This is a genomic window from Paenarthrobacter sp. NPDC092416 (assembly GCF_044755025.1).
Taxonomy (GTDB): domain Bacteria; phylum Actinomycetota; class Actinomycetes; order Actinomycetales; family Micrococcaceae; genus Arthrobacter.
The window spans coordinates 57,204-168,977 of the sequence record NZ_JBIVQG010000012.1; the positions used below are offsets into that span (position 1 = coordinate 57,204).

Here is a 111,774-nt window from a genome sequence, read left to right on the forward strand (position 1 = left end):
ATCGCGAGCCACGTGATCACCGCACGGACGTGAACTGAAGGCATGTGTGGGCGGGCCGGGGCTGCGACCGGAACCTGAACCGCGACGACGGCCGGTTCGGCGCCAGTGATTTCGGAAGTAGTTTGGGCGGTCATGACATTCTCCAACCAGATAGTTGCAATTCGCGTGGAATCACCATAACCGGAGCCGCGAGCAATTACAACCATCCAGTTGGAAACTGGTAATATGACCCTATGGCGTGGGACACAGAACGGACCAAGGGATTGCTGCTGCAGGCGGCGACAGTGGAGTTTTGTACGCGCGGACTGGCTGGAGCCCGCATCGATCGCATCGCCACGGAGGCTGGCGTCAACAAAGAGCGCATCTACCAGTACTTCGGCAACAAGAACGCTCTCTTCGATGCTGTCATCGTGGCCGCCCTCAGTACTGTCATGGACGAGGTCCCTATCGAAGGCCACGGGCCCGAGGCCATGGCTGACTACGCGGGCCGGCTGTTCGACCATCACCAGAAGGATGCCACCGCGCCACGACTCCTGTTCTGGGAAGGCCTGGAGCGAGGATCCGACGTCGTAGGCCTCCCCACCCGCATGGCGAATTGCGCATCGAAAGTGAACAACACACTGGCGGCGCTGCCGGACATCGCGCGCGAAGACGCGGCAGATCTCCTGATCACCATCGTGAGCCTGTGCGACGCCTCACCTGTCCTCCCCGCGCTCGACGGGCTGATGGCCGGTACCGAGCCGGGCCGCGTCGAAAAGCGGCGCGCCGCCGTCGTACGAACCGTTCAATTGGCCGCAGAAGCGCTGGTTGCCGAGGCGCGGGAACGGGAGTCCACCCGCTCCGGCGCCCCGACCACCACCGCATAGGCGCTACTCCACGCCGGCCTCCTCGAATGCAGATCGGGCAGCCAAGGACTTCTGCGCCTGGATCTGCTTGGCCAACATCAATTGCGTTTCGTCGCGGATGGTTGTGGGGTCAGTCACCGGCGGTATAAGTCCGACGGCGGCAATCCGGGCGCGCGCGTCGTCATCCACAACAAAGCCCCACTTGAGGAAGAAGTCGCTCAGGTCGGCCTTCGCCGCTTTGCTCGCCCACACCACAAAGTTGCGAAGCCGGAACTCCTCGTCCCAGTAGTCACCCTTCGGCGGGCGTTCCTCGCGGATGATTTTGTGCAGGGTGGGCCAGAAGTTCTTGAAGCCAAGTCGGAGCTGCTCAAACATGACCAGCCGCTCCATTCCGTCGAACGTGATTCCGTAGACCGCCCCCTCGCTGCCAATCAGCGGAACCGCAGATTCCCACGGTGTCAGGCCGGTGGTGGCGTCAGGAACGTGCAACCTCGGCTGCTGCCCGTACTTCTTGGCAAAACTGGCATTCACGGCCAGGGAATAGATGTTCACGGTGACCTCGGTGAGCGAGGTCGGCTTGTAGGTGACCTGCTGATGCTGGTGTCCAAGTTCGTGGTAGATGCCCCAACCCCGCATGCGCAGCCCTTCCACCGTCAGGAGACGGTCCTGAATGGGCGGCGGGAACGAGGTGTGGCCATGCGTGGCGTAGGCGCCAACGTTGGCGATCGCCGAGGGGTAACCCACCAGATGGTACGGGTGGGCTTGGCGCGCATGGATCGGGCTCGAACCGTCATAGCCACTCGTGGCATCCTCGATCGAGATCAAGTCCTCGAAAGTGAACATCAGTTCCGAGTGGTTCTCGGAGCGATACCTCAAAGCCGACGCGCGCTCCACAGTCACCGTCGCATGAGAACTCACCAACTCTACGAACGGCGTGGGCCGCTCATCGAGTTGCCGCTGGAATTCGAGTTCACTGGTGCGCCCGTAAACGAAATACGGCATAGGCTGCGCCACGGCGTCCAGCGTGGCACTGACGTACCCGCTGTCCCCGACCACCTTGTAATAGATCACCCCTCCGCCGGCGTCCGTAATGACGTTCTTCCCCTTCTTCAGCAGATACTCCCGCGGCTTCTTGAACTCAGGGCGCGCGTCGGCGTCGGGAGCACCGATGACGAGAATGGCTTCGGACGCCGTCATCGCCTTCACCGAAACGGTCAGCGCCGTATTGGCCGGGAGGTAAAACCCCGTGGATTGCAGGTTGGTATTGCACAGCGCAATCTGAAGCCTGTCCTCCTCGAAACCGTGCGCATCCGGGAGGGCGGTGACGATCTGGCTGCGGGACTGGCTGGGCCGCGTATCGGCGACGGCGGCCGAGGCTGACCACGGCACCAGAAGGCCGCCGGCAACAACCGCCATGGCGCCGAGCGCCCCGCGGCGGCTGATGCCGTTTCGCTGCAAGGGACGCACACCCGCATTAGTGCTATTCAAGGAATCGGGGACGTGGCAATGACTTTCACTCATAGATCATCCTTTTTGTCCGGGCCAGTCACTGTGACCAGCCTCACGGGGTTAAATGAAAGCGCTTACTATGCCTTATTGCAAGAGTCTCGTCAGTTTTAAAACAAAAATCCGTCCAAAAGTACGGATTAGACAGTAAGCGTTTACTATTCACCCAGGAGGTCATGTGACAGATTCGACACCAAAAATGACTTTCCTGTGGAGTGCTCCCCTAGCCAAGAAGGGGTGCCATCAACCATGCTTGCTGCATGTACTCAACGACGAGCCCATACCGCATCATCACGGTCTGCACTGGAAACATCTGCCGCTCGCCCATGGCGGCGCTCATGCTCACCGAAGCCTTCGAAGCGGAAGGGCTCGGCAAGCTCGTGGTGGTAGATTCCGCGGGCACCACAGGGTACGAAGTCGGCCACCCCATTGACCCCCGCGCTGCCCGCAAACTCACAGCCCACCACATCGCTTCCGAGGACCACGTCGCCCGCCAGTGGAGGCGCGAATGGTTCGCCGAGCGGGACCTTATCCTTGCGCTCGACGTCGACCATTTCGGTTGGCTTCAGCAGGGCGCTCCGAACCGGGAGTCGCTGGCTAAAGTCCGAATGTTGCGCAGCTTCGATCCCCGCATGGCCGGCCGCAGCTCACTGGACCTGGGCATCGAGGACCCGTGGTACGGCGGACACACAGACTTCGACAACACGTGGACCCTGATCGCGGCGGCCATTCCCGGAATCGTGAACCACATCAAGAACGCCCTCTCGGAGAGGCCATCCGGCGAAGGTAACGGGCACCTTCCGCAGCAAGCCGACGAGCACCAGCAGGTAACCTCTATGTCATGACCCCTGCACCTGTGATCATCGCCGTCGACGGGCGGTCCGGCGCAGGCAAGACTACGCTGGCCGTTGAACTCGCGGCCCGCTTGAGGGAGCACCACAAGGTTTCCCTGTTCCATCTGGAAGACATCTATCCGGGCTGGAATGGCCTCGCCGCAGGTATCGAACGGTACGTCTCCACGGTCCTCACGCCGCTGAGTGAAGGCGAGGCCGCCGAGTGGATCAGCTGGGATTGGGAACGTCACTACGACGGCTCACTGCACGTCACGCTGCCGGCTGAGATCGTCATCGTTGAAGGCGTCGGAGCCGCTGCAGACGCGGCCCGCCCCATGCTCGACGCCGTCGTCTGGGTCGAATCATCAGGTGACGATCGCCGCCGTCGTGCGTTGGCCCGCGACGGAAGCAGCTACGAACCGTACTGGGACGACTGGGCCGCGCAGGAAGACGAATGGCTGGAAGCCGATCCCGTCATCAGCAGTGCGGACATCCGCGTGCAGAACCGGGCGGACGGCCGCGCGCCGGACGACGTACTGCAAGCAATGCGGTACTTGCCGGCCCTGGCCGCGGTCCTCTCACCCGAGCTCAGCGCGCGCAGGGGTCTGCAACTGCGGTCGGAACGGATCGACGCGACTCCGGACGCTGCTGCGCTTTTCCAGAACCTTTATGGCGACTCCGCCAACGCCGTCTGGTTGGATTCCTCGAATGCATCCACGGCGCCCTCCGCGTCCGGCCAGGCCGCGGAGCGCAGCCGGTTCAGCATTCTGGCGGACGACGGCGGGACATTCGGTCAGTCTGTACTGCACCGGGCAGGGGCCACCCAGTTAACAGCGGGCTCCGCGACGGTTGAAACGTCCGGGCCGTTCTTCCGCTGGCTGGATTCGGTATGGGGCCGGCGCGCGGTCCGCGCACCCCGAGGCTACGACGGCCAGTTCACCCTCGGCTGGCTCGGCTACCTGGGCTATGAACTCAAGCGTGAAACCGGCGGCAACGACGTCCGCGCTGACACCCCCGACTCCGCACTCCTGTTCGCGGGCCGGGCAGTGGTGCTGGATCATCGCGAGCGCACCGTATGGCTGCTCGCCTTGGCCGCCCCCGACGCCGATGACTGGCTGCGCGAGGCGCGCACCGCCGTCGGGGCTGCTGCCGCCGCCGTCGAGCCGCCGGCTGCTGCCGTCGAGTTGCCGGCAAGTGGGCCGTTAAGCGCAATTCCGGAGTTCGCCAGCCGCGACTCCGCCACGGATTACAAGAGCAAAATCGCCGAAGCCCAGCACGAAATCAGTGAAGGCAACTCATACGAGGTCTGCCTGACCACCACGCTTGAGTCCAACGCCGCGGACCTTGACCCGTGGCAGAGCTACCTCGCGCTGCGACGCCGGAATCCGGCACCATTCGCCAGCTACCTGAAGTTCGGCGAACTCGTGGTCGCCAGCACCTCGCCGGAGCGGTTCCTTCGCATCCATTCCGACGGCGGCATGCGGGCCGAGCCCATCAAGGGCACCCGCCGCCGCTCCCAGGACCCCGCCGCCGACGCCGAGTTGCGCCGCGAGCTGGAGGCATCGTTGAAGGACCGCGCGGAAAACATCATGATCGTGGACCTGCTGCGGAACGACCTCAGCCACTTCGCCACACCGGGTTCGGTGACCGTCAGCCGACTGTGCGCCATCGAAAGCTACGCCACCGTCCACCAGATGGTGAGCACCATCGATGCCCATCTTCGTCCGGGAGCTCCCCGTGCCGAAGCCGTTGCCGCGGCGTTCCCTGCCGGCTCCATGACGGGGGCTCCGAAGATCAGCACCATGGACATTTTGGATCGCCTCGAGTCAGGGCCACGCGGCATCTATTCGGGCGCCATCGGCTACTTTTCGCTGAACGCGGCTACGGACCTCGCCGTCGTGATCCGCTCGCTGGTGATACATCCCGACGGCGACGGCAAGCAGACGCTGAGCCTCGGCGTCGGTGGGGCCATCACCGCGGACTCAGTGGCCGACGATGAGTATGAGGAAATCCGCACCAAGGCTTTTGGGGTGTTGTCGACGCTCGGAGCCACGTTCCCCGAGTGATTACTGGAGCGTCGCCGTCAATCGGGCCACGTTATCCACATACTTGGCCAGGGTAGGTCTCTGCATCCAATCGCCAAGGGTAAGCTCACGGGACACCTCGCGGTAGGTGGACTCCACGGACCGCATGAGGTCCACGGTTTCGGCGCCCAGGAGCATCACCGAGACCTCCATGTTCAAGGAGAAGGAGCGCATGTCCATGTTGCTGGATCCGAGTACGGCCACTTCCTCATCGATGGTGAAATGCTTGGCGTGGAGCACGTACGGAGCCCGGTACAGGTAGATCCGGACGCCTGCTCCCAAAAGGGCTTCGTAGTAGGAGCGCTGGGCGTGATGGACCAGGAACTGGTCGCCCTTTTCGGAGACGAAGAGCTCCACATCGACGCCTCGTTGTGCCGCTGTAGTAATGGCGTACAGCAGGGAATCGTCGGGGACGAAGTACGGGCTGCAGATGGAAATGCGGTGCTGCGCCGAGTAGATGAGCGTGTTGAACAGTCGCAGGTTGTTCTCTGTCGCGAATCCCGGGCCACTTGGGACCACCTGGGCAGTGACCCGTCCGGGCGAGGGCTGGGTCGGCAAGCGGAGCTGGTTCTCCAGTGACTCGTCTGTTTCGCTGAGCCAGTCCGTGGCAAAGACGACGTTGAGGGTGGCCACAATGGGGCCCTCAAGGCGGGCCATGAGCTCCACCCACTGACGTCCGGCCCGGCGATGCTTGGGGTTGTTATAGGAGGGCTCGATCAGGTTCTGCGAGCCCGTAAAGGCCAGCACGCCATCGATCACCAGGATTTTGCGGTGGTTGCGGAGGTCCGGGCGTCGCCACTGGCCGTGGATGGGGAGCAACGGCAGCATCCGTCGCCACTGAATCTTGCCCGCTTTGAGCCTGCGGACCAGCCTGCGATAGCCCTTGATGCGCAGCGTGCCGATGTGGTCGAACAGCAGCCGAACCGTGACACCACGTCCGGCAGCGTTCTCCAGTTCCGTGAACAGCTCGTCAGTCACCGCGTCACTGCTCATGATGTAGAACTCCGCGTTGACGTACTCCTTTGCACCGCGGACAGCATCGGCCATGGCTTTGATGGACTCTTGGTAGCCGGGGATCAGCTCTACCTTGTTGCCATCAACCATGGGCAGCGAGCCAAGGCGGTGGTTCAGCTCACCGGCGGACTTCACCCATTCCGGGCCGGAGTAAGTGCTCACGGGATCAGACAGCTCAGAGGTGACGGCCCGAACGCGATCGTTGACTTCTTCCTGCTGCTCACGCCGGCGCTTGGACAACCGGAAGTTGCCAAAGAGCAGGAAGAGCACAAAGCCGACGGAGGGGATGAGGAAAACGGCCAGGAGCCAGGCCATGGCGGTGGTGGGGCGACGGTTGCCGGGGATGATGCCCAGGAGCACAATGCGCATGATCACTTCCGTGATGGCCCATGCGCCCAGAAGCCAGGTCCACTCCAAGCCAATCGGAAACGGAAAAAGCACTCGACAACCCCCACGGTCAAAGAACAAACGGTGACCACAGCCTATCTGTCTGCCCCGCCGGAGGGCCGCACCGGAGGGCCGCACTAAGCTGGGAACATGACTTCTCCTGCTCCGACGGTCCTCGTTTTCCTGGACCCGGCCTTCGAAAACGGCCGCGTTGCCGACTCCAGCCAGCCCCAACTCATGGCCACGGACTTGGGCGCTACCCGCGGCGACGGCGTGTTCGAGTCGCTCCTGGCCGTGCAAGGCCGCGCCCGGAAAGTGCAGGCCCACCTGAACCGTCTAGGTACTTCGGCGCAGGCTCTGGACCTGGCGATTCCTGAGCAGGATGCCTGGCGTAAGGCAATCGACACGGCGATCACGGAGTTCCGCAGCGTCTATCCGGCCCCGACGCCGGAAGAGGACGAGGTGGTCGTCAAGCTGATCGTGACCCGCGGTGTTGAGGGTGCGGCAAGCCCCACGTGCTGGGTTCAGGCTTCGCCCTCACCCGCCGGCAGCCGCCGACAGCGCGAGACGGGCATCGACGTCGTGCTTCTGGACCGCGGTTTCGACACCGAAGCCGGCGAGCGTGCGCCGTGGTTGCTGCTGGGCGCCAAGACGCTCTCGTATGCCGTCAACATGGCGGCGCTGCGCTACGCCCACAAACAGGGCGCCGATGACGCCATCTTCACCTCCACAGACGGACGCGTTCTGGAAGGGCCGACGTCCACCGTGTTGCTGGCCCATCTGGAAACGATCGACGACGGTGAAGGTTCGGTCAGGACTGTTCGGCGCCTGATCACGCCGCAACATGACAGCGGTATCCTTCCTGGCACGTCGCAGGGCGCATTGTTCGCCGCGGCCAAGGCAGCTGGGTGGGAGCTCGGATATGGACCGCTCGTACCCCAGGACCTGTTTGATTCAGATGCCGTCTGGCTCATTTCGAGCATTCGCTTGATCGCGCCCGTGAACCACATCAATGGCCACGAAATCGGTACGCCGGCAGTGCGGAAACAGCTCACCGCGGAACTGAACGAGCTCTTCGCAGGGATCGAATAGGCCCTGCCGCCTCTGGAGTGGGTTCACGGGCCCCGCTGGGAACTTAGCAGATAGCAAGTAGAGTAATTGCTCGCATGACTTATTGATTAGGAATTCTTAGCCTCGGCTGGGGCCTCAAACGGGGTTCAATCGCGTTCCTTATCCTCCTTGAAATGGGTGTCCGTCATGTGATGAATCTTGTTCTCGTGTTAGTTGGATCACTCCAACGCGTACGACATTTCACAGACTTTGCTGTCTACTTCCCGGAGGGAACATGGGACACAGCTCCCCCACAACTGCCGAGGCATCGGCAACCGAGGCGCAGTCCGAGACTGTAGCCCCGCAGGCAGGACTTCGCCGGTCCATGGAGGCCCGGCACCTGGTGATGATTGCGATGGGCGGCGTCATAGGCTCCGGCCTGTTCGTCAGTTCCGGTTACACCATCGCCACAGCAGGTCCCTTGGGCGCAGTCCTTGCATTCCTTATCGGCGCCGTCGTGGTCTATCTGGTCATGGCATGTCTCGGGGAGCTCGCTGTTGCGTTCCCCGTTTCCGGCGCCTTCCACATCTACGCTGCCCGCACCATCGGCCCGGCCACCGGTTTCGCCACGGCCTGGCTCTATTGGCTGTGTTGGGCAGTGGCCCTGGGCTCGGAGTTCACCGCCGCCGGACTTCTCATGCAGCGCTGGTTCCCGGGCGTCGACGTCTGGATCTGGTGCTTCGTCTTCGCCACCGTCCTCTTCACCTTGAACGCCATTTCATCGCGCGTCTTTGGTGAATCGGAGTTCTGGTTCGCGCTCATCAAGGTCGCCGCCGTCGTCGGCCTGATCATCCTGGGCGGTGCCGCCCTGATGGGCTTCCACCCGCTCGCCGCAGGCGAATATCCGTCGCTCACCAGCAACTTCAGTACGCCGGACGGGCTCTTCCCCAATGGCTTCACGGGTGTCTTCGTCACCACACTGGCCGTCTTCTATGCCTTCTCGGGATCCGAACTGATCGGTGTGGCCGCGGGTGAAACCGCCAACCCCGGCGTAACGATCCCGAAGGCGATGCGGACCACGGTTATTCGCCTCATGATCTTCTTCGTCGGCGCGATCACCGTCATCGCAGCCACCATCCCCTACGAAAAGGTCAGCGTGGACGAAAGCCCGTTCGTCACGGTCTTCTCGATGCTCGGCATTCCTTTCGCAGCGGACATTATGAACTTCGTGATCATCACGGCGCTGCTCTCGGCCGGCAACTGCGGCCTGTATTCGTGCGCCCGAATGCTCTTCTCGCTCGCCGACGAAGGGCATGCACCCAAGGCGTTCAGGAAACTGACCAAGCGCGGCATTCCCATGATCGCCCTGTGCGTCAGCATGCTCGGTGGCCTGGCATCGCTGATCAGCAGCATCGTTGCGCCCGCAACGGTCTACCTGGTGCTCGTCTCCATCGCAGGCTTTGCAACCGTGGGAGTGTGGATGTCCATTGTGGCCTCGCACTTCGTATACCGGCGGACGTTCGTCAAAAACGGTGGCGACCTCAGCACGCTCCCGTACAAGGCGCCGCTCTTCCCGCTGGTTCCGATCCTGGCCTTCGCGTTGTGCGTAGTCTCGCTGGTCGGCATCGCGTTCGACCCCAACCAGGTGGCGGCACTGCTGTTCGGAGTTCCGTTCGTCGGGGCCTGCTATGCGTTCTTCTACTTCAAATACGGACGACGGCGGTCGCTCAGGAAGGCGCTCAAGGCGTAGGTTCCCGCGACCTTCTTGGAAGCCGCGCCTTCCTGACCTTCTTTGACTACGGATCAGCCCCTAGGCAACCATTTCGGGTTGCCTAGGGGCTGATGTTGTTTGAAAGTCGGTCACGACGGAACGCGCACTCCTATTTCTTGGCCGTGCGCACCGGGTGCTCGCTCAGGATGGACAAGCGGTTGAAGGCGTTGATCCCAATGGCTGCCAGACACAACACGCTGATTTGCTCGTCGGTGTAGTGCTGCCGGGCGCGTTCGAAGAGTTCCGGGCTCGGTCGCGATGTACTCATGCGGGTGATCTGCTCAGTGATTTCCATGGCGACCCGCTCGGCCGGTTCAAACATTGGCACTTCCTTGTAGACGGCCACCAAGGACAGACGCTGTTCCGTTTCGCCATACCCCAAGGCTCGGCGATGGTGCAGGTCCAGGCAGAATGCGCAGCCGTTAATCTGCGAGGCGAGGTAGTTCAGCAGTTCGATGGTCCGGCGCGGAATACCTGTTCGGTCCGCTTCCCCAACCACCTGCTGTGCGTAGTGGCTCAACGTCGCGTAGAGCTCTGGCTGCTGCTTGTCCAGATAGCCGGCAAGGCGTGGTTTCTTTTCCTGATCGGGCATGGTTGGAGCCTAGCGCACGGGCCTGCCCTGCGGGCTCCGGAGAGTGTCCACCGGGCAGCCGACCCGAGCCCGCGAAACCCCGTTTATTATCCAAGAATTCGTGGTTATCGACTTTATATGACAGCCAATTACCGTTTCCATTAAGTGATACTTAACTACTGATCAAAGAGGGTTTGAGTGCCGCGGCGGATTCATGAAAATACATTCACAACTTCTATTGCGCGCGCATTCCAACAGTGATTCACTAAGGCGCAGTGATCCCTGCTGGGGCGGGAGAACTCCCTCTCTGTCCGGCGGGACACCCTGTTTCCACTATGACGTGAAAACAGCAATGTTGATGGAGGGCATCATTGTGAGTGCAGTTTCTTCGTCCCAGAATTTCAACCACGGGTTTCCCACGCCCGGCCCCCAGGATCCTTCCCCGCAGAAGGTCATGGACCACGTGTTTTTCCTCAATCAGGAAGAATGGAAAGACGTCCGCGAAACGGAGCAATTCGACCATATTGTCATCGGCAGCGGGTTCTGTGGTTACGCCTTCGCCGAGAGGACGTTGACCGTAAATCCGCATGCCAGGATCCTCGTCATTGAGCGTGGCCCGTTCTTCCTGCCACAGCACTTCCAGAACCTGCCATTGCCCTATCGCGAGACCCTGGGCGGGCTCTCCGAAACTTTCCCGTGGACCTTGGCGGCAGCCACCGCCAACCAGCCTGCCGGCAAGATCTCGTGGCAGCACGGAATGGTCCCCTTCTATGGAGGCCGCTCCATTATGTGGAGCGCGTGGTGTCCACGCCCCGAGGAGGACGAGATGCGTGGCTGGCCACGCGCGGTCATGGATGCTGCAAAAGCCCACTTCAGCAGTGCCGAGGATTTGCTGAATGTGGTCAGCGCCGACCAAATCGACGCCGGCGCGTCGGCCGACGTCGTGGATCTCATCAACAACACCCGGCCCGTCTACGGGATCATGCAGAAGGCGCTCCAGGACCGGCTCGCCGTTGGCTTGCACAAGATCGACTCCGCGACCCGCTCCATGCCCGCGCCGCTGGCCGCGGCTTCGGGCGCCACTTCGGGCATCGACTTCGCCAAGTTCTCCACGCCAGCGGTCCTGCTTGAACTCTCGGACAGGCAGCAACGGTTGGCAGCTGCGGGCAAGGGATCGCCGCTCCGCATCGTCACGGACTGCACCGTGAAGAGCATCGTCCAGCAGAACGGTCAGGCCACTGCGCTCGATACCTCCCGGGGCGTGGTGAACATCGGCGGCGCCAATCTGGTGCTGGCCATGGGCACCCTGCCACCTGCCACGCTCGTGCTGAATTCCTTCCCGGATGTGCCCGGAGTTGGCGAGCAGTTCAGCGCCCACTTCATCACGTCCGTGGTGGCCAGGGTCCCCCGCAAGGACTACGACTTCAGCGAGGCACTGGGCGAACTGGAACTGGCGGCCATCTACATGGCAGGCATGAGTCCGGCCGGCATGCAGTACCACGTGCAGCTCTCCGTGCTCTCGGACCGGAGTCCGGACAAGAATGCGCAGAAGTCCGAGCGGTACGCCCCGGACGTCGTCGCAACAGCGTCTCTGGCACAATTGCAGTCCTCCGAGGACTACTTGGTGTTCGTGTGCGCGGTTCTGGGCGAGCTGGACATCGATAATCCGGAGAATCACCTGCGCCACACCGGCGGAGCGGACCCCACCAGCAACGTGACGCTTCAGGTGCTGGCCAACTCCACCGACGACGCCACCTGGGACACCATGGATGAGGGCACCTTCCAGATGTTGGAGCGCGTGCTCTCGCCTGACGGAGCCGACCATGTGGAGTACTGGCACGGGGATCCTGATACGGGAACGTGGGGCCTGGACCGCCCCAGTATTCCCGAACGCCGCGTCCCGGGGTTGGTGCACGAGAGCTCCAGCCTTCCAATCGGCGACGAGGAGAACTCCACCGTCGGCACCGACTACCGCCTCAACGGCGTCGACAATGTCTTTGTCGCAGGCGGTTCCCTGTGGCCGACGGGCGGATCCTGGAACCCGACCATGACCATGGTCGCGTTGACGCAGGATCTTGCCGAACGTCTGGAGGCCGACGGCGGCACGGGAGATGCGCTGTGACCGCGGTTCCGGCTCTGGATCCGGCGGTCCTGCCCACCTTGCCGCCGATGACAGTCGCCGACGTCCTGGCCAGGCAGGACGGCGTCTATTGGGTGGTCAAGGACGCAAACTCCGTATTCCTGTGGGTCAACCAGAACTTCGCCGACCTCGTAGGAATGACCAAGGCCGAACTGATCGGTCATCAGGACTCCAGGGCAGCCCACGTTGCCCACGACAAGGAGGTGATGGCCAGCGGCAAGCCGTTGCTCAACTTCCACGAAGTCATTGAAGTTCCGCTGAAGGATGGCGGGACTGTGAACGTTGACATCGTGACCCAGAAGGGGCTGCTGCGGTCGCTGGACACGGGCGCAATCATCGGGATCACTGTCTGCTTCTCGCTCGCGGATCCTCCCAATGACTGACGTCGACATCGCGGGCCGCGGCCAGGATCTCCGCTCAGGCGGGCAAAGCGCGAAGGAATGGATCGAGCGGCTGGACTTGACGCCGTCGGGCGTTGGTGGCTGGTTCGCGCCCGCGATGGTGAGCGACGAGCTCATCGCGGGTTCGGCATTGCCTCCGCGTTTCGGCTGTGACCATCCGCTGTACAGCTCCAACTGGTACCTGCTGCAGGCGGGCGAAGTGCTGCAATTGCACACGCTGAAGCAGGACGAGCTGTGGTTCTTCCACGTGGGAACGCCCATCCAGCTGCACGTCTTTTCGCAGACAGGTGGGTACTCGGAAACGGTCTTCGGGCCGGATCCGGACGCCGGTGAAATCCTGCATGGAGCGGCGCCGCATTCCACGTGGTTCGGTGCCGAGCTGGCTGGGCCGGGGTTCGCCTTGGTCAGCTGCAGCCTCTCTCCCGGCTACGAGCCAACGGATTCTGCAAAGCCCACGGGTGAAGATGTGGAGGCGCTCGTGGCGCAGTTCCCTGACCAGGCGGAGTTGATCCGCCGACTCGCGGTCGGGTAAAGCGCTACTCGGAGTGCGCCCGTTGGGGGACGGGCGCACTCCGCTGTGGCGGCCTGTAGCCTCATTGCATGAACAGTATGGGGGTGCTGGCCAATGACTGGGACCGTGCGTAGTCGGCGACGATGGTGGCTGATCATCGCACTTCTGATAGCCGCGGCAGTAGCTGCCTATCCCATTGCGCTGGTGGTCAAACATATGATCGGCAGTGCTGTGGGGCCGACAACTGTGGCCCACAACGCCGATGGAACCGAGCGGACAATATTTTGGCGTGACTACCCGGGTGTCGCTGGGATTGACCCGCAGGAAACGCTTGATGGACCCTCGCCCGAACAGGCGTTGGAGACCGGCCGGAAAATGATCGCTGAGATCAGATCTGCCCTCTCTGCAGAGCTTCAGCTTGAGTGGGCGACCGACTATGACCCTTCCGGCACCGGCGGCCCGCTTGTCAGGCACGTTTCCAACGGTTTCGGAGGTACGTCGCTGTTATCGGTTGTGAACGGCACCGAGTCGCAGAGCACGTCAGTGCCGGAGACATGGGCTGGAAAGCAGCGGGCCGTCGACATCATCGGCGACGTCGCGGACAAGTATGGATTCGGAGAGCCTGCCTTCGACGACCTCGCCGCCTGGTCCGATGAGGATCGCGTCCGGGATCTCGGCGGACGAACCCCGGATCAACAGGTGATCGTTTCCGGCATGGTCCCCGGGCCCGCTGGCCAGTGGCTCTCCTTCAGGTTCCAGGATCTTTCGAAGGACACAGACGGCAGACTTGAAGAGCGGCTCCGCCCACCGGCAGGAAGCGGATGGCAGCTGAACACGGTGGCCCTCAGCTACGGGGCAAACGGACTTCTGGCGGAAGAAGACCGCGCTGCGTTCGAATCCCGGCTTCGGCCGTTTCTCGGGCTCACGCCGCCGGCGCCGCTGGAGAGTTGATACTTACTGGACGGCTGAACGGCTGAACGGCGGGACGGCCCGACGGGACGTGAGAGACGGTCCACCCAAACCCGACGGGACGTGAGAGACGGTCCACCCAAACCCGACCGGACGTGAGAGACGGTCCACCCAAACCCGACCGGACGTGAGAGACGGTCCACCCAAACCCGACGGGACGTGAGAGACGGATCCTAGTCGGCGGCATCGGCGGCGAGGCGGATGCCGTTCTCCGCCAGCCACACCGGGTTGAAGGCCTTGCTCAGGTAGTTCGTGCCGGCGTCGGGCGCTATGGCCACCACTACCGAACCGTGAGGCGCGGCGCGGGCCACCCGCAACGCGGCGGCGACGGCGAGCCCGGACGACGGACCCAACGCCAGCCCTTCTTCATCGAGCAGCCGGTGGACGGTGGAGTAGACCTCATCATTGGGGATGCGCACGAAACGGTCCACGATGGAGCGGTCAAATGCCTTGGGCCACTCGGGCTCGGGCCAGGAATTGCCGACGCCGTCCACCAGGATCTCCCCAGGGTGTCCGCCGCTGTACACGGAACCGTAAGGGTCAGCCCCAACCACTTCCAGATGCCCGCCCGGCCGTGACGCTGCAACCTGTTCCCTCAGGTACCGGCCGTTGCCGCTGATGGTCCCGCCGGTGCCGATGCCGGCCACGAAATGGGTCACCAAACCCTGGGTCTGCTTCCAAATCTCGGGTCCCGTGGTTTGGTAATGTGCTGCAGGATTGGCCGGGTTGTCGAACTGCATGGGCCTCCACGCGCCGGGGGTTTCGGCGGTGATCCGCGCCGCCACGGCACGGGCGTTCTCCGGCGATTCGGAGGGCGCGCTCCAGTCCGTGAGGATCACGCGGGCGCCGTAATTATGCAGCGCGGCGAGCTTCTCGTGCGAGATGGTGTCACCGGTGACCACCACCACCGGATGCCCGGTCAGGCGCCCAATCAGCGCCAGGCCGATCCCCGTATTGCCCGACGTGCTCTCCACAATCGTCGCTCCCGGCCGCAGCTCCCCCGACCTTTCCGCCGCGCGAACCATGCTCAGCGCAGTACGGTCCTTGATGGATCCGCCGGGGTTTTCCGACTCGAGTTTGATGTGGATGCTGCTGCCCAGGCCGCGGCCCATGGCCTCCAGCTTCACCAGTGGCGTGTTGCCCACTCTGTCCAGGACAGAGACATCGAGCCCGTCCGGCACCGCCGCCGCGTGGACGCCGTGCTTTCGGGTTGCTGTTTTCACCATGTCCCGCCTCCTTCGGCTTGTGCCACTTCACGGGCGGCGGCCCCTCGGTTCGCGGCAAAACGGTCGGCCGGAGCAGCCACAACCAAAGAGTCCACAACCAACGCCTCCCGCAGCTCACGCCGCGCCCGCTCTACCAAGTCAGGTGCCGATGGCCGGTCCGTCAGCACATCAGCAAGTCGACCCACGACGGCGCCGGTCCCCTTTCCGAGCGGCCGCGCGGCTCCCGCTTCAAGCAGCAGGTAAGACGCCGTCAGCGCTTCGATCGTCAAAAGCTTTTCGGCCGCGTCCAAGGACTTCTCCAGTTGCTGCAAGGCAAGCGGCGCAAGGGTGGAATGGTCCTCGACGTCGGCCGAGAGGGTTGGGGCGCCAAGGGTCGCCGGTGCCGCCAGGAACTTCAGTTCGGCCAGCAATCCGGCGGCGGAGTACCACAACAGCCCGGGCAGTTCCTCCTGGGCAAGGCCTGACTCCGACGTCGCAGCCTGCAAGTGCTTCGCCCGGATGGCCCGCTGGGGCGGATACAGCTTGGCGATGCGTCGTTCGCTGGAAATCCCCACATGCGCGAGGGCCAACCGCAGGCCTTCAAAGGACAACGCGAGCTGCATGGGTTGGAAGTTCCCACCGGACACCATCAGCCCGGACTCGACATCCGCCAACGGGTTATCCCCGCGTCCGTTCAATTCCACGTTCAACGCGGCGCCGAGTTGTGAAACCAAGGCGCGAAAAGCTCCGTGGGTCTGCGGCGCCGCACGGAAGGAGAGGGCATCCTGAACCGAAACTTCGGGACGGATGTCTTCCAGCCACCCGCCGCTGAGGAGACGGCGCACTGCAGCGGCCGATTCGCGTTGCCCGTCCACGGCCTTGGCCGCCTGGATTGCCGGCGAAAACGGGCTGAGGTTCCCACCGTCGTCGTACCTTGCGATCGTCTCCAGCGATAGTGAAAGCGCGACGTCGGCCAGTTCCGCAAGCTGCTGCAGCCGCACCAGAGCGAGGGTGCCGGCGCCCACCGAATACGCGTTGGCACTGACCAGCGCGAGTGCCTCCCCGGGCGCCAGGCGCAATGGCTGTAGTCCGGCGTCGGCGAGCGCCTTGGCCCCTGGCACCAGCGTGCCATCAGCATCGAACGCCTCCCCCTCCCCGAGTGCGACGGCGGCGACGGCGGCCAGCTGGGTCAAGTCCGAGGAGCCCACCGAGCCTTCGCGCGGGATGGCGGGGAACACTCCGCGGTTGAGCAGCTCGGCATAGAAGCTGGCGGTTTCGGGTCGTACGCCGGAGCCGCCACGACTGAAGCCGATGAGCCTGGCCAAAATCACGGCTCGTGCAGCGGAACGGTCCAGATACGGGCCGACGCCGCTGTTGTGATACCTGACCACCTGGATTTGGTACGCCAGGATCGACTTCTCCTCCACAGCGGTGTCCCGCCCGGAGCCGAGCAAGGTATTGAGCCCGTAAACCCGCTGACCCGAGGAAGCAGCCCGTTCCACCACCTCCCGCGAATGACCGATCAAAGACAACGCATCTTGGTTGAGTTTCACGTGAAACGTCGGATCCAACGCGGCTGCGGCAATGGCTGGGGCGTGCACCGCCAAGGTACCGATCACCAGGGTCTTGGGCGTGGAGGACATGTCAGAAGTCCAAGAGGTTCTGCCGGAAGCCGCCACTGCCGTAGCTCTTCCTCAACAGGCCGCGGCGCCTGAGCTCGGGCGTGAGCTTGTCCAGCACGCCGTGGACGGTCACGGGGTCCACGAAGCCGGAGAACAGGAAACCGTCGCCACCGACAGCCGAGCCGGTCTCCTCGAGGTAGTCCGCAATTTCGCCCACCGTGCCGATGATCGAGTCCCCGGCACCGCCACTGCGGGCCTGCAGGATCTGGCGCAGGGTGGAACCGGGAGGCGCCGCCTTGGCAAAGTGGTCCAACGTGCCCTGGTTGCTGTTGGTGCTCAGCTCGGGCAGCGGGGCGTCGAGGTCGAACTGCTTGAAGTCGATGACCGAGAGATAAGAGATCGAGTTAAGCTGGCTGTCGATGTCCCGCTGGGTGAGCTGCCGGCGCTGGGCCCGCAATTCCTCCGCTTCAGCGGTAGAACCAACCACCGTGGGCTTCAGAACGAAAAGCACCTTGACGTCGTCCGGATTCCTGCCCGCCTTGGCCGCCTCAGCACGGATCGAATCCCTGTAGGACTTCATGCCGTCAACGCCACGGGCCAAGGCAATCGCCACATCCGCATGCCCGCCCGCGAACGCCTTGCCCCGAGGCGACGCGCCGGCCTGCACAAGCACCGGCTCCTCCGGCAGGGGCGCCGTGTTCAGCGGGCCTCGGACCTTGAAGAAATCGCCTTGGTGGTTGATCGGGTGAACCTTGGTGTGGTCGGCGTACACCCCGGCGTCCACGTCCTCAAGGACCGCACCAGGTTCCCAGCTCCGCCAAAGCTGCCTGACGACGTCGACGAATTCCTCCGCTTTCCCGTACCTCAAGTCGTGCTCGATCTGCTGGTCCAGCCCGTAGTTCTGGGCCGCGAGGTCGCTGCCCGAGGTGACCACGTTCCACCCCAACTGCCCCTCAGAGAAGTGCTGCAGCGTGGCGAGGAGCCTGGCAGCGGTGAAGGGCGGATAGAAGGAAGCGCTGACCGTGGGCACGATCCCGAGGTGCTCGGTCGCGGAAAGAAGGTACGGGACCAACGCGAGAGGATCGTGCTTGGGCGCAAAGGAAGCGTGGGCCAGCGAGACCTCGGCGGTGCCGCCGTAGGTATCGGGAACCGTGAGGGAATCCTCGATGATGAACAGGTCCAGGCCGGATTGCTCAAACGCCCGGACGGCCTCCTGATACAGGGCGGGTTTCTTCCAGTCGTAGCCCAGGCTGTAGCCGGGAGTCCCCCAACCCTGGACTCCGAATCCGTGGCCCACAAACCAACCAAAATGCAGCATGGGCTTGAGTGTAGAACTGCTCCGTCCGTTCACCGCGACCTGATTTCATGCGAAGTTACAGGGGGTCGTACTGCGTCAATTATGCTCCCGTAGCGTCACATTTGGAGGCGCCTCGGACCGCCCCGGATTTCCACATACGGCGATCGGCATGTTCCACAAACAGCCGGGGTCGGGAATGATCGCTCTATGAGTGCACCAACCACACGCCCTTCCGCCAAGGAGTGGCTGTCCAGCGTCTGGGCGCTCAAAGGCTATAAGCGCGAATGGTTGCGGCACGACATCGTGGCGGGCGCGGCATTGTTCGCACTGCTCGTGCCCGCGGGCATGGCCTACGCGCAGGCAGCCGGGCTCCCTCCCGTCACCGGTCTCTACGCAACCGTGGTCCCGTTGCTGGTTTACGCCGTCGTCGGGCCCTCCCGAATCCTGGTCCTGGGACCCGACTCCGCGCTGGCCCCAATGATCGCCGCGGCGATCGTGCCGCTGGCTGCCGGGAGCAACGAAAAGTCCGTGGCGCTGGCCGGGCTGCTTGCCGTGCTGATCGGGGTGATCATGATGGCGGGTTCAGCGCTGCGGCTCGGCACCATCACAGGTCTCCTATCCAAACCCATCAGGCTCGGCTACTTGAACGGAATCGCGCTGCTCGTGGCGCTTTCCCAATTACCTGCCTTTCTGGGGATCGAGGCCGACGGCGACATCCGGGAAAAGCTCGCGACGGTCACCGCAGGGGTGCTGAACGGCGCTATCAACCTCACGGCCTTGCTGCTCGGCGTGGGGTCGCTGGCACTCATCTGGATCCCCCGGCTCCTGAAATGGAAGGTTCCCGGCGTCCTGCTGGCGGTGGTTGGCTCGTGCATCGCGACGGCGGTTTGGGGCCTGAACGACGGCGTCAAAGTCACCGGCGTTTTGCCGCAAGGCCTGCCGATGCCGGCCCTGGGCGGAATTGGCTGGGCCGACGCACTCACCTTGCTCCCAGCCGCCGCAGGCATCGCCCTGATGGCTTTCGCGGACACCGGCGTCCTGTCGCAAACCCTGGCAGCCAAGGAAGGAAACCGGGTCTCCGGGAACAGGGAAATGGCAGCTCTGGGGGCAGCCAACGCTGCCACCGGGCTGCTGGGCGGATTCCCCATTTCAGGGAGCGCCTCCCGGACTCCCGTGGCCGTGGACGCAGGCGCCAAATCCCAAATGACGGGTGTGGTGGGCGCAACCCTCGTTCTGGCGTTCATGCTCCTGGCCCCCGGTGTTACCGAGTACCTGCCCTCCGCCACGTTGGCCGCCGTGGTCATTGCCGCGGCCATTGCGTTGGCGGATCCAGGCGGCGTCTGGCGGCTGCTGCGTATGAGCCGCAGCGAATCCGTAGTGATGGTGGCAGCGTTCCTCGGCGTTCTGCTGGTGGGCGTCCTCCAAGGGATTGTGGTGGCCATGGCTTTGGCCCTCCTGGATTTTGTGCGCAGGGCGTGGGATCCGTACCGCGCCGAACTCGGCTCCGAAGAGGGCCTGCCCGGCTATCACGACCTCGCCAGGCACCCGGACGGCGAACGGGTCCCCGGGCTGCTCATCCTGCGCTTCGATGCCCCGCTGTTCTTCGGCAACGGACAGGTCTTAGCGTCGTTTGTCCGGGAAGAAGTGGACGAGGCTCCAGACGACATCACCCACGTCATCCTCGCTGCCGAGCCGATCACCGGGATCGACACCACCGCGCTCGAGGATCTGGTCACCCTGGACGAGTGGCTCGCCAGGAAAGGGGTGGATTTGGTGTTCGCAGAGCTCAAAGGGCCCGTCAAAGACAAACTGATCCAGCTAGGCGCCGCGGCCCGTTTCACGCCGGACCACTTCTTCCCCACCACCGGCGCTGCAGTCCGCGCACTGAGGCGCGGCTGACTCAAGCGCGCGCCGGTTACGCAACATGACGACGACGGCGGTGCAGCCCGCCGTCGTGGATGTTACGTTTTTCTTGAGTAATGAGCACCAGCGTTAAGCCCTGACTTGCTGGTCGGCAACCCTCTCTCCGGCGGGGTGCCTCAGGTGACTACTCGGCGTATCGACACTTCGAATCTGCAAGCGTGACTGAGGAGCACCCAGCAATGTCTGAACCCACTGAAGAAAAACTCTCCTACCGCCTGATTACAGGTCCCGATACCCGTGATTTCTGCGAGCGCATCCACAATGCCCTCGCGGAGGGCTACGTGCTGCATGGCAGCCCGGCCGCCACTTTCAACGGCACCGACGTGATCGTGGCGCAGGCAATCGTGCTGCCCACCGCGATCGCCAGTGCCGATGCCGCCGTCGCCTCAGCTGTTGACAAGCTCGAGAACTACAACGACGAAGAAGCATTCGAGGGACACGCATGAGCTACGCAGGTGACCTGAGCCCGCAGGATGCGTGGGCAAAGCTTGAACAAGGTGCCATTTTGGTGGACGTGCGGACCGAGGGCGAATGGGCCCACATCGGCATTCCGGACACCAAGGCCACTGAGAACGATCCCCTGTTCATCCAGTGGAACCTTGCCGGTGGCATCCCCAACTCGCGCTTCCTCGAGGACCTGCAGCAGCAGGCACCCGAGGGCGACGGCGTGGAACTCGTCTTCATCTGCCGCTCAGGACAGCGTTCCATCTCCGCTGCCATCGCCGCGACGCAGGCCGGTTTCACTGCCTACAACGTGCTTGAGGGCTTCGAAGGCGAGCCGGACCGTTACGGCGAACGAACAGTGAATGGCTGGAAGAACCGTGGCCTGCCGACGAACCTGGGGACCGACTAAAGTGACTTTCAATCCCGATGCCGCCAGCTGGAGCCCCGATACTCAGGCAGTCCGCGGCGGCCTTGACCGAACCAACTTCCAGGAAACTTCTGAGCCTGTCTTCCTGAACTCGGGCTTCGTCTACGAATCCGCCGCTGCCGCGGAACGCGCCTTCACCGGCGAGGACGAACGCTTCGTGTACTCCCGCTACGGCAACCCATCGGTGGCGACGTTCCAGGAGCGGCTGCGGCTGCTCGAAGGAACCGAGGCGTGCTTTGCGACGGCGTCAGGCATGTCCGCGGTCTTCACCGCCTTGGGTGCTTTGCTGGCTGCCGGCGACCGTGTGGTTGCTGCCCGTTCCCTGTTCGGCTCGTGCTTCGTGATCCTCAACGAGATCCTGCCGCGCTGGGGCGTGGAAACAGTATTCGTCGATGGTCCCGACCTTGAGCAGTGGCGTTCCGCGCTCTCGGAGCCGACTACCGCTGTGTTCTTCGAGTCACCATCGAACCCCATGCAGGAAATCGTGGATATCGCCGCGGTCAGCGAGCTGGCGCACGCGGCCGGTGCCACCGTCGTCGTCGACAATGTCTTTGCCACTCCCCTGCTGCAGCGCTGCGGCGAGTTGGGCGCGGACGTGATTGTCTACTCCGGCACCAAGCACATCGACGGCCAAGGACGCGTCCTCGGCGGCGCCATCCTGGGCACCAAGGAATTCATCGACGGCCCGGTCAAGCAGCTCATGCGTCACACCGGCCCGTCGCTGTCCGCGTTCAACGCCTGGGTACTGACCAAGGGGCTTGAGACGATCGGGCTGCGCGTGAACCACAGCTCGGCGTCGGCCTTGAAGATCGCGGAATGGCTTGAGCAGCAGCCCGCCATCAGCTGGGTGAAGTACCCGCTGTTGAAGTCGCACCCGCAGTACGAGCTCGCCGCGAAGCAGATGAAGGCCGGCGGCACCGTGTTGACGTTCGAGCTGCTCCCCTCCGCGGGACGTTCTGCCAAGGAATCGGCGTTCGCGCTGCTCGATGGGCTCAGCGTCATCGACATCTCCAACAACCTTGGCGACTCCAAGTCCCTCATCACCCACCCGGCCACCACCACTCACCGGGCCATGGGTCCGGAGGGCCGTGCGGCGATTGGGTTGAGCGACGGCGTGGTCCGATTGTCCGTTGGCCTGGAAGACGTGGACGACCTCATCCTGGATCTGGAGAAGGCCCTCAAGCAGGTCTAGTTTTTGGTTGTTCGGGAGGGGCGTGGAGTCATTGACTCTGCGCCCCTCCCGGCGTATTTTCGGCAACATATCGAGCCCTCGTCTCGTACTTCCAGTCGAAGCGGTATGCCATGAACGGAAAACGTCCTTACCGTCGCGCCGGCGCGGTCATCGTAGCCGGGTCCATCGTGTGGCTCACGGGGATCTCCCCGGTGTCGCGCGTGTACATCACCGCCGATCCTGCCGAGCGGCTCCGCATGCTCGTGGACGGCGAGCGCGGCTGGATCGTCGGCCATCATCTCGCCGCGGCCGGTACCGCCGCTGTTCCCATGGGCTTCGCCGCTTTCGCACGAGCCCAGCATCCCGGAATATCCAAGACCTGGGCCGGAGCCGCGGCCGCAGCTTTGCTCGGCGGCGCCCCGCTCTTCGTCTACAGCCTGTCGCGCCGGGCGTCGGACCTTGAACGCTTCGCCTACTTCCGAGGCTCGTCCTTTCCGTTCATGGCTTATTCGGCACTCCACGTTGCGGCCTTGGCTGCCCTCGGAGGGAGTCTGCTGACCTCTCCCGCCAAGCGGTGGGTCGGCATCACGGCTGCTGGTGCGGCGACCCTCTATGGCACCATCCTGATGGTCAAGAAGGACATTCCGCCGTTCGCGTTCTATCTCGTCGAAGCGACTGTGGGCGCCTACTTGATGGGGTGGGAGCCTCCGGCCGACGTTGTACGGGACGCCGACGTTGTACGGGACGCCGACGTTGTACGGGACGCCGACGTTGTACGGGACGAGGAAGGAACGCTCGGGGAGCAGTAGGCCTGGCTCTCGTCCGCCGCGTTGCGATCCGCTGTGCCCTGGCTGGCTCGGGCCTTTACGGCCTGCGGACCCTGGTCAGCATCGGCGCGGGGTCTTTGTGTGCGTCCGCGGAGGCGCCGCGCATGGTCACTTTTGCTGCGTGCCCAACAACGGCCGCCAAGGCTTCACGGCTCGGTGGCCGCCCGGGTTGGCCCCCGCCGCCCCGTTGCCGACTGGCAAAACGTGACGCGGCCTCACGTTGCTCGTGTGCTCCGTTGCCGCGCTCGAGGATGTCCGAGACACCCGCTTTCACCAGATCGAGTTCACCCTGGTCGTCCAGCACCGGGCTGAGGTAATCCACCAAGGCCCAGACGACGTCGGCCGCGGGTTGAGGGCGGAAGTCGCCGAAGTCCAAGAGGTCACCGCGCAACCCTGAATTGCTCGCCTGCCAACTCGCCATCCTTAGCAGCGCCGTCGGCACTGTGGAGGGTTCCACGCCGTCGAGCATTTCCAAGGAAGCCGTCTCCACCAAGGCGCGCACCAGCACCGCAATGAGCGCGGCGTCCTCGGCACGGAGGCAGACATCGGCAACCCGGACCTCCACCGTGGGGTGATTGCGTGAGATCCGGGCGTCGAAGTAGATCATGCCTTCATCCAGGAGCACGCCCGTCTCCAGGAGCCGCCTGACAATGCGGCGGTAGGCAGTTAACGAGCCAAACACGGCCGAAGGACCAGAGGTGGGCCAGCGGTTCCAAGCTTGCGTGCGGTAGCTGTCGAAACCCGTGGGGAGACCGCGCCAGAACGGGGAATTGGCGCTGATGGCCGTGAGCACCGCGAGTTTGTCCCGCATATGGTCGAGGACCACCACGCCTTCCTCCGGCGACTCCACTGAGGTGTGCACGTGGAACCCGCACGTCAGTTGCTCGTGGGCGGTCAGCCCGAAGCGTTCCAGCATCTCCGCATAGCGCGGGTCAGGGGTGGTGTGGCTCGTGGAGGCCATCGGGGAGGTCGCGATGGCGGCTACGCTGGCACCTTGCTTCCGGGCCGCCTCGTTGGCCATGGCCCGGCCGCGTCGGATCTGGTGGAGCAACTCCGCGTAGCTGTGGCAAGGGCGGGTCTGGGTTTCGATTTGCTCCAGCTTGAGCTCATGGCTGAGGCCCGTTTCCAACGCTGGGTCCCTTGACGGCTCTTCATTCCGGGCGAGGAGGGCATCCGCCATAGCCAAGGGCTCGCCCGTCACAGGATCGACGATGAGTAGCTCTTCCTCAACCCCGAAGGTCCGCATGGTTCCATTCTGCGTCACAGATGCAGGGGTGGACAGGGCTTGGCCCGAGGTGCGGGCCCGGAGCCCGAACGTGCTGCCTGGGGCCGCACCACGTGCCGCCATCCGCACCAGTCCCAACCGGCGCGGATGGCGCGAAAGGGTGCGCCGACCGAACGAACCGGCGCGGATGGCGCGAAAGGGTGCGCCGACCGCGCCAACCAACACGTGCGCCGAACGAAAGGGTCAGTCCTGGAAGTACTCCACCTTGGCCCCGATGGTGTTGAGTCGCTCGGCGAGGTCCTCGTAGCCGCGTTCGATCACGTAGATGTTGCGCAGCTCGGAGGTTCCGCGGGCGGCAAGCATCGCCAGGAGCAAGCACGCCGCCGGGCGGAGGGCGGGCGGGCAGCCTATTTCCGCGGCACGCCACTTGGTGGGTCCGTTGACGTAGATCCGGTGCGGATCCAGCAACTGCACCTGGGCGCCAAGTTTGTTCAGTTCCGTCAGGTAGATGGCGCGGTTCTCGTAGACCCAGTCGTGGATCATGGTCTGGCCCTCGGCGTTGCCCGCGATCACGGCAAAGAAGGGCAGGTTATCGATGTTCAGGCCCGGGAACGGCATGGGGTGAATCTTGTCCTGCGGCGCACGGAGCTCGGACGGCTTGGTGGTGACGTCCACCAGCCGGGTTCGGCCGTTCCGTGCCATGTATTCGCCGGACACTTCGAGCTTTTGGCCCATCTGCTCAAGAGTTGCGAGCTCGATTTCCATGAACTCGATCGGCACGCGCCGAATGGTGACCTCGGAATTCGTCACGATGCCCGCGGTGATGAGGCTCATGGCCTCGATGGGGTCCTCGGACGGGAAGTATTCGATGTCGACGTCGATCGCGGGCCGGCCAGTGATCTTCAGCGTCGTGGTTCCGACTCCCTTGATCTCCACGCCAAGTCCGTGCAGGTAGAAGCAGAGGTCCTGGACCATGTAGTTGGGGCTCGCGTTCCGGATCACCGTGGTGCCCTGGCGGTGCGCGGCAGCCATGATCGCATTTTCGGTGACGGTGTCTCCGCGTTCGGTCAAAACGAACGAGCGGTCATGGCCGTCAGCCGGAGGAGCCGCCACGGCGTAGAAACCGGACTTGGCCTCAACAGTGAGCCCAAACTGGCGCAATGCCTGCATGTGCGGCTCAACGGTTCGAGTGCCAAGGTCGCATCCGCCGGCATACGGCAGATGGTATTCGGCGGTCTCATCCAGGAGGGGGCCCAGCAGCATGATGACGCTGCGCGTACGGCGGGCAGCATCCACGTCCATGGATGCGAGATCCAGGACCTCAGGCCGACGGATGCGAAGGTCGCTGCCATTGAGCCACGTGCATTCGACGCCAATGGAGGTCAGGACCTCCACAATCCGGTTGACTTCTTCTATGCGTGCCAACCGGCGCAGCGTGGTGGTGCCACGGTTGATCAGGCTCGCACACAACAGGGCAACGCCGGCGTTCTTGCTGCTGTTGACGTCCACTTCGCCGGAGAGCGTTCGTCCGCCCTCCACGCGGAGATGGGTCATCTGGGGCCGGCCGACCTTGACGATGGAGCGCCCAAAAATCGCTTCAAGGCGTTCGATCATCCGGAGGCTGAGGTTCTGTTTACCTTGCTCCATCCGGGCTATAGCGCTTTGGCTGGTTCCCAGCTCGGTAGCCAACTGCCCCTGGGTCCAGCCCTTTTCGCCACGGGCATCGCGAAGGAGGAGGCCTACATGTTCGGCGGTAGGTTGCGTCATATCCAAGAAATATCACAAGTGATCTATATTCGATGCACAAAACGCCGATACAGCGGCAAAGGTCACATGGTACCCACCTCGTGCGATAGAGGCCGTTCGCGCTAAGAGGCCCGCCAGTACCCCAGCGCGTCGATTCGCAACTTGTCCACGCCCAGTACTTTACGCAGGTGCTTGACGATTGCCCGCGTGCTGGACGCCTCGCAAGCAACCCAAAAGAAGTCCTCCGCCGTGGAGACCACCTCCGGGTTCAAAGCCTCGCAGACTTCCTCCACATAGGCGGCACCGTCGCGTTTACGCGGAATCCAACTGACGACGTCGGACCCGTCAGTCCGCACCTCCAATGAGGGGTCGGTGTCGTGCTGGTATTCAAGCCAGGCCGTCACCGGCGTCTGGCGACCACTCGCCGCGTCCATGATGCGCAGCTCATCGAGGAGCGAGTTGATGGCAGGCAGTGATGCAGGATCACCCACGACCCAGACGCGGCGCGGGGCTGGATCCGGGAACGCAAAGGAGCTTCCCTGGACAGTGGCCTCAATGGTGTCGCCGGGCTGGGCAGTGCGGGCCCAGTTGGCTGCGACGCCGTCGTGCATGGCGAAATCAATGCTGAAAGTTCCAGCGGCTGCGTCCGGATCAACCAGGGTGTAACCGCGCTGGTGGCCCTTGCCGGCGTCGTCAAACCAGAGCCGGATCCACATGGTGGGGTGGAGTCCTGACGCTTGAAGCAGCCCGCCGTCGCGCACGTGGATGCGAAGGAAGTCCGGGGTTAGCTCTTCGCGCCCGGTGAGCTCCAGGCGGAAGTCCTTGGCGCCCATGACTTTGAGGACTACGCCTTCCCACCTGCGCCTCAAGCAACACTCCTTCACGAATAGCCTCAATTTTGAGAACCGGACCAAAGCCACCTATCTTGAACTTAAGTAAGCCTAACCTAATCTCGAAAGCGGCCAGAGATCATGACGCCTGCCCCTGCGCAAGATTCCGCCCCGGCAGGCGGTACCGGCACCTACCGCGATCAATGGGGAATCCCGCATTTGTGGGCGGAAACTCCTGATGACCTCGCTTACGTCCAAGGCCTGAACGTGGCCACGGACCGCTCATGGCAGATTGAGCTGGAACGCTGGAGATCGGAAGGCCGCACCGCTGAAATGCTGGGTGCCGACGTCATCACCTGGGACCGCTTTGCCCGGCAGGCCCGGCTGGACGACACCGCGCGCCGCTGCTTCGAAGGGCTCGACGCCGAAACCCGGCGCTGGTGCCAGCGGTACGTTGACGGCATCAACCACGCGCTGGCCGACGGATTGCGGGGCGGGCCGGAATTCGATGAGTCCGGCACGTCGCCCGAACCGTGGAACCCCTGGACTCCCATGGGCGTCTTTTTGGTGCACCACATCCTTTTCTCCACCTTCCCCAACAAGCTTTTCCGGGCCCACGTGGCGCGGACGCTCGGGCCCGAAGCCGTGGAGCTGTTCAACATCGAGGCTCCCGTCTGGTCCGGCAGCAACGCATGGGCGGCCCACGGCTCCACAACGAAGAGTGGCCTGCCCTTGATCGCCGGCGACCCACACCGCCTCATGGAACTCCCCGGTGTCTACCAGCAGGTCCGTCTCGCGTGCCCCGAGTTCGACGCCGTCGGGTTCGCATTCCCCGGCGTTCCCGGCCTGCCGCACTTCGCACACACGGGCCACACCGCATGGGCCATCACCAACGCCATGGCTGACTACCAGGACGTCTTCGAGGAAGAGCTGAGCCGGGTACCCGTCCGCGGAACCGAAGACGAACGCCTCATGGCGCGTGGCGCGCAAGGGTGGGAACCCGTCGTCGTCCATTCTGAAACCATCCTTGTCCGCGCCGGTTCGCCGGAAAGCGTCGAGATAGCGGAGACCGCGCGCGGTCCGATCATTTCGGAAGGGCCCGACGGCGGCGTGCTGAGTTTGCGGTTCCCGGCCCGGGTCGAGGGGCGGCTGGGTTTTGAGGCCCTCCTGCCGCTGCTGCGGAGCCGGAATGTGGCCGATATCGAGGCCGCTTTCGACTCGTGGGTGGAACCGGTCAACAGCGTCGTTGCTGGCGACTCCACAGGTTCGGTACGCCATTTCGTCGCCGGGCTGGTCCCGCAACGAAACCCCGCCAACCGCCGCCTGCCCGTGCCGGCATTCTCAGCCCGCAACGCGTGGGACGGCCATTACGTGGCCCTGCCCCGCGCTGAGGTCCAGTCTTTTGTGGTCAGCGCCAACGATCGCAGGGCCGGTGGTGGGGATGCTGTGGCCATGGAATTCGCGCCGGCGCACCGTGCCCGGCGGATCGGCGAACTGCTGCAGGCCTCCGGCGCCCCGCTGACCGTGGATCACATGCAGGCGATCCACTCGGACACCCTGCTGGGGCCCTGGCCGCTGTTCCGCGGACTACTCGCAGACCTCGACGCGGACGATCTCTCGTCCGAAGCCAAGGAACTGCGCTCCCGAATCCTCGGCTGGGACGGCCAGATGGACGCCGGCAGCCGTGGGGCCGCCGCTTTCGCGTCATGGCGCGGCACGCTGGTTCAACGCATCGCACGGCATCCGGCTCTGGCTCCGCTCACTGTGCCCACGGGATACTCCGCCTTGTTCGGGCCGTGGTTGTCCGTGGCCTCCCGCATCGGTTTCGCGTTGGAGACGCTGGTGGTCCGTGGCTCCGAGCTGGGCATAGGGGTTACCGTGGAGGCCGCCGGGGCGCTTGAGGACGCGGCGATGGAGGAATTCGTGCTGAACGGCGCCGTGTGGGGCGACCGGCACAGAGTCCTGCCCATTCACCTCCTGCCGGGTGACTTGGCCAAGGCAGCACCTAGCGCTGACCTTTCCGGCGACACTGGGTGCGTGCTGTGCACCGAAAGCCTCCCCGGCGTCGAGGACCGCAGCTTCCGTGGACCCGTGGCCCGTTATGTGTGGGACCTTTCCGATCGGCGGAAGAGCCGTTGGATTGTTCCGTTCGGCGCCGCAGGCAACCCGAAGCACCCCCATTTTGCCGACCAATTGCCGCTCTGGGCTGCTGGCGAACTGATCCCAGTTGTCGCGGGGTGGGACCAGCTCACTCCAGATGCCCTGTAGACCCTCCATCCATTCCGATCCCCAAAGGAAACCATGACGGCCATCACCCAGGACTTCTCTGTCCGCACCACCATCTACTCCGAGGAATTGGAGGGCTGGGGTTCCTTGCGGATTGTCCCGCTGTCCCCTGCCCACGACATCGACTTCATTTATGAATGGGTCACGCAGCCGCGCGCGCGTTTCTGGGGGATGACCGAGCACTCCCGCGAGTACGTCCAGGAGATCTACGAGTTCCTGGATTCCTTGGAGACGCACCACGCTTTCCTGGTGATTGTCGACGGCGAGCCACTGGCCCTGTTCCAGACGTATGAGCCGCTGCACGACCCGGTTGGCGAGGCCTACCCCGCCCGCGAAGAAGACATCGGAATGCATCTGCTGTTGGCGCCGGCCACCCGGCCGATTCCGCACTTCACGCCGCGGCTCGCTACCTCGCTGATCCGGTACATGTTCTCGCTGCCCGGCAAGGACAGGATCATTGTGGAGCCGGACGCCCGCAACGCGAAGGCATTGCGCCGCCTCCAAGCCACGTGCTTCGAACTTGGCCCAATCGTCCAGCTCGCGGAAAAGGAAGCCCAGCTCGGTTTCCTGACGCGGGCGGGCTTTGACCAGATCGAGGAACAGCGGGCGGACCAAGCGGGCAGCTAGGCTTCACATTTCCTGGCCGCTCCTCTGAGCAGCCGCTCAACCGCTTACGCCTCAGCCTCGGCCGCCGCGACACCCCAAGCCCTAGCGCCAGACGAAACTCCACGTCCCTGCACCCACGGCCGTCAGCACCGCAGCTGCGGCGATCAGCAGCCCGCCAAGCACAACCCAAACGTCCAGCAACGAATACGTGGATTCGCGGGCCCACGTGCGTTGCCCGCCACCGAATCCACGGGCTTCCATGGTGACAGCGAGCCGCGAGGCCCGCCGGACAGCCTGGACCAGAAGCCCGAAGCTTTGCCCGAGCGTGGCTTTCAACCGCTGCCACGGACTCCCCTGCGAACCCACACCCCGGGCGCGTCGCGCCATGCCGATGGTCTGCCACTCCTCAGCCATGAGCCCTACCAGGCGCATCGCCGCCAGGGAACCCAGGACAAACCGATGGGGCAGCCGCGCCTTCTGCGCCAATGCATCGGCCAGGTCAGTCGGGTCGGTGCAGGTCATGAGCAGGATCGCCGGCAATGCGATCGCGAGGCCGCGCAACATGAAACCCAGCCCCAGCTCGAGGGAACCTTCGCTGATGGACCAGAGTCCGACGTCGAGCAGTATCGCGCCGCTGTCCGCCGCGACAATCGCGGTGCTCCAGCCGCCGATCGCTGCCGCGAGAATCAGAGGCCAGGCGCGCTGCCACAGCAGTCTGATGGTCAGTCCAGCCAGCGGGAACAGCGCCAATTCCGCAACGAGCGCCGTGGACGCAGATACCCAGTCGATGGACAACGCCAGCACCAGCGATATCAGGAACACCGAAACAAATTTGGCCAAGGGGTTGGCGCGGGTGAGGAGGGCATGGTTGCCGCGAAGATTCAGGGCGTCCCTCATGCTGCACCGGCTTCCTGGCGGGCTGGATTTCCTTGCCCGCCAACTTCTGGTCCGCCCAAGGCTTCCTGTGCGCTGATGGGGTCCAGCCGCAGTTCCATGCCACCCAGGACTGAGCTGAATTCTTCATCATGCGTTACCGAGACCACTGCCGTCCCGGCGTCGAGCAATTCCGACAGGAACGAGGCGAGTTCTGCCCACGTATTGGCGTCTTGGCCGAACGTGGGCTCGTCGAGCACCAGGACTTTCGGATGGGCCGCCAGGACAGTGGCCACCGACAACCTGCGCTTCTCTCCTCCGGACAGTGTGTAAGGGTTCGCGTCCACCAGGTGCGTGAGCCGGAGCCGCTCCAGCAGTTCGTCCACGCGTTCCTCGCCATGCCCCAGATGCTTGGGTCCAAACATCAGTTCATCCAGGACCTTGCCCGTGACGAACTGGTGCTCAGGCTCTTGGAAAACGGTCCCGATGCGCGAAATCAGCTGGTCGGCCTTCCACTTGTACGGGTCAATTCCCGCTCCGTCGGAAAGCTCGACGGCGGCACTCACCTTGCCGTCCACCGGCGCCAAAAGACCGGCCAACGTGAGCGCAAAGGTGGACTTGCCGGCTCCGTTGGGCCCGGTGACGGTGAGTGCCTGACCAGCCCTGACCTGCGCGCTGATGCCTGACTGGACGGGCACAGGGGGGATGGTTTTGAAGCCCTTTCTCCGTGGCTTTTCGCGGGAAACGGCCAAATCCTGGGCCGCGAGGAGGAGCTGGGATGCATGGTGATTGTCGGTTCGGGAGCGGGTTGCCGGGACGTACCCGGGCACCCATACACCGGCTGCCATCAGCATGGTGCGGGCCTCAGCCAGGACCTGATCCGGCGGGCCGTCCAAGAGGACGCCCGGTGTGCCGGAGCCTATGCCGGGTCCTGCAGCCGACCCTGGCTGCAGGACCACAATCCGGTCCACCAGGTCCTTCCACACGGACACCCGGTGCTCGACAACCACCAAAGTAGCGCCGGTCTTGTCGAGGCAGCGGCGCACTGCGTCGCGGACCTCAAGGACCCCGACGGGATCCAGGTTGGCCGTCGGTTCGTCCAGGAGGATCAGTCCCGGTCGCATCGCCAGGATGCCCGCAAGGGCAAGCCGCTGTTTTTGCCCACCGGAGAGGGCTGCCGTCGGGTGGTCCAACGCCAAACCGCCGCCTGCCGTGGTGCGCAACCCAACGTCGTCGAGCGCTTCATGCACGCGCGCCCAGATCTCATCCCGGGGCACGGCGAGGTTCTCGGCGCCGAAGGCGACGTCGTCACCCACCCGTGAGAGGACAACCTGGGTCTCCGGGTCCTGCTGCATCAGACCGGCGCGGCCTCGCTGCTCGCGGGGAGCTACGCCGTCGATCAGGAGGGAACCGGTCTCGTCGGAGTCGTCTTCCTCGTCGCCCAGCACGCCGGCCAGGGCATGCAGAAGGGTGGACTTGCCGGCGCCCGAAGGACCCAGCAACAACACCCGCTCACCAGGCTCAATCCGGAGATCGAGGCCCTGGATAGCGTGCGTGGAACGGCCGGCATGCCGCCAACCCCAGCCTTCGGCGGAGATGGCGGCAGGCCGTACCCGGTTGCCGTTACGCGTGGCCGACATCAGTTGAAGACGGGCTCCGAAGCGGCCTTGCGCGATGCAAATGCGCTGAGCACACCCGTCTTGGACAGGCCACGCGTGGCAACCCAGGACAGCGCGCCTGCGATGATCGCGCCGGACAGGGTGCAGAAAGCGATGTAGGCGAGCTTGTCCACAGCTTCGTAGGCGATGTTCCAGCCCCACGGCATGAAGGAGTCGTTGAGGCCGCAGAACAGGCCCGCGCCTGCGCCTGCGAGGAGCGCGGTGGGCAGGTTGAACTTCTTGTACCGGAACGCTGCGAAGACGAGTTCCGCGCCCAGGCCTTGGAGAAGACCAGAGATGAGCACGGTGGTCCCGTACTGGGAACCCATGATCAGTTCACCGGTTGCGGCGACGGCCTCACAGAACAGGGCTGCACCCGGTTTGCGGATAATGAGCATGCCCAGGACGGCCGGGATCATCCAGCCACCGGCGATCAGGCCGGTCAGGGGAGGATACGTTGCGTTCATGGGAATGGATACGATTGCGGCGCCCTGGGACCATGCCCAGAAGATCACGCCGCCGGCGATGGCAATCAGCGCTGCCACCACGATGTCTACAACACGCCAGTTATAACTGGTCTTCTTCACGTTTGCCGTGGTCATTTCTGCCTCCTGAGGTACAGGAGGGGAAAGTGCTACCCGGATTCTCCAGCCGGCCTGCGCCGCCCGGATCCGGACACTCTGAGAAGCTCGACTCCCTTGCGCCGGTACTAACCGGATCAGGTTCGAGGGTCTGCGGCTGTCCGCACTCTCAGCGCCCTCGCGGTGTCCTGCATCGCTGCAGAGCCCGACGGCGGCGCTCCCCTGTCGTTATCAAATCTGCCCTTGTGGGCGTGGTTCAGTTTACACCTGCGACTGTTTTGGCGCTTCTGTCCAGTCACAAACCGGTTGGCTCCACGGTGCATCCGTTGGTGGCGCACGTTGCGAGGCCCGCTCTGCGCCCCATCCTCCCGCAATAGCGCGCACACCAGGCCCCACAACAAGACCTGCGAGAATGATCCAGCAGACTCGACGCGGCAAAGGGGCACTTTCATGACGGACCTTCCTCCAACGAACCTCCCCGGCTCGCCCGACTCCGCGCCACCGGCACGGTTGGCTGCAAGCGTCATCCTTCTCCGCGATGCGCCGGGCGGGCTTGAAGCCTTTGTCCAGCACAGGGTCACCACCATGGATTTCGCGGCAGGAATGGTGGTCTTCCCGGGTGGGCGCGTTGACCCGAGCGACAGCGAGGGGTGGGACTACCCCACAGATCTGCTGAACACCCACGCGGCTGATTGGCATCTCAGTTCCATCGCGGCTGATCCCGGAAAGGCCCGCGAGAACGCCGGGACCGTACTGACCGCGGCCCTCCGCGAGGTCCAGGAGGAAGCCGGGCTCAGCCTGACCGGCGACGAGCTTCGTCCATGGGCCAACTGGGTCACTCCGCCGGATATGCCCAAGCGCTTCGATACCTATTTCTTCGTGGCCAAGCCTGCACCCGGAGCCGAGCCCAAGCACCAGACCACCGAGGCGTGGCAGTCCCTGTGGATGCCGGTGCAGCAGATTCTCCATGCCGAGGCTGCCGGCACCTTGGACCTTATGCCGCCCACGTACTTCCTGCTCAACGAAGTCGCCGCGCTGGGAACAGTAGACGCGGTATGGTCGGCCGAGCATGTTGTTGTTCCGGTGTTGCCGCAACCCGGCTCCATGGCAGCGTTCCTGAAAGAGCGGGAAAACCGCCGCTAGTCGCCAACCGTCCCGGGTTGTGAGGCTAGGCTGGGGTGCATGAACCTCTTCTTCAAGTTGCTTGGTGCCGGTGTCAGTGTCGGAGCGGGACTCATCGGCAGCAAACTGGTCAACAAAGGCTGGGAAAAGGCGACGGGCAACAAGCCGCCCAAGGGCAATGACGACATGGAAACAAGCCTGCGTTCAGCGTTGTCCTTCGCACTGATCTCGGCAATCGTGAGCACGCTCATCCAGGTCCTTGCGAGCCGTGGCACCCAGCGCGCAATCGCGCGCTTCGCCAAGTCCCAGGACATCGTCTAAAGCAGGCGGCGCTGTAGCCGGCCCCGCTGGAGCTTGGATGAACGGCCGCCCTCAGCGGTCGGCGTCGTGCGTTCCTGCCTCCGACGCTTCGCCGGCAGCCCTCTGCACCACGGCCTCCAACTCATCTGTGGTGAGCAGTTCGCGGTGTCCGTGCTTGGTGCGGTAGGCCGAGCGTCCAACCATGTGCGCAGAAACGGGCGCAGTCAGCAGTTGGAAGATCCATGCCACAACCAGGATGGGCCACACCCACCATGTGCGCATTTGCAGGCCAATCGCCGCGAGCATGAGGAACAACCCCAGGACTTGCGGCTTGGTGGCCGCGTGCATGCGGCTCATGAGGTCCGGGAAACGCAGCAAACCAATTGCGGCCCCGAGGGACATCAAAGCACCCACCACCAGGAACACGGCGGTCACTACGTCAATCACGGCGTCCACGCCTGTGGCATCAGGAGTCATTGCTCTGGTCCCTCCTTTCGGCTACGAAGCGGGCAACGGTCACCGAGCCGATGAATCCGATAACGGCGAGGGCCACCAGCAGCATCAAGTTGTTCAGGTGACGGTTCATGGCCATGTCGATCGCCAGGGCAGCGCCAAGAATGGCGAGCAGGACGTCCGAGGCCAACACCCGGTCCAGCAACGACGGTCCGATGGCGATGCGCACAATGGCTCCGGCCGCAGCCAGTGTAAGGATCACTGCTGTGACCACCAGGACGATTTCCTTCACAGCGCTGCCCTCTCGCTTCCGGTTGCCTGCTCCGATTGGAGTGCCTCGGCTTCTTCGCGAGTACCCATGATGCGGATCAGCCCCGCTTCAATCTGCTGGACTTCCCGGCGGATTTTGTCGATGTCGGCATCGTTGTGGATGTTGATCGCGTGCAGGTAGAGGGTGGACGTGGAGCGGTCCACCTCCACCACCAGCGAGCCCGGAATCAGTGAGATCACGTGCCCGGTTGCCGTCACCATCAGGTCTGAGTGGCTCCGCAGCGGAACAGCGACGACGGCGCTGCGCACTGAAGGTCCTTTCACGGCCGCAAGGTAGAAGATCAGGAAGCTCGCTGCCACCACCTTGGCGAGGAACATCAGGGCGAACGGAATGGCGCGGAGTACGTTGAACCTGCCGCTTAGCTCTACGGGCGGGAGGTAGAACAGCTTGGCCACCACCACGGCAATGAGGGCGCCGAACAGCAGATTGCCGGGGCTGAAGTCCCTCCACAGTGCGCCCCACACAATGACCAGCCAAATCAGCAGGGGCAGCTCTGTGCGGAAAGAGATCGGTTTGCGGCTCATCGAACTCCACCTGACTGCCCGATTGGGGGTACCACGGCGGAGTCACCCAGGACCGAGTGGATGTACGCCGTGCGGTCGAGCATGATCTCCGCGGAACCGCCTGCCACGTGGAAGAGCGGGCCTGCGAAGACGGTCAGTGCGACGCCGAAGACCACCAGCCCCGCCGTCGAGCCCACCATCGTCCGGGGAAGCACTCCCACGTTCCCGGGAGCCATGAGCACGGGGTCAGGGAATTCCGCATCCTCGGGCTTGCGCCAGAACGCCCTGTTCCAGACCCGGGCAATGGCAAGCAGCGTCAGGAGGCTGGTGACCACACCACCCACCACCAGCACAATTGCCAGCGGTGTTCCCAATTCCACGCCGGCCTGCAGGAGGCCGAGCTTTCCGAGGAAGCCGGAGAACGGCGGAATGCCTGCCAGGTTCATGGCCGGTATGAAGAACAGCAAGGCCAGGAGCGGTGAAAGCTTGGCGAGGCCACCCAAACGGTCAATGGAGGAGCTGCCACCGCGGCGCTCAATGAGGCCTGTGACCAGGAACAGGCTGGTTTGGACGGTGATGTGGTGGGCCACGTAGAACACGGCTGCCCCGAGGCCGGCCACGGACGACATCGCCAAGCCAAACACCATGTACCCGATGTGGCTGACCAGGGTGAAGGACAGGAGACGTTTGATGTCGCTCTGAGCCAACGCACCCAGGATGCCCACCACCATGGTGAGCAGGGCCACCACCATCAAGGGCACGTTCAAGGTGTCCCCGGGGAACAACAGAGTCTCTGTGCGGACCATGGCGTAGACGCCGACCTTGGTCAGCAAACCTGCGAAAACAGCAGTGACTGGAGCAGGGGCTGTTGGGTAGGAGTCCGGAAGCCAGAACGAGAGCGGGAAGACTGCGGCTTTGATTCCGAACGCCACCAGCAGCATCACGTGCAGCAGGTTCTGGGTGCCTTGATCGAGCTCCGCCAGTTTGATGGCGAGATCGGCCATGGTGATGGTTCCGGTGGCCCCGTAGATCATGGCGATAGCGATGAGGAACAAAACGGACGACACCACGGACACCACAACGTAGGTGACGCCTGCCCGGATGCGCGGCCCGGTCCCGCCCAGTGTCATCAGGACGTAGCTTGCCGTGAGCAGGATTTCGAAGCCCACATAGAGATTGAACAGGTCACCGGTGAGGAAGGCGTTGGACACCCCCGCCACCAGGATCAAGTACGTGGGGTGGAAGATCGAGACCGGAGCTTCCTGGTCGCCGTCGGCCATGCCCTGGCCAGTGGCGTAGATCAGGACCGCCAGGCTCACCACCGTGGAGACCACGAGCATGAGCGAGGAGAACTGGTCCACCACCAGGACCACGCCCCACGGCGGCAGCCAACCACCCAGCGTGACGGACGTGGTTCCGCCATCCCATACGGACATCAGGAGCAGGCACTCAAGCAGCAGGGTGGCACTGAGAATAACGATGCTCACCACGCGCTGTGCAGCCGTGTGCCGGATCAGTACGAACGCCAGGGCAGCGCCCAGAATCGGGAGGAGCACAGCCAGCGGCGACAGGTTGGCGAGGTTCACGCGCCGTCTCCTTCCTGGGTTGGTTTGATGGTGTCTCCGGTGTGGTCCGTCCCGCCACCTTCTGCTTGGGCACCGGGCGTCGCGGCAGAAGTCACGGCGAACTCCGAAGTTTCCAGCGGAACAATGGCGTCGTCCTCGGCGTCGAAACTCGGCGTCTTGGCCACGCGGCGGTCTTCAAGGTCGTCCTGGATCTCGTCCTGCCGTGCCAAAGCCCACGTGCGGTAGATGATGCCGAGCATGAAAGCGGTGACAGCGAAGGAGATGACGATCGACGTCAGGATCAGGGCCTGCGGCAGAGGATCGTTGTACGTGGTCGGATCCGTTTCCTTGCTGAACAGCGGTGCAAGTCCGGCGTACCCGCCAGTGCTCAGGATCAGGATATTGGTGGCGTTGGCCAGAAGCATCAGCCCAAGCAGCACGCGCGTCAGGCTGCGTTCCAGGATCAGGTAGATTCCGCACGCGTACAGAATGCCCATCACGATCAACAGGGTCAGGTTGATGCTCATGCGTTACCCTTCCCGGACGCGGTGGCTTCTTCGATCTCGGCTTCGGCGATTGGCGCGCCCTTGCCTTCGAAATGTTCGTCGATCTCAGCGCCCAGGCTGCGGAGCACGTCCAGCGCGAGCCCGACCACCACGATGTACACGCCGATATCGAAGATCGTGGAAGTCACGAACTTGATGTCGCCGAACACTGGGAGCCAGAACTCGATGATCGCGCTTTGGAATACCTGCCCGCCCAGGAGCAGCGGCACGAAACCGGACGCTGCCGCCGTCGCGAGTCCCGTCCCCAAAAGGGTTCCTGCACTGACTGTCGCTGCCTCGCTGAGCTCGAACCGCCCGCCCGCCAAATAGCGGATGGTCAGCGCGAGGCCGGCTGTCAGGCCACCTGCGAAGCCGCCGCCGGGCAGGTTGTGCCCAGCCAGCAGCAGGTAAATGGAGAAGACGATCATCGAGTGGAAGATCAGTCTGGTGACAACTTCGAAGATGATGGATCGCCGTTCCGGCGCCAGTGTGCGGCCGGCCACAAGCCAGGCATCACGCGAGACATCGGCGAACTTCTTCGCCACCGCCAGCGTGGCACCGTCGCGGGAGTTGCGTTCGACGCCGGTGCGGCGCCCCACGCTGCCTTCCGGCACTGCCTCTGAGGTTTTGATGCGGTCGCCGCGGCTACGCACGAAGATCAGGCTGGCCACGCCGGTGGCCGCCACGGCGAGGACGGATATCTCACCGAAGGTGTCCCAGGCCCGGATGTCCACGAGCGTCACGTTGACCACGTTCAGTCCGCCACCGCCCTCGTAGGCCAAACGCGGGAATTCAAGGGAGATGGGGGTAGCCACCCGGGCACCCATCGCGTAGATGGCCACAAAGATCATGGTGATGCCGAATGCGGCGCCCACGATCACACGGACCACCCTCAACCGGCCACCGGTGCGGTCTCGCAGTTCGGCGGGCAGGCTGCGCATGGCGAGCACGAAGGCCACCAGGACAATGGTTTCCACGAGCATCTGGGTCAGCGCCAGGTCCGGAGCACCCTGAAGGGCAAACATCAGCGCAATCCCGTAGCCGGTGACCGACACCATGAGCACAGCCAGGAATCGCTTGTTGGCCCGGACCGCAGCCAATGCACCCACCACGATGCCCGCAGCCGCAATCAGCTGGAGCGGCGAGTGGGGATCGATGAAGTAGATCCCCTCCGGCAGCGGTTTGTTGGCAGCAATCAGGGCGGTCAGCGGAACGGCGAAGGCCACCGTCAGGATCACGGTCAGGTAGAAGTACAGGGAACCACGCTGGGTACGGCCCGTGACCCAGACGGCGACGTCATCCAGCGCGCCAATGGTGTGCTGGTAGGCGCGGTCGCTGTCGATCCAGTCGGGCACCAGCCCCTGCAGCCTGGAAACGAGGTTTCGGCCGTAGAACATCACCGCGCCCAACGCGAAAGTGATCGCGGTCAGGCCCAAAGCGGGTGTGAGCCCATGCCACAGAGCCAGGTGTCCGGCGTCGACCGCGCCCTCGCCTTCGGAGAAAAGCGCAGCGTACGGCTGGATCCAGGCGTCCACCGGCACCGGCCAGAGACCGTAGGCGATCGTCAGGACGCTGAGGATGGCCGGGGCGGCAAGGAAGGCCGGCTTGATGGCTTTGAAGGGAGTACGCTCCACGCCGGCCTTGGTTGCGAAAGCCCCCCACATGAAGCGGGCGCTGTAGGCGAACGTGAGGATGGATCCGATGACCAAACCGACCAGGATCCACACGCCCCAAGCGGGCGCGTCATGGTCCGTGCCGTAGTGGACGAAGGCTTCGAAAACCGACTCTTTCGCGACGAACCCGGCCAACGGCGGCACGCCGGCCATGGACGCAGCAGCGATGCCTGCCACGATTCCGAGCGCCCGGGAGGAACGGAAGACGCCCGACAGCTTGCGGATATCGCGCGTGCCCGACTGATGGTCGATGATGCCGACCACCAGGAACAACGCTGCCTTGAACAGGCCGTGGGCCAGCAGCAGCGCGAGTCCGGCCAATGCGGCATCCGGTCGTCCGAGCCCCACCACCATGGTCAGGAACCCGAGCTGGCTGACGGTTCCGTAGGCCAGGATCAACTTGATGTCTGTCTGCCGGAGGGCCCTGTACCCACCGACGAGCATGGTGGCCAGGCCGAGACCCAAAACCACCGGAAGCCAGAACTCCGACACGGAAAAGCCAGGCGCCAAGCGGGCAACGATGTAGATTCCGGCCTTGACCATTGCGGCGGCGTGCAGATAAGCGCTCACCGGCGTGGGAGCAGCCATGGCGCCCGGGAGCCAGAAGTGGAAGGGAACCAGCGCTGATTTGGTCACCGCGCCAACCAGGATCAGTACGACGGCGGCAGCCACCATCCCGCCGGTAGTGCCGTTGACGAGCGACCCGGCTTGGTCGAGGATCGCGGAAATGCGGTAGGTCCCGGCCGCCTGGCCCATGATGATGAGCCCCACCAGCATCGCCAGGCCACCCGCTGTGGTGACCATGAGCGCCTGCAGTGCTGAACGGCGTGCAGCCAAGCGGGTGCGGGCGTAGCCGATGAGCAGGTAGGAAAGGATGGTGGTGAGTTCCCAGAAGATGAACAGCATCAAGAGGTCATCGGAAGTCACCAGACCGAACATGGCACCGGCGAAAGCCAGCAACTGCGCACCGAAGCCGCCCAGATCGGGGTCCTTGTTCTTGAAATACCGGGCGCAATAGATGAGGACCAGCGAACCGACACCCAGGATCAGCAGCGACATCACCCAACTCAGCGCATCCATGCGGAAGGCGAACTCAAGTTTCAGGTCAGGAATCCACGGGAGGACTTCCTCTATGCCTCCACCGGAATATACGGCGTCGTACTGAAGAACCAGCCAGATGAAGGCCGCAGCGGGCACACCTGCAAGGACGTAGAACGCATTCCTGCCGAGTTTGCCAAAGATCAAGGGCGCCACAGTTGCCGCTACAAAGGTGATGGCGAGAACTGTGATCACTGTGGTCTCCGCAAAGTCAGGAACGAATTGTCAAAAGTTGGAGCAGGCGGTCATACGTTGGGTTCGATTGACCTAGTTTATCAAGGGGATCGGACAGTTTTATAACGCCGATATAGGGCGTCTGCACACAGATTCATGCGGATTCCGCCCGGCTTATCCACATAGCGGTCTGTCATCCACCCTCCGTTCGCGCAGTCCCTATAGCATTCAGGCTATGAACGCGGCCGCAGTTCCCGAAGCTTCCCATCCAGCCTCCGAGCTTGCCTCAGGGCCTGCTGTCTCCAAAAAGGGACAGATCGTTGCATGGGCTTCCTGGGACTGGGGTTCAGCTGCCTTCAATGCGGTGATGACCACGTTCGTTTTCACGGTCTATCTGACATCAAATGCCTTCGGTGGGGAGGACGCCGCCTCGGCAGCACTCGGAGCTGCCTTGGCGATCGCCGGATTCGCCATCGCGCTCCTTGCCCCCGTCACTGGCCAGCGGTCCGATGCCGGTGGGCGCCGCAAGCTGTGGCTCGGAGTCAACTCCGCAGCTGTCGCCGTTCTGACAGCCCTGTGTTTCTTCGTGTTCCCGGAGCCGCAATTCCTGCTGCTTGGCGTCAGCTTGATCGCGCTCGCGAATGTGTTCTTTGAATTTGCGGGCGTCAACTACAACGCAATGCTGGCGCAAATTTCCACCCCGAAAAACATCGGCAAGGTGAGTGGCTTTGGTTGGGGCATGGGATACCTCGGCGGCATCGTGGCGCTGCTCCTGGTCCTGCAATTGTTCGTGCAGCCCTCCTTTGACTGGTTCGGAGCCTCCACCGAGGGTTCCCTCAACATCCGTTTGGTCGCGATCTTCTCGGCGCTCTGGTTCTTCATCTTCGCGCTCCCGGTATTGTTCGCTGTACCCGAGGTCCCGGCGAAGCAGAGCACGGCTTCCCTTGGATTCCTTGCCTCCTACAAACTGCTGTTTCGCCGCGTCAGGGCCATCTACAAGACCAGCCCGCACACCATTTACTTCCTCCTTGCCAGCGCGATCTTCCGCGATGGCCTTGCAGCGGTATTCACCTTTGGCGGCGTGATCGCCGCCGGGACCTTTGGCTTTGAACTCAAGGAAGTCATCTTCTTCGCGATCTTCGGCAACGTCGTGGCGGCCGTGGGGGCCATCATCGGCGGGTTCCTGGACGACAAGATCGGTCCCAAGGCAGTCATCATCCTCTCGTTGGTTGGCCTCCTCGTCGCGGGCACGTTTATCTTGGTCCTCGGCAACGGCGACTACGTGGTGCTCGGCGCCAACTGGCCTGCCTCAAACACCTTCTGGATCTTCGGACTGCTCCTCTGTCTTTTCGTTGGACCGGCCCAGTCCTCGTCTCGCGCCTATCTGGCACGTTTGGCGCCGGAGGGCGAATCCGGAGAGTTGTTCGGGCTCTACGCCACCACAGGTCGGGCCGTGAGCTTCCTGGCTCCCACGCTTTTCACACTGTGCATCGCCATCGCCGCCCCGCTCGTTGAAGAAGGTGGAGCCCAGCGTTGGGGTGTCCTCGGCATCCTGGTAGTTCTGTTCGCCGGGCTTCTGGTTCTCCTGCCCGTCAAGCCCCCGAGCAAGACGGAAATCGCAGTTGTCCCGGAGCATTGAGGAATGCAGCAGGACGCGGTTGCAGCCCTGCGCGAACGCCATATGAGAGCCGAGGCAACAGAGTTAGGGTGGAGCTATGAACGTGGATGAGACTGAACTCCCGGGCCTTGGCGTCCGCAAGGATTTCATTACGGCTTCCGGCCGTCGCATCGGTGTCGTCGAACTTCGCGAAGGCGAGACCGAACTTTTCGTGTCAACGTGGGATGACCCCGACACGTGCCAGGCTTCCATCCCACTGACCGCGGATGAGGCAGCAGCCTTGGGCAACCTCCTGGGCGGGCAGCACATTGCCATGCGCCTTGCTGAGGCCCACCGCGAAGTTCCGGGCATCGTGACACGTCAGTTTTCCATCACCGGTGACTCTCCGTTTATCAACCAGCCCATGGGCAAAGCCCAAATCCGTACCCGCAGTGGCGTATCGATCGTGGCGATCATGCGCGAGGGTGAGGTAGTCCCCTCCCCCGCGCCCGACGTCGTTCTTCACACAGGCGATCTCCTCGTCGCAGTCGGCACACAGGAAGGTCTTGACTCGGCAGCCGACATCCTGCGCAACGGCTGACCGCAATGGATCCGCTCGCACTTGCCCTCGTTGAACTGGGGGCCGTCGTCTTCTGCCTCGGTCTCCTGGCTCGGTTGGCGGGCAGAATCGGCATGTCCCCCATCCCCCTGTACCTGGTGGGTGGCTTGGCCTTCGGGGCGGGCGGCTTCGTCAAACTGGACGGCATGCACGAGTTCGCCCACCTCTCGGGCGAGATCGGTGTCATCCTGTTGCTTCTTATGCTCGGTTTGGAATACACCGCGTCGGAGCTCGTCACTGGGCTCCGACGTTCGTGGCAGGCCGGTGTACTGGACTTCGTGCTGAACTTCCTCCCTGGTGCAGGAATCGCGGTGCTGCTGGGGTGGGGGCTGGTGGGCGCAATCGTCATGGGTGGCGTTACGTATATCTCCTCGTCCGGCATTGCCGCAAAGGTGATTACGGATCTCGGCCGGATCGGTAACCGCGAAACACCCGTGGTGCTCTCGATCCTCGTGTTCGAGGACCTGGCCATGGCCGTCTACCTGCCGATCCTCACAGCTATCCTGGCCGGTGTCGGATTCCTTGGCGGGCTGCAGACCGTGGGAATCGCTTTGGCCGTGGTGACTGTAGTGCTGGTGATCGCGCTGAAGCACGGCCACCGCGTTTCGCAGGCCGTCCATAGCGAGAATTCCGAGGTCTTCCTCCTGAACGTGCTGGGGCTCGCCCTCTTGGTGGCTGGCATCGCCTCCGCCCTTCAGGTTTCGGCAGCGGTTGGCGCCTTCATGCTGGGGATCGCCATTTCCGGTGCGACCGCGCACAATGCCACGCGAATCCTCGAGCCCCTGCGGGATCTCTTTGCCGCCATCTTCTTCGTGGCGTTTGGACTCAACACGGATCCCACGTCCATCCCGCCCGTCCTCGGGTGGGCACTTATCCTCGCCGTACTGACAGCGGCAACCAAGATCGTCACAGGATTCTGGGCCGCCCAAAGGGCCGGCATTGCCGTTCCCGGTCGATTCCGTGCAGGCGCCGCGCTCATCGCCCGTGGCGAATTCTCCATCGTCATCGCTGGGTTGGCCGTAGCTTCGGGAGCAGTTCCGGACGAACTCGCAGCCCTCGCAACGGCATACGTCCTCATCATGGCAATCCTGGGGCCGCTGGCTGCCCGCTTCGTCGAACCCGTGGTCAAGGCTCTCCGGAAAGCTCCGGGCGCCCCGCCACGAACGCCCGAGCGCGCCCCCGCAGCGTAAGGCTCACTCCACCCAGGCATGGCGACGCACGCACGCCACCAGGAAGGCATCCCCGGCACCCGGCAAAAATCCCGGGCACAACTTCTGGTGATGAAAGCTAGATCGCCGTCCGGTGGAAGTTCTGGTGGCTGCGGCTCGCGGTGGGGCCGCGCTGGCCCTGGTAGCGGTTGCCATATTCGCCGGATCCGTACGGGTGTTCCGCCGCGGACGTCAGGCGGAAGAAGCAGAGTTGGCCGATCTTCATTCCGGGCCACAGCTTGATGGGCAAGGTAGCAACGTTCGAAAGTTCCAGGGTCACGTGACCAGAGAAGCCCGGGTCAATAAAGCCGGCGGTGGAGTGCGTCAGAAGACCGAGCCGGCCCAGGGACGACTTACCTTCAAGGCGCGCTGCGATGTCATCCGGCAGGCTCACGGTCTCGTACGTGGAGCCGAGCACGAATTCGCCGGGGTGCAGAATGAAGGGCTCGTCGCCCTCGACCTCAACCAACCGGGTCAGCTCAGGCTGTTCCTCGGCAGGGTCAATGTGGGCATATTTGTGGTTGTCGAAGAGCCGGAAAAACCGGTCAATCCGCACGTCCACGGAAGACGGCTGAACCATCGCGGGGTCGTACGGTTCAAGAACAATCCGTCGGGAGTCTATTTCGGCACGAATATCGCGGTCAGAGATCAGCACAGCATCAAAAATACCCCATGCATTGTCCCCGCTGCCCCATGGGACTATAGTTCCCGGACATGTAAAGCCGCGCCCGGACGTGGGGGCAACGAGCATTCGCGGGGTAATTGTGGGGAAACTGGCAGCGCCGGCGGCTGTTGTGCTGGCTGGCGCTTTGGCCTTGTTGGTGGCTGCTTCCGGCCCGATTCCGTCCGCTTCCGTGGCGGGGCAGGCCAGCAATTCGGCACGTGAAACACCCGTGGCGTTGACGGCACCTGAGGCAAGTACGACGTCGGACCCGGCACCTTTGGCGGGAACGCCCGCCCCGGCTGAAGCGCCCTACCCACCAAACGCAGACGCCGACGTCCGTACTGGACCCATCGCGATTGATCCGACGCCGGACGGTCCACCGCCGGTGCCGTCGATCGGCCCATCGTGGGGTCCGGTTGACTTGTCCTCGCCAACGATGCCAGTGACCCCCGCGCCCGTGGAAACCCCGGCGAGCACCTCGGATGCAACTCAACCCGCCGCGCCGACAGTCTCAGCACCCCCAACTGCCGAGCCGTCACCAGCACCCACTGCGCCCGCCGTCGGGCCTCAACCGCCAGCGCCCGGAACGTCAGAGCCGGTACCGACGCAGCCCACAACGCCGCCCCCCTCAGTCACGCCGGGCCCCACGCATCTGGCAAGTGAACCCGCCACACCAAGCCCCACCCCCTCAGCCAGCGCGACGCCAAGCCCCGCCCAATCGCCAACGGCAACCCCCAGCACCGCCCCGTTCCCGGGAAAGAACCCCGCCGGCGACGCGAACCTTGATAACGGCGCCCTCGCGCTCCTCCCGGATGACAACACCGCCGCAATCCTGACGGTGTTCAACGCCATCAATAGCTACCGGGCCTCGTTGGGCCTGGCGCCGGTGAAGTACCACGCGACGGTGGCGGGCATGGCCCAGGAATGGTCCAACAACATTGCCACCAGGGAAGTGATTCAGCACCGCCCGAACTTCTGGACGGATCCGCGGGCCATGAATCCGAACAACGGCGCGGGAGAGGTCATCGCCGTTCGCTGGGACCGTGACGCCGCCCTCTTGGTTGAGTGGTGGAAGGGCTCCCCAGGGCACGACGCCATGCTCAGGGATCCCCGTTTCAATGTGATGGGCATCGGCATCACCTACACGGACGGCAATTGGCAGACCACACCCAACCGGTACACGCTGTGGGGCGTGGTCAACTTCTTTGGCTACACCACGTTGCCGGCCGGCACTACGGATCGACCGGGCGGAACCGTGCAGCCCCCGACGGATCCGGTTGGCATCTGCGAGCCGGACGCCAAGCATCAACCTCCCACCGTGAACCTGAGCACTGCAGCCATCCGGAGCGCCGCTGAGATTGTTGCGATCAAACCGGACGGAACCGTGCTGGCCTATCCTTCGCTGGGCAATGCCAAGTATGGAACTCCGCGGACCATCGGGGTCGGGTTCACCGGACTCAAGGAACTTTTCGTCTCGGACTGGGATCGCGACGGCGTCTTTGACCTCATCGCCCAGCGGGAAGACGGGGCGCTGTTGGTGTATCCGGGCCGTCAGGCGGGCGGTTTCGGCTCTCCCGGCGTCCTGGGCCAGGGCTGGCAGTCCCTGAATATTGCCGTGGGCAATTGGTGCGCCAACAACCGGATTCCTCAGATCGTGGCCATGGATACGTCGGGCAGAATGTGGTTCTACAAGAATTCCGGACTGTCATATATACGCACCCAGGCAGCCATAGGAACGGGCAATCCGTCGGTCCGCCTCAGCATGGTGGACTACAACGCAGACGGTTTCCAGGATCTGCTGAGCGTCGAGGCCAATGGGTACCTGCGCTTGTATCGCGGCAGCGGTATCGCGACTCCGCGGCAGGAATCCAGGCCGGTGGTTGGCGCGGCCTGGACGGATTACACCGGGGTGCGAGCGCTGCGGGGCGTCACCGGCGCCGACACAACGGGCGTCGCCGGCTTGGACCGCAACGGCACCCTTGAGTATTGGGACCTGACCACGGGGAAACTCACTACGCCGGTGACGGTCGGGACCACGTGGGGTGGCCTCAAGCTCGCTCAGTAGGAGTCAGGCAGCTGAACTGGATTCGATCACGGTCTTCAGCCGCTCCAACTGGGCGACCTCGCCCTCCATGGTCTTCTGAATCATGGCGTTCATGAATTTTTGGAGGCCCTTGGGGTGGTATTCCAGCGCGAACCTCAGTCGCGTCGTGTTGCCTTCGGTGCTGAGGTAATAGCCGCCAGTGGGCCGCGCGGGACCGGCAACCACGGCGAAACGTACTTCCGCTCCCGGACGGGCTTCTGTGATCTGGAAGTCTGCGGCGATGGGCCGCCCGCCTGGCCCGGTGATGGTCTGCTGGTACAGCGCGCCCTTCTCCCCTTGCTTGCCGGAGCGGAGCGAGATGCTGCGGATCCCCGAGCGCCACAGGGAATTATTGGTGCCGTCCATCAGGAATCCGTAGACGGTCATGGCGTCCCTGCTGATCACCACTTCATAGTCTGCAAATGCCACGGATACCTCTTTCGGCGTACGGTTCGTTGTCGTAGCCGGGTTCCCCATACGCTGCAGCTAACACCTTCAGAATAGTCAGCCAACACCCCGCTCGGACACATCACCGACGAGCCTTGACCGAATGGTTATCTGGCGGTTCGAAAGGTTACGGCTGACACATTTCGACCATGCGGGGTAGAGTTCCCGAGGCTGGCAAAAACCGATGTGGGGGCGTAATGCGAGTAGAAGATCACCTGTTTTTCAGAAGAAACGCACGACGACGGCTGGCTGCGTGTGCGGCTTTCCTCGCCCTGGCAGTGGCTGGCGGAGTCATCACTGCGGTGCCCGCCGGGGCGGTAGCGCCGCACACAGCAGCAGCAGCGCCTGCGAAGGCAACCGCCATAACAGTGGCCAAGGCAGCGGTTCCGACGACGGCGAACCCGCTTCCCAGCGTGGATCCCATCGGGGACCCGGCCAGCTTCTCGGTCCTGGTCAATAAATCCAGGCCACTGAATCCCGCAAGCTACGCCCCTGGCGACCTCATCAATGCCCGCGGCTCCGGACAGTACCTGCGTGCGGAGGCGGCCGCGTGGCTCAACGGCCTGTTCCAGGGCGCAGCCGACGCCGGAACGGGTGGCTTGTCGATCGTGAGCGGCTACCGCTCCTACGCCCAACAGCAGCAGGTGTATTCCTACTACGTCAGCATCTATGGACAGGCGTACGCGGACACCATTTCGGCTCGTCCCGGCTACAGCGAGCACCAGACCGGGCTCGCCATGGACATCGGCAATGCCGCTGGTTCCTGCGGCCTGAGCACCTGCTTCGGCGACACTGCGGCGGGTAAATGGGTGGCAGCGAATGCCCACAAGTACGGCTTCATTGTCCGCTACCCCAACGGCTATACGGGGACCACCGGGTACAGCTACGAGCCCTGGCACCTACGCTACGTGGGCGTGGCCCTGGCGACCGACATGAACCGCCGCGGTTTTCCCACGCTGGAGCACTACTTCGCCGGAAATCCGGCGGCCGCAGCGAGCATCAAGTCCGGCGCCGACCTCGTAGCTGCCGACTCTTCCGGCCGGATGCTGCGTTACCCCGCGACGGCGACCGGCGGGTATGCGGGTGCAGTGCAGATCGGTTCGGGCTGGACCGGCTTGAAGCAGGGCTTCGTGGTGGACTGGGACATTGATGGCATTTACGACATCCTGGCGCAGTGGAACAACGGCGTCCTGGGCGTTTACCGTGGCCTCCCCGGCGGCGGCTTCGCCAATCAGGTTGTGGTGGGCAATGGCGGCTGGGATCGCATGACCATCACCGTGGGAAAGTGGACGCACGCGCACCCGCGGCCCGGCGTCGTCGGGTATTTTCCGGATGGTGTGCTGCGCTACTACCCCAACACCTTCGGCGGTGCCCTGAGCGCTCCGCAGGTCATCGGCAAGGGCTGGAACGGCATGGAACTGACCATGGCGGACTGGGAAGGCGACGGCGCCAACGACCTCCTGGCCAGGAACGCTTCCGGCGCACTGATCAACTACCGTGGCGACGGCTGGGCAGGATTCTTCGGACCGGCCTACACGGTGGGCACAGGCTGGCAGTACATGCGAGTACTTGCACCGAGCTTCGGCTTGACCGGTGCGGGCACGCGCGGACTGACGGCCCAGACTGCCGACGGCAACCTCTACAACTACGGTCTGGGCCGGAGCCAGTGGAGCACTTACCGCCAAGTGGGTTCCGGCTGGAACAGCCTCAAGCTGTTCAAGTAGGGCAATTTCGTCGCAAGCGGGGAAGCCTGGACCGCCAGCCGGTGTGCCGGTCATGAGCATGCTGGCAACTGCGCTAAGCTAGGACTCGCTCCAGCGAACAGCCGGGGCATCGCGGGCGTAGCTCAATGGTAGAGCGCTAGCTTCCCAAGCTCGATACGCGGGTTCGATTCCCGTCGCCCGCTCCAGCAAGGCCCCCTTTGCCTCCGGGCATTGGGGGTCTTCTTGTTCTGGACCCCGTCTCTGCCCGACCTTCTTTGCCGTCGAAACAGCCCCAAATCCCACGAAATCAACGCATTCGGGGTGCCTGGAAATTCAAAAAGGGTCAGGAAGCCACAGCTTTGGGAATCCCCACGGCCTGCTCCTCCGATATCGGTCCGAAAACCCGTCGACCCGGGCGGCCCTCGAGCCTAAACTCGTAGATACATCCACTATCCGGGAGGTCCTCCAATGACTCTCACCGACGATGTTGAGGCGGGTCCACTGGCCGTCATCAACCGCCTGCTCGAAGCAACCAACAAGCATGACCTGCAAGCCCTGGCCGATTGCTTCGCGCCGGGCTATGTCAACGAGACACCCGCCCACCCCACGCGCGGGTTCACCGGCAGGGACACTATCCGAAGCAACTGGGAGCAGCTGTTCACTGGTGTCCCGGACATCAAGGCCCACCTCTTATCGCACAGCATCAACGGCAGCACTATATGGACCGAACTGCACTTGAAGGGCGCATGGCGCGACGGCACTCCGCATGAAATGACCGGGGTGATCATCTTCGGCGTGGATGAGGGCATCATCAGCAGTGCCCGCTTCTATCTCGAGCCGGTGGAACGCCAAGCTGCCATCTTGGAAGACCCCGCCGATCGTGTGACCCACCGGGTCACCCACGGCCGGCCTGCCGCTCAACCAGCGCAGTAGGACCGGCAAGGTCAAGGGTCCCCGCCCCGCCATCCTGCCTGAACCAGCGGGTCCGGATACGTCGTGCGCCCGGCGACCGACAGCAGTACGCCCAGCCACGAGGTGTATGGTCAGGAGTCAGGAGCCATTTCGGCTCCGCTCTAGGGAGCGATCATGGCCGACAAATCACCGCGCCAAGCTGCATCGAAGAAATCCGGCAAATCCATCAAAGAAAAGCGTGCGGACAAACGGGCTGCTGAGTCCTCCGCCACCGCGGCTGCGAAGCCCGTTACCGGCAACAAGAAGTGAGCGGGCATCAAGGCCCATTGAGCATCGGAGTCCTGGGTTCATCGCTGAAACCGGACGAACAACGGTTGCCCATCCACCCCCAACATCTGGAGCGAATAGCTCCCGAGCTCCGGCAAAAACTCAGGCTTGAGTATGGTTACGGCGAGCGTTTTGGTGTCACGGACACCAGGCTCGCCGCGCTGGTGGGCGGATTGGGAACGCGCCAGGAGTTGATCGCGGAGAACGATGTCATTCTGCTCCCGAAGCCACAGGCGCAGGACCTCGCCGAACTCCGTGACGGCCAGACGTTGTGGGGGTGGCCGCACTGTGTTCAGGATCGTGCCATTACCCAGCTGGCCATCGACAAGAAGCTCACCCTCATCGCTTTCGAGGCAATGAACCACTGGGCAGGCGACGGTGGTTTCGGCCTCCACGTCTTCCATAAGAACAACGAGCTGGCCGGGTATTGCTCAGTGCTTCACGCACTGGCCCTGACCGGTTCAACGGGCGACTACGGCCGCCGCCTCAGCGCCGTGGTGATCGGTTTCGGCGCCACGGCACGTGGGGCCGTCACTGCGTTGAACGCACACGGCGTCCACGACGTCCAGGTGCTGACAAACCGTGGCGTCGCCGCCGTCGGGTCCCCCATCCACTCTGTACGGATCGTGCAGTTCGACCACGACAGTAAAGCGCCGTTCCTGAGCGAAGTCATCACGAACAACGGCCGTAAGCCCTTGGCTCCGTTCCTGGCGACGGCTGACATCGTGGTGAATTGCACCCTCCAGGATCCCAACTCGCCGTTGACCTACCTGCGAACCGAGGATCTGGCGGAATTCAGGCCGGGCAGCCTGATTGTGGACGTGTCCTGCGATGAAGGAATGGGGTTCAGCTGGGCCCGTTCCACCACGTTCAAGGAACCCATGTTCCGGGTGGGGGACAACGTCAATTACTACGCCGTGGACCACAGCCCTTCATATCTGTGGAACTCGGCCAGCTGGGAAATCAGCGAGGCGCTGCTGCCCTTCCTGGAGACAGTCGTGGCGGGGCCCGATGCGTGGGATGCCAACGAGTCGATCTCCCGCGCCATCGAGATTCGCGACGGCGTCATCCGCAACCCGGACATCCTTGAGTTCCAGGGGCGCTCGGCTGACTACCCGCACGTGCCCCTGGCACCCAAAGCCGTGGAACTCCAAGCCGTGGAACCCAAAGCCGTGGAACCGGAATTGGTGACGCCGGCCGTCTAGTACGACTACGCCGTTTGCGTCCGGTCCACAATCCGGAGCACTCGGCGCCGGTCGCGCAGGTCTACTTTGAGCTGCAGGGATGACTTCCGGGCCAGTACGACGGCGACTACCGCGGCCGCGAGTGCCGGGACACCGCCGGACAAGAGGATGGCCACGTGCGGGCCCAGGTGTTCCGCGAGCCACCCCATCATGGGCCCGCCAATGGCCTGGCCGCCGATGAGCACCACCAGATAGAGGCTCATGACCCTGCCACGGATGCTCATGTTGGAGCTGGTCTGCACCATTTGGTTGGCGGCCGTGAGGAACATCAGGCACCAGAATCCGGCCAAGACCATCGCAACGCTGAACCAGACCATGGACGGCATGGCCGCCGAGAGGCACAGCATCAGTCCGTACAGCCCGGCGGACATCACCACCGACCTCAACCGCAGTTGACGGCGGCGCGTGGACGCAACGGCTCCCGTCAGTGCACCGAGCGCAACCATGGCGTTGAGCAGGCCGTAGCCGCCGGCACCGGCGTCGTACACGTGGTCCGCAAAGGCGGCCAGCAACACCGGCAGGCTCATTGCGAAAACGGCCACGAACCCGGCCATCAGCCATGGCCAGTAAATGGTTGGCTTGCTGAGCGCGTAGTTCAGGCCTTCGCGCAGCATGCCCTTGCGGCGAGGCGTGGGCTGGCTGATGTGGAGCTGGTCCTTGCGGAGGATCAACAACATGGCAACCGTGGAGCAGCATGCCACCGCGTTGGCAGCAAACGCCCATCCGGCGCCAACAGCGGTGAGGAGTACGCCTGCCAGCGCAGGACCGATCAGGCCACCGAGCTGGAAGGTGGTTGAGTTCACGCTGATGGCGTTGCGCAGATACTTGGGACCGACGAGTTCGTTGACGAATACTTGACGTGCTGGCTGGTCCAACACAGTCACGAAGCCAAGGATCAGGGCGATCACATACACATGCCACACCTCAACGCGCTGGCTCAAGGAAAGCACGGCCAACAGGGCCGCCAACACGGCTGCCGCGGACTGGCAGATGATAAGGATCTTTCGCTTGGCGAAGCGGTCGGCCATCATGCCGCCCCACGGACCAAGGAACAGCGAGGGCATGAACTGCAATGCCACGGTGATTCCGACGGCGGTGACGGAGCCGGACAGCTGGAGCACCATCCAGTCCTGGGCGATGCGCTGCATCCAGATGGCGATCACGGCAATGAAGTGGCCGATCGCGAAGATCCGGAAGTTGGGGACCTTCAAGGAGATGAAGGTATGACGCCAGGGCAGCTTTTCACTCACGACGGCGAGTGGCTGGGTGACGGTGTCCGGCGCCTGTGCGGCGGCGGACAGGGAATCGATGACGGGCTGGCTGACATTTGCCGCTGAAGGCGGTGGGGGTGCCAAAGGGAGTCCTCGGATCGAGAGTTTCGGTGGAATGCCTTTAACGCTATGGTTGCCAGCAGCAATTATGGAAGCGTATTGCGCCTATAACTAGCATTGCGGAACGCAATGGCACGCTTGTTATTGCGCCGTCAGTCAGCCCAGCGCCAAGGAGTTACGTGTTCGAACCTGTCCAGCTCCGCTCCTTCCTGGCCGTCGCGGAAACCCTGAGTTTCACCAAAGCGGCGGAACGCCTGGGGCTCGCCCAACCCACGGTGAGCCAGCATGTCCGGAAGCTGGAAGCCGCCGCCAAGCGCGTCTTGGTGGCCCGGGATACCCGGGAAGTCCGCCTGACCGACAACGGCGATGCCATGGCCGGCTTTGCCCGCAACATCCTGGCAGCCCACGATTCCGCCGCCCGCTACTTCTCCGGCTCGGCCATGCGCGGGCGCCTCCGCTTTGGTACCGCAGACGACCTCGCCATTACGGGCCTCCCCCGGATCCTCCGCGAGTTCCGCCAGCTCTACCCGCAAATCAACCTGGAGCTCACCGTCAGCCAAAGCGACCAGCTCTACAAGCGGCTCAACGCCGGGCAGCTGGACCTTGTGTTCGTGAAATGGGTGGCCGGCGCCAAGGAAGGCACCGTGGTCCGGCACGACAACTTCGCCTGGGTAGGGCTGGAGCAGACAGTACTGGAGCCAGGCGCCCCGGTACCGCTGATCGCCTACCCCGCGCCCAGCCTGAGCCGGAAACTGGCAATCGACGCTCTGGAAGCCGCTGGCCGAACCTGGCGCATCACCTGCAGCACCAAGCAGATCAGTGGCGTGCTGGCTGCAGTCCGGGCGGGCATCGGTGTGGCGGTGATGCCGGCGTCGCTGGTTCCCGAGGACCTGAAAGTCATCACCCAGCGGTTTGGCCTGCCGCCGGTAGGCGACGTCGACTTCACCCTGATCCGGAATCCGCTGGCCAACGCTGAGGTGATCGATGCTCTCACCCAGGCCATCATGGGCAGGACGCTGAGCAAGTCGACTTAGTGTTCACGCATGGTCGAACGAACGGCAGCCACTTACCGGGTAAGCGCATTCCCGGTATCCTGAGAGGCATGATCGACCTCACCACGCTGGCTGACCTCACGCCTGGCATTTGTTCCGTCACCCTCCGAGCATTGGAGATCGACGACGTCGTCCGAATTTCCTCCGACGCAGGCCTGGCAGGCATCGAGTGGGGAACCGATGTTCACGTCAAAGACATGGCCTCGGCCGCGTATGCCAAATCAGCCACCGAAGCTGCCGGGCTCACGGTCCTGTCACTTGGTTCCTACTACCGAACCGGCGCTTTTGGCGATTTCGGCCCCATCCTTGACCTGGCCACGGCCGCGGGTGCTCCCAGGATCCGAATCTGGGCCGGCGAGCTTGGTTCCACTGACGCCACCAAGGAACACTGGGCGGCCGTGGTGGAGGATACGCGCAGGATCGCCGACCTCGCAGCGGCGGTGGGAGTCGGCCTTGCCTTTGAATACCACGGCAACACCTTGACCGACTCTCCCGAAACCACACTTGAGCTGCTGCGCCGCGTGGACCACGCCAACGTCGGCACTTACTGGCAGCCCGCCGTCGGACTTTCCGACCAAGAGGCCCTTGAGTCCCTCCACCTCGTCCTCCCCCACGTTGTTGGCGTCCACTGCTTCTCCTGGGGTCCTGCCGCGGAGCGCTTTCCGCTCAGGAAACGCAAGCGGTTGTGGCAGACCGTCTCCGACGCACTCCGCGGCAACGGCAAAGACATGGACATCATGATGGAGTTCGTCGAGGACGACCTGCCGGACAACGTTCTCAACGACGCGGCCTTCCTGCACGGCATCACGCTGGGCGAGGACTAAACCGCCGCGCTGATGGCAGGCGAGGACGGCTCACCAGGCAGCCATCCTTTGAGGTCCTTCACACACCGCCCACCTTGGACAATGACACTGACGTTGGACGGATCGGCCATCAGGGCAATGTCGGTGAGGGGATCGACGTCGGTGACCACCAAGTCAGCCAACTTGCCGGCTTCCAGCGTCCCCAGGTGGGCATCCAGTCGTAGCAGTTCCGCTGCGCTTCGCGTCCCGGCCACGATGGCCTCCATGGGTGACATGCCCAGCTCCACCATGAACCCGAGCTCCTTGAGGTTCTCACCGTGGGGGCAGACGGCAGCGTCAGTTCCCATGGCGATCTTGACTCCGGCCTTGATGGCCATGCCCACCCGCTCGCGGGCGATGGTGGACCAGACAACCTTCTTCTTGTAGAGGTAGTCCGGGACGTCGGCCGGGTCCGGCACCCGCAGGGCGGAGCTCAAGGTGGGAACCAGGAAGGTGCCCTTCTCGAGCATGAGGGCGATGCCGTCGTCGTCGATCCCATAGCCATGCTCCACGCTGTCGATGCCGCCGCGGATCGCCTCAAGAATGCCCTCGGCTCCTTGGGCGTGGGCAGCCACCGGTTGGCCGGCCCGGCGAGCCGTTTCTTCCTTGATCAGGCGGACTTGGTGTTCGGGGACGCCGAGATCATCCGGAGTGTCCGAGGGGCTGGAGACACCGCCGGTGGTGCAGACCTTGATCACGTCCGCTTCGGCGCGGATCAGCGTCCGCACTGCGGTGCGGAGCTCGTCGTCGGAATCCACCACTGCCAGCGCCGCCGCGAGGTGGGTCTCTTTCCCGTTGGGCATGCAATGGTCGGCATGCCCTCCGGTGGGTGAAATGACGCTGACGGCCAAATGGAGGCGCGGACCGAGGATGGTTCCTTCGGCGATGGCACGGCGGTAGCCGGCGTCGAGCCCGCCAAGGTCACGCGCGGTGGTGATGCCCGCCATGAGTGTTTTATGGATGGTGGCTGCAGCACCGAGGACCTTCTCGGATTCGAACTGGCCAACAACTTTTGCCGGGGGCGTCTCGAGGCTCAGCGCCAAGTGTATGTGGCTGTCGATAAAGCCCGGCATGATCGTCCGGCCGCTAAGGTCAACGGCCGTGACGGACGGGTCATCAAAACCGGGGCGGTACGGGCCTGCGTAGGTGATGCGATCGCCGTCGATCAGGATTTCGGCGTTCTCCACGGGATCCGATCCGGTGCCGTCGATCAGCCGTGCGCCAGTCAGGCGGAGGGCAACCCCGGACGGTGCGGGCGTAGTTGGCAGACGTGCTTCGCGCATGGGTATGTATTCCTTTTTCGTGAGTGGGAAAGTAGTGGCTATTTGGTGAGGATGCCCATGCCGGGGCCGGTTCCGATGCCTGTGAAGAAGAAGATGGTCAACACGATGACCCACAGGCTCCAGAACACGATGGTGAACGGGAGCATCCTGCTGATGACGGATCCGATGCCGGCATTGGGCTCGTACTTGCGGAGGAAGCCCAGGAGGACCACCAAGTACGGATTCAGCGGAGTGAGCACCTGGGTTGCGGAGTCGCCCACCCGGAACGCGGCCTGAATGAAGCCGGCCTCGTAGCCGATCAAGGCAAACATGGGGATAAAGACCGCCGCGATCAGCGTCCACAGGGACGAGCCGGACATAATGAGCAGGTTCAGCAGCGAAACCACCACAATGAAGGCGATCACGGCGCCGAATCCGGTGAAGTGAGCCTCTTCCAGTGCCTTGGCGCCGTTGACCGCTACCCACGAGGCAAGCCCGCTCCACGTGAAGAGTGCAAGGAATTGTGCCAGGACGAAGGCAACCACCACAAAGGACACGGTGTCCTTGATGGACTGGCCCATCATCTCGAAGACGGACTGGACGCCGGTGATCTTCCTGATCCTGGCCCCGAACACTATGGATGGGACCAGCAGCACCAGGAAGACGAGGAAGACGACCGAGCTGAGCAGCGGAGATTTCGGTAGGAACCCGCCGTCTGCGTTCCGCAGGGGTGCACCTTCGGGAAGAGCCAGGGCCAGTACCCCGCCCACGACGATCAGCAGTGCCACACCGGCCCAACGCAGAGCGCTTCGCTCTGGCGCCGTGACGTTCGCAGACACCGGGGGCTGGTCATCAAGGGCGGCATTGCCGGTTCCGATTCCTTTCCGGTTCAGTCGCGGCTCAAGGACTTTGTCAATCAGCAGGCCACCTGCAAGGACCAGCACCACGGAGAGCACCATGTTCAGTGTGAGGTTGGAGACCGGGGTCACCGTGAGCACCTGGTCTGCAACCGGGGCTGCCGCAGCGTTGGAGATTCCTGCCAGCAAGGCATCCGTTGAGGTGACGAAGGGTGTGCAACTGAAGGCGGCCGCCAGCAGCGCATAGGAGCCCAAGAGGCCCGCGATGGGATTCCGGCCTGCTGCCTTGAACACCATCGCGGCGATCGGCGGAATCACCAGAACCGCGGCGTCGGACATGATGTGGGCACACATGGCGACCAAAGCGATGACATAGGGCAGGGCCCAGCGGGGAGCGCGGCCCAATGTCGATTTCACCAGAGTCAGCAGCAGCCCCGTCCGCTCCGCCACACCCACGGCGAGCAGCAGGGTGATGACTACACCCAGCGGCGGAAAATCGATGAAGTTGCCCACCGCCGTCGTCATCAACCAGGCAATGCCCTCGCCAGTGAACAGGCCCTTGATGGGCGTGACCTCGTCGCTGCCGGGCACCTGCGTGGTGACGCCGAACATCGACACCACGGTGGAGACCACGCCGACAAACAGCAGCAAGTAGAGGAAGAGCGCGAACGGTTCAGGCAGCTTGTTGCCGATTCGTTCGATCGCATCGATGGCCCGGGATCCGAAGCCGATGCGGGCTTTAGGCGGGGTTTGAAGAGCGGTCATAACGCCGCACCTCCGAAAGCCTGAGGATCCGCACCGGCGTCTCCGTTGACGGCGGATGAGGAGCTTGAGTTCATTGTTTCTCCCATGTGATCTACGTCCTAGTGGACGCAAGACACTCTACGATTCGCTAACATACACCCATGGAAACGCACGAAAATGCCACTGAACGTGATTCTCTGCAGGAATCTGAAGGGTTCACGGAGCGCGACCTTGAGCTCATCACGGCACTCCAAGTGGCTCCGCGGGCCAGTTGGGAGGATCTTGCCGGGGTCTTGGGCGTCCACGCAAGCACGCTGTCGCGACGGTGGTCCCGGTTGGTGGACAGCGGGCTGGCACGCACATCTGTGGCACCAGGCCCCGAACTCTCACGACTGATCGATATGGCTTTCGTCGAACTGACTTGCCAGAACAGCAAGGTCCAGGACGTGGTGGACCACCTCATGCCGGACGAACGCCTCATGTCCATCCAGTTCGTCGCCGGTTCGGCGCACTTGCTGCTGACGGTAGCGGCAGCCGAGCATGGTCTTGCCGATTTCCTCCTGACAACCATCGGCAGCATGGACGGAGTCCTGCATTACGCTGTCCGCTCCGTCACCAGCCAGATCTTTGGTGCCAACAAGTGGCATTTCAGGGCGTTACCCGCAGGAAAACTCCGTGAGCTGGTCCGGCTCCATCAGGAATCCGCGCCGACGGGTGAAAGCGCATTGCTGGAGATGAGCGGGGTGAACAGGACGCTCATCCGCGCGTTGGCCATGGACGGGCGGGCCAGCTTCCGGGAACTCGCTGCCATCGCAGGTATTTCCCCCGTCGCCGCAGCCCGCCGGGTTGGTCGACTCATCGGCGGCGGCTACATCAACGTCCGCTGCGACGTTGCCAGAAGGGGATCCGGGCGGAGCTTCAGCGCCGTGCTGTGGGGATCCATGGAACCCCGGAAAATACCCGTCATCGATGACGGCGTGCTCGAGCGGATCGCAGCGCTGCGCATCATGGCCACGGTGACCGGGAGCAACAACATCCATATGGTGGCCTGGCTCAACAACCCGCTCGACCTGCCGCAAGTGGAGCAGGAACTCCTGGATGCCATCCCCGGCCTCACCATTGATGACAGGCGCATTGTGCTGCGGACCTTCAAATACAACGGCGCCCGGCTCAATGCCGACGGTACGTTCGGCCAAGTCTTCCCGATGGCCTACTAACGCCCCCGGTTTGTGTACAAGTACTGGTCCTAAGCCGCCCTCGAAGGGTAGTTATCTGCACAACGTCAGGAGGGCGTCTCGGCCGGGACCTCAGTGCTGCGCCGCAGCTTGACCTCGCCGCTGACCGAGCCTGCGTAGAGATGGTTGTCCGCGCCGGAGGCCGCGCTTGCGGCCGCACTTCCGGCCGCGCTTCCGGCCGCGAGGCGGCCGATGTCCTCAAGCGGCAGGTACACCGTGGACAGCGCAGGCCGGAAGTCACGGAGGGTTTCGATGTCGTCGAACCCGGCGATGGTGGCATCGCGTGGAATCCACACGCCGTCTGAACGCAGTGCTGCCGTAACGCCAATCGCCATGACGTCGTTGACGGCGAAAATACAGAGCCGCTCGTCAGACGCCTTGATGCGTTCAGTGAGGGCCGGCCCGGCCTCGTATCCACCGGCACGATTGAAGCCGGTGCGGATGACCTTGGCCGCTGGCCGGCCGGCGTCGGCAAGTCCGCGCTGGAAACCACGGACACGGTCATCGGAGGTAAAGAGGCCATCGGGTCCGGCAACAATGACGAAGGCACCCTCATGGCTGGCAGCGAGTTCGGTGGCAAGGCTGGCTGCGAGGTCTTCATTGGGGACCTCCACCACGTGGTAGCCCTCGGCATGTGCCGCCCCCACAACCGGGTGGCCCACCACACCAACATGCCCGCCATTGCGGCAGTATCGGTCCAGCTCAGCAGCGAGTTCAGTGTTGCCCTGCGCGTCCTCGGTACGAGCTGAGCGGGAACCGGCAATGACGATCGAGTCAGCCCGCCGTGCGGCGAAGGCCGCGACGGCCTCCCGCTCATCCAACGGGGCACCCGACGTGCTGGCCAACAGCACCATCCGGTTTTGTTGGCGGGCAGCGTCCTGGACCCCGCGGGCAATCGCGGAGAAATAGGGGTCTGCGATGTCGTGGACGATCAGCCCGATCAGTCCGGAACTGGACTTGGCCAGCGCCTGCGCCTGGGCGTTGGGAACATACCCCAGCGTGTCTGCTGCCTCGCGAACGCGTTCTGCGATCCCCTCCGCCGGCTTACGGGAAGATCCGTTCAGGACGCGCGACGCCGTGGCCAGGGAAACCCCGGCCAAACGGGCAACTTCACTCAGTGTGCTGGCGGCCACGGGGCCCTCCTTTTCTGCAAGCGTCGGGACTGGCGCTAAAGAAATTATGGCAGTTGTGGACAAGTTTTGGGAAAGCGCTTGCCAATCCGGCGGATCGTGATGCATGATCGATGCAACGGGAATGCGCTTTCCCACTGGAATTGCAAACACCGGCCGCTGGAACGACGCGGCCGGCACACAAGGACCTGGAGAAAACATGGGCTACGAAACAAAGACGATCCGCATCGCCATGAACGGCATCACCGGCCGTATGGGCTACCGCCAGCACCTGCTGCGGTCCATCCTCCCCATCCGCGATGCCGGCGGCTTCACCCTTGAAGACGGCACCAAGGTTCAGGTGGAACCAATCCTGGTTGGCCGCAACGAAGCCAAGATCCGCGAGCTCGCCGAACTCCACAAGGTCTCCGAGTGGTCAACCGACCTGGACGCCGTCATCGCCGACCCCACGGTGGACATCGTGTTTGACGCTTCCATGACCAGCCTCCGCGCCGCCACCCTGAAGAAGGCCATGCGCGCCGGCAAGCACATCTTCACCGAGAAGCCCACGGCAGAGACCCTGGAAGAAGCAATCGAGCTCGCACAGATCGGCAAGGAATCCGGCGTCACCGCAGGCGTGGTGCACGACAAGCTGTACCTCCCGGGCCTGGTCAAGCTGCGTCGTCTCGTGGACGAAGGCTTCTTCGGCCGCATCCTCTCCATCCGCGGCGAGTTCGGCTACTGGGTCTTCGAAGGCGACGTGCAGGCAGCCCAGCGCCCGTCCTGGAACTACCGCAAGGAAGACGGCGGCGGAATGACCACGGATATGTTCTGCCACTGGAACTACGTCCTGGAAGGCATCATTGGCAAGGTCAAGAGCGTCAACGCCAAGACCGCCACACACATCCCCGCACGCTGGGACGAGGCCGGCAAGGAATACAAGGCCACCGCAGACGACGCTTCCTACGGCATCTTCGAACTCGAGACCCCGGGCGGCGACGAGGTCATCGGCCAGATCAACTCCTCTTGGGCCGTCCGCGTCTACCGCGACGAACTGGTTGAGTTCCAGATCGACGGCACGCACGGTTCCGCCGTCGCCGGTTTGAACAAGTGCGTTGCACAGCAGCGCGCCCACACCCCCAAGCCCGTCTGGAACCCGGACCTGCCTGTCACCGAATCCTTCCGCAGCCAGTGGCAGGAAGTCCCGGCCAACGCTGACCTCGACAACGGCTTCAAGCTGCAGTGGGAAGAATTCCTGCGCGACGTCGTCGCCGGCCGGGAGCACCGTTTCGGTCTGCTCTCCGCCGCCCGCGGCGTGCAGCTCGCCGAACTCGGCCTGCAGTCCTCGGCAGAGCGCCGCACCATCGACATCCCGGAGATCACCCTCTAATGACGTCACTGATTCTTCCTACAAACGACGGCGGCACCCGCGAGTACCGCCTTCGGCCTGCCACTGCATGGGCCAAGCCGAGCGCTCCGCTGACTGCCCGGCGCGCGTACGCCGCTGCCCACGTCATCCCCGAGGTCGCCGCGGACAACACCCCCGGCGCACCGGCGCAGCTCGACTGGGACGCCACCTTGGGCTACCGGCACGAACTGTGGTCCTACGGTTTGGGCGTTGCTGACGCCATGGATACGGCGCAGCGCGGCATGGGCCTGGATTGGGCCGCCACGCAGCAGCTCATCAAGCGCTCGGGCGCCGAGGCCGCCTCCGTGGTGGCTGCGGGAAACGCTGCCACGGCCGGCAAGTCCGTTCGCGATCTCATTTCCTGTGGCGCCGGGACCGACCAGCTGGACATCGCAGCCCTTCCCGAGGGCGCTGCGGGCATCCAAGCCGTCATCGACGCTTACCGCGAGCAGATCGCCGTCGTCAGTGAGGCCGGCCCCAAGGTCATCCTCATGGCGTCCCGCGCGCTGGCCAAGGTCGCCAATGGCGCCGATGACTACCTGCACGTCTACTCGACACTGCTCCAGGAAGTTGACCAGCCCGTCATCCTGCACTGGCTCGGCACCATGTTCGACCCCGCGCTGGCCGGCTATTGGGGCTCCGACGACGTTTCAGTCGCCACCGAAACGTTCCTCAGCCTGATCCGCGAGCACTCGGACAAGGTTGACGGCGTCAAGGTTTCGCTGCTGGATGCCTCGCACGAAGTTGCCCTGCGCGCCGCACTCCCTGAAGGGGTTCGTCTCTACACCGGCGACGACTTCAACTACCCGGAGCTGATCGACGGCGACGACACGCACCACTCGGACGCCCTGCTGGGCATCTTCGCGGCCATCTACCCGGCCGCTTCGGTGGCGTTGCAGAAGTACGACGCCGGAAACGCTGCGGAAGCGCGCGCCATCCTGGACTCCACCCGTGAGCTCGGCAAGCACATCTTCAGCGCACCCACGTTCTACTACAAAACCGGTATCGCGTTCATGTCCTGGCTCAACGGCAAGCAGCCCGGCTTCCAGATGGTGGGCGGCCTGCACTCAGGCCGCTCGGTCCTGCACTTGACCAAGACCTTCGAACTGGCTGATCAGGCCGGTTTGCTGAAGGACCCGTCGCTGGCGGCCTTCCGGATGTCGGACTTCCTGCGGATTAACGGGGTAGGCGCATGAGCCCGGATTTCTCACGACTCTCCCTCAACAGCGCCACCACCAAAAGGTGGACCCTGGCCGAGGCCGTAGATGGCTGCGCCCGCGCGGGCATCCCCGCGATCGGGCCATGGCGTGACCGTGTGGCCGAGGCTGGGCTGGACAAAGCTGCCAAGCTCATCAAGGACGCCGGACTCCGCGTTTCCTCGCTGTGCCGCGGCGGTTTCTTGACGGCAGCCGATGCCGAAGGACAGGCCGCCGCACTGGCTGACAACTTCGAGGCCGTCCGTGAAGCAGTAGCCCTGGACACCCAGGAACTGTTCCTGGTGGTTGGCGGCCTTGCTCCCGGTGAGAAGGATGTGGTCGCTGCCCGCCAGCGCGTGGCGGACAGGCTCGAGGAGCTCGTTCCGTTCGCTGCTGAGAACGGTGTACGGCTGGTGCTGGAACCCCTGCATCCGATGTATGCCGCCGACCGCGCGCTCATCTCCACCCTTGGCCAGGCCCTGGATCTCGCCGCGCCGTACGACGCGAAGGCGGTTGGCGTCGCCGTCGACACCTTCCACGTCTGGTGGGACCCGGAACTGAAGGCGCAGATCGAACGTGCCGGCCGCGAAAACCGCATTGCCTCCTACCAGGTATGTGATTTCAACCTGCCGATCGCTTCAGACGCGCTGCTATCCCGCGGCATGATGGGCGACGGCGTCATTGACTTCGCGACGATCGGCACCTGGGTCCGCGACGCCGGATACACGGGCGACATCGAGGTTGAGATCTTCAACCAGGAGATCTGGGACGCAGATGGTGACGCCGTCCTGGAGACCATGAAGCAGCGCTACGCGGAGCTCGTCCTCCCGTTTGCGTAACAACGTGCTCCTCCCGCGGATGCCCTAAGCTCCGCGGGAGGATCACTCCAAAGTCAGCGGGTCCCTGCCAAGGTCACGGCAGGGACCCGCTTTTTGTTTCCGCCTCAAATCGCGGACTGCCCATGTTAGATAAGTGGTACAAAGCGGAAACATTGCGTCGATGCAAGGAAACATTGGCCACCTACGCTGGTTTCACCTGGACAAAGACGTCCAAGCCACCAGTGAAAGGACACCACCATGTTGCTTTTGAAGACCCTTAACTTTTTCATCGATGCCAGCCGTCACAGCGGCGGCTCTGACGGATTCGACAACTCCGAGGATCGCCGGCTTGGCGCAACCTCCGCCTTCCCCACCAGCACGTTGCAGTCCAGCGCCTGGGAAGGCTGGTGGCACGATGCCGATCATGCCCGCCAGGCAGATGCATGAGTTGACTCTGCTCCCGGCCGCTACGGGCAGGATGCGAATTTACCGTTGCCGTGGAACTTCACGATGGAAAACTCGCCATTGATTGTTGTGCCGTTCGCTTGCAGGGCCGTTAACTTGACCACGACGTCGCGGTTCAGGTTGATCCCCAATGCCGCCACTATGACGGGGCTAAGAGGCGTCAGGTCTACCGAGGATGCTGTTGCCGGCAACACCGGCACGGGGAGCCCGTAGGAACCACCAACCGGCTTCGCCGAAATGGACAACGCAACGGGGGAGGTTGAGCCGCTGATCCCGATCCTGACCGTTCCGGTGTTGACCTGTGTGCACGTCAACGTCAAAGCAGCCGGACTCGAGCTGGGCGTCGGTGTGGGGGTTGGCGTTGGGGTCGGGGTTGGCGTGGTCACTGCCGCGCGGACTGTCATGGTTGCCGTGGAGCTCTGTTCCCACAGGCCAAAAGCCGAAGTCCCGCCAAGGCCCACCAGCACAGTCAGGCAAAATACTCCCACTGCCCATGCCATGGCCGAGGGGCGGTTGTCCCTTCTCACGCGACGCGCCTTTCCTTCCGTGCAGCCTTGGCTCCCCGGAACATCGTGAACCCACCGTAGCCGATCAGCCCCGCCGCCCCCACAGCCAACCAGAGCGAACGGTCGCTGTTTCCCAGCGCATTCGCCACAAATCCCACCACTGGCACGGCGTAGAGCAGCTTGCCCCGGATCTGGACTTCGCGCACGGGCTCCGGATCCGCGACGTCGTTATTGTCACCTTTGGTGGTGAGGGTTTTCTCGCCCGTCTGAAGGAAGCCGAATCCCACAACCCTGTGCGTAATGACACCGGGCTGACCGGACTGGATCTGATAGGTGACAACATCGCCGAGCTTCAGTTCATCAAAGGGCACCGGCTGCACCGCCAAGAACGTGCCGGGGGCATACTTAGGCGCCATGGAGCTTGTCAGCACCGAGTAAGTCTGCGAGCCGGTGGCCCGCGGCACCACGATCAGCACCGTGACGGCCAGGATGGCGATGGAAAGAAGTACGACGCCGAGTCCCCGGCCAATGCGGCCCAGCCAGCTGACGTTGGATGCCGGTTCCGCGGACGCCTGGTCTACGGCGGCAACTTCGGCAGCGGCTGTGGTTGCCGGGACCGGTTCGGCAGGAAACGGTTCTGCGGGAGCCTGTCCTGGAGTCTCTTCCGGGATCTGCTCTGCAGCGGTGTCGCGAGTTTTGAGACTGCTAGGCGCAACCATTGGGAACCCCACAATTCTGACGAGCGTGCAGCGGAATGGTGATTGTCACGGAATGTCCTTCGACGCTGGCCGGGGCGGCCGGGTCCAGGGTGACCTTGAAGCAGAGCACCCCGGTTCCCCCTTTGGCAATGATGGATGACTCGAAGCCTGCTGCGGTCAGGGGCTGGTAGCCCGTGGACGACCCGCAGGTGGCCGGCGAAGCCGCACTTCCCACGCTGACACTGAGGTAGCTGGCCAAGCTCCCGCCGGCGACGTCGCTGAGTGTTGGCGCCGTTGCGGTGACCGTGATGTCAAAGGCCCCTCCGGCGTCGCTCGCGTTTCCGATGCTGATTGACGTAAAAACGGAGCCGCCGCGGACAAGGTCCGCCAAGGGGGCCTGCGCGGTAGTCAATGCCAGAGTGGTGGCTTGACCGTTGACCGTCATGGGTACGGTGGTGGTGGAGGGGCTCCCCGTCAGGTTGACGGTGAAGGCCGATGCCTGCACGGTTCCCGGCTGGGCTATCGCCGTTGCCGACCAAAGCGCGTACGTACCTTGGACGGCCATGAGGCCCAGGAGCACGGCTGCGACCATAAGGCCAGCCGTTTTGATGCTCCTGGGGATCCTCAATGCCACTCCTGTTGCTGTGTTTTCTGCTGTTGCTGAGCGTTCGCCGCGTCTTGCCGGCAACGACTACTGAAGGCCGGGCTGCTGGATCTGCTGGAGGGTGAAGGCCACCGTACCCAAGTCCACGCTGGAGCCGACGTCGGTGCGGGCCGTGGTGCCGGACTTGAACTCGAAGGTGATGCTGGCGGTGACGTGCTGTGAGGTGGTCAGCGGGTTCTCGATTGCTTCACCGCCAACAGTGAGCGTCGGGGCGGAAACAGTAACGCTGGCGGGATCGAATCCGTCGGCTGCACCGGTGCGCTCAGCCACCAGGTTGGCAGCCATCTTGTCGCCTTCCAGCGTGACGTCCAAGTCCTGCGTGTAGGTCAGCAGGTCGCCCGGAACCACCCGGTATGTGCTGATGTCGATGGTGCTGCCTGCCCGGTCCGTCCAGACGCCGGCCGCAGCTTCTACATTGAGATCACCGGCGACGATGGTACCGGCTGCAGCGGAGTCTGCTGCGTTCCACCAGGCCAGCGTTCCTCCGCCGCCCAGGAGCAGAGCTCCACCGAGAGCGATGGCTGCTGCACCTTTGAGCATTGTCTTGTTCTTCACAGGGAGACCTACTTCCGTATTTGTTTCCGGCTTTGTGCCTGCCATTACTTTTACGGGTCCGCCTCAAGACTCAATGCGGCGCTAGCTCAAGGTTCGCTCAAGCTTTTTCGAAGGAAAGCCCCAGCTCAGGGGCACTTTTCCCGTCTTCCTTGTAAGAAAGTCCGCAAGAAGGGCAACGCCGTGGCTAGGCCAGCCTGCTCGCCAACAAGAATTCGAAGGGCGATTCAATGACGGACCGGATGACCTTGCCGGCAGCGCCCAGCAGCGTTCCGGAGTGCTCCAAGGCGGACACCGTCAGGTTCTCCGGGTCCAGCAGGCCGGGCGCATAGCGATCCAGGCTGGCAAGCAATGCGGGCCTGAGCCACTCCCCCAGCAACGCAAAGTGACCGCCCAGCACAACCGCTTCGATGTCCATCAAGCGGGCAGAAGAGGCGAGCGCGACACCCAGGTACCGTCCGGCGTCGTGAACTGCCTTGGTGGCTTGCGCCTCATCGGCGGCCAGAGCGGCGAGGAGCAGTTGCGTGCGCTCATTGAGCGGGGCGTCGGGGATGCCGGCGGCCTCGAAAATGGCCTCCTGGCCGGCGAACGTTTCCAGGCAACCGGCCCCGCCGCACGAGCAAGCAGGTCCGTCCGGGTTAACCACGATGTGCCCGAGCTCGCCTGCGGATCCACCCGGCCCGGTGTAGAGCTCCGACCCGATGATGACGCCGCCGCCAACTCCAACCTCGCCTGAGACGTACAGGAAATCCGGCCGGCCCGCACCGTACCAAAGCTCGCCGAGGGCGGCGCTGTTTGCCTCGTTGGACAGCCGGACGCCCAGCGGCGCGCCTTCCAACAAGGCGCGCAGATTCAGCTGTTCATGGTCCCAGTGGAGGTTTGGCGCCGACAGCACAACACTGTGCTGCTCGTCCACCAAGCCCGGGACGGCCAGTCCGCCGCCAAGAATGGTGATGTTGCCTGCGGCAGCCGCGCTCTTCGCTTCGTCCGCCAAACGTCCGAGCCGCTCCATGACCGTCTCTGGAGCCAGCCCCCGGTTGCGGGACTCGACGGTTGAGTGGAACCTCAGGTTGCCGCCGAGGTCCACGAGCCCCACGGCGAGGTAGTCCACATTGATTTCCATTCCCACAACGCCGCGTTGGGCACTGAGCTCGAGGCCCTGACCGGGCCGCCCGCGCTCACCGTCGCGATAGAGACCAACTTCGGAGACGAGCCCGGATTCCACGAGGTCGGCCACCAGGCTGGAAACAGCGGCCTTGGTGAGGCCTGTTCCGGCCGCCAGCTGCGCGCGGCTGGGCTTGGCTTCGGGTGTGCGGGCGATCGAATCGAGCACGAGCGAAAGATTTCGACGGCGGACATCGCCTACGCGCCCCGGGGCAGCTTGCTCATTCACTCTCGCAGCCTCCTCACGGGCTTGAAAGATTTCCTGCTGGTTTCCATTGACCATGATCCATCATCCCCCATATAGTTCAGATTGAAAACTAATTGGAGCGGTCTTCTTCGACGCCCTCCCCACCGCTTTGCAAAGGAGCAACAATGACCCCGCAGCCAACTCCCCAGGACCGCTTCACCTTTGGCCTTTGGACCGTCGGATGGACCGGTGCGGACCCGTTTGGTGTAGCAACCCGCCCGGCCCTGGACCCCGTTGAAGCCGTCCACAAGCTCAGCGAACTCGGCGCGTACGGCATCACGTTCCACGACAATGACCTGATTCCGTTCGACGCCTCCGCATCCGAGCGCGAGCTGATCCTCAAGAACTTCAAGGCAGCCTTGGCCGAGACCGGCCTGAAGACGCCCATGGTCACCACCAACTTGTTCAGCCACCCCGTGTTCAAGGACGGTGGCTTCACATCGAACGATCGGTCCATCCGCCGCTTTGCGCTGAGCAAGATCCTGCGCAACATCGACCTCGCCGCTGAACTGGGTGCCGAAACCTTCGTGATGTGGGGCGGACGCGAAGGCAGCGAATACGACGGCTCCAAGGATCTGTCAGCAGCACTGGACCGCATGAAGGAAGGCGTGGACACCGCCGCCGGCTACATCAAGGAGAAGGGCTACGGCCTGCGCATTGCCCTGGAGCCCAAGCCAAACGAACCCCGCGGCGACATCTTCCTGCCAACCGTGGGCCACGGCCTCGCGTTCATCGCCCAGCTTGAACACGGCGACATCGTTGGCCTCAACCCGGAAACCGGCCACGAGCAGATGGCAGGCCTGAACTTCACCCATGGCATCGCCCAGGCATTGTGGGCCGGCAAGCTTTTCCACATCGACCTCAACGGCCAGCGTGGCATCAAGTACGATCAGGACCTCGTCTTCGGCCATGGCGACCTCACCAGCGCCTTCTTCACCGTTGACCTCCTGGAGAACGGCTTCCCCAACGGCGGACCCAAGTACGAAGGCCCGCGCCACTTCGATTACAAGCCTTCCCGCACCGATGGCTACGACGGCGTCTGGGAGTCAGCCAAGTCCAACATGTCCATGTACCTGCTGCTGAAGGAACGTGCCCTCGCTTTCCGCGCCGACCCTGAGGTTCAGGAAGCCCTCGCCACGTCCGGTGTCTTCGAGCTCGGCGAGCCCACCTTGAACGCGGGCGAAACCACGGCAGACCTGCTGGCTGACGCCAGCGCTTTCGACACGTTCGACGCCGATCAGGCCAGCGAGCGCTCGTTCGCCTTCGTCCGCCTCAACCAGTTGGCCATCGAGCACCTGCTCGGCGCCCGCTAAGTCCGAATCCAACCACCGCTTTTCCGTCGCCGGGCCCTCGCATATTCTTGCCGGGTCCGGTGACGCTCCCCCGAAGGAACAAACGCATGCCTCTCGTAGCCGGGATCGATAGCTCTACCCAGTCCTGCAAGGTGGTCATCCGGGACTCCGCCACGGGTGCCTTGGTCCGCCAGGGCCGCGCGTCGCACCCCGAAGGTACGGAAGTTCATCCAGACCACTGGTGGACAGCCCTCCAGGAAGCAATTGCTCACGCGGGAGGCCTGGACGACGTCGAGTCCGTTTCAGTGGGGGGCCAACAGCACGGAATGGTCTGCCTCGACTCCTCCGGAAACGTGGTCCGGCCAGCCCTGCTGTGGAACGACACCCGGTCCGCTGGAGATGCCGAGGAATTGATCCTCGAGGCTGGTGGTGGGGACGCCACAGCGGGAGCGGCACACTGGGCTTCAACGACGGGAACTGTGCCGGTAGCTTCCCTGACCGCCACAAAACTTCGCTGGCTGGCACGGAACGAACCCGAAAACGCCCAGCGCACTGCCGCCGTTTGCCTGCCCCACGACTGGTTGTCATGGCGGTTGGCAGGCCACGGTCCGGGAACAGGCCCTGCATCGCTGGAACTCCTGCGCACCGACCGTTCGGATGCCTCCGGAACCGGCTACTACTCCGCAACTTCGGGCGAGTACTTGACCGAAGTCCTGAGGAGCACACTGGGACATGTCCCGGTGCTGCCAACCGTCGTCGGACCCTTTGAAGCTGCAGGCAAGACGCCGGGCGGGGCCCTTATCGGGCCAGGAGCGGGTGACAACGCGGCGGCGGGCCTCGGCGTGAGCGCCGCAGTCGGGGATGTTGTCATTTCCATCGGGACGTCCGGCACCGTGTTTGCCGTGTCCGAGGTGCCTGCACGTGATTCCAGCGGGCTGGTCGCCGGGTTCGCTGACGCCACCGGCCACTACCTGCCGCTCGCTTGTACGCTGAATGCCACCCGGATTTTCGATGCCACGGCTGAACTGCTGGGCGTGGATTTGCGGCAACTCGGTGACCTGGCGATTTCCGCCCAGCCCGGCGCTGACGGACTGACGCTCGTGCCATATTTCGAGGGCGAGCGGACGCCCAACCTTCCCGATGCCACAGGCTCGCTCCATGGCATCACGGTCTCCAACTTCACGCCCGCAAACCTGGCCAGGGCCGCCGTCGAAGGTGTGCTCTGCTCGCTGGCCGACGGCCTGTCCGCGTTGCAGGCGCAGGGCGTTGCGGCGCGGCGCATCATCATGGTGGGTGGAGGTGCGCAATCGACGGCAGTGCAGCAGATCGCTGCGAACGTTTTCGGCCTGCCGGTCTTCATCCCGTCGCCAGGCGAGTATGTAGCCGACGGCGCCGCCCGCCAGGCAGCGGGCGTGCTGACCGGACACCTCCCGGACTGGCCCATTGCCGGACTGGATTTTGCACCGGAGTCCCCGTCAGGGCCTCCCGCATTCCTCTCGAGGTACCGCAGCTACGCCGCGAGGGCCGCCAAAGACTGAACACCCGGGGCCCGTGCTCTATCGTGACAAGGTGACCACTGAACAATCCGCACAACACCGGCCTCCCGTCATGGAGGACGTGGCCCGCGTGGCAGGCGTCTCGCACCAGACCGTTTCGCGTGTTTTGAACAATCACCCCAACGTGAGTTCAAAGACCCGCGAGCGCGTGGAGCAGGCGATCACGCAGCTCGGATATCGTCGCAACATTGCAGCCCGCAGCCTGGTGACGCGACGATCCCAGACCATAGGGGTCCTCGGCAGTGAGATGGCGCAATACGGACCGTCGCATACACTCCTCGGAGTGCAGCAGGCAGCGCGGGACGCAGGCTACTTTGTCAGCGTCGCCGGCTTGCGGGGAGTCACACCCGAGACCATCAAGGACGCCGTAGCCCACTTCATGGACCAAGGTGTGGACGGAATAGTGGTCATCGTTCCACACCCGGGAACCTTCGAGGTCCTCCGGGAGCTCACCGCGCCGTTGCCCTTGGTGGCCGTGGGTTCAATCGGTGATGAGCATCTGAGCGGCGCCACCGTGGACCAACGGGAGGGCGCCCGGCTCGCAGTCCAACACCTCCTGGAACTCGGACACCAGCGCATTGGTCATCTGTCCGGGCCTGCTGATTGGATTGACGCCGCCGCCCGCATTGAGGGCTGGCGCGAGGCCCTGGATGGCGCAGGGGTTCCTGTGGGCCCACTGGTGGAGGGTGACTGGAGTGCCGAATGCGGTTACCGGGAAGGCCTGAAGATCGCCGCCGAGCGTTCGGTCACCGCACTGTTCGTCGCGAACGACCAAATGGCGCTGGGCGTCCTGCGGGCCTTCAACGAATCGGGCATCCAGGTGCCCGGTGACATCAGCGTGGTGGGTTTCGATGACCAGCCTGAGTCTGCCTACTTCATCCCTCCACTGACAACAGTTGCCCAGGACTTCGAGGAACTCGGCCAGCGCTGCATCGACCTTCTGCTGGATCGCCTGGAGAACGGCATCTCCGGCGCCACCGCCACGGTCACCCCGCGGTTGGTGGTTCGGGCCACGACGACACGCCTCGCCAGCTAACCCACACCATGAGCGACGGTTCGATGTGACGTAGTGTTGACATCAAAATTGTTAGCGCTCACAATTGCATCAGACCTACTTCACCTTCCACCCCGACCCCCGGCAATGAGGCCCTGGCCAGCCGGATGGAGACCCATGAATACCTCTGAAAACCTCCCGCTCGACGAGCAGTTCGTCATCGGTGTCGACTTTGGCACGCTGTCCGGCCGTGCCGTCGTGGTCCGTGTGTCTGATGGCGCCGAACTGGGCAGCGGCGTTTTCGACTACCCGCACGCCGTCATTTCGGAGAAGCTTCCCGGGACTGGCCAGCGACTCCCCGCGGACTGGGCGCTCCAGGTGCCCAACGATTACCGCGACGTCCTGCGCAATGCGGTACCAGCCGCAGTCGCCGACGCCGGAATCGACCCCGCGCACGTGGTGGGAATCGCCACTGACTTCACCGCCTGCACCATGGTCCCGACCACGGCGGACGGCACTCCGTTGAACGAACTGGAACGCTTCGCGGACCGCCCTCACGCTTACGTGAAGCTGTGGCGCCACCATGCTGCGCAGCCCCATGCGGACCGCATCAACACATTGGCCGAAGAACGCGGCGAGGCGTGGCTTCCCCGTTACGGCGGCCTGATCTCCTCGGAATGGGAATTCGCCAAGGGCCTCCAGTTGCTTGAGGAAGACCCCGAGGTCTACAACGTCATGGACCACTGGGTCGAGGCGGCCGACTGGATCGTCTGGCAGCTGTGCGGCAGCTACGTACGCAACGCGTGCACTGCCGGCTACAAGGGCATCTTCCAGGACGGCAAGTACCCATCCGAGGACTTCCTGGCGGCGCTGAACCCTGCGTTCAAGGACTTCGTGGCAGAAAAACTGGAGCACACCATCGGCCGCTTGGGCGACGCCGCCGGTTACCTCACAGCAGAGGCCGCGGCTTGGACCGGGCTGCCGGCGGGGATCGCCGTCGCGGTTGGCAACGTCGATGCCCACGTCACCGCTCCCGCGGCCAATGCCGTTGCACCTGGCCAGCTCGTCGCGATCATGGGTACGTCCACGTGCCACGTGATGAACGGCGACGTCCTGAGGGAAGTCCCCGGCATGTGCGGTGTTGTGGACGGCGGGATCGTGGACGGGCTGTGGGGCTACGAAGCCGGGCAGTCGGGGGTCGGAGACATCTTCGGCTGGTTCACCAAGAACGGCGTCCCGCCGGAGTACCACCAGGCCGCCGCCGAAAAGGGCCTGGGCATCCACGAATACCTCACCGAACTCGCTTCCCTGCAGGCAATCGGCGAGCACGGCCTGATCGCTCTCGACTGGCACTCCGGCAACCGTTCGGTGTTGGTGGACCACGAACTCTCGGGCGTTGTAGTGGGCCAGACCCTGGCAACGAAACCCGAGGACACCTACCGGGCGTTGCTGGAAGCCACGGCCTTCGGCACGCGAACCATCGTTGACGCCTTCCGCGATTCCGGTGTCCCGGTCAAGGAATTCATCGTCGCGGGCGGCCTCTTGAAGAACGAGCTTCTGATGCAGATCTATTCGGACATCACCGGCCTGCAACTCTCCACTATAGGATCCGGTCAGGGTCCGGCACTCGGCTCGGCCATCCACGCCGCTGTGGCCGCCGGCAAGTACACAGACATTCGTACGGCGGCGGCTGCCATGGCCTCCGCACCCGGCGCCATCTACACACCGATCCCGGAAAACGTCGCCGCCTACGAAGAACTCTTCCAGGAATACCGGACCCTGCACGATTACTTCGGCCGCGGCGCCAACGGGGTCATGCACCGGCTGAAGGCGATCCAGCGGGCGGTACACGAAGCGACCGCCAAGAACGCTGCAACCATGGCGGAAATCGCGGAAGGAGTCAACGCATGAGCACCCTCCTGGAAACCATCGCGCGGGTCCGCCGCGAAGTCTGTGACCTCCACGCCGAGCTCACTCGTTACGGGCTGGTGGTCTGGACTGCGGGGAACGTCTCCGGCAGGATCCCCGGCTACGACCTCATGGTGATCAAACCGTCGGGCCTCTCTTATGACGCTCTGACACCGGAGAACATGGTGGTCACCGACCTCTATGGAATCCCGGTCCGGGGGACGAATACCGGGTCAGGCGGCACTGTGGACTGGGGCAACCCGGCCCTCTCCCCGTCGTCGGACACTGCAGCCCATGCTTACGTGTACCGGCACATGCCGGAGGTGGGCGGCGTGGTGCACACCCATTCCACCTACGCCACTGCCTGGGCGGCCCGCGGCGAAGAGATCCCGTGCGTCCTGACCATGATGGGCGACGAGTTCGGCGGACCCATTCCCGTGGGCCCTTTCGCGCTGATCGGGGATGACTCGATCGGCCAGGGCATTGTGGAGACGCTGAAGAACTCCCACTCCCCAGCGGTGCTCATGCAGAACCACGGCCCCTTCACCATCGGCAAGGACGCCCGTTCCGCGGTCAAAGCTGCCGTGATGTGCGAAGAAGTTGCCCGGACGGTCCATATTTCACGACAACTTGGCGAACCCCAGGCCATCGATCAGGCCAAGATCGAATCCCTCTACAACCGCTACCAGAACGTCTACGGCCGCTAACGCGACGCCGCTTTCGCGCCGACAAACACAGGAGCCTTGAAAATGCCTACCGCCAACAACACTTCCCTGGACCACTACGAGGTCTGGTTCCTCACCGGCAGCCAGCACCTCTACGGCGAGGATGTCCTCAAGCAGGTCGCGGCACAGTCGCAGGAAATCGCTGCAGCCCTGAATGCCAACAGCGACGTTCCCGTCAAGCTCGTGTGGAAGCCCGTGCTCACCGATTCCGACGCCATCCGCCGCACCGCATTGGAAGCCAACGCGGACGATTCCGTGATCGGCGTAACCGCGTGGATGCACACGTTCAGCCCAGCCAAGATGTGGATCCAAGGCCTGGACCTGCTCCGCAAGCCGTTGCTGCACCTGCACACCCAGGCGAACCGCGACTTGCCATGGGCTGACATCGATTTCGACTTCATGAACCTCAACCAGGCAGCCCACGGCGACCGCGAGTTCGGTTACATCCAGTCGCGCCTCGGCGTGCCGCGCAAGACCGTCGTCGGGCATGTCAGCAATCCCGAGGTCGCCCGCCAGGTGGGCGTCTGGCAGCGCGCTTCGGCCGGTTGGGCCGCCGTCCGCACACTGAAGCTGACGCGCTTTGGCGACAACATGCGCAACGTCGCAGTCACCGAAGGCGACAAGACCGAAGCTGAGCTGCGCTTCGGTGTCTCCGTCAACACCTGGTCCGTCAATGAGCTCGCCGACGCCGTCCACGGCGCCGCAGAGTCCGACGTCGACGCCTTGGTAGCCGAGTACGAGCGCCTTTACGAGGTTGTTGACGAGCTAAAAGCAGGCGGCCACCGCCACGAGTCGCTCCGGTACAGCGCGCGGATCGAATTGGGCCTGCGCAGCTTCCTCGAAGCCAACGGTTCGGCAGCGTTTACGACGTCGTTCGAGGACTTGGGCGAGCTGCGTCAGCTTCCCGGCATGGCAGTCCAGCGCCTCATGGCCGACGGCTACGGGTTCGGCGCCGAGGGCGACTGGAAGACCGCCATCCTGGTGCGCGCCGCCAAGGTCATGGGCGGTGACCTGCCTGGCGGCGCCTCGCTGATGGAGGATTACACGTACCACCTTGAGCCCGGCTCGGAGAAGATCCTGGGCGCGCACATGCTCGAGGTCTGCCCGTCGCTCACCGCCAAGAAACCCCGGGTGGAGATCCACCCGTTGGGCATCGGCGGCAAGGAAGATCCCGTGCGCATGGTGTTCGACACCGACGCCGGCCCAGGCATCGTCGTCGCGCTGTCCGATATGCGCGATCGGTTCCGTCTGGTCGCGAACGTCGTTGACGTCGTCGACCTTGACCAGCCGCTACCCAACCTGCCGGTGGCCCGCGCGCTGTGGGAGCCCAAGCCGAATTTCGCCACGTCGGCGGCCGCGTGGCTGACCGCCGGCGCAGCGCACCACACGGTATTGTCCACGCAGGTGGGTCTGGACGTGTTCGAGGACTTCGCCGACATCGCCAAAACCGAACTCCTGACCATCGACGAGGGCACCACCATCAAACAGTTCAAGAAAGAACTCAACTGGAACGCCGCCTACTACAAACTGGCTGGCGGCCTGTGAGCGCTGAATTCACGTTGAGTGCCGGCGGTTACACGGCCGTCATCACCGCGCGGGCTGCGGCGTTGCGGGTTTTGCAGTTCGAGGGCCGCGACCTTGTGGTTCCTTTCGCCGCCGGCGAGCCGATCCCCGACTACCGGGGCATCATTGCGGCGCCCTGGCCCAACAGGATCGCGGACGGTCACTACACGTTCAACGGCGTCGGGCAGCAGTTGCCCGTCAACGAACCGGAGCGGCAGACCTCGCTGCACGGGCTCGCGTTTCCGCTCGACTGGACCATGAAAGAGCACGACGCCGGTTCCCTCACCCTGACATGCGTGGTGGGTCCCGCTGCCGGGTACCCCTTTGTCCTGGAGCTCTCGGTTCGGTACGTGGTGGACGACGCTGGGCTCCATTCCACGGTGACGGCCCGGAACACCGGCCATCTTGCAGCCCCCTACGGCGTGTGCCCGCACCCGTACCTCGTGGCAGGATCTGCGCCGCTGGACGAGTGGGTGCTCGATTTCCCGGCGGATTCGTTCCTTGAGGTCACCCCGGACAGGTTGCTGCCTGTTGCCGTGGCAGCCGTGGACGGTCACGCCTACGATTTCCGTTCCGCCCGGGCCATCGGCAGCACCGAGATCGACCACGCCTTCACGGGAATAGCGTTCGACGGCGGACTGGCGCGGCTGTCGCTGCGGGACCCGGCGGGCACCGGCGTCGGAATGTCCTGGGACGAAAGCTGCCCGTGGCTGCAAATCCACACGGCTGACAAGCCCGCCCCGATTCCGGGTCGACTCGGACTGGCCGTGGAACCCATGACCTGCCCACCCGACGCCTTCAACAGCGGTACGAACCTGATCCGGCTGGAGCCCGGCGCGTCGCACGCGGCGCGGTGGAGCATCTACGCCCTGTAGCTACCCAACTAGGTCGCAATAGTGCGCGTTTTGGACGCTCAAAACGCGCACTACTGCGACCTAGTTGGGTGAGGCGGGCTAACTACCCGCGCCGGCAGTGCTTTGGCGGACTACGAGCTCGGGCGTGAAGACGACGGCGCGGTGCTTGGTGCCGCCGCTGTCCTGCTCTTCGGCGAGCAGCTCGATCGCCGTTCGCCCGAGCGCTTCCGTGGGCTGGCGGATGGAAGACAGAGGTACGACGGCGGAAATCGCGAAGTCGATGTCGTCATAGCCAATGAGCGCAATGTCCTCAGGGATCCGGACAGTCCGCAACATGGTCAGCGACTGCATGACGCCTAGCGCCAGCAGATCGTTGGAGCAGAACACGGCCTCGGGGCGCTCCTCCGGCGAGCGTTCCACCAACTTGTTGCCCACCTGTCTGCCTGCCAGTACTGTCTGTCCCGCGGAGTCGAGCACTTCAATGGATGCTCCTGGCACATCGGCCACAGCACGCTGCGCGCCCTTGAGTCGGTGGGCCACCTGGCGGATGGATGGGGTACCAACAAATGCCAGACGACGGCGGCTCGTGTCCAGCAGGTGCCGGGCGGCAAGATATCCGCCTTCTTCGTCATCCACGGAGACTGAACTGCAACGGTCCTCATCCGCGAGTTGGTCCACCAGAACGGTAGGCACGCCGCGTTCACGGAGCGTATCGATGCGCTCCGTGACATCACCCACCGGCGAAATCAGCAAGCCTTGAACGCGCTGTTCCTGGAAGAGATCCATGTAGTGGGCTTCCCGGGAGGCATCCTGGCCGCTGTCACCCACCAACACGACGCTTCCGAGGGCCGTCGCGGCATCTTCCGCGGCGCGGGCCACTGAGGAGAAGAACGGGTTTCCGACGTCGAGCACAATCAGGCCGATGGTCCGGCTCTGCCCGGCACGGAGCTGGCGGGCAGCGTCGTTGCGGACGAAGCCGAGTTCAGCGATGGACTTGAGGACGCGCTCCTTGGTCCTCTGCGACACGCGGTCCGGGTAGTTCAGCACGTTGGAAACAGTGCCCACAGCTACCTGCGCGTGGGTGGCAACGTCTTTGATGCTCGCTGTTTGGGACATGCTTTCCGTTCTCCGGTGACTTGAATTCAATGTGGATGAAACGCCTTGACACCCTCCTCGTTTCGAGGGTAATTTGAATCGTAACAAATGAAACGATTCAAAGACGAGTGACCTCGGGAGATTCACACATGAGGATTTGTTTCCGCTCTGCGGTCCAGCCGGAATTGATGGCCGAATACAGGCAGCGCCATGCCGCCGTCTGGCCGGAAATGCTGACGGCACTGAAGGATGCCGGCTGGAACAACTACTCCTTGTTCCTCGCTCCCGACGGCCAACTGATCGGATACCTGGAATGCGAAGACTACGAGGCAGCCCAGGCGCGCATGGCCGTCACGGACGTGAACGCCCGCTGGCAGGCAGAGATGGCCACCCTCTTCGCGAACAGCGAACTCCCGCCGGACCAAGGATTCGAGATCGTCGAAGAAGTTTTCAACCTTGAGGACCAACTGGCCGCCGTAAGCGCGAGTTCGCCGGCCAGCACCGCCACCCAAGTACTTACAGACACCACCGGACATCAAAGGGAACAATCATGAACACCACAGAATCGGCCTTGAGCCGTCTCGGGGAACTGGCCATTGAAGTGCCGTCCTGGGCCTACGGAAACTCCGGGACCCGGTTCAAGGTCTTCGGCACCCCGGGTACACCGCGCACCGTCCAGGAAAAGATCGCCGACGCCGCCAAAGTCCACGAGCTGACCGGCCTCGCCCCCACGGTCGCCCTGCACATCCCGTGGGACAAAGTTGATGACTACTCGGCACTGCGCGAATACGCCGCCGGCCTGGGTGTTGGGCTGGGCACCATCAACTCCAACACGTTCCAGGATGACGAGTACAAGTTCGGCTCCCTGACCTCGTCCAACGAATCCGTGCGCCGCCGTGCGATCGACCACCACCTTGAGTGCATCGGGATCATGCACGCCACCGGGTCCAAGGACTTAAAGATCTGGCTGGCAGATGGCACCAACTACCCGGGCCAGGACGACATCCGTGGTCGCCAGGACCGCCTCGCCGAGTCTCTCCAGGAAATCTACGCAGGCCTCGGCGACGAGCAGCGCTTGGTCCTGGAGTACAAGTTCTTCGAGCCCGCTTTCTACCACACCGATGTTCCGGACTGGGGTACGTCCTACGCCCAAACCTTGGCCCTCGGCGAGAAGGCGTTTGTTTGCCTGGATACCGGCCACCACGCCCCGGGCACCAACATCGAGTTCATCGTCATGCAGCTCCTGCGCCTGGGCAAGCTCGGTTCCTTCGACTTCAACTCCCGCTTCTACGCGGACGATGACCTGATTGTCGGCGCGGCTGATCCGTTCCAGCTGTTCCGCATCATGCACGAGGTCATCCGCGGCGGCGGCTTCGGGAAGGATTCCGGCGTCGCCCTGATGCTGGACCAGTGCCACAACCTGGAAGAGAAAATCCCGGGCCAGATCCGCTCGGTGCTCAACGTCCAGGAAATGACGGCCCGCGCGCTGCTCGTGGACACCGCAGCCTTGGCTGAAGCCCAGCGTGCCGGCGATGTCCTGGCCGCCAACGGTATCTTCAACGACGCCTTCTACACCGACGTCCGCCCGGTCCTGGCCGAGTGGCGCGAATCCCGTGGCCTGCCCGCCGACCCGATGGCCGCCTACAAGGCCAGCGGTTACCAGAAGAAGATCAACGAAGACCGCGCAGGCGGCCAGCAAGCCGGATGGGGCGCATAAAGCATGAACGTGCAAGACACCAACAAGACTGTTGAAGACCTGATCTCCCGTTCCAACCGCCTCGGCGCGGACAAGCGGAACACCAACTTCGCCGGCGGAAACACCTCCGCCAAGGGCACCGGGAAGGACCCTGTTACCGGCCAGGACGTCGAGCTCCTGTGGGTCAAGGGCTCCGGCGGCGACCTCGGCACGCTGAAGGCCGGGAACCTTGCTGTACTCCGCCTGGACCGGTTGCAGGCACTCAAGGATGTTTACCCCGGCGTTGAGCGTGAAGACGAAATGGTGGCCGCGTTCGATTACTGCCTGCACGGCAAGGGCGGCGCGGCTCCCTCGATCGATACCGCCATGCACGGCCTGGTGGATGCCGCACACGTGGACCACCTACACCCCGACTCCGGCATCGCAATCGCTACCGCCGTTGATGGCGAAGCACTGACCTCCAAGGTCTTCGGCGACAAGGTGGTGTGGGTTCCCTGGCGTCGCCCCGGTTTCCAGCTGGGCCTGGACATCGCCGCGATCAAGGAAGCCAATCCGCAGGCCATCGGCACCATCTTGGGCGGCCACGGCATCACTGCCTGGGGCGCCACCAGCGAAGAGGCCGAGGCCAACTCGCTCTGGATCATTGACCAGGCAGAGAACTACATCAAGGAAAACGGTAAAGCCGAGCCCTTCGGCGCCAAGCTCCCCGGCTACAGCGCGCTGCCCGAAGCTGAGCGCAAAGCCAAGGCAGCTGCCCTCGCACCCGTGATTCGCGGCCTGGCCTCCACGGACAAGCCGCAGCTGGGGCACTTCAGCGATGACGCCGTCGTCCTTGAATTCCTCGAGTCCGCAGAGCACCCGCGCCTCGGCGCGCTGGGCACCTCCTGCCCGGACCACTTCCTGCGCACCAAGGTCAAGCCCCTGGTCCTGGACCTGACAGCCGATGCCTCCATCGAGGAGTCAACCAACAGGCTCAAGGAACTTCACGCCGCCTACCGCGAGGATTATCAGGCCTACTACGACCGGCACGCCGACGAAAACAGTCCGGCACTGCGAGGCGCGGACCCGGCGATCGTGCTGGTCCCCGGCGTGGGCATGTTCTCCTTCGGCAAGGACAAGCAGACCGCACGCGTGGCGGGCGAGTTCTACATCAACGCCATCAACGTGATGCGCGGCGCCGAGGCCATCTCCACGTATGCCCCGATCGAGGAATCCGAGAAGTTCCGCATCGAGTACTGGGCCTTGGAAGAAGCCAAGCTCGCCCGCATGCCCAAGCCGAAGTCCCACGCCACCCGCATCGCACTGGTGACCGGTGCGGCGTCGGGCATCGGCAAGGCGATCGCCACCCGTTTGGCGTCCGACGGCGCGTGCGTCGTCATTGCCGACCTGAACCTTGAGAACGCGCAGAAGGTCGCCGAGGAACTGGGCGGCTCCGACGTCGCCATCGGCGTGCAGGCTGACGTGACCGACGAAGCCCAGATCGCCGCCGCCATCCAGGAAGCCGTGCTCGCGTTCGGTGGCCTGGACCTGGTGGTCAACAACGCCGGCCTGTCCATCTCCAAGCCGCTGCTGGAAACCACCGAGAAGGACTGGGACCTGCAGCACAACGTCATGGCCAAGGGCTCGTTCCTGGTGTCCAAGGCCGCTGCCAAGGTCATGATCGATCAGGGTCTGGGCGGAGACATCATCTACATCTCCTCCAAGAACTCGGTCTTCGCAGGCCCGAACAACATCGCCTACTCCGCCACCAAGGCAGACCAGGCCCACCAGGTCCGTCTCCTCGCTGCCGAACTTGGCGAGTACGGTGTCCGCGTCAACGGCATCAACCCCGACGGTGTGGTCCGCGGCTCCGGCATCTTCGCCGGCGGCTGGGGCGCAAAGCGCGCCGCGGTCTACGGCGTGGACGAGCAGGAACTGGGCAAGTACTACGCCCAGCGCACACTCCTCAAGCGCGAAGTCCTGCCCGAACACGTGGCCAACGCCGCATCCGTTCTCACCAGCAACGAACTGTCCCACACCACTGGCCTCCACATCCCCGTGGATGCCGGGGTCGCGGCCGCATTCCTGCGATGAGCAGCACTGATTCAACCGCGAACACCGTCCCGGCACGCGCCGGGGCGGTGTCCCCGCACCGCGTGTCCCCGCACCGCGTGTTCGCCGCCGTCGACATCGGTGCCTCCTCCGGCCGCGTCATGCTCGGCCGCGTCTCAGGGACGGAGGGGGCCTCGCTCGAAACCGTCCACCGTTTTCCGAACGGCGTGGTAGAACTCGACGGCGGCCTCCGCTGGGATTTCGACGCCCTGTTCACTGAGGTACTGGCGGGCCTCGCCGCCGCGGCTGCCATCGCCGCGAGCAACGGCGAGCACATCACCAGCATCGGCATCGACACCTGGGCTGTGGACTACGGGCTGGTGAACGACGACGGCGACCTCACCTCGGCGCCATACAGTTACCGGGACGAGCGCAGCCGTGCCACGGTGGAGCGGGTCCATGCAGCGATTCCGCCGGAAAAACTGTATGCCACCACCGGTCTGCAGTATTTGCAGTTCAACACGGTGTACCAGCTCGCCGCGGAGCCTTCCTTGGACGGTGTTCAGGCACTCCTGATCCCGGACCTGATCGCGTTCCTGCTCACGGGCGAGCGCCGTACCGAGGCAACGAACGCCTCGACCACCGGACTGTTTGACGCTGTTGCGGGAGAGTGGGCGACGGAGTTCCTGGACGCTTTGGGCTTTCCTCGGAACACTTTCCCGCCGATCATCCAGCCCGGGGAAACCGTAGGGACGCTGCTTCCGGCCATCCTCGAACGGACCGGCCTGCCTGCCGACACCACCGTGGTTGCAGTCGGCTCGCACGACACCGCGTCGGCCGTGGCAGCAGTTCCTGTGCAGTCTTCCGGACCGCAGTCTTCCGGACCGGAGTCTTCTGGTGCGGCCGGCCCGGAGGCCTTCGCCTACATCTCCTCCGGTACCTGGTCCTTGGTGGGCGTGGAGCTCCTCCACCCGGTACTGACTGAAGCGAGCCGCAAGGCCAATTTCACCAACGAACGCGGCGTTGACGGCACCATCCGGTACCTCCGTAACGTCGGTGGCCTCTGGCTGCTCAGCGAATGCCAGCGTTCCTGGGCGGCCGCAGGTTTCAGCCAGTCGCTGACCGCTTTGCTGGACGCCGCCACGGCATTGCCTGCAGGTGGGCCCCAGATCAACGCCGATGACCCGGTTTTCACGGCGCCGGACAACATGCCGGAGCGTATCCGCGCAGCCGTGCGCAACACCGGTGCCGTCCTGGCGGACCGGCCTGCCGCCGTCGTGCGTTGCATTATGGACAGTCTCGCGGCCGGTTACGCACGCACACTGGCGGACGCACAACGTCTCGCCGGCCGGAATGTTGATGTGGTGCACATTGTGGGTGGCGGTTCACAGAACCGGCTCCTGTGCCAGCTGACCGCCGACGCCACGGGCAAGCCTGTAGTGGCCGGTCCGGTGGAAGCTACGGCATTGGGCAACGTCCTGGTCCAGGCGCGCGCTGCGGGCGTGGTTGACGGTGGACTGCCTGAGCTCCGTGAGCTGGTGGCCGCCGGCACTCAACTGGAGTGCTACGAACCAGCGGGCGCCCTGCAGTCCAGCCGTTCCTGACCCTCTTTGAACGGGGAATGGCCGCGAAGCAACCGAGTGAGGTTGAATCGCGGCCATCCTGGTTTCAAAGAAGGTCAGGAAGCCGCAGGCTCCGGGAGTCTGGTACGTCACAGCGCCCGGCTGGGGTCCCGCGCTAAACTGATCGCATTATGATCCGCACAATGTTCAAGTCCAAGATCCACCGCGCCACGGTGACGCACGCCGACCTCCACTACGTCGGTTCGGTCACCGTTGACCTGGACCTCCTGGACGCGGCCGACATCCTTCCCGGCGAGCTCGTTTCCATTGTGGACGTGACCAACGGTGCCCGGCTGGAAACGTACACCATCGCGGGCGAGCGCGGTTCCGGCGTCATCGGTATCAACGGAGCGGCGGCCCACCAGGTCCATGTGGGCGACCTCGTCATCCTCATCACGTATGCAGAGATGACCACCGAAGAGGCCAAGTCCTACCAGCCCAAGGTTGTCCACGTGGACAAGGACAACAAGATCACCCAGCTTGGCAACGACCCCGCCGAGGCCCACACTCCCGGGCTCATGCGCCCGCCGCACGCGCTCAGCAACGCAGCGCACCTCAGCTAAGGCTCCACAACAAGCGTTCGACGTCGGCACTTACCAAAGTGCCGACGTCGAATGCGTTTGTGGCCAAGTGTCCGCATCGCGGAATCCATCGGTGAAAGCGTTTTCTCAACGACAGTTTCTGACTAGGCTGTAGTGGTGACCCAACTATTCCTTACCCTGGCGCCAGCATGATCGGCGTTCTTTCGGGGTTTTTCGTTGTTTGGGCCATCATCCTGGTGGGCATGTTCGTTGGTCGCCGTGAGCTGCTCGGCGAGAATGCGCGGTCGGTACTGAGTTCGCTGACGTTTTTCGTGGCGAGTCCGGCGCTCCTGTTCGAAACGCTCAGCAAGGCCAAACTTCACGATGTCTTCGCTGCGCCGCTGCTGGTGACTGCCGTCGGAGCCATCATCACGGGTTTGTTGTTCTTCGTGATCGTGAAGTTCTGGCTCAAACGCACCATGCCGGAAGCCCTCATGTCATCCATGAGTGCATCGCTGGCCAACTCCGCGAACCTGGGTATTCCAATTGCCGTGTTCGTTCTGGGTGACGCCAGCTACGTGGCGCCGTTGCTGATCTTCCAGCTCGCGTTCTTCACGCCCATGTATCTGATGGCCCTCGATGCCAGCACCAGTTCGCACCGCACCACTCCCCTGCGGTTCCTGCTGATGATCGTGAAGAACCCGATGATCGTGGGCTCCGCGCTGGGCCTGTTGGTGGCTGGCACGGGTTTCCACGTGCCCGAACTCATCCTGGAACCGATCCACTTGATTGGCGGGGCCGCGATTCCGGCCATGTTGATGGCGTTCGGCATGAGTTTGAACGGGTCCCGGCCCTTGCAGAAGGACGCTGGCCGGCGGCTGGACACCCTGCTGGCGAGCGGGTTCAAGCTGATCGTTCACCCATTGATCGCGTATGTGTTTGCCCGTTTTGCACTGGGAATGGACGGGCACGCGTTGTTCGCCGTGGTGGTGACGTCAGCCCTGCCGACTGCGCAGAACGTGTTCGTTGCGGCGAGCCGCTACCGTGCCGGGATCACCGTCGCCAAGGACACCGTGCTCATCACCACGATCGTGGCCGTGCCAGCCATGATCGCCGTCGCGCTGCTGCTCGCCTAGCGCTGTCCCCTGGGTTACTCCACGTCGGCGCTGGCCAAGTAATGGTCCAGGAGTTGCGCGCAGCGGATGAAGCCCAGGTGCGAGTACGCCTGCGGGTGGTTGCCCAGATGCGTTTCGGATCCGGGATCGTACTCCTCGGGCAGGAGTCCCGTGGGGCCGAACAGGGCTACGAGCTGGTTGAACAGCTCCAAGGCATCGTCCAGGCGGCCCACGGCAAGGTACGCCTCGATCAGCCAGGTGGTGCAGATGTGGAACCCGCCTTCCAAACCCGGCAGGCCGTCGTCGTACCTGTAGCGGAAAACGGTGGGCCCGACGCGCAACTCGCGCTCAACGGCAGTCACGGTGTCCAGGAACCGCTGGTCCTGGACGTCCAGCAGGCCGGACAAGCCGATGTGCAACACAGCAGCGTCCAGATCGGGGCTGTCATAGGCCACGGTGTAGGAGGCCGCGGACGAATCCCAGCCCTCGCGGAGGACTTCCTCGCGGATGGTGGCTGCTGTTGGCGCCCAGTCAGCACGCGGCGGACGGCCGTGCAAAGCCGCTGCCTGAAGGGCCCGGTCCAACGTCACCCAGCACATCACCTTGGTGTACACGTGGTGCCGTGGCGGGCGGCGGGCCTCCCAGATGCCGTGATCGGGTTCATGCCAGCGCGCGATCACTGCGTGGGCCATCTGCTCCATGAGGAACCAGTGCTCGTCTGGCAGGAATCCGCGCCGCTCACCCAGGCCGTGGATCAGCTCTGCGATGGGCCCGAATACGTCCAGCTGAACCTGGTGGTCAGCGGCATTGCCGATCCGCACGGGACGCGAACCTGCGTATCCCGGCAGGCTCTCCACAATGGCCTCCGTGGACAGCGGCGAGCCGGTCACGGAGTAGAGCGGGTGCAGCCATTCCGGCCCGGGCGCATTCTCCAAAATACGGTCCAGCCAGAGCAGGAACCCGTCGGCTTCATCGGTGGAACCCAGATCCACCAGCGCTTTCACGGTCATGGAACCGTCCCGCAGCCAGCAGTAGCGGTAGTCCCAGTTTCGCGTCCCGCCGATGCCCTCGGGCAGCGACGTGGTGGGCGCGGCGAGAACGGCGCCGGTCGGTTCGTGCACGAGCGACTTCAGCACCAGCGCCGAGCGCCGCACCAGCGAGGGCTTGATGGTGGGCAGCTGCAGCGTCTTGACCCACTCCCGGTAGACATGTCCGACGGCGGCACGACGCTCAGGCTCGCCGGTCGGGTCCGCGGGCCTCGGCTCGGTGTCTCCGCAGCGCAGGTTCAGGACAACGGGACCGTACTGCAGGGGCACTTCCGCGGTTGCAGTTGCATGGTTGCCGTCGCTGGTGATCTCGAAGGAAACACCCGGTGCCGAGAGGATGATGGGGTCCGAGGTACCCACAACGTGGACTTCTTCACCCCGGATCTCCATGCTGAACGGGGCGTTGGCATAGTCCGGCCTGGGCGCGAAAACCACTCGCGCCGTGCCCGTGCCCGTGAGCACGCGGACCAGGCTCGTGATCCCTTCGGGCGCTGGTTCGAGGTAGTCCGTCACCGTGACGTCGGCCCAACGGGTCTCCACGATCATGGTGTTGTCCACATAGCGCTGGGCCAGCACTGGCGAGGCCTTGACGGGTTCGATGCTGAAATGGCCGGCCGGATCGCCGCCCAGGATATGGGCGAACAAGGACCCCGAGTCCGGCAAGGGGTGGCTCATCCAACAGACTTTCGCGTCCGGGGTGAGCAACGCCGTCGAGCTTCCGTTCCCGATCATCGAATGACGTTCCAGCCCCACGGCGTCTTCGCCGAACAGCCATGCCCGCCGGAGCTCGAACAACAAGGCAAGGACGCGCGCAAAGGATTCCGGGTCCGGAATGGTGTGTGCCGCCGTCGTGTCCCCCGGACCGACGTGCAGCCCGAGGTCCGGGCCACGCAAGGTGGCGAGCGCCTTCTCGTCGCTGGCGGCATCGCCGGCGTACAGGGCAGCACTCACTCCGAGCCGCGCACGGAGCTGCTCCAGGGCCAGGCCTTTGGCCGGCTCCTCGACCGTGAGGTCCAGGACGGAGCCGTCAATGATGAAGAACAGCCCGTATTCAATGGCGATCTGCTGGGCGCGGAAGACCACGCGCTCCACCACCTCGGGCGTAGCGGGACGGGTATGGACGGCCACGCCCACCGGCTTACGAACAATGCTGATGCCCTTTTCGAAGCCCAGAGCCTCGGTCAACGCGGTGGCCACGTGTTGGAGCAGGGTTTCGGTGGCCAGTGAGAGCCCATAGGCATAACCCATGTCGAACTCCACGCCGTGGGAGCCCACCAAATGGACCTCAGCGGGCAGCCTGGAAACCGCGGCAAGGTCCCGCAACGATCGGCCGGAAATGATGGCCGTGTGCGTATTGGGCAGTGCCGCGAGCGCCCGCAGTGCCACGGCGGCGCTGTCCAACGGCAGTGTTTCCGTTGAAACCCCTTCGGCCGAGCAGAGCGTTCCACCGTAGTTGCAGGCCACCAGGAGGCCAGGGACCCGGGAGAGGACCCTGAGCTCCGCCAGGAGTTGAGGCGTGATTCCGTGCTGCGCGTCCGATTGCAGGAAAGTCCGCAGGAGGCCAAGCGGGAGCGAGTTCATCAGCAGCGCGGAGTCGGCAACTGATTGATTCAACGGAGTAGGCATGGCGGGTCCTTCCGGTCCGGATATTCCTAGTTTCCGCCCGGCCGGTTTCCGCTGTATAGCTCTCCCGTTGCGAATACGTAACAGCCCTAGGCTGTCACCAGCCCGGCAACCTCGGCCACGAGTTCCACGGACCGCAGGCGCGCCTCGGTGCCCGTGCTCTGGTGGGCCACGATGAGTTCGTCGGCGTCAGCGTGCTTGGCGAATTCGTCGAGGTAGTCGCGCACCACGTCCGGGGTTCCCACCGCCGAATACTTCACCATCTGCGCAATGTGCTGGCCCTGCGGGGAATCCAGGACCATATCCGCCTCGTCATCGGTGAACTCGCGGCCACCGCCGAAGAACAGCGAAACGCGGGCGCGCTTGACGGCGTGGAAGATCTCCTGGGCCTCGGCATTGGTGTCCGCCGCGGTGACGTTCACTCCGGCGATCACATGGGGCTCGGACAGTTGCTCTGAAGGCTTGAAATCGCGGCGGTAAATGGCCACAGCGTCCTGCAGTGCCGCCGGCGCGAAGTGCGAGGCGAACGCGTACGGGAGCCCGAACTGGGCGGCCAGCTGGGCACCGAACAGCGACGAGCCCAGAATGTAGAGCGGCACGTTGGTGCCCTTGCCCGGCGTCGCTTCCACCCCTTGGATGCGGGTGGGACCCGTGAGGTAGCCCTGCAACTCCAGGACGTCCTGGGGGAACGCGTCCGAGGACATGTGGTCGCGCCGAAGAGCACGCATGGTGTTCTGGTCACTGCCCGGAGCGCGGCCCAATCCGAGGTCGATGCGTCCCGGGTGCAGCGTCTCCAGGGTGCCGAACTGCTCAGCGATGGTCAGCGGCGAGTGGTTGGGAAGCATGACGCCGCCGGCGCCAAGCCGGATGCTGTTCGTGTGGGCGGCGACGTGGGCAATCAGGACACTCGTGGCCGAGGAGGCGATGGCCGACATGTTGTGGTGCTCGGCATACCAAACCCGGCGATAGCCCAGCTCTTCCGCCTTCTGCGCCATGGCCACGCTGCCTGCGAGGCTTTCCGCCACCGTCTGGCCCTTTCCGATGGTTGCCAGGTCGAGGATGGAAAGAGGAACAGTCACGGGGATGCCTTTCGGTACGTTTCGCGATGCCCGCACGATTGGTTGCCGGGCACTCCAGCGACAACGACGGCGGTACCCGGCTTATTTCCGTGAGTTGCGTCGCGCGCTTGTTTGGCCCCTGTTTTGTGACCCCGTTCGACGCCCGATTAACCGCCGTGAACCCTTGTATCCCAGCGTTTCAGAGCGCTTTGACGGTGTTCCAGCCCTGCCGGATAGTTGCAGCCACAAGTACGCATCAGACTTCCAAACAAGGGGACATCATGGCACGTTTTGCAGGCAGGACCAGCGTCACGGCGGCGCTGGCCGCTACCGCTCTTTTGGGGCTCGCCGCCTGCTCCGATCCGGGCGCGACGGCGGCGGTAGCACCGCCGTCGAACGCTTCTTCCAGCGCCCCCAAGGAGTTCAACCTGACGCCGCAGCAGGACCGCATCAAGGTGACGGTGGACTCCGCGGCGGCGGCGCTGGTTCCGGACGCCATCAAAGCCGACGGCAAGCTGACCGTGGTGACCACCGGCGGCACTCCCCCGCTGAGCACCTTCGCCACTGATAACAAGACACTCATCGGCAGTGAAGTGGACATCGCCTACGCAGTCGGCGAGAGCCTGGGCCTGCAGGTCGAGGTGCTGCCTGTAGCGTGGGCTGACTGGCCGCTGGGCGTCGAATCCGGCAAGTACGAAGCCGTCCTGTCCAACGTCACTGTCACGGAGGCACGCAAGGAGAAGTTCGACTTCGCCACCTACCGCAACGACCTCCTGGGCTTCTACGCAAAGTCGGATTCTGACATCTCCACGATCAAGGAGGCCAAGGACGTGGCCGGAAAGCGCATCATCGTGGGCTCGGGTACCAACCAGGAAGCCATCTTGGTTCGCTGGGACGAGGAGAACAAGAAGAACGGCTTGAAGCCGGTCGAGTTCCAGTATTACGACGACGACTCCGCCTCCCAGCTCGCCCTCCAGTCCGGCCGCGCGGACCTGACGTTCGGGCCCAACGCCTCCGCGGCGTACAAAGCGGCCAAGGACGGCAAGACCAAGGAGGTGGGCACGCTTGAGGGTGGCTGGCCGCTGAAGGCCGAGATTGCGTTCACCACCCAGAAGGGCAACGGTTTGGCCGTAGCCGCCCAGGCTGCGCTCAATACCCTCATCAAGGACGGCAGCTACGCCAAGATCCTGGACCGCTGGGGGCTCTCCTCCGAGGCCATTCCTGCGTCCGAACTGAACCCGGCAGGCCTGCCCAAGAAGTAGGAACCGCTGTGGCAGGGCAGACCTGCCGACGCCGAATCCCCGCCGGACACCAACCGGCGGGGATTCTTGCGTTGGGCGCTCCTAGAAGTGGGCCGGGTCCGTGTTGGCGCCGCAGAGGATCACGGCAACGGTTTCGCCTTCCCGTGGATTGTAAGCGCCGGACAGTAGTGCGGCGTAAGCTGCGGCAGCACCGTGTTCCACCACGATCCGGTGGTCCTCCCATAGGTTTCGGCGGGCCGCGACAATGTCCTCGTCACTGACCAGCACGCTCTGCACACCCGTGCGGCGGGCAACGCCAAAGCCGATCTCGCCGATCCGTCGGGCGCCCAAGGAATCCGCGGCGATCCCGGAGACCGCAACATCCACTGGCTCACCTGTTGCCAGCGCAGTGTGCAAGGTAGGGACCGTTTCGGGTTCAACGCCTACTACATGCGCCCTCCCCTCGGTGGCCGCCGCGATACCGCCCATCAACCCGCCGCCGCCAACGGCAACGAGGATAGTGTCGACATCGGGCAATTCATCCAGCAGCTCAAGCCCAACGCCACCTGCGCCCGCCACGATCTCCGGCTGGTCGTAGGCGTGGCAATAGATCGCGCCCTTCTCTTCAGCGAATTGGACGGCGGCAGCGTAGGCCTCGGCGTACTCGGTCCCGTGCGGAACAACAGTGGCGCCGATTTTGTGGAGCTTCGCTATTTTGTTCGCCGGCGCGGACTCAGGGACAAACACCGTGGCCGGAACCCCGAGCTTGGCCGCAGCGTAGGCATTGGCCAGGCCCGCGTTGCCGCCCGACGCCACCACAATGCCAATCTCCGGGTTGAGCTCGCCGCTCTCCCTCGCCGTGAGCAGGCGGTTGAACGCGCCGCGGGCCTTGAACGAACCGGTGTGCTGCATGTATTCGCACTTGAACCACAGGTGATAGGGCTCAGCGTTGCCGCTCTCCGTAACCGGTGTGTGCCGAACCCACCCGGCGGTCCGTGAATATGCTGCCTCGACCTCTTCGCGAGTGACCATGTTGGGCCCCTTTCCTCCGTTTCATCCTATGGTTCGAACGCGGTTCGGCGGAGATGTTCACTGCTTTCTGCTGGATCATTCGGAGGTTTGCCCGGCAGCACCTTGTGGTTCCGGGCCTTCGAGCGGTGGGGACGGGAATGATCCAGCAGAATGGAGCCATGCCTACCGCTTTTTCCCTTCGCCCGTCCCACGCCGACGATGCCCAGTGGATTGCCGAGCTGCGCGCCGTCGTCATGCGCCCGGATCTCGAACGGCTCGGCCGCTGGGACCCCCTACGCGTCCGCGAGCGCTTCCTGAACGCGTTCCGGCCTGAGCACGCCCTCGTCGTGGAAATCGCGGATGAGGACGCCGGGGTGATTGCCGTCCGACCGGAGCCCGACGCTCAATGGATCGAGCACTTTTTCATCGCACCGGAGCATCAAGGACAGGGCCTGGGCGGAGCGGTCCTCCGGCAGGTCATGCAGGAGTCCGCCGACGAGCGTCCGTTCAAGCTGGACGTCCTCCAAGGAAGCGCAGCGCGGCGTTTATACGAACGGCACGGCTTCATCGTGGAGACCGAAGATCCGATCGACGTGTTCATGGTTGCGCCGGGGCGCGGCTGAGCGAGCTATTCGGCACTGGGGCGCTCCGGCCGCCACCAGCCCCGGTGGTACCCTCAGCACATACTTTCGATGCTCACTTCAGGGGGGACAATGGGGATCTTTCGAGCGCGCACTTTGAGCCTTGCGGGCGCGCTGGTCTTGGCGCTGGCCGCCGGACTGCCAAGCGCAGGAACCGCCACCGCCGCTGACGCGCCAACACCTATCATCGACGGCGTCCCGTATGTCGGTGCGGAAATGCGCCGTCAGTACACCTACGAGTATTCGGGGTGTAAAAATCCCGACGGCACCGGCCACGGCATCACCCTTGAATGGCTCCGCGACGGCGAACCTCTCCCGGAGGAACGCCAGGGTGACACTCTGCGAATCCTTCCGGAAGATCAGGGCAGCAGGATCGCGCTCAAAGTAATTCCACTGACCCCAGGAGAATCCGGGTGCCCCGAAGGGACCCAGTTGAGCGCGGAAACGACACCCATCAAGGCATCCTCCAGGGCGATGGGCTGGACCGACCGGGGGAACCTGGAACTGCTGGGCCGCACGGACGACGGCCGTCTGGTGCTGTACCCGCGGACCTACACCTACCACGAGGGCGCGTGCGAGGGTGCCTGCCCTTCATACTTTGGTGAGTGGGACGAGCCCCGCCAAGTGGGCCAGGGCTGGAACATCTTCGACATCGTCTTCTCCCCGGGCGACTTCGACGGCGATGGATTCAACGATCTTCTTGGCAGGGATTCGGCTGGCGGCCTCTTCCTCTACCCGGGGGACGGCGACGGCGGCTGGCTTGACCGCCGGCAGGTTGGCCAGGGCTGGAACATCTTCGATTCAATCGTGGGCCCCGGCGATTTCAACGGCGACGGAACCAACGATGTCCTGGCCCGCAACACCGCCGGAGATCTCTACCTTTACCCCGGTGACGGCGAGGGCGGCTGGCTCCCGCGGTCCACGGTGGGGTGGGGGTGGCAGGTCATGGACAAGATCATCACGGCCGGCGACATGAATGCAGACGGCGCCGTGGACGTCTTCGCCCGCGACTACAACGGTTATCTGCACCTCTACCCCACGGACGGGCAGGGCGGCTGGGAGGAGCCTGCGTTCACGAGCGCGGATTGGGACACGTTCACCGAAATCGCCGGCTTGGGCAGTTTCGGCCACTCACAGTACAACCACCTCTTCGCCGTCGCGGGGAACGGCGACCTGGTCACCTACTCCACCGGCGCTGGACTTACCGGCTTGTGGGGTCCGTCCGCACCCGTCGGCACAGGTTGGGACGTGTTCCGGGAACTGCTCTAAAGCCGCAGCTCCCACACTGCCAGTTGCAGGCTGACGGTCCCGCGCGAAACGTCGACGGCGGCACTCTTCCCGCCGCCGTCGACGTCCTGCGTTGCCGGCGGTTGATTCTGCTGGATCATTCCGTGGTCCACGCGGCGAAATCCGTGCAGATCCAGGGTTCCGGTTTCGCGGCGAAGGGATGATCCAGCAAGAAACGCCCGCTTCAGGCTCATGGGACAGGCACCGACTCATCCGAACGGGCCGGCGTCTCCAGCCCCAGATTTTCTCGAAGCGTTGCGCCGCGATACTCCGTGGGGTACACACCGCGTTCCTGGAGTTCGGGAACCAAGTGGTTGACGATCTCGTCCAGTCCGGTGGGGATGAGCCACGGCGAGATGTTGAAACCATCCACCGCACCAACCCGGGCGTACTCGGCGAGGTGGTCAGCAACAGCCGTGTAAGAACCTGTGAAGGTGGCGTCGATGCGCGCCGTCTTGGAGGTGACGAACTGGCGGATCGAGAGATCTTTGTCCTTGGCCTCGGCCCTCCACTGATCGGCCAGCTGCCTGGCTTTGGCTCCGTGGAAGCCGCTCCCCCGCGTTTCGGAGGTCTCCTCAACTACGGGATCGATGTCCGGGAGCGGTCCGTCCGGATCATAGGAGGAGAGCTCGCGGCCCCAGAACTGTTCCAAGTATGCGATGGCTTGCTGTGGACCGATCTGCAGGCTGCGGACCCAGGCCTTCTTCTCTTGGGCTTCCTGGTCCGTGGCGGCAAGGATGAACTCGCTGGCTGGCATGATCTGTACGGCATTGGCGCCACGGCCCGCAGCCACGGAACGGGCTACGATGTCGCGGCGGAACTCCACGGCGTCATCGAACTTGGGGTGGGCCGAGAAGATCACGTCAGCCTGGCGTGCGGCGAAGTCACGGCCCTCCGGTGAGTCGCCGGCCTGGAAGAGGACGGGTCGGTACTGTGCGCTCCGCGGCAGGCGGGGCGTGAGGTCAACGGTGTAATGCTGACCCTCGTGGAGAACCCGGCGGGCCGGCCCCGACGGGGTTTCCCACGAGTCCCAGATCCGTTTGGCGGTTTCCACGAAGGCCTCTGCATGCTTGTAGCGGTCAGCGTGGTCCAGGTATCCGCCGCGGCGGAAGTTTGCCCCCGTCCACGCGTTGTCCGTGGTGACGACATTCCAGGCAGCGCGGCCGCCCGAGATCAGGTCAAGGGATGACAATCGGTGCGCCAGGTCCGCGGGGTCGTTGTACGTGGTGTTTTGCGTGGCAACCAAACCGATGTTGGTAGTCACTGCAGCCAAGGCGGCGAGCATGGTCTGCGCGTCCGGTCGGCCCACCACGTCCAAGGCATGCGGGCGCCCGAGGTGTTCACGCAGGCGCAGCCCTTCTCCGAGGAAGAAGGCAGCAAACTTACCGCGTTCAGCAGTCTGGACGATGTGCCGGAAGGACTCGAAGTCAGTCTGCGAGCCCGATTCCTCAGCCTTCCAGATCGTGCCGGAGTTGACGCCCTGGAAGAAGATTCCGAACTGGATCTGACCTGACGGCTGGAAAATAGCACGGTTGTGCTGTGTCATGGTTTCCCCCTAGTTTCCGGCGCCCAAGGCGCCAACGGCAGTGGCCGCAGAAGAAGTCGAATAGCGGCTCACTGGACGTCCCAGTCCGAGCACATCGCGGAACGTACCGTCCTGAACAGGCGCCCGCAAGGAACCGCGGCGGCGAAGTTCGGGCAACACCAGCCGTGCGAGTTCGCCCAGCTCGACGTCCACATCGGCGGGGTGGAGACGAACACCGTCGGCCTCCCTTAGCAGCGGGTCCAGGAATTCCGTGAGATCGCCAGCTGAGCCGACAAAACGTGGCCGGCCGGCGTCCGCCGCAGTGCCGGCTTCCGCCGAATTGACTACGCGGGAGGCCGCAGCCTGCCCGCGCGAGTCCAGAACGACGTCGAGCTCCGCAATAATCGCCACCGAAGTACCCAGACGGGCCCGCACGTCGCGAACCTCAGCTGCGAGCAATTCGGGTGTCGGTGCGGAGACGAGCACGGCGTCAACGGCATGGGCCGAAACCAAGCCATCGCCCACGAGCGAGGACGCGGCGAGCACCGGAAGCTGTCCTTGCAGCGGCCTCGGAATGATGGACGGGCCCTTGACGGAATACGCGGGGCCAGCAAAGTCCGCGGTAGTTTCGAAGTCCGCGTAGTGCAGCTTGTCGACGTCGATGTACCGCCCTGTCGCGACGTCGCGGATCACGGCGTCGTCCTCCCAGGAGTCCCACAACCGGCGACCAACCTCGATCGACGCTGCGGCTTCCTGAGCCAGCGCTTCGCCGCTGACAAGAGAGCGTCCGACGGCGGCAGCGGCCTCGGGTGAGTGCGCTGCGGTGACGATCCACCCGGCACGGCCACCCGATACGTAATCCAGGCTCGCGAGCTGCGTGGAGATGTGGAACGGCTCCGTATAGACGGTGTCCACTTCCGGGACCACGGCAATGGTCCGCGTCACCGGCCCGGCAAAGGCTGCGCGCTGCAAAGCGTTGGTACGGCCGGCTTCCGGCGCATCCTTGAAGGTTGCCACATGGAAGCCTGCGGACTCGGCGGCGAGGACGGCTGCGGCAAGGTTCCGGTGCCCCGCGCCGTCTAGTTCGATGGCCAGGAATCCGGCCCTTTGGGGAGTGCTCACTTCTGGTCCTGACGTTCGTAGGGAATCTTCTCGCCGGCTTCGATGGCCACCGGAAGCCGGTTTTCGGCAGGCGGCAGCGGGCAGGTCGCGAGGTCGGTGTAGGCGCACGGCAGGTTGACGGCGCGGTTGAAGTCGAGTTGCACGGTCCCGTCCGCGGCGGGAACCACCGACAGCGAGCGGTTGGCCGCGTAGGTGGTCCTGCCGGAGGTTTGGTCCGTGAACAGCACGGACAGGGAGCCCGGGGCATGCCCATTGAACGCAGTGAGCGCCAGCTCTTGGCCGGCGAGCTTGAAGCGGATCTCGCCCGGTGCTTCGTAGACGTGCTGGATCCCCTCGACGGCGGCACCCACTGTGGTGGGGCGAGGAACCTCGAACGGAACGAACGTACCGGCCACCGCGAAGGCAGCGTTGGGCGTGTAGGCCGGTGTTCCCTGATACTCCCGCAAGAGGGCATTCGACGGGTTCCGCGGCCGCACGATGTATTCGCCGCCCCGCTTGGCAACCTCGATCACGGTGTCGCCCGAGGCCAGGTTGATGCCGCCGCGCTCCTCGATCGGCCCGAAGGCAAGCGGCTCGCCAATCTTCAACTCCACGCCGTCCCGCTGCAGGCTTTCGCCGGGTTCCAGGACAACGCGTACGACGTCGTCCTCCGCACTCCAGCTGCCCGGGACGCCTTCCAGCCGGGTTGCCTCGCTGCCCAGCCAGTGCAGGTGGGTCACGGCGAGAAATCCGTGCGGGTGGGCACGGTGGCGTTCGTGGGCGTCGTGCCATTCCTGCCAATTTTCTTCAAACGATTCCAAGGCTGTTTCAGTGTGCGTAGACATGTGCGTTGTCGCTCCTGTTGAAGGCGTGGTCGGCGGTGACGGTTGCTGCTGCGTCGGGTTCGGTTGCCCCGGCGGATTCCGGGCGGCCACCGAACGGATCGCTGGATTCCCACAGGGTGCTCGGTGCTGCGGCACGGACGGCCGGGATGACCTCCAGCGCGAAGCGTTCCAGGATTTCGAGCTGCTGTTCGAAGGGCAGGGTGGTGGGCAAGGAAATCGACTGAAGATCGTGGCCGTACAACGAGTGGTAGCTGAGGATCTTGTCGATGACCTGCTCCGGGCTGCCAACCAGGGCGGGACCTTCGGCGACGGCATGGTGGATGTCCCGGAACGGTGAGTTGTTCCCAGGGACATTGCGGCTGGCAGTCAGCCCTTCGTAAACAGGACCGTATTGGCGGATGGCCTCCTGGGTGGTGTCCGCGATGAACACTCCGCCGGCACCGCTGCCCGAGCCCAAGTACTGGTGCCGCGGATCGTGTCCATGGCGCTCGTATTCTTCGCGGTAGTGATCAATGAGGACCTTGTAGTTCTCGCGCGGCTGGATGGCGTTGGCCGTGAACAGCGGGTCGCCCCACTTGGCCGCGAGCGCAGCGGATATCAGGGTTGTAGCCGAGCCGTGCCAAATCCGGGGCGATCCCGCGAACGGGCGTGGCGTCGTCGTCGTTGGTTCGGTGAGCGCCGGCCTGAAGCGACCCGACCAGGTGACGCTTTCCTTGCGCCACAGCGCTCGGAGAAGGGTGTACTTTTCGGCAAGGAGCTCCCACTGGTCCTCCAAGGACAGGCCGAACAGGGGGTACTGGAGCACCTCGTTGCCCTTGCCGATCACCAGTTCCAGACGGCCACGGCTCAGTTGGTCAATCGTGGCGTAGTCCTCGGCCACGCGAACGGGGTCCAGGACGGACAGCACTGTGACACCGGTCTGCAGCCGGATGCGGCTCGTGACGGCGGCAATCGCTGCGAGGACCGTGGTGGGGGATGACGAGACGAACTCGCCGGCGTGGCGCTCTCCCACAGAGAAGCTGTCGAACCCGAGTTCCTCCGCCCGGCGGGCCGTTTCCACCACCTGGTTGAGACGGTCTGCGGTGGAGACGATCTCCCCGGTCACCGGATTTTTCAGGTGCGGGATGATGTCCAGAACTTGGAACTTCACTTGGCCGCCCCAGTTGGGGAAGCGCCGAACGTTTCTTCAGTGACGGTCTTGGATTCCGGAATGGCTTCCTCGGAGAGGCCCCAGCGTTCCAGGATCTTGGCGTAGGAGCCGTCCTTGATGGCGGAGTTCAAGGCGTCCGTGATGGCCGGGGCCAGTCCGTTGCCCTTGAGCGTGGTGGTCGCAACGAGGGTCTCGGCAGGCCAGCCTGCGTTGACCTTGCCCACTACCTTGAGGTCGTCGCGGGTGTTCTCGCGGTACGTCACCGACGGGTACGGCGCCAGGTTCAGGTCCGTACGGCCGGACGAGAGCGCCAGGATGGTGTCGGCGTCCGACGAGTAGTACTGAAGCGTAGCCGGGGCCTTACCCTTGGCCTCGAGTTCCTTGTTCCACGCCAGCAGGATCTTCTCCTGGTTGGTGCCCGAGCCCACGGAAATCTTCAGGCCGGAAATGTCGTCCGAGCCCTTGATGTCGTAACTGGAGCTTTTCTTCGCCTCGAAGCCCATGTACGCGGCCCGGTAGGTGGAGAAGTCGAACAGCTTCACGCGGGCGGCGTTGATGCCCACGTTGGAGAACACTGCCTCGAAATCGCCGGACTGCGTTTTGAGCGGCCAGTTCTCCCACGACGTCACTTGGAGGTCCAGCTCCAGCCCGAGTTTGTCAGCTACGAGCTGCGCGATGTCCACCTCGACGCCGATCGGCGTCTTGTCATCCGTGGCGTGGAAGGACAGCGGGATGGAACCTGCGGTGGTGGCCACCGTCAGCTTGCCATCCTTGGCGATCGCTGCGGGAACGACGCCTGCGGCAGCAGCGTCCTTCTCCGCGCGGATCCGGTTCTGGTCCACCGAAGTGTTGTAGACGATCCCGTTCTTCGCGGCTTCAGACTCTGGCTTGGCTGCCGACGCACCTGGATCGGAGCAGCCAGCGAGCGCAGGAAGTACGACGGCGGGGAGCACCGCGAGTGCCAAGAGCCGGGCTTTGGTGCGGGGCAGTTTTGATGACTTGGTGGCGGGGCCACGGGTGTCGGGGATGGCGGGGCCACGGGTGATGCGAAGCATGGAGGGTTCCTAGATGTTGAAAGCTGGTTCGATGACTTTGGAGAAGAAACTGCGCGTACGTTCCTCGCGGGGGTTGCCGAAAATTTCCTTCGGTGTGCCGGACTCCACGATCTGGCCTTGATCCATGAAGATCACGGTGTCCGCCACGTCACGTGCGAAGCCCATTTCGTGGGTGACCACGATCAACGTGGTTCCTGACGTGGCGAGCTCGCGGATCACGTCCAGGACTTCATTGACGAGTTCGGGGTCAAGCGCAGAAGTTGGCTCGTCAAAAAGCAGGATCTTGGGATCCAGTGCCAGCGCCCGGGCAATCGCCACGCGCTGCTGCTGTCCTCCGGAAAGCTGCCGAGGATAGGCGTCAGCGCGGTCTTTCAAGCCCACCCGGTCCAGGAGTTCCAGGGCTCGTTTCCGGGCCTCGGCCTTGGACCGTTTCTGCGCCACGACGGGTGCTTCGGCGACGTTCTCCAGTGCTGTGAGGTGCGGGAACAGGTTGAAGTTCTGGAAGACCATCCCGATGTTGGTCCGCTGCTTGAGGATGTCCTTCTCCCGCAGCTCGTGGAGCTTGTTCCCGCGGATCTGGTAACCCACCAGTTCGCCGTCGATGGTGATGTAGCCGCCGTCCACCTTTTCCAGGTGGTTGATGGTGCGCAGCAGCGTGGACTTGCCGGATCCGGACGGACCCACGATCACGGCTACTCCACCTGGCGGCACGGAGAGCGAAACACCCTTGAGGACCTCGGTGGCGCCAAAGGACTTGCGGACGTTGGTGATGTCCACCTGCCCGCGGGTAGCGGATGCGGCCGAAGCTGACGCGGCCGGAGCTGACGCGGCCGGGGCTGGCTCGTCCGAACGGGTCGCGGCCGGAGCGCTGGCCGAGGCAGCAGCGGCCGCCTGTGCCGCCGTCGTGGATTCTTTGCGCGCGGCGAGGATGCTCATCGGGTTTCCTTGGCTGGGACGTGGGTGGCGAAAAACTTCCGGGCCTTCTCCAGCGGAGTGAGCGGCAGGTTCCGGAGGGCGCCCTTGGAGAAGTGGCGCTCGATGTAGTACTGGAAAACGCTCAGCACCGAGGTGATCACCACGTACCAGAGCGTGGCGACCAGCAGTAGCGGCAACACCTGCTGGGTCCGGTTGTAGATGACCTGGACCGTGTAGAAGAGCTCCGAGTAGGCCAGCACATACACAATCGAAGTGCCCTTGACCAGGCCGATGATCTCGTTGAAGGCGTTCGGGAGGATGGCTCGCATGGCCTGCGGCAGCACAATCCTGGTATTCCGCTGCCATGCCGGGATGCCCAGCGCTGAGGCAGCCTCAAGCTGGCCCTGGTCCACGGAGAGGATGCCGCCGCGGATGATCTCCGCCGAGTAGGCCGCCTGGTTCAGCGTCAGGCCGAGCACTGCTGCGGCGAACTGGCTGATCAGCGTGGTGGTCTGTGCCTCGAAGAAGCGGACATCAGTAAAGGGGATGCCCAGGCTGATCTTTTCGTACAGGTAGCCAAGGTTGTACCAAAGCAGGAGCTGGACCAACAGCGGCGTGGAGCGGAAGATCCAGGAGAACGTCCAGGACACGGAGACCAGCAGGGGCGAAGCGGACAAACGCATGAGGGCCAGGATGAACCCCAGGACAAAGCCCAGCAACCCGGAGATGGCAGTGAGCTTCAAAGTCTCCACGAGGCCGTTGACCACTGACTGTGCAGTGAACCACTCTGCCACCACACCCCACTCCCAACGGGGGTTGGTGATCAGGGACCATGCCACGGCCGCGACACCGGCAGCCACCAGTACGGTGCCCACCCATCGCCAGGGATGCTTGGCGGGAACCAGTTTGTAGTCGGAATAGTCCGGGGTGGGCGGTACGGTCTCCGCCGTGGCCGGCGGTGCAATTGCACTCATGCGCCACCTCGTTTCAGATCGGTTGTTTGCTATCGGATGGCTGCCAATCTATGGGCGCTCCAAACCCCGCAGCAAGGCGGGAATTTGCACTTCTTCACCGGACTTCGCGCGGCTTCGCCGGAGTTCGTGCGGCGTCACAATGGTCGTCATCAGGCGCCATATGCGTCTCTTCTTTGCGCGGGTTGACGTGGCGTGACGTGCAGTGAACGGCGGTTACCAGCGCCTCGACCGGCATGCCCCAACCTCCCTAGATTGGGCATCACCAACCACTTTTCCAGGAGATCCCATGCCGCCAAGAGTTCCCGCCATCGCCTTCATTGGCGGCGGTCCGCGCACGGCCGGTGTCCTCGAAAGACTGGCCGCCAGCCGCCCGGAATTGTTCGACGCTCCGCTGCACCTCCACGTCATTGAACCGTACGAGCCTGGCTCCGGGAGGATCTGGCGCTATGACCAGAGCCCGGGCCTGCTGCTCAACTCCACCGCCGCGGACGTCACCATGTTCACGGACGCGTCCGTGGCATGCGATGGACCTTCCGTGGACGGCCCCGGCCTGGCCACGTGGGCGGCGGGCGTGCTCGACGGCACCATCGGCGACGTGCCAGCGCTGGAGCCACATCTGCTCGCGCAGCTTCGCTCGCTGACACCCACGTCGTTTCCCACCCGACAGCTGCAGAGCAAGTATCTTGAGTGGTTCTTCGGCAGGGCCGTACGCGCACTCGCCCCCGACGTCACCGTGACGGTGCACCGGGACACGGCGACCGCCGTCGTGCCGTCCCCAATCTTGCCCGCGGATGCCGGGGTCGACGCCGCTGCGCACCGTGTGCGGTTGGCTTCGGGCGCTGAGGTGGTTGCCGACGTCGTGGTTTACGCTCTGGGCCACACCGACTCTTTACATGACCCCGAATCCGCACGGCTCGCGGAGTTCGCCGCGCGGCACGGCGGGTTCCATGCGCCGCCGTCGTACACCACGGACGTCGACTACTCGGCGATCGGCGCCAGGCAGGACGTGATCGTATCCGGCATGGGGCTCGCGTTCGTGGACCTTTTGGTGCTGCTGTTCGAGGGCCGCGGTGGCCGGTTCGAGGAAAGGCCCGACGGCGAACTCGACTACGTGCCGTCCGGCGCGGAACCGCGGGTTTGGGCAGGGTCACGGCGGGGCGTGCCGTACCACTCCAAGATTTCCTCGGTCCTGCAGGGCGAAGCGATCGGCCGCCCGCGGTATTTCACTGCCGAGGCCGTTGACGGCCTCCTCGCAGAGCACCAGGAACTGGATTTCCGTACGCAGCTGTGGCCGTTGATCGCCAAGGACGCAGGCTATGCCTACTATCGCGAGCTGTTTACGGGCTACCCGTCACGGGTCCTGGGGACCTGGACCAGCTTCGAAGCGCGGTTCGACGCCGTCGACTGGTACAGCAGCGCGCGGGAGGAACTGGTGGCTTTCTCCGTTCCGGATGCCGCGCTGCGCCTGGACCTCGAAGCGCTCGACCATCCCTTGAGTGGTTGTGCCTTCGCGGACCACCAGGCCGTACAGCGTTCTGTCGCCGGGTACATTCAGCGCGACCTCGACCTCCGCACCAGCTCCGACCATTCCGAGACTCTCGCGCTGTTCACGGCACTCCTGTTCGTCTACATGGATCTCGGTCGACTGGTCCCGCAGGAGCGGCTCAACGCACGGTCACAGCAGGCGATTCACGGCTGGTGGCACGGCTTTTTCAGCTTTGTCGACTCCGGCCCGCCGCCGCACCGACTCCGTGAAATGCTCGCCCTGCACCGGGCCGGACTCTTGAAATTCCTGGGTCCTGGCATGTGGGTCCGCGCGGACGACTCCATGGGCCGGTTCGTGGCCGGCTCCTTCCAGTCGCCAGTGGTGGTGGATGCGTCCGCCTACATCGAGGCGCGGTTGCCTTCAGCGTCCGTGGAACGTTCGGCGAATCCCGCGTTGGCAGACCTGCACGACGCCGGCTGGGGCACCGAACAGCGGCTGCTCACTTCCGACGGCGCCCACTCCACCGGGAAACTGCTGGTCTCCGGGAATCACGAGATACTGTCCCCTGTTGGTACTCCACAGAGAGGTTTGTTCGCCGTGGGGCCTTGGACGTCCGGTTGGGGCGCGGGAGCGTTCGCCCGTCCCAACACCAATGCAGCACCCTTCCGGGAGAACGACGCGCTGGCGCGGAGAATCCTGGAAACCCTCGCCGCGGCCACCCACCCAACTGAGTCGCAGCTGAGCGCGTTTTGAGCCCCCAAAACGCGCACAAATGCTACCTACTTGGGCTCCACCTACGAGAGGCTTGACATGACAAGCACGCCCACCCGACCGGCATCGGGCCTTACCGTCCTCAGCCTGCCCATGCGCGATCCGCGCGTGCGACCGCTCCTGGACGAACTCGCCGTCGAATACGAAACCCGCTACGGAAACCTGTTCGGCGCGGGCGGAGCCGCCGAGGAACTGAACAGGTACCCGGCCGAGGAGTTTGAGGCGCCGAACGGTGCCCTCATCATCATTCAACAAGACGGCGAATCCGTGGCCGGCGGCGCATTCCGGCGCTACGACGAGCACACCGCCGAACTCAAGCGAATCTGGACCCACTCGGCCCACAGGCGCCGCGGACTTGCTCGTTTGGTACTCATCGAACTCGAAAATGAGGCCCGCCGCCGCGGATACCGGAAGCTTTACCTCACCACCGGTCCCCGGCAACCCGAGGCCAAGAACCTGTACCTTGCCACGGGCTACAAAGCGCTGTTCGACCTCGCCGCGGACCCCGAAGAAATCAAGCATTTGGCGTTCAGCAAGGATCTTGCCGTGCACAGCTAAGCTATGCGCATGGCCAACAAAACCACCGCTGAAAAACTCGCCACCATCCAGGAGGGTTACACCCTGGAGGGCGCAACGATTGAGTTGGGTGCCGCGATCGTGGACGGAGAAATCCACAAGGAGGCTCAGGTCCGCCTGCCGCTCGCCATGATGAACCGGCACGGGCTCGTGGCCGGCGCCACCGGTACCGGCAAAACGGTGACACTGCACATGATGGCCGAACAGCTCTCGACGGCGGGTGTTCCGGTTTTCCTCGCGGACATCAAGGGTGATCTGTCGGGATTGGCCACGGCGGCAACTGCCAGCGAGAAACTCACGGCGCGCACCGAAGCCTTGGGACAACAATGGCAGGCCAAGAACTTCCCCGTTGAGTTCCTCTGCTTGGGCGGAGACGGCAACGGTGTACCTGTCCGGGCCACGATCACCTCGTTTGGGCCCATTCTGCTCTCACGCATCATGGACCTCAACGACACCCAGGAATCGAGCCTCCAACTCGTCTTCCACTTTGCGGACAAGAACAACCTTGAACTGATCGACCTCAAGGACCTCCGCGCCGTCATTCAGTTCCTTACCTCCGACGAGGGCAAGGACGAGCTCGAAAATCTTGGCGGGCTTTCCAAAGCCACGGCCGGCGTCATCCTGCGCGAACTCGTCACGCTCGAGGCACAGGGTATGGAAAGGTTCTTCGGCGAGCCTGAATTCGATACCGCCGAGCTCCTCCGCACGGCCCCGGACGGTCGCGGCGTCATCAGCTGCCTGGAGCTCCCCACGCTGCAGACCAAGCCGATGCTGTTCTCCACTTTCCTGATGTGGCTGCTCGCGGACTTGTTCGAAGACCTGCCCGAAGCCGGCGACCTCGACAAACCCAAGCTCGTGTTCTTCCTGGACGAGGCACACTTGCTGTTCAATGGCGCGTCCAAGGCCTTCCTTGAAGCCATCACCACCACGGTTCGGCTCATCCGTTCCAAGGGTGTGGGCATCTTCTTCGTCACGCAGACACCCAAGGACGTTCCCGCCGATGTACTGGGCCAGCTCGCCAACCGTGTGCAGCACGCACTGAGGGCGTTCACCCCGGAAGACGCCAAAGCGCTCAAGGCCACCGTCTCCACGTTCCCCGTGAGCGACTACGACCTCGAAAAGACGCTCACCTCCGCCGGGATCGGCGAGGCCGTGGTCACCGTCATGAATGAGAAGGGTGCGCCGACGCCGGTAGCCCTGACGCGCCTCCGGGCTCCTGAATCCGTCATGGGCCCCAGCACCGATGACCTGGTTCGCAGCACGGTGGCAGCGTCCGCCCTTCTGGTCAAGTACGGCACCGCAGTGGACAACCTGTCTGCCTTCGAGAAGCTGAACGGCAACTCCGCCGCTCCTACCGGTGATGCAGCACCGGGGTTGCCGCCGGTCCCGGGTAGCTTGTCTGTGCCTGGAAATGTCCCCGGGGGTGGCTCGATTCCCAGCTCGATTCCCAGCTCGCAGAGTGATGTGGACGCCGAGGCCCGCCGCATCGAGGAAGAAATTCTTGGCCGCCCCAGCTCGCGTCCTGCTCCCACACCCGAGTCCTTCCCCGCCCCGTCGGCTCCAGCTCCTGCTCCGCAACAGGACGGCGGAATGTTCGGCGACATCGCCGGCGCCCTGGGTGGAGCACTCGGCGGCGGGCTCAAGAGCATGGTCCGCTCCATGGGAACGCAGCTGGGCCGCGACCTCCTCCGAGGCGTCTTCGGCACGTCCTCGCGCCGGCGCCGCTGACTCCCCGCGGTGTCGCTGGCGCCGCCGTTCGTGCCGTTTACGCCGCCGTTCGTGCCCGCCGTCGGCGCCGCCTTTCGGGCCGCCGTCGGCGCGGGCCGGGCTCCGCCAAGCACGACGGCGGCCTGCCGCGAGACGTCCCTTCCAACCGCCGTCGGGCCTCACCAAAGGGGTCTTAGTAGGTCACTACGGCGCCCACCTGCAGGGCGAACGGCCCGACGACGGGTAACGTAAAGGGCGTGCAGTTGAGTCAGGCATTCATCAAGACCGCAGCCGGATGGCTGCTCGGTCTAATGCTTGCTGCCGCCGGAGCGATCGTCTGCATCAACTTGGTGAGCGCCTCCGTGGCCAGTCCGCAACAGCCCGTAAGGGAGTATTTCGAGGCCCTCCAGAAGGGCGAGGGAGAAGAAGCGCTTGGCTTGCTGAGGGCCAAGGTTCCCAACGCCAACGCGGCGATGCTGGACGGCACGGCCCTCCAAACTGCGGCCTCGAAAATCTCCGATGTGAAGCTTGGCAACGCCGCTTCCCGTGGCAGCAACCGCGTCGCAGTCCCCGTGGATTACACCTTGGACGGCAACAACCTGCACACCGAATTCCTGATGGAACGGACCGGCACACAATGGTTGTTCTTCGGAAAGTGGGCCTTCGTGCCCACCACCCTGCCCACCATCGAGGTGACAGTGGTCAACTCCAGCGAAGCCGCGCTCAACGGAGTTCCCGTGAACATGCCCAATGGCCGCAATACCTTTGCAGTGTTCTATCCGGGCAAGTACGAGGCAAGCCTCAACGGCACCTTCTTCGAGGCCCCCGCGACGTCGGCGTTGGTTTCCAACCGCGACGGCGGCCAGGCACCCCTTAACCTGCAAACGCGCTCCACGAAGGCCATGAACGAGGCCGTAGCCGGCAAGGTCAGGGAATTCCTGGACACCTGCGCGGCTCAAGCCACGGAGCAACAGCGCCTCCAGCCGGACTGCCCGTTCTACCACGCCAGCAACAGCCGCGTGGTGGATGGCACCATCAAATGGGAGATCACTGAATACCCCAAAATCGTGATCGAGCCCTTCGGTGGCCAGTGGGTCGTGGCGCCATTGAACGGTAAGGCGAGGCTCACGGCCAGGGAAATCAACCTGTTCACCGGTTTCGTCAACGACCTCAACGTGGTCCACGATTTCAGCTTCACCACGCAGCTGGACACCAGCAACGACACCGTGACAGTCACGCCGCTCCTGACGTTCTAGCTGGACGGCCGACCCGTTACGGCCACGTTGGCGTACTGCCTCATGACCACACTGGCCCGGCCCGGACCCTTTCCAGAGGGGTCCGCGCCGGGCCAGTTTGTTCAGCGTGTTACCGCCTGATTGTTGCTTCTTTAGTCCATGCCGCGCAGGTCAAGCACCAGCTCGGATTCGCCGTCCGCCTGCAGGATGACCGGAATTCCCCAGTCCTGCTGGTACAGATGGCATGCTGCGTGGTCCGGGATTTCGCCGTCCTCAGTTTCAGGTCCGTCGCATGCTGCCGCGCGGGCGGTGATGTGCAGGATGCCTTCGGGTACATCCGGCGACAACTCCAGCGTCCGCAGCAGTCCCACGGATGTTCCGCCACCGGATACCAGCAACTCCGGCGGTGTGGAAGAAATCTTCAGCTGTGTGGGATCGCCCCAGCGGTCGTCCAGTTTCTGGCCGGTCGGCGCTTTGAAGCGGACAGCCAGTTCCACGGTGCCAGGGACCACTGGGCTCTTGGGACGATGCGTTTGCGACGCACCTTCGTCCACCTGCTGGGCTTCCTTGGGAATGGGAACCAGGACCAGCTGGTGCTTGTTTGACTCCACCACCACCAACAGCGGCTCACTGCCATCCACTTGGACCACGACGACGTCGCTCGGCTCTGCCAAGCCCCTGGCCAGAGTTGACACGGACTTGGTCGCGGGGTCGTAGCGGCGAACGGCACCGTTGTAGGTGTCGGCGATGGCTACTGATCCGTCGGGCAGGACGGTGACGCCCAGCGGGTGCTGCAAACGTGCCTCTGCGGCCTCCCCATCCCGGAATCCGAAGTCGAACAGGCCCTTGCCCACCGCCGTTTCCACTGTGACGCCGGAGTCACTGACTACCAGGCGCCGCAGCGCGGAGGTCTCCGAGTCAGCCACCCAGATGTTTCCCTCGGCGTCGATGGCCAACCCGGAGGACTGAGCGAACCAGGCCTCCTCGGCGACGCCGTCGAGCAAGCCCTCAAGACCCGAGCCGGCCAGGATGGAAACCTCACGGGTCAGCGGATCGAACGCGAAAATCTGATGGGTTCCCGCCATGGCGATGACCACGCGCTGCAGCTTCTCGCTCCAGACCAGGTCCCACGGGGATGACAGGGAAACTCCGTCACCGCGCCCGAGCACGCCAACATCCACTGCGTCGGCGGCGAAGTCGGCCGGACCGGCGTCGTGGTGTTTTGCGTCGTGGTGCTTTACGTCCTGGTGTTCAGAGCGGTGGTTTTCGGAGCCGTCGTGTTGGGACCACACTCCGGCGCCGGTCTCCGTAACGCGGGCCGGGCCGGCGTCGAGCAGCCGCTGGACTCCATTGCCTGCCACAGTCTGGACGTAACCGGAACTCAGCGTTACGCCGCGCAGGCGGTGGTTCACGGTGTCTGCCACTACGGCGTCGTAGCCGAGCTTCCACGCGAGCTCAGCAGGCAGCAGGGCCACTCCCTGCGGCTCGTTGAACTGCGCGATCTCGGCCTGTCCGTCCAAGTAGCCCTTGGTGCCGGAGCCGATGACGCGCTCCACGGTCTCAAGGTCCGGGCGGAGCTCTACCAAGCGGTGGTGACCGGAGTCGACCACCAGGTAGTTGCCATTTTCCAGCTGGGTCGCCTTGCCCGGGAATCGAAGAGTGCCCGACGTCGGAACCGGGGCCACGTACGGACCGTCACCACGGTGCAGGGTCCCCTTGGCTTCGTGCTCGGCAACGAGTTCTTCCAGGAGCACCGCGAGTCCGTCCGCGTGTCCTTCGCCGGACAGGTGGGCCACGATGTAGCCCTCTGGATCCACAACAACCAGGGTCGGCCAGGCACGGGCCGTATAAGCCTTCCATGTGGCGAGCTCTGGGTCGTCCAAGACCGGGTGGTGGATCTCGTATCGTTCAACAGCGGACGCCAGCGCGACGGGATCGGCCTCGTGCTCGAACTTGGGCGAGTGCACACCCACGGTCACCAGGACGTCGGAGTACTTCTCCTCCAGCGGGCGGAGCTCGTCCAGGACGTGCAGGCAGTTGATGCAGCAGAACGTCCAGAAATCCAGCAACACGATCTTGCCGCGCAGGGATTCAAGATCCAGCGATTTGCCGCCAGTGTTGAGCCAGCCGCGGCCCTCCAGTTCGGAGGCCCGGACCCGGAGTTGGGTGCGTACGGTTTCGCTCATCAGCGTCCTTCCAGCTTGGTTTTTGGTTCAGGGTGCCCGGCGGACCTGTCCTTGGGTGTTGCGCGGTCGGCCAGTTTGGCATCGCGGTCGGCGAGCCGGGCAAACATATCGTTATAAGCACTGAGTTCGGCGTCGTTATTCCTGTCAGCCGCGCGGTCGACCCGCCGTGTCTCCCGTTCATCCGATCGCGACCACATGACGGCGACGCCAATTGCGACCAGCAGCGTCGGCACTTCGCCGATGCCCCAAGCCACCGCGCCACCCAATTGCTGGTCCCCGATGGCCGACGGTCCCCACGCACGGCCGAGGTTTCCGAAGTAGTCCGCGGCCAGCAACCCGGTCCCACCCATGATCGCCACGCCGAAGAACGCATGGAAACCCATAGTGGCCAAGAGAAGCAGGAGGCGCATGGGATACGGAGCCCTGCGAGGCAGCGGGTCTGTTCCGATCATGCTCAGCACAAATATGTAACCGGTCAACAGGAAGTGCACGTTCATGAGCTCATGGCCCACGTGTTCACGCATGGCAAGGCCAAAGAGATCCGAGTAGTAGAACAGCACGATCGAACCAGCGAAGTTCGCAGCGGCGAACAGGGGGTGCGTCACGAGCTGCGAGAACTTGGAGTGAACGAACAGCAGCAGCCACTCGCGCAAGCCGCGGGATCCATGGGAACCTTCGCCGCGGGCCGGCAATGCACGCAGAGCCAGCGTCACGGGCGCCCCGAGGACAAGGAAGATCGGCGCAACCATGGTCAGTGCCATGTGGTCCACCATGTGCGCAGAGAACAACACACGGCCATACACCGCGGGAGGGCCTGAGGTGATGTAGGTCAGGACCACCAGGCCGATCAGCCAGTTCACTGTCCGGAACCACGGCCATTTGTCGCCGCGCTTCCTGACTTTGATCAGACCCAGGATGTACGTCACAGCGCCGAACAGCGCGATGCCTACCCATAGCCAGTCCAAGCGCCATTCGGTAAGCCACCGTTCGGCGTTGAGCTCGGGGGGAAGCTCGTAGCCCGAGAGAATAAAAGCCGGCGAAGCGTCGGGCGCGTAAGTGGTGGACTGAGGCGGTGCCGAGCGTCCCAACGCTACGGCGAGTCCCGACGTCGCGCCCATCACCAGCAGCTCAACCAGGACCAGTTGCCACAGCACCCGCCGGGCGGACATGGAACCGTTCTTTCCGAGCTGCGGGATGACCCATTGACGGTGCATGAAGCCGATGCCGCCCAAGACCAACGTGGCCAATGACTTGGCGAGGATGAGCTGGCCATAGGCCGAACCGAAGAGGTCATTGATGCTCGTGACCCGGATGGCCGCATTGATGACGCCCGAAGCAAACACCAGAACGAAGGCGAACCCGGCCAGTGCCGAGAAGCGGCGGAGCGTCTGCTCAGTGATGTCACTGATGCCGGAGCCCCTGGAGCCCGTGAGGATGCCGGACAGGACAGCCAGCATGATGACTCCGCCAACCCATGTTGAAACCCCCACCAGGTGAAGGCCCAGGGAGTTGATGGCGCCCTCATGGTCGCTGGAACTGGAGGAGTGGCCAATCAGCGCCGTGGGAACGAGCCCAATCAGAGCGAGCAGCAGCGTGAACGCCAGCCCCGTCAATGACCGCACGCCGAACAGCGCGGTGGTCACCACCGCAGCGATGATCGTGACGGCGAGCCACGCCTTGCCCGTTTCAATGTCCGTCATGAAGTACACGAGCGAGCGGGTGAACTCTGCGTCGCCGGAGAGACCCTGACCTGCGACGTCGGCATAGGTCGTCACCAGAACAGCGACGGCGGACAGTGTCCACGCTGCGCCCGCGGCCGCCGCGACGGCAAGCGCGCGTGCGAATGCGGGATGCTCCGGCGCCTCAACGTCCTTATCACGGGACCGGGAGCCACCGATGTTCTTGGGCAGGATGCCCACCGCGAAGATCAAGCCGCCGATGACTGTAGCCAACGAGACATTGTGGAGCGCTTTTGCGAACGGAAGCCCCCACCGGACGAAAGCACCCGGGTCAGAGACCTGCCGCGCTGCTGCTGCTCCAGAGAAGATCAGAGCCAAGGCCAAAGCGACGAAGAGTACAGCGAGTCCGGCCAACTGCCATGGAACGGAAATTCCCGCAGCTGTAGCGCCTCCCCGTGTTTCCGGCTTGGGAGCAGGCGAAGGGGCAGTTGCGGAACTTCTAGCTGATGGCACCTATCCATTGTCCGTTACCCGCGCCCGGGCTGCGAATCGAGCGCACACATGGGGAGGGGAAGTGGGTTCGTGGCGGACCTTGGCCGACTGCGTTGGCGGCGTGTCCGGCGTCTAAAGGCAGAAGGCTCGCTACTTGCAGAAAGGAGGGGTAAAGCAGAAGGGACAGCAACCAGCAGGTTGCCGTCCCTTCCAGGCGTTCGCCGAAGTGGAATTACTTCTTCTTGGCGACAGCAGCCTTCAGCTTGGAACCAGCGGTCAGCTTGACGCTGTGGCCGGCTGCAATCTGGATGGTCTCGCCGGTCTGCGGGTTGCGGCCGGTGCGGGCTGCACGGTCGGTGCGCTCAACTGCGAGCCAGCCCGGGATGGTGATCTTCTCGCCAGCGGCAACAGAAGTCTCGAAAACTTCGAACAGTGCATCGAGCACGGAGTTGACGGCTGCCTGGCTGGTGCCAGCCTTGCCTGCTACCTCTGCAACGAGTTCACTACGGTTCTTAGCCATTTACGTCCTCCTGGACTAATACGTTTTTGAGCCTGCAAGCGGAACGCAAGCAAGCCACTGCTCGAAAACTTACCAGCTTGCACTGGCTAGGCCAGCAAATTCCGCGTGTTTCCGCGCTTTTTTGACCAAAATCACCGGAAATTCAGGGTTTTTGGGCCTTGGACCTGTCCATGGCGTACCCTTTGGCCTGCTGCAGTCCGCACTCAGGCTGCACTGCGCACGTGCGGGATCAGTAGAGAATCCTTTGATAAAGGGCGTGGTCCTGCCAGATGCCGGCGATCTGGAGATAGGCAGGTGCCATGCCAATCTGCTCGAATCCTGACCGTTCCAGAACCGTCTGGGAAGCGACGTTGTGCAACAAGGTTGCCGCCTGGATACGGTGAAGACCCAGCTCGTCCCTGGCTATGGAGAGGACGGCTTGCACCGACGACGAGGCGATGCCGCCCCCGGTACTGGCTTCGTCGATCCAGTAGCCCAGATGAGCGCTCAGAAAAGGGCCACGAACGATCCCCGTCAGGGTAATCATGCCGATGATTCGGTCTTCCTCCACGACCACCCATGGCACCTCGCTGCCAGCGGTCTGAAGCATCAGCTTGGATTCGATGACGGACCGTTGACCCGCTTCAGAAAAGAACTCCGGCTTCCGCTCCGGCTCCCACGGCGCCAGATGCTCTGCGTTCCGGCGATATGCAGCATCCAGCGGAGCCGCGTCGGCAAAGGCGAGCCCGCGGATCCGTAGGGTCCCGGGCCGTACGCCGGCAGCAGGAATGTCCAGGTTTCGGTTGAGGGTCATTCGGAAACTCTAATGCGCCCGTTGGTGGTTAAATGCGAGAAGCCCCGGTGGTGGGCCGGGGCTTGGGGTGTTTGGTGGTTAATGTGGGAGACCCCCCAACCGTGTGGTTGGGGGGTCTCGACCGAATGGTTGTCCGGCGGTGTCCTACTCTCCCACACCCTCCCGGGTGCAGTACCATCGGCGCTGTGGGTCTTAGCTTCCGGGTTCGGAATGGGACCGGGCGTTTCCCCCACGCTATGACCGCCGTAACCTTGTTACCCGTCCCCCGTGCCACGGTGTGGTGGGGGTGGGAAGTATGTGTGGTTACAACTGTGGTGTTGTTATAACGGTGTGGTTATAACTGTGGTGTTGTTATTCAGTTGTG

General features: G+C 63.9%; 99 protein-coding genes, 1 tRNA gene, 1 rRNA gene and 2 riboswitches (1 of these 103 cut by a window edge). Of the genes, 54 read left to right on the forward strand and 47 right to left on the reverse strand.

Translation table 11 applies throughout. The features are described from left to right. On the reverse strand, positions 1-134 hold the 5' portion of the coding sequence (locus ACIQC5_RS19120) for a hypothetical protein (protein ID WP_400285971.1). 205 nt of this gene lie to the left of the window's left edge; 134 of the gene's 339 nt are visible here — the first part of the coding sequence; it begins with the start codon at positions 132-134; the stop codon falls past the left edge of the window. A 99-nt stretch (positions 135-233) separates the two neighbouring features. Here ACIQC5_RS19120 and ACIQC5_RS19125 point away from each other — a divergent pair, with 99 nt between their 5' ends. Further along, positions 234-866, forward strand: a complete 633-nt coding sequence (locus ACIQC5_RS19125) for a TetR/AcrR family transcriptional regulator (RefSeq protein ID WP_400285974.1) — start codon at positions 234-236, stop codon at positions 864-866. A 3-nt stretch (positions 867-869) separates the two neighbouring features. Here ACIQC5_RS19125 and ACIQC5_RS19130 read toward each other — a convergent pair whose 3' ends face one another. Beyond that, complete coding sequence (locus ACIQC5_RS19130) at positions 870-2,366, reverse strand: M60 family metallopeptidase (protein ID WP_400285977.1); 1,497 nt, start codon at positions 2,364-2,366, stop codon at positions 870-872. Between the two features lie 245 nt (positions 2,367-2,611). Here ACIQC5_RS19130 and ACIQC5_RS19135 point away from each other — a divergent pair, with 245 nt between their 5' ends. Beyond that, positions 2,612-3,196 (forward strand): low molecular weight protein-tyrosine-phosphatase, encoded by a 585-nt coding sequence (locus ACIQC5_RS19135; protein ID WP_400285980.1) that lies wholly within the window; start codon positions 2,612-2,614, stop codon positions 3,194-3,196. Then, positions 3,193-5,250: an aminodeoxychorismate synthase component I gene (gene pabB, locus ACIQC5_RS19140; RefSeq protein WP_400285983.1), complete on the forward strand. Its 2,058-nt coding sequence runs from the start codon at positions 3,193-3,195 to the stop codon at positions 5,248-5,250. The genes ACIQC5_RS19135 and pabB overlap by 4 nt, the downstream gene beginning before the upstream one ends. Here the strand turns inward: pabB and cls are convergent, their stop codons facing one another. After that, positions 5,251-6,723, reverse strand: coding sequence for a cardiolipin synthase (cls, locus tag ACIQC5_RS19145; RefSeq protein WP_400285986.1), 1,473 nt, complete (start codon positions 6,721-6,723; stop codon positions 5,251-5,253). It abuts the gene before it with no gap. Between the two features lie 96 nt (positions 6,724-6,819). Here cls and ACIQC5_RS19150 point away from each other — a divergent pair, with 96 nt between their 5' ends. Both ACIQC5_RS19150 and ACIQC5_RS19155 read left to right on the forward strand, forming a co-directional pair. Then, positions 6,820-7,761 (forward strand): aminodeoxychorismate lyase, encoded by a 942-nt coding sequence (locus ACIQC5_RS19150; RefSeq protein WP_400285989.1) that lies wholly within the window; start codon positions 6,820-6,822, stop codon positions 7,759-7,761. Positions 7,762-8,014: 253 nt separating this feature from the next. Continuing rightward, the gene (locus ACIQC5_RS19155) at positions 8,015-9,469 is read left to right on the forward strand and encodes an amino acid permease (protein ID WP_400285991.1); all 1,455 of its coding nucleotides are present in this window, start codon (positions 8,015-8,017) and stop codon (positions 9,467-9,469) included. A gap of 130 nt (positions 9,470-9,599) precedes the next feature. Here the strand turns inward: ACIQC5_RS19155 and ACIQC5_RS19160 are convergent, their stop codons facing one another. Then, on the reverse strand, positions 9,600-10,082 hold the full coding sequence (locus tag ACIQC5_RS19160) for a carboxymuconolactone decarboxylase family protein (RefSeq protein WP_400285994.1): 483 nt from the start codon (positions 10,080-10,082) through the stop codon (positions 9,600-9,602). Positions 10,083-10,434: 352 nt separating this feature from the next. Here ACIQC5_RS19160 and ACIQC5_RS19165 point away from each other — a divergent pair, with 352 nt between their 5' ends. The 4 genes from ACIQC5_RS19165 to ACIQC5_RS19180 all read left to right on the forward strand — a co-directional run bounded on the left by ACIQC5_RS19165 (position 10,435) and on the right by ACIQC5_RS19180 (position 14,064). Beyond that, positions 10,435-12,183 carry a GMC oxidoreductase gene (locus ACIQC5_RS19165; RefSeq protein WP_400285996.1) on the forward strand — a complete coding sequence of 583 codons (1,749 nt, stop codon included), beginning with the start codon at positions 10,435-10,437 and terminating at the stop codon, positions 12,181-12,183. Continuing rightward, on the forward strand, positions 12,180-12,584 hold the full coding sequence (locus ACIQC5_RS19170) for a PAS domain-containing protein (protein WP_400285999.1): 405 nt from the start codon (positions 12,180-12,182) through the stop codon (positions 12,582-12,584). Before ACIQC5_RS19165 ends, ACIQC5_RS19170 begins: the two co-directional genes overlap by 4 nt. Then, entirely contained in the window at positions 12,577-13,134 is a 558-nt protein-coding gene (locus tag ACIQC5_RS19175; protein WP_400286002.1) for a cupin domain-containing protein, read from the forward strand. The genes ACIQC5_RS19170 and ACIQC5_RS19175 overlap by 8 nt, the downstream gene beginning before the upstream one ends. A 93-nt stretch (positions 13,135-13,227) precedes the next feature. Next, positions 13,228-14,064 (forward strand): hypothetical protein, encoded by an 837-nt coding sequence (locus tag ACIQC5_RS19180; RefSeq protein ID WP_400286004.1) that lies wholly within the window; start codon positions 13,228-13,230, stop codon positions 14,062-14,064. A 191-nt stretch (positions 14,065-14,255) separates the two neighbouring features. Here ACIQC5_RS19180 and ACIQC5_RS19185 read toward each other — a convergent pair whose 3' ends face one another. Genes ACIQC5_RS19185 through ACIQC5_RS19195 form a run of 3 tightly spaced genes read right to left on the reverse strand, consistent with a single transcriptional unit; the run spans position 14,256 to position 18,260 of the window. Continuing rightward, positions 14,256-15,308 (reverse strand): PLP-dependent cysteine synthase family protein, encoded by a 1,053-nt coding sequence (locus tag ACIQC5_RS19185; protein ID WP_400286007.1) that lies wholly within the window; start codon positions 15,306-15,308, stop codon positions 14,256-14,258. Next, complete coding sequence (locus ACIQC5_RS19190; protein ID WP_400286010.1) at positions 15,302-16,930, reverse strand: aromatic amino acid ammonia-lyase; 1,629 nt, start codon at positions 16,928-16,930, stop codon at positions 15,302-15,304. Before ACIQC5_RS19190 ends, ACIQC5_RS19185 begins: the two co-directional genes overlap by 7 nt. 1 nt (position 16,931) lies before the next feature. Next, positions 16,932-18,260, reverse strand: coding sequence for an NtaA/DmoA family FMN-dependent monooxygenase (locus ACIQC5_RS19195; RefSeq protein WP_400286013.1), 1,329 nt, complete (start codon positions 18,258-18,260; stop codon positions 16,932-16,934). A 153-nt stretch (positions 18,261-18,413) separates the two neighbouring features. On the opposite strand from ACIQC5_RS19195, the gene ACIQC5_RS19200 reads away from it, so the two are divergent. From ACIQC5_RS19200 to ACIQC5_RS19220, 5 genes are all read left to right on the forward strand, one after another. Then, on the forward strand, positions 18,414-20,105 hold the full coding sequence (locus tag ACIQC5_RS19200) for a SulP family inorganic anion transporter (RefSeq protein ID WP_400286016.1): 1,692 nt from the start codon (positions 18,414-18,416) through the stop codon (positions 20,103-20,105). Between the two features lie 76 nt (positions 20,106-20,181). Beyond that, a riboswitch (SAM riboswitch) is annotated at positions 20,182-20,294 on the forward strand. Between the two features lie 14 nt (positions 20,295-20,308). Next, positions 20,309-20,575: a DUF1737 domain-containing protein gene (locus ACIQC5_RS19205; protein ID WP_400286019.1), complete on the forward strand. Its 267-nt coding sequence runs from the start codon at positions 20,309-20,311 to the stop codon at positions 20,573-20,575. Then, entirely contained in the window at positions 20,572-20,982 is a 411-nt protein-coding gene (locus ACIQC5_RS19210; protein ID WP_400286022.1) for a rhodanese-like domain-containing protein, read from the forward strand. Before ACIQC5_RS19205 ends, ACIQC5_RS19210 begins: the two co-directional genes overlap by 4 nt. Before the next feature lies 1 nt (position 20,983). Then, entirely contained in the window at positions 20,984-22,192 is a 1,209-nt protein-coding gene (locus ACIQC5_RS19215) for an O-succinylhomoserine sulfhydrylase (protein WP_400286024.1), read from the forward strand. A 110-nt stretch (positions 22,193-22,302) separates the two neighbouring features. Next, positions 22,303-22,980, forward strand: coding sequence for a hypothetical protein (locus tag ACIQC5_RS19220; RefSeq protein ID WP_400286027.1), 678 nt, complete (start codon positions 22,303-22,305; stop codon positions 22,978-22,980). A 55-nt stretch (positions 22,981-23,035) separates the two neighbouring features. On the opposite strand, the gene ACIQC5_RS19225 is transcribed toward ACIQC5_RS19220, so the two are convergent. From ACIQC5_RS19225 to ACIQC5_RS19235, 3 genes are all read right to left on the reverse strand, one after another. After that, complete coding sequence (locus tag ACIQC5_RS19225; protein ID WP_400286241.1) at positions 23,036-24,244, reverse strand: glutamate--cysteine ligase; 1,209 nt, start codon at positions 24,242-24,244, stop codon at positions 23,036-23,038. A 222-nt stretch (positions 24,245-24,466) separates the two neighbouring features. Beyond that, complete coding sequence (locus ACIQC5_RS19230; protein WP_400286030.1) at positions 24,467-25,990, reverse strand: UDP-N-acetylglucosamine 1-carboxyvinyltransferase; 1,524 nt, start codon at positions 25,988-25,990, stop codon at positions 24,467-24,469. Positions 25,991-26,091: 101 nt separating this feature from the next. Then, positions 26,092-26,838, reverse strand: a complete 747-nt coding sequence (locus ACIQC5_RS19235) for a siderophore-interacting protein (RefSeq protein WP_400286033.1) — start codon at positions 26,836-26,838, stop codon at positions 26,092-26,094. Positions 26,839-26,940: 102 nt separating this feature from the next. Between ACIQC5_RS19235 and ACIQC5_RS19240 the strand changes: the two genes are divergently transcribed. Then, positions 26,941-29,067, forward strand: a complete 2,127-nt coding sequence (locus ACIQC5_RS19240) for a penicillin acylase family protein (RefSeq protein ID WP_400286035.1) — start codon at positions 26,941-26,943, stop codon at positions 29,065-29,067. Between the two features lie 33 nt (positions 29,068-29,100). Further along, complete coding sequence (locus ACIQC5_RS19245; protein WP_400286037.1) at positions 29,101-29,712, forward strand: GNAT family N-acetyltransferase; 612 nt, start codon at positions 29,101-29,103, stop codon at positions 29,710-29,712. A gap of 81 nt (positions 29,713-29,793) precedes the next feature. Here ACIQC5_RS19245 and ACIQC5_RS19250 read toward each other — a convergent pair whose 3' ends face one another. The 3 genes from ACIQC5_RS19250 to ACIQC5_RS19260 are packed head-to-tail and all read right to left on the reverse strand — an operon-like array spanning position 29,794 to position 32,824. Continuing rightward, a complete protein-coding gene (locus ACIQC5_RS19250; protein ID WP_400286040.1) occupies positions 29,794-30,588 on the reverse strand; it encodes an energy-coupling factor transporter transmembrane component T family protein in 795 nt (264 codons plus the stop codon). Then, a complete protein-coding gene (locus ACIQC5_RS19255) occupies positions 30,585-32,204 on the reverse strand; it encodes an ABC transporter ATP-binding protein (protein WP_400286042.1) in 1,620 nt (539 codons plus the stop codon). The genes ACIQC5_RS19250 and ACIQC5_RS19255 overlap by 4 nt, the downstream gene beginning before the upstream one ends. Beyond that, complete coding sequence (locus tag ACIQC5_RS19260; protein ID WP_400286044.1) at positions 32,204-32,824, reverse strand: ECF transporter S component; 621 nt, start codon at positions 32,822-32,824, stop codon at positions 32,204-32,206. The genes ACIQC5_RS19255 and ACIQC5_RS19260 overlap by 1 nt, the downstream gene beginning before the upstream one ends. Before the next feature lie 75 nt (positions 32,825-32,899). Continuing rightward, positions 32,900-33,037, reverse strand: a riboswitch (TPP riboswitch). A gap of 216 nt (positions 33,038-33,253) precedes the next feature. On the opposite strand from ACIQC5_RS19260, the gene ACIQC5_RS19265 reads away from it, so the two are divergent. Then, on the forward strand, positions 33,254-33,946 hold the full coding sequence (locus tag ACIQC5_RS19265) for an NUDIX hydrolase (RefSeq protein ID WP_400286046.1): 693 nt from the start codon (positions 33,254-33,256) through the stop codon (positions 33,944-33,946). Positions 33,947-33,985: 39 nt separating this feature from the next. Continuing rightward, positions 33,986-34,246, forward strand: a complete 261-nt coding sequence (locus tag ACIQC5_RS19270; RefSeq protein ID WP_400286049.1) for a DUF4235 domain-containing protein — start codon at positions 33,986-33,988, stop codon at positions 34,244-34,246. A 51-nt stretch (positions 34,247-34,297) separates the two neighbouring features. Here ACIQC5_RS19270 and mnhG read toward each other — a convergent pair whose 3' ends face one another. The 6 genes from mnhG to ACIQC5_RS19300 are packed head-to-tail and all read right to left on the reverse strand — an operon-like array spanning position 34,298 to position 40,588. Further along, positions 34,298-34,702 carry a monovalent cation/H(+) antiporter subunit G gene (mnhG, locus tag ACIQC5_RS19275; protein WP_400286052.1) on the reverse strand — a complete coding sequence of 135 codons (405 nt, stop codon included), beginning with the start codon at positions 34,700-34,702 and terminating at the stop codon, positions 34,298-34,300. Then, positions 34,692-34,970, reverse strand: coding sequence for a monovalent cation/H+ antiporter complex subunit F (locus tag ACIQC5_RS19280; RefSeq protein ID WP_400286055.1), 279 nt, complete (start codon positions 34,968-34,970; stop codon positions 34,692-34,694). Before ACIQC5_RS19280 ends, mnhG begins: the two co-directional genes overlap by 11 nt. Then, positions 34,967-35,533 carry a Na+/H+ antiporter subunit E gene (locus ACIQC5_RS19285; RefSeq protein ID WP_400286058.1) on the reverse strand — a complete coding sequence of 189 codons (567 nt, stop codon included), beginning with the start codon at positions 35,531-35,533 and terminating at the stop codon, positions 34,967-34,969. Before ACIQC5_RS19285 ends, ACIQC5_RS19280 begins: the two co-directional genes overlap by 4 nt. Continuing rightward, a complete protein-coding gene (locus ACIQC5_RS19290; RefSeq protein ID WP_400286061.1) occupies positions 35,530-37,098 on the reverse strand; it encodes a Na+/H+ antiporter subunit D in 1,569 nt (522 codons plus the stop codon). The genes ACIQC5_RS19285 and ACIQC5_RS19290 overlap by 4 nt, the downstream gene beginning before the upstream one ends. Beyond that, positions 37,095-37,604: a Na(+)/H(+) antiporter subunit C gene (locus ACIQC5_RS19295; protein WP_400286064.1), complete on the reverse strand. Its 510-nt coding sequence runs from the start codon at positions 37,602-37,604 to the stop codon at positions 37,095-37,097. Before ACIQC5_RS19295 ends, ACIQC5_RS19290 begins: the two co-directional genes overlap by 4 nt. Further along, positions 37,601-40,588: a Na+/H+ antiporter subunit A gene (locus tag ACIQC5_RS19300; RefSeq protein ID WP_400286066.1), complete on the reverse strand. Its 2,988-nt coding sequence runs from the start codon at positions 40,586-40,588 to the stop codon at positions 37,601-37,603. The genes ACIQC5_RS19295 and ACIQC5_RS19300 overlap by 4 nt, the downstream gene beginning before the upstream one ends. A gap of 214 nt (positions 40,589-40,802) precedes the next feature. On the opposite strand from ACIQC5_RS19300, the gene ACIQC5_RS19305 reads away from it, so the two are divergent. From ACIQC5_RS19305 to ACIQC5_RS19315, 3 genes are all read left to right on the forward strand, one after another. Further along, a complete protein-coding gene (locus tag ACIQC5_RS19305; RefSeq protein ID WP_400286068.1) occupies positions 40,803-42,206 on the forward strand; it encodes an MFS transporter in 1,404 nt (467 codons plus the stop codon). Positions 42,207-42,282: 76 nt separating this feature from the next. Then, positions 42,283-42,765 (forward strand): cation:proton antiporter regulatory subunit, encoded by a 483-nt coding sequence (locus tag ACIQC5_RS19310; RefSeq protein ID WP_400286070.1) that lies wholly within the window; start codon positions 42,283-42,285, stop codon positions 42,763-42,765. A gap of 5 nt (positions 42,766-42,770) precedes the next feature. Then, entirely contained in the window at positions 42,771-43,973 is a 1,203-nt protein-coding gene (locus ACIQC5_RS19315; RefSeq protein ID WP_400286072.1) for a cation:proton antiporter, read from the forward strand. Between the two features lie 97 nt (positions 43,974-44,070). Here the strand turns inward: ACIQC5_RS19315 and dcd are convergent, their stop codons facing one another. Beyond that, complete coding sequence (dcd, locus tag ACIQC5_RS19320) at positions 44,071-44,646, reverse strand: dCTP deaminase (protein WP_400286075.1); 576 nt, start codon at positions 44,644-44,646, stop codon at positions 44,071-44,073. A gap of 109 nt (positions 44,647-44,755) precedes the next feature. Between dcd and ACIQC5_RS19325 the strand changes: the two genes are divergently transcribed. Continuing rightward, positions 44,756-46,720 (forward strand): CAP domain-containing protein, encoded by a 1,965-nt coding sequence (locus ACIQC5_RS19325; protein ID WP_400286078.1) that lies wholly within the window; start codon positions 44,756-44,758, stop codon positions 46,718-46,720. 3 nt (positions 46,721-46,723) lie between these two features. On the opposite strand, the gene ACIQC5_RS19330 is transcribed toward ACIQC5_RS19325, so the two are convergent. Further along, a complete protein-coding gene (locus ACIQC5_RS19330; RefSeq protein ID WP_400286080.1) occupies positions 46,724-47,167 on the reverse strand; it encodes an SRPBCC family protein in 444 nt (147 codons plus the stop codon). Between the two features lie 215 nt (positions 47,168-47,382). Here ACIQC5_RS19330 and ACIQC5_RS19335 point away from each other — a divergent pair, with 215 nt between their 5' ends. From ACIQC5_RS19335 to ACIQC5_RS19355, 5 genes are all read left to right on the forward strand, one after another. Then, the gene (locus ACIQC5_RS19335; RefSeq protein ID WP_400286083.1) at positions 47,383-48,909 is read left to right on the forward strand and encodes a D-alanyl-D-alanine carboxypeptidase family protein; all 1,527 of its coding nucleotides are present in this window, start codon (positions 47,383-47,385) and stop codon (positions 48,907-48,909) included. Between the two features lie 111 nt (positions 48,910-49,020). Continuing rightward, positions 49,021-49,094, forward strand: a tRNA-Gly gene (locus ACIQC5_RS19340). 262 nt (positions 49,095-49,356) lie between these two features. After that, the gene (locus ACIQC5_RS19345; RefSeq protein ID WP_400286085.1) at positions 49,357-49,821 is read left to right on the forward strand and encodes a nuclear transport factor 2 family protein; all 465 of its coding nucleotides are present in this window, start codon (positions 49,357-49,359) and stop codon (positions 49,819-49,821) included. Positions 49,822-49,974: 153 nt separating this feature from the next. Further along, a complete protein-coding gene (locus tag ACIQC5_RS19350) occupies positions 49,975-50,109 on the forward strand; it encodes a hypothetical protein (RefSeq protein WP_400286088.1) in 135 nt (44 codons plus the stop codon). Beyond that, entirely contained in the window at positions 50,106-51,332 is a 1,227-nt protein-coding gene (locus ACIQC5_RS19355) for a N(5)-(carboxyethyl)ornithine synthase (protein ID WP_400286091.1), read from the forward strand. The genes ACIQC5_RS19350 and ACIQC5_RS19355 overlap by 4 nt, the downstream gene beginning before the upstream one ends. 5 nt (positions 51,333-51,337) lie before the next feature. Here the strand turns inward: ACIQC5_RS19355 and ACIQC5_RS19360 are convergent, their stop codons facing one another. Then, the gene (locus ACIQC5_RS19360; RefSeq protein ID WP_400286094.1) at positions 51,338-52,726 is read right to left on the reverse strand and encodes an MFS transporter; all 1,389 of its coding nucleotides are present in this window, start codon (positions 52,724-52,726) and stop codon (positions 51,338-51,340) included. Between the two features lie 155 nt (positions 52,727-52,881). Here ACIQC5_RS19360 and ACIQC5_RS19365 point away from each other — a divergent pair, with 155 nt between their 5' ends. Next, positions 52,882-53,736, forward strand: coding sequence for a LysR substrate-binding domain-containing protein (locus ACIQC5_RS19365; RefSeq protein ID WP_400286097.1), 855 nt, complete (start codon positions 52,882-52,884; stop codon positions 53,734-53,736). 68 nt (positions 53,737-53,804) lie between these two features. Beyond that, positions 53,805-54,578, forward strand: a complete 774-nt coding sequence (locus ACIQC5_RS19370) for a sugar phosphate isomerase/epimerase family protein (protein ID WP_400286100.1) — start codon at positions 53,805-53,807, stop codon at positions 54,576-54,578. On the opposite strand, the gene ACIQC5_RS19375 is transcribed toward ACIQC5_RS19370, so the two are convergent. Beyond that, positions 54,575-55,879 (reverse strand): amidohydrolase family protein, encoded by a 1,305-nt coding sequence (locus tag ACIQC5_RS19375; protein ID WP_400286103.1) that lies wholly within the window; start codon positions 55,877-55,879, stop codon positions 54,575-54,577. The two genes, ACIQC5_RS19370 and ACIQC5_RS19375, sit on opposite strands and share 4 nt — an antisense overlap. A gap of 38 nt (positions 55,880-55,917) precedes the next feature. After that, positions 55,918-57,480, reverse strand: coding sequence for an AbgT family transporter (locus ACIQC5_RS19380; RefSeq protein WP_400286105.1), 1,563 nt, complete (start codon positions 57,478-57,480; stop codon positions 55,918-55,920). A gap of 140 nt (positions 57,481-57,620) precedes the next feature. Here ACIQC5_RS19380 and ACIQC5_RS19385 point away from each other — a divergent pair, with 140 nt between their 5' ends. Beyond that, on the forward strand, positions 57,621-58,676 hold the full coding sequence (locus ACIQC5_RS19385) for an Lrp/AsnC family transcriptional regulator (RefSeq protein ID WP_400286108.1): 1,056 nt from the start codon (positions 57,621-57,623) through the stop codon (positions 58,674-58,676). Positions 58,677-58,741: 65 nt separating this feature from the next. Here ACIQC5_RS19385 and ACIQC5_RS19390 read toward each other — a convergent pair whose 3' ends face one another. Next, positions 58,742-59,827: a LacI family DNA-binding transcriptional regulator gene (locus ACIQC5_RS19390; RefSeq protein WP_400286111.1), complete on the reverse strand. Its 1,086-nt coding sequence runs from the start codon at positions 59,825-59,827 to the stop codon at positions 58,742-58,744. A 196-nt stretch (positions 59,828-60,023) separates the two neighbouring features. On the opposite strand from ACIQC5_RS19390, the gene ACIQC5_RS19395 reads away from it, so the two are divergent. The 4 genes from ACIQC5_RS19395 to ACIQC5_RS19410 all read left to right on the forward strand — a co-directional run bounded on the left by ACIQC5_RS19395 (position 60,024) and on the right by ACIQC5_RS19410 (position 63,672). Next, the gene (locus ACIQC5_RS19395) at positions 60,024-61,193 is read left to right on the forward strand and encodes a Gfo/Idh/MocA family protein (RefSeq protein ID WP_400286114.1); all 1,170 of its coding nucleotides are present in this window, start codon (positions 60,024-60,026) and stop codon (positions 61,191-61,193) included. Further along, positions 61,193-62,407, forward strand: a complete 1,215-nt coding sequence (locus ACIQC5_RS19400) for a dihydrodipicolinate synthase family protein (RefSeq protein WP_400286117.1) — start codon at positions 61,193-61,195, stop codon at positions 62,405-62,407. The genes ACIQC5_RS19395 and ACIQC5_RS19400 overlap by 1 nt, the downstream gene beginning before the upstream one ends. Then, the gene (locus ACIQC5_RS19405) at positions 62,404-63,246 is read left to right on the forward strand and encodes a sugar phosphate isomerase/epimerase family protein (protein ID WP_400286119.1); all 843 of its coding nucleotides are present in this window, start codon (positions 62,404-62,406) and stop codon (positions 63,244-63,246) included. The genes ACIQC5_RS19400 and ACIQC5_RS19405 overlap by 4 nt, the downstream gene beginning before the upstream one ends. A 237-nt stretch (positions 63,247-63,483) precedes the next feature. Next, on the forward strand, positions 63,484-63,672 hold the full coding sequence (locus ACIQC5_RS19410) for a hypothetical protein (protein ID WP_400286121.1): 189 nt from the start codon (positions 63,484-63,486) through the stop codon (positions 63,670-63,672). Positions 63,673-63,692: 20 nt separating this feature from the next. Here ACIQC5_RS19410 and ACIQC5_RS19415 read toward each other — a convergent pair whose 3' ends face one another. The 5 genes from ACIQC5_RS19415 to ACIQC5_RS19435 form a co-directional block, all read right to left on the reverse strand. Further along, positions 63,693-64,217: a hypothetical protein gene (locus ACIQC5_RS19415; protein ID WP_400286124.1), complete on the reverse strand. Its 525-nt coding sequence runs from the start codon at positions 64,215-64,217 to the stop codon at positions 63,693-63,695. After that, on the reverse strand, positions 64,214-64,915 hold the full coding sequence (locus tag ACIQC5_RS19420; RefSeq protein WP_400286126.1) for a signal peptidase I: 702 nt from the start codon (positions 64,913-64,915) through the stop codon (positions 64,214-64,216). The genes ACIQC5_RS19415 and ACIQC5_RS19420 overlap by 4 nt, the downstream gene beginning before the upstream one ends. Beyond that, positions 64,902-65,522 (reverse strand): hypothetical protein, encoded by a 621-nt coding sequence (locus tag ACIQC5_RS19425; RefSeq protein ID WP_400286129.1) that lies wholly within the window; start codon positions 65,520-65,522, stop codon positions 64,902-64,904. The genes ACIQC5_RS19420 and ACIQC5_RS19425 overlap by 14 nt, the downstream gene beginning before the upstream one ends. Positions 65,523-65,585: 63 nt before the next feature. Beyond that, positions 65,586-66,113, reverse strand: coding sequence for an alternate-type signal peptide domain-containing protein (locus ACIQC5_RS19430; RefSeq protein ID WP_400286132.1), 528 nt, complete (start codon positions 66,111-66,113; stop codon positions 65,586-65,588). A gap of 184 nt (positions 66,114-66,297) precedes the next feature. Further along, positions 66,298-67,503 (reverse strand): ROK family protein, encoded by a 1,206-nt coding sequence (locus tag ACIQC5_RS19435; protein ID WP_400286134.1) that lies wholly within the window; start codon positions 67,501-67,503, stop codon positions 66,298-66,300. 143 nt (positions 67,504-67,646) lie between these two features. Between ACIQC5_RS19435 and xylA the strand changes: the two genes are divergently transcribed. The 7 genes from xylA (at position 67,647) to ACIQC5_RS19470 (ending at position 76,434) form a co-directional block, all read left to right on the forward strand. After that, positions 67,647-68,834: a xylose isomerase gene (xylA, locus tag ACIQC5_RS19440; protein WP_400286137.1), complete on the forward strand. Its 1,188-nt coding sequence runs from the start codon at positions 67,647-67,649 to the stop codon at positions 68,832-68,834. Positions 68,835-68,920: 86 nt separating this feature from the next. Then, positions 68,921-70,351 carry a xylulokinase gene (locus ACIQC5_RS19445; RefSeq protein ID WP_400286139.1) on the forward strand — a complete coding sequence of 477 codons (1,431 nt, stop codon included), beginning with the start codon at positions 68,921-68,923 and terminating at the stop codon, positions 70,349-70,351. A 70-nt stretch (positions 70,352-70,421) separates the two neighbouring features. Continuing rightward, positions 70,422-71,405, forward strand: coding sequence for a LacI family DNA-binding transcriptional regulator (locus ACIQC5_RS19450; protein WP_400286244.1), 984 nt, complete (start codon positions 70,422-70,424; stop codon positions 71,403-71,405). A 135-nt stretch (positions 71,406-71,540) separates the two neighbouring features. Further along, positions 71,541-73,274: a ribulokinase gene (araB, locus tag ACIQC5_RS19455; protein ID WP_400286141.1), complete on the forward strand. Its 1,734-nt coding sequence runs from the start codon at positions 71,541-71,543 to the stop codon at positions 73,272-73,274. Next, on the forward strand, positions 73,271-73,978 hold the full coding sequence (locus tag ACIQC5_RS19460; RefSeq protein ID WP_400286144.1) for an L-ribulose-5-phosphate 4-epimerase: 708 nt from the start codon (positions 73,271-73,273) through the stop codon (positions 73,976-73,978). Before araB ends, ACIQC5_RS19460 begins: the two co-directional genes overlap by 4 nt. A 42-nt stretch (positions 73,979-74,020) precedes the next feature. Next, complete coding sequence (gene araA, locus ACIQC5_RS19465) at positions 74,021-75,541, forward strand: L-arabinose isomerase (protein WP_400286147.1); 1,521 nt, start codon at positions 74,021-74,023, stop codon at positions 75,539-75,541. Continuing rightward, on the forward strand, positions 75,538-76,434 hold the full coding sequence (locus tag ACIQC5_RS19470) for an aldose 1-epimerase family protein (protein ID WP_400286149.1): 897 nt from the start codon (positions 75,538-75,540) through the stop codon (positions 76,432-76,434). The genes araA and ACIQC5_RS19470 overlap by 4 nt, the downstream gene beginning before the upstream one ends. 78 nt (positions 76,435-76,512) lie before the next feature. Here ACIQC5_RS19470 and ACIQC5_RS19475 read toward each other — a convergent pair whose 3' ends face one another. Beyond that, positions 76,513-77,529 (reverse strand): LacI family DNA-binding transcriptional regulator, encoded by a 1,017-nt coding sequence (locus ACIQC5_RS19475; protein WP_400286152.1) that lies wholly within the window; start codon positions 77,527-77,529, stop codon positions 76,513-76,515. Between the two features lie 128 nt (positions 77,530-77,657). Here ACIQC5_RS19475 and ACIQC5_RS19480 point away from each other — a divergent pair, with 128 nt between their 5' ends. The 6 genes from ACIQC5_RS19480 (at position 77,658) to ACIQC5_RS19505 (ending at position 84,514) form a co-directional block, all read left to right on the forward strand. Further along, positions 77,658-78,062 carry an L-rhamnose mutarotase gene (locus ACIQC5_RS19480; protein ID WP_400286155.1) on the forward strand — a complete coding sequence of 135 codons (405 nt, stop codon included), beginning with the start codon at positions 77,658-77,660 and terminating at the stop codon, positions 78,060-78,062. Beyond that, complete coding sequence (rhaI, locus tag ACIQC5_RS19485) at positions 78,059-79,225, forward strand: L-rhamnose isomerase (RefSeq protein ID WP_400286157.1); 1,167 nt, start codon at positions 78,059-78,061, stop codon at positions 79,223-79,225. Before ACIQC5_RS19480 ends, rhaI begins: the two co-directional genes overlap by 4 nt. Before the next feature lie 3 nt (positions 79,226-79,228). Further along, complete coding sequence (locus ACIQC5_RS19490; RefSeq protein ID WP_400286160.1) at positions 79,229-81,277, forward strand: bifunctional aldolase/short-chain dehydrogenase; 2,049 nt, start codon at positions 79,229-79,231, stop codon at positions 81,275-81,277. Beyond that, on the forward strand, positions 81,274-82,839 hold the full coding sequence (locus tag ACIQC5_RS19495; RefSeq protein WP_400286163.1) for a rhamnulokinase family protein: 1,566 nt from the start codon (positions 81,274-81,276) through the stop codon (positions 82,837-82,839). Before ACIQC5_RS19490 ends, ACIQC5_RS19495 begins: the two co-directional genes overlap by 4 nt. Before the next feature lie 149 nt (positions 82,840-82,988). Further along, the gene (gene panD, locus ACIQC5_RS19500; RefSeq protein WP_400286166.1) at positions 82,989-83,420 is read left to right on the forward strand and encodes an aspartate 1-decarboxylase; all 432 of its coding nucleotides are present in this window, start codon (positions 82,989-82,991) and stop codon (positions 83,418-83,420) included. A 167-nt stretch (positions 83,421-83,587) separates the two neighbouring features. Further along, positions 83,588-84,514 (forward strand): AEC family transporter, encoded by a 927-nt coding sequence (locus tag ACIQC5_RS19505; protein WP_400286169.1) that lies wholly within the window; start codon positions 83,588-83,590, stop codon positions 84,512-84,514. A gap of 14 nt (positions 84,515-84,528) precedes the next feature. Here the strand turns inward: ACIQC5_RS19505 and ACIQC5_RS19510 are convergent, their stop codons facing one another. After that, positions 84,529-87,165, reverse strand: a complete 2,637-nt coding sequence (locus ACIQC5_RS19510) for a trehalase-like domain-containing protein (protein ID WP_400286172.1) — start codon at positions 87,163-87,165, stop codon at positions 84,529-84,531. A gap of 86 nt (positions 87,166-87,251) precedes the next feature. Further along, positions 87,252-88,241 carry an LLM class flavin-dependent oxidoreductase gene (locus tag ACIQC5_RS19515; protein WP_400286174.1) on the reverse strand — a complete coding sequence of 330 codons (990 nt, stop codon included), beginning with the start codon at positions 88,239-88,241 and terminating at the stop codon, positions 87,252-87,254. A gap of 260 nt (positions 88,242-88,501) precedes the next feature. Here ACIQC5_RS19515 and ACIQC5_RS19520 point away from each other — a divergent pair, with 260 nt between their 5' ends. Beyond that, positions 88,502-89,482: an ABC transporter substrate-binding protein gene (locus ACIQC5_RS19520; protein ID WP_400286176.1), complete on the forward strand. Its 981-nt coding sequence runs from the start codon at positions 88,502-88,504 to the stop codon at positions 89,480-89,482. Between the two features lie 81 nt (positions 89,483-89,563). On the opposite strand, the gene ACIQC5_RS19525 is transcribed toward ACIQC5_RS19520, so the two are convergent. Next, complete coding sequence (locus tag ACIQC5_RS19525) at positions 89,564-90,493, reverse strand: threonine/serine dehydratase (RefSeq protein WP_400286179.1); 930 nt, start codon at positions 90,491-90,493, stop codon at positions 89,564-89,566. Between the two features lie 158 nt (positions 90,494-90,651). Here ACIQC5_RS19525 and ACIQC5_RS19530 point away from each other — a divergent pair, with 158 nt between their 5' ends. After that, a complete protein-coding gene (locus ACIQC5_RS19530; protein ID WP_400286181.1) occupies positions 90,652-91,095 on the forward strand; it encodes a GNAT family N-acetyltransferase in 444 nt (147 codons plus the stop codon). A 90-nt stretch (positions 91,096-91,185) separates the two neighbouring features. After that, positions 91,186-92,382: an FG-GAP repeat domain-containing protein gene (locus ACIQC5_RS19535; RefSeq protein WP_400286184.1), complete on the forward strand. Its 1,197-nt coding sequence runs from the start codon at positions 91,186-91,188 to the stop codon at positions 92,380-92,382. On the opposite strand, the gene ACIQC5_RS19540 is transcribed toward ACIQC5_RS19535, so the two are convergent. From ACIQC5_RS19540 to ACIQC5_RS19575, 8 genes are read right to left on the reverse strand one after another with little or no spacing between them, the layout of a single operon-like run. After that, complete coding sequence (locus tag ACIQC5_RS19540; RefSeq protein ID WP_400286187.1) at positions 92,379-92,594, reverse strand: hypothetical protein; 216 nt, start codon at positions 92,592-92,594, stop codon at positions 92,379-92,381. The two genes, ACIQC5_RS19535 and ACIQC5_RS19540, sit on opposite strands and share 4 nt — an antisense overlap. After that, positions 92,591-93,946, reverse strand: coding sequence for an NtaA/DmoA family FMN-dependent monooxygenase (locus ACIQC5_RS19545; RefSeq protein ID WP_400286189.1), 1,356 nt, complete (start codon positions 93,944-93,946; stop codon positions 92,591-92,593). Before ACIQC5_RS19545 ends, ACIQC5_RS19540 begins: the two co-directional genes overlap by 4 nt. Before the next feature lie 9 nt (positions 93,947-93,955). After that, on the reverse strand, positions 93,956-95,047 hold the full coding sequence (locus ACIQC5_RS19550) for an LLM class flavin-dependent oxidoreductase (RefSeq protein WP_400286191.1): 1,092 nt from the start codon (positions 95,045-95,047) through the stop codon (positions 93,956-93,958). Then, complete coding sequence (locus tag ACIQC5_RS19555) at positions 95,044-95,871, reverse strand: DUF1684 domain-containing protein (RefSeq protein ID WP_400286194.1); 828 nt, start codon at positions 95,869-95,871, stop codon at positions 95,044-95,046. Before ACIQC5_RS19555 ends, ACIQC5_RS19550 begins: the two co-directional genes overlap by 4 nt. Beyond that, positions 95,855-97,021, reverse strand: a complete 1,167-nt coding sequence (locus tag ACIQC5_RS19560; RefSeq protein ID WP_400286197.1) for an LLM class flavin-dependent oxidoreductase — start codon at positions 97,019-97,021, stop codon at positions 95,855-95,857. Before ACIQC5_RS19560 ends, ACIQC5_RS19555 begins: the two co-directional genes overlap by 17 nt. Then, positions 97,018-98,076, reverse strand: a complete 1,059-nt coding sequence (locus ACIQC5_RS19565) for an ABC transporter substrate-binding protein (protein WP_400286200.1) — start codon at positions 98,074-98,076, stop codon at positions 97,018-97,020. Before ACIQC5_RS19565 ends, ACIQC5_RS19560 begins: the two co-directional genes overlap by 4 nt. Before the next feature lie 9 nt (positions 98,077-98,085). Then, complete coding sequence (locus tag ACIQC5_RS19570; protein WP_400286203.1) at positions 98,086-99,012, reverse strand: amino acid ABC transporter ATP-binding protein; 927 nt, start codon at positions 99,010-99,012, stop codon at positions 98,086-98,088. Continuing rightward, positions 99,009-99,965: an amino acid ABC transporter permease gene (locus ACIQC5_RS19575; RefSeq protein WP_400286206.1), complete on the reverse strand. Its 957-nt coding sequence runs from the start codon at positions 99,963-99,965 to the stop codon at positions 99,009-99,011. The genes ACIQC5_RS19570 and ACIQC5_RS19575 overlap by 4 nt, the downstream gene beginning before the upstream one ends. 286 nt (positions 99,966-100,251) lie before the next feature. Here ACIQC5_RS19575 and ACIQC5_RS19580 point away from each other — a divergent pair, with 286 nt between their 5' ends. The 4 genes from ACIQC5_RS19580 (at position 100,252) to ACIQC5_RS19595 (ending at position 105,761) form a co-directional block, all read left to right on the forward strand. Next, a complete protein-coding gene (locus ACIQC5_RS19580; RefSeq protein WP_400286209.1) occupies positions 100,252-102,204 on the forward strand; it encodes an FAD/NAD(P)-binding protein in 1,953 nt (650 codons plus the stop codon). 57 nt (positions 102,205-102,261) lie between these two features. Then, a complete protein-coding gene (locus ACIQC5_RS19585; RefSeq protein WP_400286212.1) occupies positions 102,262-102,780 on the forward strand; it encodes a GNAT family N-acetyltransferase in 519 nt (172 codons plus the stop codon). A 9-nt stretch (positions 102,781-102,789) separates the two neighbouring features. Further along, the gene (locus ACIQC5_RS19590; RefSeq protein WP_400286214.1) at positions 102,790-104,526 is read left to right on the forward strand and encodes a helicase HerA-like domain-containing protein; all 1,737 of its coding nucleotides are present in this window, start codon (positions 102,790-102,792) and stop codon (positions 104,524-104,526) included. Between the two features lie 242 nt (positions 104,527-104,768). Beyond that, the gene (locus tag ACIQC5_RS19595; protein WP_400286246.1) at positions 104,769-105,761 is read left to right on the forward strand and encodes a hypothetical protein; all 993 of its coding nucleotides are present in this window, start codon (positions 104,769-104,771) and stop codon (positions 105,759-105,761) included. 131 nt (positions 105,762-105,892) lie between these two features. Here ACIQC5_RS19595 and ACIQC5_RS19600 read toward each other — a convergent pair whose 3' ends face one another. The 5 genes from ACIQC5_RS19600 to rrf form a co-directional block, all read right to left on the reverse strand. After that, on the reverse strand, positions 105,893-107,926 hold the full coding sequence (locus ACIQC5_RS19600; RefSeq protein ID WP_400286217.1) for an NHL domain-containing thioredoxin family protein: 2,034 nt from the start codon (positions 107,924-107,926) through the stop codon (positions 105,893-105,895). Continuing rightward, the gene (locus tag ACIQC5_RS19605; protein ID WP_400286220.1) at positions 107,926-110,118 is read right to left on the reverse strand and encodes a cytochrome c oxidase assembly protein; all 2,193 of its coding nucleotides are present in this window, start codon (positions 110,116-110,118) and stop codon (positions 107,926-107,928) included. Before ACIQC5_RS19605 ends, ACIQC5_RS19600 begins: the two co-directional genes overlap by 1 nt. 211 nt (positions 110,119-110,329) lie before the next feature. Next, positions 110,330-110,617, reverse strand: a complete 288-nt coding sequence (locus tag ACIQC5_RS19610; RefSeq protein ID WP_011776355.1) for an HU family DNA-binding protein — start codon at positions 110,615-110,617, stop codon at positions 110,330-110,332. A 229-nt stretch (positions 110,618-110,846) separates the two neighbouring features. Further along, complete coding sequence (locus ACIQC5_RS19615) at positions 110,847-111,410, reverse strand: GNAT family N-acetyltransferase (RefSeq protein WP_400286224.1); 564 nt, start codon at positions 111,408-111,410, stop codon at positions 110,847-110,849. Between the two features lie 131 nt (positions 111,411-111,541). Further along, positions 111,542-111,658: ribosomal RNA gene (rrf, locus tag ACIQC5_RS19620) — 5S ribosomal RNA — on the reverse strand. Positions 111,659-111,774 lie beyond the last annotated feature (116 nt).

What these genes read in the sequence shown, in the direction of transcription:
- ACIQC5_RS19125 (WP_400285974.1), top strand. Translation starts at nt 234, where the DNA reads ATGGCGTGGGACACAGAACGGACCAAGGGATTGCTGCTGCAGGCGGCG.
- ACIQC5_RS19130 (WP_400285977.1), bottom strand. Translation starts at nt 2,366, where the DNA reads ATGAGTGAAAGTCATTGCCACGTCCCCGATTCCTTGAATAGCACTAAT.
- ACIQC5_RS19135 (WP_400285980.1), top strand. Translation starts at nt 2,612, where the DNA reads ATGTACTCAACGACGAGCCCATACCGCATCATCACGGTCTGCACTGGA.
- pabB (WP_400285983.1), top strand. Translation starts at nt 3,193, where the DNA reads ATGACCCCTGCACCTGTGATCATCGCCGTCGACGGGCGGTCCGGCGCA.
- ACIQC5_RS19150 (WP_400285989.1), top strand. Translation starts at nt 6,820, where the DNA reads ATGACTTCTCCTGCTCCGACGGTCCTCGTTTTCCTGGACCCGGCCTTC.
- ACIQC5_RS19155 (WP_400285991.1), top strand. Translation starts at nt 8,015, where the DNA reads ATGGGACACAGCTCCCCCACAACTGCCGAGGCATCGGCAACCGAGGCG.
- ACIQC5_RS19160 (WP_400285994.1), bottom strand. Translation starts at nt 10,082, where the DNA reads ATGCCCGATCAGGAAAAGAAACCACGCCTTGCCGGCTATCTGGACAAG.
- ACIQC5_RS19175 (WP_400286002.1), top strand. Translation starts at nt 12,577, where the DNA reads ATGACTGACGTCGACATCGCGGGCCGCGGCCAGGATCTCCGCTCAGGC.
- ACIQC5_RS19180 (WP_400286004.1), top strand. Translation starts at nt 13,228, where the DNA reads ATGACTGGGACCGTGCGTAGTCGGCGACGATGGTGGCTGATCATCGCA.
- ACIQC5_RS19185 (WP_400286007.1), bottom strand. Translation starts at nt 15,308, where the DNA reads ATGGTGAAAACAGCAACCCGAAAGCACGGCGTCCACGCGGCGGCGGTG.
- ACIQC5_RS19190 (WP_400286010.1), bottom strand. Translation starts at nt 16,930, where the DNA reads ATGTCCTCCACGCCCAAGACCCTGGTGATCGGTACCTTGGCGGTGCAC.
- ACIQC5_RS19200 (WP_400286016.1), top strand. Translation starts at nt 18,414, where the DNA reads ATGAGTGCACCAACCACACGCCCTTCCGCCAAGGAGTGGCTGTCCAGC.
- ACIQC5_RS19205 (WP_400286019.1), top strand. Translation starts at nt 20,309, where the DNA reads ATGTCTGAACCCACTGAAGAAAAACTCTCCTACCGCCTGATTACAGGT.
- ACIQC5_RS19210 (WP_400286022.1), top strand. Translation starts at nt 20,572, where the DNA reads ATGAGCTACGCAGGTGACCTGAGCCCGCAGGATGCGTGGGCAAAGCTT.
- ACIQC5_RS19220 (WP_400286027.1), top strand. Translation starts at nt 22,303, where the DNA reads ATGAACGGAAAACGTCCTTACCGTCGCGCCGGCGCGGTCATCGTAGCC.
- ACIQC5_RS19225 (WP_400286241.1), bottom strand. Translation starts at nt 24,244, where the DNA reads ATGCGGACCTTCGGGGTTGAGGAAGAGCTACTCATCGTCGATCCTGTG.
- ACIQC5_RS19230 (WP_400286030.1), bottom strand. Translation starts at nt 25,990, where the DNA reads ATGACGCAACCTACCGCCGAACATGTAGGCCTCCTCCTTCGCGATGCC.
- ACIQC5_RS19240 (WP_400286035.1), top strand. Translation starts at nt 26,941, where the DNA reads ATGACGCCTGCCCCTGCGCAAGATTCCGCCCCGGCAGGCGGTACCGGC.
- ACIQC5_RS19245 (WP_400286037.1), top strand. Translation starts at nt 29,101, where the DNA reads ATGACGGCCATCACCCAGGACTTCTCTGTCCGCACCACCATCTACTCC.
- ACIQC5_RS19250 (WP_400286040.1), bottom strand. Translation starts at nt 30,588, where the DNA reads ATGAGGGACGCCCTGAATCTTCGCGGCAACCATGCCCTCCTCACCCGC.
- ACIQC5_RS19255 (WP_400286042.1), bottom strand. Translation starts at nt 32,204, where the DNA reads ATGTCGGCCACGCGTAACGGCAACCGGGTACGGCCTGCCGCCATCTCC.
- ACIQC5_RS19260 (WP_400286044.1), bottom strand. Translation starts at nt 32,824, where the DNA reads ATGACCACGGCAAACGTGAAGAAGACCAGTTATAACTGGCGTGTTGTA.
- ACIQC5_RS19265 (WP_400286046.1), top strand. Translation starts at nt 33,254, where the DNA reads ATGACGGACCTTCCTCCAACGAACCTCCCCGGCTCGCCCGACTCCGCG.
- ACIQC5_RS19270 (WP_400286049.1), top strand. Translation starts at nt 33,986, where the DNA reads ATGAACCTCTTCTTCAAGTTGCTTGGTGCCGGTGTCAGTGTCGGAGCG.
- mnhG (WP_400286052.1), bottom strand. Translation starts at nt 34,702, where the DNA reads ATGACTCCTGATGCCACAGGCGTGGACGCCGTGATTGACGTAGTGACC.
- ACIQC5_RS19285 (WP_400286058.1), bottom strand. Translation starts at nt 35,533, where the DNA reads ATGAGCCGCAAACCGATCTCTTTCCGCACAGAGCTGCCCCTGCTGATT.
- ACIQC5_RS19295 (WP_400286064.1), bottom strand. Translation starts at nt 37,604, where the DNA reads ATGAGCATCAACCTGACCCTGTTGATCGTGATGGGCATTCTGTACGCG.
- ACIQC5_RS19305 (WP_400286068.1), top strand. Translation starts at nt 40,803, where the DNA reads ATGAACGCGGCCGCAGTTCCCGAAGCTTCCCATCCAGCCTCCGAGCTT.
- ACIQC5_RS19310 (WP_400286070.1), top strand. Translation starts at nt 42,283, where the DNA reads ATGAACGTGGATGAGACTGAACTCCCGGGCCTTGGCGTCCGCAAGGAT.
- ACIQC5_RS19315 (WP_400286072.1), top strand. Translation starts at nt 42,771, where the DNA reads ATGGATCCGCTCGCACTTGCCCTCGTTGAACTGGGGGCCGTCGTCTTC.
- ACIQC5_RS19335 (WP_400286083.1), top strand. Translation starts at nt 47,383, where the DNA reads ATGCGAGTAGAAGATCACCTGTTTTTCAGAAGAAACGCACGACGACGG.
- ACIQC5_RS19345 (WP_400286085.1), top strand. Translation starts at nt 49,357, where the DNA reads ATGACTCTCACCGACGATGTTGAGGCGGGTCCACTGGCCGTCATCAAC.
- ACIQC5_RS19350 (WP_400286088.1), top strand. Translation starts at nt 49,975, where the DNA reads ATGGCCGACAAATCACCGCGCCAAGCTGCATCGAAGAAATCCGGCAAA.
- ACIQC5_RS19370 (WP_400286100.1), top strand. Translation starts at nt 53,805, where the DNA reads ATGATCGACCTCACCACGCTGGCTGACCTCACGCCTGGCATTTGTTCC.
- ACIQC5_RS19375 (WP_400286103.1), bottom strand. Translation starts at nt 55,879, where the DNA reads ATGCGCGAAGCACGTCTGCCAACTACGCCCGCACCGTCCGGGGTTGCC.
- ACIQC5_RS19380 (WP_400286105.1), bottom strand. Translation starts at nt 57,480, where the DNA reads ATGACCGCTCTTCAAACCCCGCCTAAAGCCCGCATCGGCTTCGGATCC.
- ACIQC5_RS19385 (WP_400286108.1), top strand. Translation starts at nt 57,621, where the DNA reads ATGGAAACGCACGAAAATGCCACTGAACGTGATTCTCTGCAGGAATCT.
- ACIQC5_RS19395 (WP_400286114.1), top strand. Translation starts at nt 60,024, where the DNA reads ATGGGCTACGAAACAAAGACGATCCGCATCGCCATGAACGGCATCACC.
- ACIQC5_RS19400 (WP_400286117.1), top strand. Translation starts at nt 61,193, where the DNA reads ATGACGTCACTGATTCTTCCTACAAACGACGGCGGCACCCGCGAGTAC.
- ACIQC5_RS19405 (WP_400286119.1), top strand. Translation starts at nt 62,404, where the DNA reads ATGAGCCCGGATTTCTCACGACTCTCCCTCAACAGCGCCACCACCAAA.
- ACIQC5_RS19410 (WP_400286121.1), top strand. Translation starts at nt 63,484, where the DNA reads ATGTTGCTTTTGAAGACCCTTAACTTTTTCATCGATGCCAGCCGTCAC.
- ACIQC5_RS19420 (WP_400286126.1), bottom strand. Translation starts at nt 64,915, where the DNA reads ATGGTTGCGCCTAGCAGTCTCAAAACTCGCGACACCGCTGCAGAGCAG.
- xylA (WP_400286137.1), top strand. Translation starts at nt 67,647, where the DNA reads ATGACCCCGCAGCCAACTCCCCAGGACCGCTTCACCTTTGGCCTTTGG.
- ACIQC5_RS19445 (WP_400286139.1), top strand. Translation starts at nt 68,921, where the DNA reads ATGCCTCTCGTAGCCGGGATCGATAGCTCTACCCAGTCCTGCAAGGTG.
- ACIQC5_RS19450 (WP_400286244.1), top strand. Translation starts at nt 70,422, where the DNA reads ATGGAGGACGTGGCCCGCGTGGCAGGCGTCTCGCACCAGACCGTTTCG.
- araB (WP_400286141.1), top strand. Translation starts at nt 71,541, where the DNA reads ATGAATACCTCTGAAAACCTCCCGCTCGACGAGCAGTTCGTCATCGGT.
- ACIQC5_RS19460 (WP_400286144.1), top strand. Translation starts at nt 73,271, where the DNA reads ATGAGCACCCTCCTGGAAACCATCGCGCGGGTCCGCCGCGAAGTCTGT.
- araA (WP_400286147.1), top strand. Translation starts at nt 74,021, where the DNA reads ATGCCTACCGCCAACAACACTTCCCTGGACCACTACGAGGTCTGGTTC.
- ACIQC5_RS19475 (WP_400286152.1), bottom strand. Translation starts at nt 77,529, where the DNA reads ATGTCCCAAACAGCGAGCATCAAAGACGTTGCCACCCACGCGCAGGTA.
- ACIQC5_RS19480 (WP_400286155.1), top strand. Translation starts at nt 77,658, where the DNA reads ATGAGGATTTGTTTCCGCTCTGCGGTCCAGCCGGAATTGATGGCCGAA.
- rhaI (WP_400286157.1), top strand. Translation starts at nt 78,059, where the DNA reads ATGAACACCACAGAATCGGCCTTGAGCCGTCTCGGGGAACTGGCCATT.
- ACIQC5_RS19490 (WP_400286160.1), top strand. Translation starts at nt 79,229, where the DNA reads ATGAACGTGCAAGACACCAACAAGACTGTTGAAGACCTGATCTCCCGT.
- ACIQC5_RS19495 (WP_400286163.1), top strand. Translation starts at nt 81,274, where the DNA reads ATGAGCAGCACTGATTCAACCGCGAACACCGTCCCGGCACGCGCCGGG.
- panD (WP_400286166.1), top strand. Translation starts at nt 82,989, where the DNA reads ATGATCCGCACAATGTTCAAGTCCAAGATCCACCGCGCCACGGTGACG.
- ACIQC5_RS19505 (WP_400286169.1), top strand. Translation starts at nt 83,588, where the DNA reads ATGATCGGCGTTCTTTCGGGGTTTTTCGTTGTTTGGGCCATCATCCTG.
- ACIQC5_RS19510 (WP_400286172.1), bottom strand. Translation starts at nt 87,165, where the DNA reads ATGCCTACTCCGTTGAATCAATCAGTTGCCGACTCCGCGCTGCTGATG.
- ACIQC5_RS19520 (WP_400286176.1), top strand. Translation starts at nt 88,502, where the DNA reads ATGGCACGTTTTGCAGGCAGGACCAGCGTCACGGCGGCGCTGGCCGCT.
- ACIQC5_RS19525 (WP_400286179.1), bottom strand. Translation starts at nt 90,493, where the DNA reads ATGGTCACTCGCGAAGAGGTCGAGGCAGCATATTCACGGACCGCCGGG.
- ACIQC5_RS19530 (WP_400286181.1), top strand. Translation starts at nt 90,652, where the DNA reads ATGCCTACCGCTTTTTCCCTTCGCCCGTCCCACGCCGACGATGCCCAG.
- ACIQC5_RS19535 (WP_400286184.1), top strand. Translation starts at nt 91,186, where the DNA reads ATGGGGATCTTTCGAGCGCGCACTTTGAGCCTTGCGGGCGCGCTGGTC.
- ACIQC5_RS19540 (WP_400286187.1), bottom strand. Translation starts at nt 92,594, where the DNA reads ATGAGCCTGAAGCGGGCGTTTCTTGCTGGATCATCCCTTCGCCGCGAA.
- ACIQC5_RS19545 (WP_400286189.1), bottom strand. Translation starts at nt 93,946, where the DNA reads ATGACACAGCACAACCGTGCTATTTTCCAGCCGTCAGGTCAGATCCAG.
- ACIQC5_RS19555 (WP_400286194.1), bottom strand. Translation starts at nt 95,871, where the DNA reads ATGTCTACGCACACTGAAACAGCCTTGGAATCGTTTGAAGAAAATTGG.
- ACIQC5_RS19565 (WP_400286200.1), bottom strand. Translation starts at nt 98,076, where the DNA reads ATGCTTCGCATCACCCGTGGCCCCGCCATCCCCGACACCCGTGGCCCC.
- ACIQC5_RS19570 (WP_400286203.1), bottom strand. Translation starts at nt 99,012, where the DNA reads ATGAGCATCCTCGCCGCGCGCAAAGAATCCACGACGGCGGCACAGGCG.
- ACIQC5_RS19575 (WP_400286206.1), bottom strand. Translation starts at nt 99,965, where the DNA reads ATGAGTGCAATTGCACCGCCGGCCACGGCGGAGACCGTACCGCCCACC.
- ACIQC5_RS19580 (WP_400286209.1), top strand. Translation starts at nt 100,252, where the DNA reads ATGCCGCCAAGAGTTCCCGCCATCGCCTTCATTGGCGGCGGTCCGCGC.
- ACIQC5_RS19585 (WP_400286212.1), top strand. Translation starts at nt 102,262, where the DNA reads ATGACAAGCACGCCCACCCGACCGGCATCGGGCCTTACCGTCCTCAGC.
- ACIQC5_RS19590 (WP_400286214.1), top strand. Translation starts at nt 102,790, where the DNA reads ATGGCCAACAAAACCACCGCTGAAAAACTCGCCACCATCCAGGAGGGT.
- ACIQC5_RS19600 (WP_400286217.1), bottom strand. Translation starts at nt 107,926, where the DNA reads ATGAGCGAAACCGTACGCACCCAACTCCGGGTCCGGGCCTCCGAACTG.
- ACIQC5_RS19610 (WP_011776355.1), bottom strand. Translation starts at nt 110,617, where the DNA reads ATGGCTAAGAACCGTAGTGAACTCGTTGCAGAGGTAGCAGGCAAGGCT.
- ACIQC5_RS19615 (WP_400286224.1), bottom strand. Translation starts at nt 111,410, where the DNA reads ATGACCCTCAACCGAAACCTGGACATTCCTGCTGCCGGCGTACGGCCC.